A 107672-nucleotide genomic window follows, 5' to 3' on the forward strand; every position below is an offset into this window, starting at 1 on the left:
CCAAATCATTGGCTTTCCCACTTTTTCTAAGTGCAATAAAAGCTTCACATTGTTTTTCTATAGATTCCATTCTGGATTTTAGATTTGGGCTTTTAGCAATATGTTGTTCTAAAACCTCCATAGTACTACACCTTTTTGTAGCATCACCATCTGACGATTTATATATGGTTTTAGCTTTTTCCACATCCATGCATTCTGGATTGTTTGTTTGCTGCGTCGGACAACCTACTAAGAAAAATAACAAAAGGATTACACCAGGAATTACGAGCTTTTTCATTTTTAAGAGTATTAAATATGTGCCAAAAAAGAAGGTTTTTTTCATCGTTCCATGAAACGAACACTAAAATTTAACAGTTTGATTAACAAACAATTAACACGGTTTTTTATACTCTAATTTAGTGATTTCTCTACTCATATCAAATAAAAAGAGGGAGTATAAAACTCCCTCAGCTTAAATAACAATTATACAAACACAACTAGTAAATACTACTATTTTTGGATCATTACTTTTTTGGTCACTGTAGTTCCTTCTGCATATACTTTTGCAAAATAGTGACCTGGTCGCAAATCAGAAACATTAATCTGATTGGTGGTTGAGCTTCTAATAAGTTGACCATTCTGACTATAAAACTCTATCTTATCCAGAGCAAGATTATCTAATTTAATATTTAGAACTTTGTTGGCAGGATTAGGAAAAGTTTTAACTTCAATTTCTGCCGGTTCATAGGTTACTAATGGGTTATCACAAGTATTTTCTGAAGTGATATCTCCAGAGGTTGCTATATCTAATAAGAAGGTTTGTTGTGCATCAAGGTTCCCTTTTAATTTATAATCAAACCATGAGTTTAAGAATTGAAATGTGATGGCTTGTTGCTGACTTCTTGTAATTTGAATGTTCCCCGAAGAACTATTTTCTCCAAAATCGCAAAAGAAATTACTGTTAGCATAATAACAATGTGCGCCTCCTGTAATATTGATAAAATATTTACAATCAGAACCTAAGTTGTTATAAATAGGAATATGATGCTCGTCTGGAGGAGTTACCCCATCCGCACTTCCTGAAAATACAATTGCATCTTCTGAAACCATAGATGCCGGAGTTAACGTGTCAAACCGTAATAAGGCTGGTGCAAAAGTTACTAGTGTTTCTACCTCAACCATAGAGGCCGCCACTGTAGCGGCTCCACCTCCCATAGAATGACCGATTAAGGCTGTTTTATCGTCTACAATACCAAAAAGAACAGAACTCTGGTTATTGTTTTCGGCCTGAATGGCCCCGACCATAAATGCGAGATCTTTAGAATACGCCTCATGATTGGCAAAAAAGGACCCTTCTGTGTTTACAAAAACAACAATATACCCCCTGGATACAAGAGTATTATAAAAATTTTGATAGGCATCAGAGCCCATTACAAAACCATGACCAAGTACAACTACAGGAAAAGATTCTTGGGCTACATTAGTTTGATTTTGTCTAGTAATGTTAGGATAATAAATCCTGGCATTGACTCTTCGATTACGTCTATCTGCATCTCTGAAGGTTTTAGAGCTTGATCTTACATCGTAGTCCTGAGCGATACCGCTGCAAACTAGAAAAAAAACTGACAGAATACTTAACAGTACTGTTTTCATAATATATTTATTTTTGGTTAAATTGAATCTGTTAAAGTTATTTTGAAAAAAGCTTTTTTGCAAGAATAATCTAATTTTTTTTAACATTTTACCTAAGATATTAGTCATAAATGACTTAAAATGTCAGGTTTTTAAGGCTCTGACAACTAGTTGTTTATTGAAAAATATTTTGGTGAACCACTTTTTTTCATAATAGTATAAGAGAAACAATGCAAAAACACATGGTATTTGTATTACTCTAAAAAACTCTTGAAAAATTTATAAAAAAAAGACCCTAATTTGTATTAGAGTCTTCAATATTTCTACGCATACCTAGAAGTATACTTCTTGTATAAGAATTATAAAAATTAACTTACGATAACATCATTTTTGCTTTTTTAACAGCTTCTACCAAGGCATCGATTTCTTCTTTAGTATTATAAAATGAAAAAGAAGCCCGTATCGTTCCAGGTATTTTATAAAAATCCATAATAGGTTGAGCACAATGATGTCCCGTGCGGACAGCAATACCTAACTTATCTACAATAGTTCCTACATCATAGGGGTGGATATTTTCTAAATTAAAGGAAATTACCGAAGTCTTGTTTTCAGAAGTTCCATAGATTTTTAATCCCTCTATTTCCAATAATTTTTTTGTTCCATATTCGAGAAGTTCATTTTCGTAAGAAGCAATAGTATCAAAACCAATGTTATTCATATACTCTAGAGCAGCACCAAATGCAATACCACCACAAATATTAGGCGTTCCTGCTTCAAACTTATGAGGGAGACCGGCATAGGTGGTTTTCTCAAAGGTAACCTGTTCGATCATTTCACCACCTCCTTGATAAGGAGGCAATTTATTGAGCCACTCCTCTTTTCCGTATAGCAGTCCTACACCCGTTGGTCCACAAAGTTTGTGCGCAGATGCTACATAAAAGTCAGCATCTAATGCCTGAACATCTGGTTTAATATGCGGACAAGATTGAGCACCATCTATAAGCACTGCAGCACCTACTTTGTGCGCTTTTTCTATAATTTCTTCAATAGGGTTTATGGTACCCAAGGCATTAGAAATATGATTGGTAAAAACTAGTTTGGTTTTGTCACACAGTAAACTATCATAGACATCCATCAACAACTCTCCATCTTCATTCATTGGGATTACCTTAAGAACTGCACCCGTGCGCTCACATAACATTTGCCAAGGTACTATATTGGAGTGATGCTCAAGTGCAGAAACAATAATCTCATCTCCTTTAGAAAGAAAATTAGTAAATCCTGTTGCTACTATATTAATGCTATGTGTTGTTCCCGAAGTAAGAATAATCTCATGAGCATGTTTCGCATTAAAATGTTGTTGTATTGTTTTACGAGCGACCTCATAAGCATCTGTAGCTTCTTGAGATAAGGTATGAACACCTCGATGAATATTGGCGTTATAATTACTATAATAATCCACTATGGTATCTATTACAACTTGTGGAGTTTGGGATGTGGCGGCATTATCAAAATAGACCAAAGGTTTTCCATTTACTTTTCTTTTAAGGATTGGAAAATCTTCTCTGATTTTATGTACATCAAGCATAGTAATTTCTTTCTGCAAAAGTACTAAGTATTTCTAATTAGGATTGTTTATTTTTAGAATGATTTAACCTTAACGGAAATGATGCGATTTAAAAAGATTTTTGGAATTACATTTTTAGTTTTAATCATAAGTATTTGTGGTATTGCAGGTCTTAACTATTCTAAGCTTACCATTTTAACGGGCTATTCTGCAAAACACATGAATTCTTCTGTTTTCATCGGAAATAGAAGCGTAGAATTTACCGACACCAAGGACAACAATTTTGCTCCGGTCAATCTAGCAGACGATAAAGTAAACATGCAAGAAAAAACATCGGTTGCTTCTGTTTTTGGCCTTAAGGAAAGAAAAGCGGTGTATAGAGAAGGTCTAGGTAGCGTTCTAATCAATGAAGATTTTGACCAAAGTCAACCTATAGTTATTCCCAACAGAATTAAAACAAAAACCGGCCTCCCTTATCCTTATGGAGAACTATCACAAAAAGATACCGTATTTAATACTATAGATTATGAGAAGATAAACACCACTGTAGCTTCAATATTTGATAGTAATAACGAAAATATAAAGAAAACAAGAGCGGTTATGGTGTTGTATAAAGACCAAATTATTGCCGAAAAATATGTAGATGGGTTAGATAAAAACTCCAAGTTACCCGGTTGGTCAATGACCAAAAGTGTATTAGCCACAGTGTATGGAGTGCTACAAAAGCAAGGCGCTATTAATATTAAAGATAAAGCCCCTGTGGCGGAATGGCAAAATGATGAAAGAAGAGACATCACAATTCATAATCTATTACAAATGAATTGTGGTTTAGAATGGGATGAAGATTATGGTTCTATTTCTGATGCTACAAAGATGTTGTATCTGGATAGTGATATGACTACTGCTCAAATTCATAAAAAGGCAATATACAAACCAAACGAGTATTGGTATTACTCATCGGGGGTTTCTAATTTGTTATCTGGAATTTTAAGAAACTATTTTTCTAGTTATCAAGAATATCTTGACTATCCCTATCGAGAACTTATCGACAAAATAGGAATGCATTCTATGCTAATAGAAACTGATATTGCCGGTAATTATGTAGGCTCTTCTTATGCCTGGGCAACAGTCCGGGATTGGGCTAAGTTTGGCCTTTTATATCTTCATAGGGGCAACTGGAACGGAACACAGATTTTTAACCCTGAATGGACAGACTATGTAACGACACCAAGTCCAACTTCTGAAGGTGATTATGGTGGTCATTTTTGGTTAAATGCAGGAGGCTTTTATCCTGATGCGCCTAGAGATATGTTCTCCGCAAATGGATATCAGGGCCAACGCGTATTTATTATCCCTTCAAAAAATTTGGTCATTGTGCGTTTTGGGTTGATCGGAGATGCAGGAGTAGATTTTAACACCTTTTTAAAAGAGATGGTTAGCGCTGTAGAATAAAATATCTCATAGGATTGAACCTATGAGATCTAGGATGCTTGACTACCTTCCAAAATAATCGTAGTATCGTTCTGCGTGTTGCTCATAGCGTTTAATAAGATCAATATTTTTCTTTTCCAAATTGGTTAATTGACTTCTAATATCTGTGGACACAGGAATATACCAATCAATTTGAGTATCGAAAAAATATCGCATTTTTCTATTTTTAAAAGAATATCCATGCCTTGCATAAATAAGATTGCGAAGTACTTCTAATTCTCCTTTATTAAGGTTTTCTATATCTTGATTGGTTAATGTTTGTGTAGAGGCATTAAGTTTTCTTATTAGATCATCATCAATTGCTTCCATTTTACTTCCTGTATCTCTTTCGTCTTGAGAATCATATAATGGAATATTACTATCATACTCGTAGTCATGCAGGTTTAAATTAGGGTCATACTTATATACTCTCAAATTAAGGTTATATTTTCTTTTTGGAACCGCCAAATTTTTATCATTAGCCAACCAAATCCCTTTGATTATTTTCTTTTTTGGATCAAATGTAAACTCAAAAACACCATCATACTTATCATTTCCTGGTTCTGAAACAAAAGCTTGAAGAGTTTCTTTGTCAAATGTACCTTTGAATAGCCTTGAATTACCTGCTACAACGGAATGCCCAAATAAAGAGTCATTTTTTATGGCATCAACAGAAATATTGATTTTATTATGATATGACCCTTTTTTCATATAAATATCATCAGAATCATAATCAGTGGCATTAAAACTGCCAACATAAAAACCTAACAAATTATCATTTGAGCTATTATTAGTGATATCCTTATCTACGACCTCACTTTCAGTTTTCTTATCAGAAGCCACATCTTTTTGTGGGTCTTCGGTTAAAACTTCTTGTTGCTTCGGTTCTTGTTTACACGAAAAAAGTAGCATAATTGATAAAAAGAGCGTTATTTTCTTCATTTTAATTGATTTTAGGTAAAGTCTAGGCTTTATTTTTTATATATTTTAAAATTATTATTTCGGCAATAATCAGATTTAATACCCATCCGAGCCAGGCTACAATTTGATACACATCCATCGGTCTTGGTTGAAAAACTAAGACAATTAAATATTTCCATAAGCGCAGTGTAATTGCAGATAATGTTAGCGCAAAACTTCTGATCATAAATATTTGATGTTTTTGATACTCTTTTTGTCTCAAAGCTAAAATTGCTTGTAAACTAAACCAAAACCAACCTACAGCTAATAAACAAAAGGCTAATTGAGACCAAAACCCGCCATTAGCATAATACCCGATAACCAATCCAGATGGTGCTGCAAATACTAAAATAGATACCAAATAAATCCAACCAGCAATTCGATGTATTCTAGTGTATTTAGTTCTTATTGTTTTAGAAAATTGCGTAAACCCTGCAAAAAGCGAAAATACTGAAAAGATAACATGCGTATAAAATGCAATTCTATAGTGTGCAAAATGAATGTATTGTTGCTTAATTCTCAGAAACGCAACATCAAAATTAATCGGGAAATATTGTACTGTAATTCTGAACATTAAGATGCAGAAAAATGCATAGATTAATAAAAGGAAATAATGATATGTATTCGTTTTCTGCATAAAATAAAAAAACCTCAACAAATATATGAAGAGGTTTTTATACGATTAAAATTTATTTTTATAGATCAAAACCAATATTTACATTAAGTTTATTGGCTATAAGCTTATTAATTCTACTTTTTAACTGTGGTATTTTTACACTTTCTAATACATTATTTGCAAAGGCATACATCATCAAAGCTCTGGCTTCTTTCTCTCCAATACCACGTGATCTCATATAAAACAATGCATTTTCATCCAGCTGCCCAATAGTACAACCATGAGAACACTTAACATCATCAGCAAAAATTTCTAATTGAGGTTTTGAGTTAATAGTAGCTTTGTCACTTAACAGGATATTATTATTAGACTGAAATGCATTTGTTTTTTGCGCTTCTTTGTTTACAATGATTTTTCCATTAAAAACGCCAGTTGCCTTTTCATCAAAAATACCTTTATAATCCTGATGGCTTTCACAATTTGGGGCCGTATGATGCACAAGTGTGTTGTGATCAACATGTTGTTTCCCTTCAATAATTGTTATTCCATTCAAAATAGAGTCTATACCCTCTCCTTGTTGAAAGAAATTTAAATTATTTCTTGTTACATTTCCTCCAAAGGCAAAAGTATGAACTGATGCTACACTTTGGGCTTGTTGTTGTATATAAGTATTATCGATAAGCGAAGCATGCTCGTTATCATTCTGGATTTTGTAATAATCTACGACCGCTCTCTTGTCTACAAAAATCTCGGTAACAGAGTTTGTCAACACTGGATTATCGGTAAGACTCTGATGGCGTTCGATAATCTGCACATGCGAATTTTCTTCTACAATAATCAGGTTACGTGGCTGTAACATCTGAGCTGATTCTTTTCCTGTAGAAAAATGAATAATCTGTATAGGCTTATCGGCAAGACGGTTTTTTGGTATATAGATATACGCTCCTTCTTTTGAAAAAGCTGTATTCAAAGAGGTAAGTCCATCCTGACGAGCCGTTTTATTAAAATAATTGTCTATTAAAGATTTGTATTTATCATGACTTAATGCAGACGACATAAGACATACATCCATCTTATCATGAGTGGTCTCAGACAAGTGAGATGAATACTTACCATCAATAAAAACAATCTTATAAGTGTCTAAATCATGAAGAAAGAATTTTTTTATATCCTTAAATTCTAATGCATTTTCTTCTTTTGGAAAAATACTATAATCATGCTTTAAGACGGCATTTAGGGAAGTATATTTCCAGGCTTCTTCTTTTTTGGTAGGAAAACCTTTTTCTTCAAAAACTTTGATGGCCTGGCTTCTAATATCATGTACAGGAGCATCTACATCAACTGTATTTTCAAAGGCCAAAAAAGAGGATATTAATTTATCTTTCAATTCCATTTCTTAGGTATTTGTTGATCGTTGTTCGTTGATTATATTATGTTTCGATAAACAATCAATCATTAACGATAAACCAAAATTTATGCGTTTATCTCTTCTTTAATCCAATCGTATCCTTTTTCTTCTAACTCAAGAGCTAGTTCTTTGGTCCCAGATTTCACAATTTTACCATCATATAAAACATGTACAAAATCAGGAACGATATAATCTAATAATCTTTGATAATGTGTAATAACGACAATAGCATTGTCTTGGCCTTTTAGCTTATTTACTCCATTAGCAACAATTCTTAAGGCGTCGATATCGAGTCCAGAATCTGTTTCATCCAGAATAGCCAATTTGGGCTCCATCATAGCCATCTGAAAGATTTCATTTCTCTTTTTTTCACCTCCAGAAAATCCTTCATTCAGTGAACGGGACAGGAATTTACGATCAATCTCTAAAAGCTCTGATTTCTCACGAATTTTTTTCAGCATATCCTTAGCAGGCATTTCTTCTAGACCTTGCGCTTTTCTGGTTTCGTTGATAGCCGTTTTCATGAAATTGGTTACCGTTACCCCTGGAATTTCAACTGGATATTGAAACGAAAGAAAAACGCCTTTATGAGCGCGTTCTTCTGCTGCCAATTCTTCTATATCTTCTCCATCTAGATGAATTCCTCCGCTTGTAACCTCATACTCTTCTTTACCTGCAATAATATTTGCTAATGTACTTTTACCTGCTCCATTAGGTCCCATTATAGCATGAATCTCTCCTGCTTTAACATTTAAGTTAAGACCTTTTAGAATTTCTTTATCTTCTACACTAGCGTGTAAATCCTTTATTTCTAACATGCTACACAATTCTTTTATCTCTACGTATTGAGATATATTTATCTATTATTCTTCTTTTTCTTTATTTTGATTTTCATCGGAGTTTTCTTCGGTATCTGAAGACTTAATTTTAGTGGGCAGTTCAGATGTCGGTGCACTAACTCCTATGATTTCTTTTATTTCCACGATTTCTTCCCACCCTTGTTCTGGATTAGGTTTTATAATTCCTTTTATAACTACAGGAACCATATCATATTCTTCCCGCTGCAAAGGGGATACTTTCTTGGCTAACTCGCGAGTAATTTCGTCAATTACAACTCCATAAATGAAGTCTTTCCCTTTTATAACCGCCGCATCATCAATAAGAATAAATTCACCTCGAATTAGGTTGGGGTCATCGTTTTTGTTTTCGGTTTTACAACAAAAAAGTATAAGGCTTAGGGCAATGAGAAGAAGTGGTTGTTTCATTAATGTTGATTTGATGTTTATTTAGTTATCCAACAGAACCTTCAAGAGAAATTTCCAAAAGTTTTTGGGCTTCAACAGCAAACTCCATAGGCAATTTATTCAACACTTCTTTACTAAAACCATTAACAATTAAAGCAATAGCCTTTTCAGTATCTATACCGCGTTGGTTACAGTAAAAAATTTGATCTTCACCTATTTTACTTGTTGTAGCTTCATGTTCTATTTGAGCAGTTTTATTCTTTGCTTCTATATAAGGAAACGTATGAGCTCCGCATTCATTGCCCATTAACAGCGAATCACATTGTGAAAAATTACGTGCATTAGTTGCTCTACTGTTTATTTGTACCAATCCTCTATAGCTATTTTGTGATTTCCCAGCAGAAATACCTTTAGAAATGATAGTACTTTTGGTGTTTTTGCCCAGGTGTATCATTTTTGTACCTGTATCTGCTTGCTGAAAATTATTAGTCACTGCAATTGAATAAAATTCTCCAACAGAATGATCACCTTTAAGCACACATGAAGGATATTTCCAAGTTACTGCGGATCCTGTTTCTACTTGTGTCCAGGAGATTTTAGCATTGGTTTCACAAATTCCACGTTTCGTTACAAAATTATACACTCCACCTTTTCCTTCAGCATTACCTGGATACCAGTTTTGTACTGTAGAATATTTTATCTCTGCGTCATCCAACGCTATCAATTCTACAACTGCTGCATGCAATTGATTTTCATCACGAGATGGTGCAGTACACCCTTCTAGATAACTTACATAACTGCCTTGATCAGCAATTACCAGTGTACGCTCAAACTGACCTGTACCTGCTTGATTAATTCTAAAATACGTTGAAAGCTCCATCGGGCAGCGTACTCCTTTCGGAATATAACAAAAAGAACCGTCGCTAAATACTGCAGAATTTAATGCAGCATAAAAATTATCTTTCTGTGGAACTACAGAACCTATATATTTTTTAACCAATTCCGGATGTTCCTGAATGGCCTCAGAAATAGAGCAGAAAATAATTCCTTTCTCGGCTAGTGTTTCTTTAAAAGTTGTAGCTACAGAAACAGAATCCATTACGATATCCACTGCAACTCCAGCCAATTTCTTTTGTTCTTCCAAAGAAATTCCAAGTTTTTCAAAAGTTTCTAATAGCTCTGGATCTACTTCATCAATACTATTGTATTTTGGTTTTTTATTCGGCGCAGAATAATATGAAATGTTTTGAAAATCAGGCTTTTCATAATTTACATTTGCCCATTCAGGTTCTTCCATCTGTTCCCAGATGCGAAAAGCTTCTAATCGCCATTCTGTCATCCATTCAGGCTCTTCTTTTTTCTTAGAAATTGCGCGAACTATATCTTCATTAAGACCTACCGGAAAAGTATCTGATTCGATATCGGTATAAAATCCATACTCATACTCTTTGGTCTCTAACTCTTTCTTTAAATCGTCTTCAGTATATGCCATCTTCTGTGCCCTAAACGTTAATTTAGGATCTCTTTTTTTATCAATTAAAGGGAAAAACTTTCTCCGCAACCACAAGTTCTACTAGCGTTGGGGTTATTAAATACAAAACCAGTACCGTTTAAACCACCCGAATACTCTAAAGTTGTTCCAATGAGGTACAAGAAACTTTTCTTATCGACGATGATTTTTACACCATTATCTTCAAAGACTTTATCTCCTTCTTCTTGCGTTTTGTCAAACTTTAGGTCATAAGATAAGCCAGAGCATCCTCCACTTTTTACACCTACCCTTACATAATCGGTAGTGGCATTATATCCATCTTCGCTCATCAATTCGACGACCTTATTTTTAGCTATGTCTGATACCTTAATCATACTTCTTTATAAATAGATTAATTCTAAATGAAATGCAAATATACTACATAAGTAGATTTTATACACAAAACCTAACATTAATCTAACATATATCCAAATAGACAAAAGCTATAAAACATATAATGCTGCCCAGAAGCAAGGTCAATTGATTACGATCAATTACCTTTGCAACATGATTGAAGATAAAAATACATCGAAGACACCTATATCTGAATTAGGAGAATTTGGACTTATAAATCATCTAACCAAAAACCTTGGAATTAAGCAAAAAACTTCTGATTTCGGAATTGGAGACGATGCTGCAGTTTTAGATTTTAAGAATAAAAAGTGTGTGTTAACCACAGATTTACTAATAGAAGGAGTTCATTTTGATCTCGCATATGTACCTTTAAAACATTTGGGTTATAAGGCGGTTATGGTAAATCTTTCTGATGTATATGCCATGAATGCTACAGCAAGTCAAATCACTGTTTCTATAGCGGTGTCTAATAGATTTCCGTTAGAAGCACTAGAAGAATTATATGCAGGTATCGAGACTGCAGCAAAGATTTATAATATTGATGTCGTTGGAGGTGACACCACTTCTTCTACTACGGGGTTGATTATAAGTATTACTGCGATTGGACATGCAAACAAAGAAGATCTCGTATACCGAAACGGGGCAAATGAGAACGACCTTCTGGTAGTTACTGGTGATTTGGGAGCAGCTTATATGGGATTACAAATTTTAGAAAGAGAAAAACAAGTGTTTGAAGTAAACCCAAATTCGCAACCAGATCTTGATCAATATACGTATCTTATCGAAAGACAACTTAAGCCTGAAGCGAGAAAAGATATTCCTGAACTGCTTAAAGCTCTTGACGTAAAGCCAACGAGTATGATTGATATTAGTGATGGGTTATCTTCTGAAGTAATACATCTATGCACCCAATCTAATGTTGGAGTAAACTTATACGAAGAAAAAATACCTCTAGATCCGGCAGTAATTTCAGTGTGTGAAGAATTTAAATTGAATAGCACAACAGTTGCACTAAATGGAGGTGAGGACTATGAGTTGTTATTTACAATAAAGCAAGAAGACTATCCAAAAATTAAAGCAAATCCTAATTTAACTGTAATAGGGCATATTACCGATAAGAAAAGTGGAATAGGATTAGTTACAAGGGCAAATGAAAAAATACAATTACAAGCTCAAGGCTGGAATCCAATTAAGGAATAATTATGATGCAGCCTGAAATTGAGTTTTAGCTTTGTTTCTTTCAACTTTTTTTGCATGTACCAAAGCCAAGGCGTTATTTATTTCTTTCAATTTAGGGGTCATTACTTCTAATCGGCCGCGACTATTTGTTGTCGCTTGCTCTCCACAATGTGCACAAGTATACTCTTTTATATGATGGGTCACATTTTTTGAAAGAAGGTAATCATGACCAAATAAAGAGCAATAGATTTTTGAGAAAGAAAAGGCAGTATTCGGGGTAGATTTTTTCATTTTTTTCTGGGGTATTAGTTCATAGACGAGTGTTAAATGTTCATTATCAATACAATAATAATATTTTTTTTACAATCAGCAATGTTTTTGTAAGAAAAATTTGTCTTTTTTACTTATTTTTGAAAGTAAAACCCTTTTTTATGAGTCTTTAGACCCAAAAAAGTGTATTTCATCTACATTACCTTTGCTTTAATTGTATTATTCTATTGAAATCGTTTCCAAGAATATTTGTAACTCTGATAGAAATTCTTTCTTATTTTCTATATAGGACATATGACCTCCATTAAAGGCAATTAGATTGGTTTTGCATAATTCAGATTCTTTAAGATTTTGAACATACTCCAATACAGGATCTTGCTTACCTGCAAAGATTACTTTGGGAATTTTAAGATGTTTTAAAATAAGGCTTCGATCTTTTCGAATTTTCATTCCTTCTAAAGCAGAAATAATTCCTTGTAATGAGGTTTTTGCGGCTTGATTTTTAATCCCTGCTATTTCTTTAACGAATTTTGAACGGTTTTCTTCGGCAAATAGATTTGCTATTGCCATACTTGTATATGCATTAGGGTTTTTCTTAACTATATCTATAGCTCTGGTACGATTTTCTTTTCGCTCTTTGGTATCAGGAAAAGATGTTGAATTAAGCAATGCTAGCCCTAAAACTAAACTAGGAAAAAGATCAACAAAAGCCAATGCCGCATATCCGCCCATGGAGTGACCTACTAAAGTAACATTACGGATTTCTAAATGATTCAAAACAGCCTTTACAGCAATAGCCATATCTTCCATAGCATGAATGTATCCCAAACATTCTGTATCGCCATGGCCCAATAAATCAATAGAAATGCAATAGTATTGATTTGAGAGAAGATGCATTGTTTCATCCCACATTGTAGAGTTCTCTAAAAATCCATGCAAAAAAACTATGGGAGTTCCTTTTCCTAAAGTATTATAATTTATTTTGATCCCTTTATATGCTAATATCATTTTGAAATTCTATTTTTAGGCACATAAACCTAACTAAATGAAATGAACATCCAGAAATTTTAGCGTGTTTTTTATGAAGTAACTAAAAAATTTCTTGATATGAGAGCGAATACAATATCAGTTTGTATGCATTCTTAATTTCATTATTAAATCATTGTCAGATAATTACTAAAATTTAAACGTGTGAAATTTAATAAAGAAACTTTCGTAGCTGGATTTGCATTATTTTCTATGTTTTTTGGTGCAGGAAACCTTATGCTTCCACCTCTTCTTGGTTTAAAAGCAGGTGATGCTTGGCTTATGGTAACCATAGGGTTTATAATTTCTGCAGTGATCATACCTTTATTAGGAATTATTGCTCATGCAAGATTGCAGGGAACAATGCTGGATTTTGCAAAAAAAGTATCTCCTGGGTTTAGTCTTATCTATTGTTTATTAGTATATATTATTTCTATCACATTGCCATCACCTAGAACGGCATCTGTAACTCATGAGATGGCGATACAACCATTTTTTGGCACAAGTTCATGGTTAACCAGTAGTGTTTACTTTGCTTTAGTATTACTTTTTGTAGTTAATCGATCTAAGATCTTGGGACTTCTTGGAAAATTTCTTTCCCCTATCATTTTTATTGTTGTGCTTAGTATTATTTGTATAGGTGTTTTTTCTACTGACGCACCCATTATTGGTCCTTCAACTTTTCAAACACCTGTCATTAGCGGGTTGTTAGAAGGATACCAAACTTTTGATGCTATCGGAGCCGTTGTCGTGGGTGGAGTAATTATAATTTCACTAAGGCTTAAAGGTGAGGACAATTTTGAAAAAAATCGCAACCTCATCATAAAATCAGGAATTGTAGCTGGGCTTGGGCTTTTTATAATTTATGCAGGAATGATTTATAACGGAGCATTATTTAGTGGTGATTTTGAAGGTGATGTGGGTCGAACAGAATTATTATCTGGTTTAAGCTTGAAAACTCTTGGTAATATTGGAAAAATATTTTTAAGCATATTGGTCGGATTAGCTTGTTTTACTACTGCAGTAGGTATTGTAACAGGTACTGCCGACTTTATGAAAGGTGTGTTCGGAGATTCTCAAAAAGTATATCTTATTACTGCTATTATTGGCTGTGTTCTTGGTGTTACAATGGGGCAGTTTGATGTACATTATATCATTAACGTTGCTGTGCCTGCGTTAATGCTTATTTACCCGATAACCATCATTTTAATTCTTTTAAATGTTTTACCAGACAGCTTTACCCCTCCTTTGGTTTTTAAAGCTGTAGTTAGTATAACGATCTTATTTAGTATTCCAGATTTATTGGCATCAATAGGGTTAAAGAATTTTGTTATTCCTATTCTTGACATTCTTCCTTTTGGTCATTATAGTTTGGCCTGGTTAGTCCCTTCGTTAATTACTCTGGTTCTTATGAATTTTGTTTTAGCAGTAAAAACAAGGTGATTTACTGATTTTTTGGGGTGATTTCCCCTTTTTCATTGCTCCACTTTTTATTACATTCACACTTTTAAAAACAACCAAACCAATAGAAACGAATGAGGCGAATAGTTATACTGCTAGGAATATCTGTTATTTTACTTTCTTGTGCCAATGATGATAATTATGTTCCAATATCCTCTATTGTGGATCAAGAGTTGAAAAACCTCCTCATTGATAACTCTAGGGGTAAAGGCCTTTCGTATTTTATATTACCAGGTAGTGATGATTACTCCAAAATACCTCAAGACCCTAAAAATCCTATAACACAATCAAAAGTTTCCTTAGGAAAACTACTGCTTCACGAAACGGCATTAGGCAGCAACCCTAAAATGGAAGAAATGAAAGGCACTTATTCATGTGCATCTTGTCATCAAGCCAGTGCAGGATTTAGTTCTGGATTAAGGCAAGGTATAGGAGAATGTGGAGTAGGTTTTGGGTCTAATGGAAATGGCAGATCAATCTACACTGCAGTACCTATAGATTCTGTCGATATTCAACCCCTACGCTCTCCTACGCTACTTAATGTTGCATACCAAGATGTAATGCTTTGGAATGGTCAATTTGGAGGTACGGGTACTAATGAAAACACAGAGGCCAACTGGGATAATATCCCAGAGAATTTTCTAGGTTTTGAAGGTATAGAAGTTCAGGCATTAAAGGGTCAGGGTGTACATAGGTTATTAGTTGATGAAAGTTTTGTTACTACCCATGGCTATAAAGAAATGTTCGACATTGCATTTGCTGATGTCCCTACCAACGAAAGGTATTCAAAAATAAATGCCGCACTGGCCATTGCGGCTTATGAAAGAACGCTGCTTGCGAACCAAGCACCATGGCAAAAGTGGTTAAACGGAAATCTGAATGCTATGAATGAAATCGAAAAAAGAGGGGCTATCGCTTTTTTTGGTAATGGAAAGTGTTATGAGTGTCACACAGGACCTGCATTAAATGATAAAGCTTTTCATGCTTTTGGAATGGGAGATTTTGACAATTCTGCATTAGCCATTGTTTTAGACACTCCGGGTTTTGAAAACGTAAAAAAAGGAAGAGGAGGTTTTACTAAAAAACCGAATGACGATTACAAATTTAAAACTCCAACGCTGTATAATATTGTAGATAATGGCTTTTATGGACATGGAGGAACATTTACCTCTATAAAAGATGTGGTAACTTATAAAAACAATGGAATCCCACAATCTAAAGAAGTCTCTGCAGAAAACTTAGCATCTCAATTCGGAACCATTAATTTAACAGAACGAGAGATTGAAGATATTACTGTATTTATAGAAAACGCATTAAGAGACCCAAATCTTAGCAGGTATGTTCCTGACACTATAGGTTCTGGTTTTTGTTTCCCAAATAACGATAGTCAATCTCAAATCGATCTTGGATGTGATTAGTATCCGGAGTAAGAAATGTTAATTTAACGTAGCAATCCACCATGTGTTTCCGTAAGGATCTTTAAAACCCGCTCCTCTGGCTCCACTATCCTCATCCATAGGCTGCATTAAGGATGTAGCTCCGGCATCTAAAGCATTATAATATGTTAAATCGGTATCATTTACATACACATACATTGATCCTGGATGTGCAGGATAGTGCTTTGAGGCTTCAGCAAGCAAAATGGTACTGTCGCCAATTTTAATTTCAGAATGTTGTATTCTTTTGTCAGCATCCAAATTACGAATCATTTCTTGCGCATTAAAGATTTTCCTAATGAAATCAATAAAATCTTCTGCTTCTTTAACTACTAAATAAGGCATGGCTTGCTGATGACCGGCAGTAATTTTCATTCGTTGCATAATCAAAAAATCTTTTTTTGTTTGTAACGAAATATTCTATAGAAATATTCTATACATATTTAAAATACAAGGCAAAAAAAGATTTTTTAATTGAGCAAAGACTCTTACACACTCAGTATCGACACTACGATTATCGTATTTGGTAAGGTTAATTCTTTATAATGATATTCTCAACTATATAAAATTCAAACAATTATGTGTTTCAATCAACTCAATATGATCTTGTAAAATATTGAGTAATTAAAATAGTTAATTATCCAAAAACACTTAAAATCATATCAGAATTTGAAATCATTCCTGTAACAAATACAGATTTAAGTATTTTCAGTTTGGTACCCGTAAAACTATCTTTTGGGTGTTCTTCATTAGTTAAGCCTTCAGTATAATTTTCTGGTTTGGCTGGATTCTTCCTTCCGATTAAAATCACATTTTTATCATCTATTGCATGTATTTTATAGACCCTACTCATCGTTATTATCTAATCTCCAACCCCCAGTTTTTGTAGTATGAGTTTCTTTTCTTAACTATTTTGAGTCATAAAAGAGCCTTTATTGTTTTTAATTTCAGAATAAAAATCAATAAAACAGCAAAAAGAATAAAGAAAGTTATATCCCAAAAGATCCAATACCCAGGGGTTGGATCTTTTAACTTTCTTTTCATTTCTTCTACTGTTTTACTAATATCAGTACTCCAATGTGATTTTTGTATTTTTTCACCTGTATCCCGACAGATGAGTGGTACAACTTTTTTGGCAAAAAGAAAAAAGGAAACACGTACATATCGTCGTATCGATTTAAGAATTACTTTGCCAGAGTGACAAGAATTAGTTTTTAACTCAAATTCATGTTCTTAAATAATATGTTCTTTTATAGTTATCCACACATATCTTGACTTTGTAATTTATAGTTAAATCTCTGCCTACAAAAGACTTAATCCGTTATAGTAACTGTATTACCATTTGTTCTTAATGTCTCTGCATATGTAAGCGCTTGTGTTGATGCTGTTCCTGTTACAATAATTTGATTTTCTGTAATGGCTGGGGTAATACTCACCAATTGCCTAAATATAGTATCGATATCTTCTGTAGAAAGTCTGCTTAGCCGTATTCTTGTAAACTCTTGAATCGAAGAAAGCTGTATAGAAGCTAAGGTCGCCTCAGAGCTAATACTCAAATTAGAAAATGTGGTTAGGTTATTTAGATTTACATTGGCCAACACAGGGCTACCTATCAATATAACTTCTATAGAAATTACATTAGAGAGATCAATATCACTTAGTTTTTCATTATTTCTAACAGAAAGCTCATCTCCTGTAGTCAAAGCACTAATATCCAAAGCTGATAAATTGTCATTATTTTCTATTTTAAACTCTTCAGTTACTTTTGTAAGGGCAGGTAAACTAATCCGTTCTAATGCAGGATTATTTTCTATTCCAAATTCTTTTACCCTATCAAGCACATTCATATTTATGGTGGTTAATGCATTATTTGTAGATAAATAAAAGTCACCTACTGTAGTGAGACTATCAAGATTTACAGTTGTCAAAGCTGTATTTGAAGCAATATTAATTTCTTCTGTTATCGCAGTTATACCTGGTATACTAATGCTTTGTAGTTTTTCATTATTGGTTACTTTTAGTCTCACCATGTTTGTCGTTTCTGGGAACTCTAATTTTGTTAGGTTTGTAGTATTAATGACTAAAATAGCAGCAGTATTGCCTCCAAAATCTTCTACAATCATTGCTGCGGCTTCATCATCGGTAATATCTCCTGCAAATACCAAAAATTCTAATCCTGCATTAAGACCATCTATGCCATTTATACCATCTACGCCACCTATACCATCCTCACCATCACTGCAAGAAAAGATTGTTATTGCTAATGTCATTAAAAAAATTCTAAGAACTATATATTTCATAATTGAATATTAAGATTTTATTTTTTAATTCATCTGCTGTTTAGACATTACTCAGAAATAGTTACAGTATTACCAGTATTTCTTAACGTTTCTGCATGGGTTTGCGCTTGTGCAGATGCTACACCTGTTACTGAAATTCTTTTTTCGGTAATTGCAGGAACAATATTTACCAATCGAGTTAGCAGACCATCTATTGCTGCAGTCGAAAGTCTGCCAGAACTATCTAAATCTAATTGAGTAAAATCTCGAATTGAAGAAAGATTAACTGAGCTTAGTAAAACATTAGAATCTATACTTAAAAAAGAGAAGGTCGAAAGTTTAGAAAAATCTACTGTCTCTAATAAATCTTCTCTAATCGTTATGTTTCCGCTATTTACTGTTTCTAAATTTGGAAACGCAATGGTGTTTAGTACATTATTATTAGAGATAGAAATAGTAGTAACAATGTTTTCTAAGGCATTAAACTGTAGGGTTGTTAGCATAGGATTTTCAGAAAATTCAATAGAGTTACTACTAGTTAGATTCACAAAAGCTATACTGGTTAGCCTTTCATTGCGTACAATTGTTATTGAATTAGCTGATGTTAAAGAGCGTAAATCTAAAGTAGTTAAGTTCTCTTGATTTGAAATAGACAACCGATTCGAGGCTTCAATTAGTACAGGAAAACTTAAATTTTCTAATGAGGTATTTCCATATACATTTAGCGTATTGACTGCAATAAGCTTGGTACAATTTATAGTAGTTAATGCTTCGTTTGAAGCTATTGTTAATGAGCCATAAGTAGTATCTAAATTTGGAAAGTTGATACTTTCTAACGACGCGTTTGACTGAATTGATAATTCTTCGAAGGTAGTATTGAGATTAGGCATGGTAACTACCTGTAAATTTCGATTTCCGTTAACCTGTAGTTTAACTAATGTTAAAACTTTAGGGAGATTTAGTGTGATTAAATTTGTAGTATTACGCACGATGATCGTATGTGTGTTTTCTCCAGTATTTTCTTCTACAATCCTTGCAGCCTCTTCATTGGTGATATCGCCAGATAATATTAGAATCCCTGATCCATTCTCATCACGACGTATACCATCTGCACCATCTGTACCATCAATACCGTTGATGCCATCTGTACCATCAGAACTACAAGAAAAAGTTATCATTACTAGTATTATTAGAATAATTTTATAGCATATATGTTTCATAAGTAAAAAGTCTAGGTTTTGTTTTTAAAATCAATTATCAATGTATACCGATAACAAGCTATTATTCTGTTATAGTTACCACATTTCCGCCCGTTCTTAATATATCTGCATCTATCAGGGCTTGTGCAGATGCCGTACCACGAATTAAAATTGTAGCTTCTGTAATGGCAGGTGTAATATGAACTAATGCAGTTATGACTTGATCTATTGCTGCTGTAGAGAGTTTGCCAGGACTATTTAATACTAGTTGATCAAAATCTTGAGCCGCAGAAAGGTTTACAGAGGTTAATAACGCTGTAGAATTGATAGCAAGCCTAGAAAACGTATTGAGTTGATCAAAGTTTATGGTTGTTAACACGTCTTCATTGATAGATAGCGTAGTACCAGTAACATTGTTCAGGTTTGAAAAAGCAATATTACTAATCATGTCGTTATCATTAATAGTGATTCCTTCGGCAGTTATAAGATTAGGAAAATCAATGTTAGGTAGCTTTTTGTTTTTTCGTATCACCATAGAACGTATGGTCTCTAGATTATCGAGCTCCAGGCGTTCTAGATTTGTATTCTCACCAATAAAAAGTCTATTTTTGATAGCTCTTACTAGCGGAAAGCTAATGTTTTCTAGTGATTCATTTTGAGAAAATGAAATTCCTTGTAAACCATCACTAAGATTAGGAAAACTAACCGAAGTGAGCATAGTATTTTCCTGAATACTAAGTGATCTGGTAATAGTCAGATTTTCGAAACTAATTGTGGTCAGTGCGTTATTATTTTCAATACTTACGTTATCCAAAACAGATTCCAGGTTCGGTAAACTAAGATTTTCTAGTTTTTCATTATTTATAACCTCTAATGTTGTTAGGGTAGAAATCGTAGCGATATTCAGAGTAGTAAGATTGGTCGTGCCACTCACAAGTAAAGTATGCGTGTCTATCCCTGCGCTTTGTTCTATAATTTCTACGGCATCTTCATTAGTTATGTCTCCAGTTAATGTTAGAAATCCTATTCCGTTAGGAAGACCACTAGTACCATCAATTCCATCAACTCCATCTTCTCCATTAACTCCATCCTCAGGACTACAAGAAAATGATAATAAAGTGATAACTATTAAAAAAACGTTGATGAATATGTAGTTCATAATTAAAAAATCTAAGTTTTACTTTTTATACTTGTTTGTAAACAGTAAAATCAAATGTAGATGAGAATGGTAAGAAAAGAGTACCAGATTATAATTTGGAACGTGTAATTGAATTGTTAAAAAGCAGTAGCCGGATTCAAATACTACCAAAACCGAATAGATGGTAAAAATGTAAAGACCAAAACAAAATAAACTGTAAGTATTGAAAATAATGCAGCAACTATAAATCGAATGAAATTAGATGTATGTTTCAAAAAGACTATAGAACCAATACTTATCGAAGCAATCATACAAATCAAAAAGACTCCAATAAACATAACAAGTATCCAGAATCCTCCAAGATAATCTCCACCCGCAGCATTACTGCCCTTCTCAAAAAAATTTAGAGTAAGAAAAGATAGCCCTGCAAAAGTAAACGCAAGTATTAAAAATAGAATCAAAAATATCTTTAGTGTTTTCATTATTTTATATTTCAGTTTAATTACAAACTCTTTGGAGTTCGAAAAATAAAAAGAAATATAAACGAAAAAGACTCAAATTATGATTTGGAACTTAAAACTACTTTCTAATCTATAGCAGGAAAATGTTGTTTTTGAAATTCTGAAGGAGTAAGCCCTACCAGGTTTTTAAACACCCTGTTAAACGATGTTTTACTAGGAAATCCTGCTTCATAACCAATCGACAGGATTTTGTAATTTTCATATTTTGGGTTTTTCATCAACTTTTTTGCAGTATCTACGCGATAAAGATTAATGAAGTTGTTGAAGTTTTTTTGAAAACAAACGTTCAATACTTCTGATAAAAGATGTACACTCATCTTTAAGTTATCTGCAATGTCAGATTGTTTAACATCATGATCTAAAAAAGGTTTTTCATCTTCCATATAATTCAGGATGAGCTCCATATATTTCTGTTGCTCTTCAATATTTAGTGAAGATTTTTTAGGTTTTAGTGTACCTGTTTCTTTTTTTTGAATCTTTTGAGCCAATGCATTCAATTTGTCTTTCAAGGCTTCATTTTCATTTTTTAATAGCAGTTTATCGCCTTGTAGCTGTAAGGACTCTTCAGCCAATTTTCTCCGCTTATTCCGATAAATGATAGAGGATACAATTAACAATATCATCAAAACAACTCCAGCAAATATGTATAATTGCTTTTCTCTACTCAGAAATATGATAGACTTTTGTTGCTCAGTAATAATAGCGGATTTAGTTTTAGATTCGTTTTCTACTCTCAATCGCTGAGCTTTAGAAAGCGTTTTAAGATATTGTTCTCGTGTTTTTATATATATTTTTTGTTCTTCTAAAGATTTTTTTAAACTATCCAATGCTTCATACGTTTTGGCTAGATACTGATGCGATTCCATTTTAATATTCAGAAAATTACCATCTGTGGATATATTTCTTGCCTTTTTTAAGTTTGGAAGTGCTTGGATAGGCTGATTTAATAGATATTGAGAAATCCCCATTATCACAAGTGCTGAAGCTTCTAATTCAACAGATTCTTTCTCATCAATTCTATCTAATGCTTTTTGGCTATTATCGATTGCCAGATCATATTGACCTAAATAACGTTGACACTCAGAAATGTTAATCAAAGCTCCAATGATTTTATCATTTCTGTTCATTTTTTCTGCCAGATTCTTCACTTTATACATATATTCTAAAGCTTCAGAATAGTTGCCCTGGTTAAGGTTTGCAGTCCCAAGAGAGTTATATGCTGAAATAATAAAGCTATCAGGATTTTGCTGATAAGCGGCCAACTCTATGACCTTTTTCATTGATGTTTTTACCTTTTCATAATTCTCAATATGATTGTATAAATTTCCCAAATTGACCTGAACAAGAATTCTTGAAAAAGAGTTTTTAGGAAGAGTGGTGCTCATTTTTTCTGCTTCCAGATACTTGGACAAAGACTCCTCATACTGATCTATTTGTTGATAATAAATAGCCAAATACACCAATGCCGAAATTTGATCATCTTTTAAGTTGTTGGTCTCGGCAATCCGGAGTATAATTTCTCCATAATTTTTGAACGTCTCCAGATCTCCTGCTCGATGTGATGCACTCAACAATTGTTTATACTTGGCAATACTATCTCCCGCAGAAGCAACAACTTGATCATATACAGAAAGATCTTTATTTAGCCCACCTTGCCCGCAAACAGAATAAATATTCAGGAAAAAACAAATGATTAAACAAAAGGGTTTTAGCATCTTTTCTATTAGAATTATTACAATACTGGCATCTATAGTATTAACTGGATACTCAAAATTTCGGAATAAATAACTAGTCAAGAATGTTATTTATTCATCAACTCTTCAATTTCTTCAGCTTCGATCGGAATATTTGCCATCAAATTAAAAGGTTCTCCTTTTTCTTGTATCACTACATCATCTTCTAAACGAATTCCAAAGCCTTCATCTGGGATATAAATTCCTGGCTCTACTGTAAAAACCATATTGGCTTGCATAGGTTCGGTTAGGATTCCATAATCATGAGTGTCTAAGCCTATGTGATGAGAGGTTCCGTGCATAAAGTATTTTTTATATGCCGGCCAATCAGGATTTTCTTTTTGCACATCGGCTTTATCAATAAGCCCTAATCCTATCAATTCTGAAGTCATAATTTTTCCAACCTCAACATGATAATCTGCCCATATGGTTCCTGGTACCAACATTTTGGTGGCTTCGTTTTTAACTCGCAAAACGGCATCATATACTTCTCGTTGTCGTTTTGTATATGTTCCAGATACTGGTATTGTACGAGTAAGATCACTAGAATAATTAGCATATTCTGCAGCTACATCCATAAGAAGTAAATCTCCTGCTTTACACTGCTGATTATTCTCTATATAGTGTAATACATTGGCATTGTTTCCACTAGCAATAATGGGCGTATACGCAAAGCCTTTGGATCTATTATTAATAAACTCATGTAATAGCTCAGCTTCAATATTATACTCCCAAACCCCAGGTTTTACAAAATCTAAAAGTCTACGAAATCCTTTTTCGGTAATATTGCAAGCCGTTTGCATTAGGTCAATTTCTATTGAATCCTTTACAGAACGTAAACGCTGAAGAATAGGGTTACTTTTAGCCACACTATGTGCAGGATACTTATTTTTCCACCATTTGGTAAAACGATCTTCTCTTGTTTCGGTCTCTACATTTGATCGATAATGTTCATTTGTATTTACATATACCGTATCACACTGTGTCATAATTTCGAAAAAAATCTTCTCTAAATCCTGAAGCCAGTATACTGTTTTGATTCCAGATACTTCTAACGCACGTTCTTTGGTCAGTTTTTCGCCTTCCCAAATTGCAATTAATTCGCTTGTTTCTTTTAAGAATAAAATTTCCCGATGTTCTTTTTTGGGTGCATCTGGAAATAGTAGTAAAACACTCTCTTCCTGATCGACACCACTTAGATAAAAAATATCTCGATGCTGTTCAAAAGGCATTGTGCTGTCTGCACTAATTGGGTAAATATCATTACTATTAAATACAGCAATGCTATTAGGCTTCATTTGAGCAGCGAAGTTTTTTCGGTTCTTAATAAAGAGTACAGAATCTATTTGATGATATTTCATTACAAAATTTGTTGTTTAATTAAAGATATTTAGATCTTTAAGACCTTTTAAGTCCATTAATGATGATTTCGCAAAAATACTAAAGCCCCGAAGATGTATTGTTAAACAATATCTAAAAATTTTGAGGTTGGCATTACAATATATACTTTGAGCGCACTAAATATTCTTCAAAAATGATAATACGCTTCTCATTACCACTATTCTTACTTATTTCAACGCTAATTTTCTCTCAACAACCAGCAACAAATGCTGAAGCTATTCAACAAGGCTTACGACAAAAACAACAGATGACATTATCATCGTTAGTGCAACATGTTTCTTTTGAAAATATTGGTCCATCAGTAATGAGTGGACGTGTAGTGGATGTAGATGTAAACTCCAACAACACTACAGAATTTTATGTTGCATATGCCTCTGGAGGGGTATGGCATACCGTAAATAATGGAACAACCTTTGTACCTATTTTGGACGCTGCAGAAACAATCAATGTAGGTGATATTGCTGTGGATTGGAAAAACAATACCATCTGGGTAGGAACAGGAGAAAATAATTCTTCTAGATCTTCTTATGCCGGAATCGGTATTCTAAAGTCAAAAGACAATGGAAAAACATGGGAAAATACAGGATTAATCGATTCGCACCATATCGGTAGAATAGTAATCCATCCCAATAATCCCGATGAAGTTGTTGTTGGAGTAACGGGGCATCTATACTCTCCAAACGAAGAACGTGGAATATATAAAACTACAGACGGGGGAAAAACGTGGACGAAAACCTTGTTTATTAATGCTAACACCGGAATTATAGACCTGGCTTATGCTCCTGGCAATTTCAATGTCATGTATGCCGCTGCTTGGGACAAAGATCGAAAGGCCTGGAATTTTGAAGGTAGTGGTACAGGATCTGCAATATATAAAAGTATAGATGGTGGTAATACCTGGCAGAAAATTTCTATTGAAGGAAGTGGTTTTCCAACAGGGAAAGGAGTTGGTCGAATTGGCTTAGCGGTTTATGATGAAAACACAATATATGCTGTGCATGACAATCAATTTAGGCGAAAGAAAAATAACAATAAAAGCAATACGGGTAGGCTAACCAAAGAAGATTTTAAAACGATGTCTGTAGATAATTTTTTGAAAATCGAAGACAAAAAACTAAATGCGTTTCTCAAAACAAATGGTTTTCAAGAAAAGTATAGAGCAGATAACGTAAAGCAAATGGTTAGAGGAAAAACGGTAAAACCTCAAGACTTAACTAAATATCTAGAAGATGCAAATTCGATGTTATTTGACACGCCAGTAATTGGAGCCGAAGTATATAAAAGTAATGATGGCGGAAAATCCTGGGTTAAAACGCATTCAGAATATTTGGACGATATTTTTTATAGTTATGGATATTATTTTGCACAGATACAAGTAAGTCCTAGCAATAAAAATCATATCTACATCTCTGGAGTACCTATTTTAAAGTCTAAAGATGGAGGAAAAACATTTTCAAGCATTAATGGAAAAAATGTACATGCAGACCATCATGCGTTATGGATCAATCCAAAAAACCCAAATCATCTGGTGAATGGTAATGATGGGGGAGTAAATATATCATATGATGATGGAGAACATTGGATAAAAGCCAATCAACCTAATGTGGGGCAGTTTTATGCTATTAATGTAGACAATGAAACACCTTATAATGTATATGGGGGATTGCAGGACAATGGTGTATGGGTAGGTGCTAATACCAGTATAGAAGACGTTTCTTGGCATCAAAGTGGTCATTACCCCTGGGAAAGTATTATGGGGGGCGACGGAATGCAAATACAAATTGATAATCGAAATAGTGATATTGTATATACCGGTTTCCAGTTTGGTAATTACTTTAGGCTAGATCGAGCAGTAAACGAGAGAACCAATATTCAACCAAAACATGAATTAGGAGAATCTCCCTATCGATTTAACTGGCAAACACCAATACTTCTCTCGTCTCATAATCAAGACATCTTATATATGGGAGGAAACAAATTAATGCGTTCTATGAACCAAGGTGACGATTGGACACCAATCTCAAAAGATCTCACTACTGGTGGTAAAAAAGGAAACGTAGCATACGGTACAATAACTACTATTTCAGAATCACCATTTCAGTTTGGATTGCTATACACCGGTAGTGATGATGGATTAGCCTATGTAACGCAAAACTCTGGAGGAAGTTGGGCCAAAATTTCGGATATGTTGCCTAAAGATTTATGGGTATCAAGAATAATTGCCTCCTCACACAAAAAAGAAAGAGTATATATTACATTAAATGGGTATCGTTGGGATGACTTTACACCATATGTTTATGTTAGTGATGATTATGGCCAAAACTGGAAAAATATCGGTAATACACTACCCTTGTCTCCAGTAAATGTTATTAAAGAAGACCCTGTTAACCAAAATGTATTGTATTTAGGAACGGATAATGGTGCGTATTTATCTTTGGATGGGGGAAAAACCTGGCAAGTATTTTCTAAAGACTTACCCAATGTTGCTATTCATGATATAGTAATCCAACCAGAGGCAAATGATTTACTATTAGGTACACATGGTAGAAGCATATACAAAACCAATATAGCGGCATTGCAATCTCTTAATAATGAAATCATGAACAGAGACCTTTATGTCTTTGAAATGCCCTCTGTAGAGTGGTCAGATACATGGGGGGTCTCCTGGAGCAAATGGTTTGAACCTTATACACCTTCTTCGATCATAAAATTCTATAGTAAAAACCAAGGTGAATTTTCGATAAAAATCATGACAGAAGGAGGCAAAGTTCTTCAGGAATTTTCGACTCAGGCAGATAAAGGGATTAACTATGTGAAATACGACCTTACCATTGCTGAAAAAGGTAAAAATAGTTTAGAAAAAGAATTTGACGATGAAGAGGTGTCAAAAAGAAAAAATGGAAAATACTACCTTCCCGTAGGAAAATATTATATTGAAATATCGAACAAAGAAGTACGTGATAAAGTATTATTTAAACTTGAGTAAATCACTGTGTTATCTTGTAAGAAAATTTCGGTTACAGATTCGTATTGATACATTTTTTTTCCAAAAACTGCTCTAATAGACGTATTTGCTCTTATCCATTATTCACGTTACATTAGTAGTTTAAAATATTTGATTATGACACTTACCATGGGTATTCCTGCTTTATTGTTTCCTGCAATTTCATTGACCATGCTGGCTTATAATGCAAGATACCTGGCTATCGCGGCATTGATCAGACAACTACATAAAGAATATTTGGATTCTAAATCTAAAAATATAAGGCTACAAATTACCAACCTAAGAAAAAGATTATGGTTGATTAGAAACATGCAAGCTATAGCAATATTAAGTTTTCTTACGAGCGTGGTTACCATGTTTTTGCTTTATGTAGAACAAAATCATTGGGCTAATATCATATTTGGAGTGAGTTTATTTTGTCTTATGATTTCACTTTTTTTATCATTTGTTGAAGTTCAAATTTCTACCAAAGCACTATCAATCAGGTTAGATAGAATTGAAGAAAATAACTAGGAAATTCTTATCTTGTTAGGATAATTGGTTTTTAATGCTTCAGAATGAACTTTTTGATAATGTAATACGAGATCTCAATGCAGGATATTGGGAGTTGCGTACTAATCCAGAAAAAGAAACTTGGTCACAAAAGTTTTATGATAATATTGGATATACTAAAGAAGAACTACAATCAACTATTGATTATTTTTTAGAACATCTGCTTCATAAAGATGATGTAGATGTATTTAGAGATAACTTCCTTAATTACAGGCGCAATTCTGTAGACTTTAAGCAACATATAAAAATTCTTTCTAAACAAGGCGATTATAAGCTTTTTAGATGTGCTACAAACGACGAATTGCCTGTAAATATTAAATCTGATATTAATCTCATCTTTTTTTTCGAAATAAAATTAGAACCCGAACAAGATATCTCTAAAGATAACTTTTACTATAAAGAAACTGCTCAAATGACAGAAACGGGTAGCTGGTATGTAGATTTTCAGAAAAGAAAGAGTTATTGGGATTTTGAGACCAGAAGAATATTAGAATATCCTGATGACTACATTCCTTCATTAAAAAATTCTGCCACATATTATACAGAAGATTGCAGACAACAAGCTGCCGATTGTTTTTTTAACTGTGCTATGACTGGCGCTCCATTTAATACTGAAATCAAAATGGTTACTGCAAATAATCGGGTGATTTGGGTTAGAGCGATTGGTAAACCTGTTTATAATGAGAATAAAGAAATTATAGGTATTCGTGGAGTTTTTCAGGATATAGATGATATAAAAACAAAAGAATTAAAACTTCAAAAGTCTTTAGATATTATAGCCTCTCAAAACTCAAGGCTATTCAATTTTGCTCATATTGTATCTCATAACTTAAGATCACATACCAGTAATTTATCTTTATTAGTTCAATTGATAGAAGGAATCGATAATCCCGAAGAAAAAATTGCATTAATAGAAGAAATCAAACAAATATCTTCTAGCCTTAATATGACGATAGAACATCTTAATGAGATTGTTACGATTCACACCAATAGACATCAAGAAAGAAAACTAATAAAATTTAAAGATGCCTTAAGTCTAGTTACCAATGGGATTGGACAAATGATCTCTGTGAGCAAAACCAAAATCGAAACCGATTTTAAAGAATTTGACGAAATCAATTATATACCGGCATACCTAGAAAGTATTCTCTTAAATTTAGTTACTAATGCCATTAAGTATAAACACCCAGATAAAGATCCTGTTATTCAGATAAAAACCTCTGTTAAAGATGGTAATCAATATTTAATAGTTTCTGATAACGGAAGAGGAATTGACATGAAATTATTTAAAGATAAGATCTTCGGAATGTATAAAACGTTTCATTACAATGAAGACGCGGTTGGCATAGGGTTATTTTTGACAAAAAATCAAGTAGAGTCTTTAAATGGTAAAATTACCGTAGAAAGCGAAGTAGATAAAGGAACCACATTTACAATTGAGTTTTAAAAAATAAACAAATCCCCCGCACATGAGTCATAAAATTGGATTGGCATGTATTATCGATGATGATAGCATGTATGTAAATCTTGTAAAAAAGATTATTGAAACAAAAAACCTTTGTCAAAATTTAATGGTGTTTAAGCATGGAAAAGAAGCACTTAATTATTTTGAAGCAATACTTACCAACTTAGAAAAAAATGCCATCCCAGAGATTATTTTTTTAGACCTAAATATGCCCGTAATGGATGGGTGGGAGTTCTTAGAGAATTTTACCAAAATCAAAAATAAGTTTGGGAAACTAATTACACTATATGTAGTTAGCTCATCGATCAACCCAATTGACGAAGAAAGAGCTAGAAGTATTAACTCTGTAAAAGACTATCTTATAAAACCTGTTACGATAGAAGATCTAGAGATGATATTTTTAAATCAAAGCACATAAAAAAAGACCTCTTAAATAAGAGGTCCTTTATATCTTTTGCAATGCACTACTATATTTGTGATACTCGAAGAGTATTTACCATTCCTTTTGCTGTAATTGGCATTGCAGCAAGATTAATTAGCATATCTCCCTGGCCAACAAACCCTCGCTTCATTGCAATTTCATTAATATCTTCTACAGTTTCATCTGTGCTTACAAACTTATCATAATAAAAAGCTTTTACCCCCCAAAGCAAGCTTAATTGAGAAAGGATTCTTTTATTACTTGTAAACACCAAAATGTGCGCATCTGGTCTCCATGCAGAAATTTGAAATGCCGTATATCCACTATTCGTTAATGTACATATGGCCTTAGCATTAATATCATTAGCCATATGAGCGGCATGATAACAAATAGATTTAGTAATAAATCGATTGGTTCTTATATGTGGAGGATCCTGAGGTACATTAATTAACTCTGATTTCTCAACACTTTTAATAATTTTTGACATGGTTTCAATAACCTGCACTGGATATTTACCTACAGAAGTTTCACCAGATAACATTACGGCATCTGCACCGTCCATAACAGAATTAGCTACATCATTTACCTCTGCTCTTGTTGGTGTAAGGCTATCAATCATCGTTTCCATCATCTGTGTTGCGATAATAACAGGTATTCTCGCTGTTTTAGCCCTAAGAACTAATTTTTTCTGAATAAGAGGAACTTCTTGTGCAGGAATTTCTACTCCTAAATCACCTCTGGCTACCATCAACCCATCACAATACGCTACAATTTTATCAATATTTTCTACCCCTTCAGGTTTTTCAATCTTGGCAACAATAGGAATTTTGTGCTCACTATGTTCTTTAATTAGATCCTGAAGCTCCATTAAATCCTGAGCATGACGTACAAAAGATAAGGCAATCCAGTCTACCTCTTGTTTACAAGCAAAAATGGCATCTTTTATATCCTTTTCGGTCAATGCCGGTAATGAAATATTGGTATTTGGCAGATTAACTCCTTTTTTAGACTTTAGAGGACCTCCTTGGATTACTTTAGCTTTAACTGTGTCTTTATTGTTTGACGATACAACTTCAAAAATTAACTTCCCATCATCCAGCAATATCCTCTCGCCTGCTTTAACATCTTTTGGAAAGCTTTCATAGTTCATGTACACCTTCTCTTTAGTTCCTTCAAAAGGTTCTCCGGTTACAAAGTTGATAAAATCGCCATCATTTACGATAATATCTCCTTTCATAACACCCACTCTTAATTTAGGCCCTTGTAAATCTCCTAGTATTGCCGCATTATATCCATGCTTTTCGCTAAGTTCTCTAATGATTTTTACACGCTCTTCTACGTCTTTATAATCTGCATGAGAGAAGTTTATTCTAAACACATTTACACCAGCATCAAGCATTTGCTTTAATACTTCTTTGCTACTTGTTGCGGGGCCTAGTGTAGCAACTATTTTGGTTCTTTTACGTTTTGGCATTATTCAAAAATTAAGTTGTTCTTTGATTTTAACACTGCGTATTCAACAGAATATGCAGTTATGATTTGAGAAATGGAAAGCATTTGGGTTAGTAATGTCTTACTTGAAAAATTTGATGCCTCTGTCTCTATTTTTAAAAAATAATCCACTTTTTTCAATTCAGGGATTAAGTGTTTTACCGTATAAGAATCTTCAGTATTCACAAATAATCCCTCAGAAACAGGTTTTTCAGGCACCGTTTTAGTGCCAAATTTATTTCCTAACAGACTATAGGTGTTATATTGAAAATGATCATGATATTGATACAGCGGAAAACTTGCCGTAATATCATCATACTCAAAATTGATATCTTTTTTCTTTCTGAAAAGGTTTAAATTCAAATTTTTGTTAAGCAAAAAAGCTAACCTATACGAAGCTATTGAACTATGAATGGCAATGAGTTCATAATCATCATCATCAAGGGTATCTAAAACTAATTTCTGAATAGCCACATTAAGAATTTTTTTCCCAGAATTAACGCGAAATATACAAATAAAATCACCTAACAACTTTAATAAAACCTAAAGATATTTCACGAAAACGATTGAGTTAGTATCTTTTAGCTATAAAAATTTATAGTTTTTTATTGAAGTAAATATTTTGAGTCTTTTTGTAGAAAAAAACTAATCCTTGGGAGTATTTATTTTGGATTGAAAAGCAAAGTACGCTCTTTTTGAAGCTTTTTCTTCTGCTTTTTTCTTAGAAGTAGCTCTTGCCTTTGCGACTACTTTATCGTCTATCCATAATTTTACAGCAAAGTGTTTCATTTCATCTTTACCCGTATCCTCATAGATTTCGTAGTTAAAAACCTTTTTCACTTTTTGACACCACTCTATTAGCAAACTTTTGTAGCTAATAACTTGTCCTTCAAGGCTTTCTATATCAACATAAGGATCAATTACAGCTTCGCGAATAAATCGTTCGCAATACATAAAACCTCTATCTAGATATATCGCTCCTATTAGTGCTTCAAAAAGGTTTCCATGAATATTAATCCCAAATTGAGATTTAGGGATATTAGTCCTTACTAATTCAATTAGTCTGAGGTCTTTGCCAAGCTCATTAAGATGCTTTCTACTCACGACTTTAGCTCTCATCTTGGTCAGATATCCTTCATTTCCTTCTGGAACTTCTTTAAAAAGATGTGCAGCAATAACACTACTAAGCATGGCATCTCCTAAAAACTCTAACCTTTCATAATTTACTGCATTTCCTTTTTTATCTTTTAAATTAAGGGATCTGTGCGTAAATGCTTTCTCGTAGGGTTTAATATTTTTAGGCTTGAACCCTAAAATTTTTTGAATTTTAGAAAAAAAATTCCCGTCCTTTTCAGAGCGGGAATTTAATATGTTTCGAATAACATTCATTATTCGTCTAATTTTTTGAATAATACACAAGCATTATGACCTCCAAAACCAAAAGTATTACTCATTGCATAAGTAATATCGCGCTTTTGAGCTTTATTTAAGGTCAAATTCAACGAAGCATCTATATTTTCATCCACAGTAGTGTGATTGATTGTCGGGGGCACTGTATTGTGTCGCATAGCTAAGATAGAGGCAATTGCTTCTATCGCACCAGCAGCACCAAGTAAGTGACCTGTCATAGATTTTGTTGAATTAATGTTGATGTTCGGTGCATGATCTCCAAAAACCTTAGTAATTGCTTTCAATTCTGCTACATCTCCCAAAGGTGTGGAGGTGCCGTGAGTGTTTATAGCGTCTACTTGTTCTGGTTCTACACCTGCATCTCTTAAACAATTAAGCATTACACGTTCTACACCAATACCATCTGGATGCGGCGCTGTCATATGATATGCATCACTAGACATTCCGCCACCAACCACTTCGGCATAGATTTTAGCGCCTCGTGCTTTTGCATGTTCATACTCTTCAAGAATAAGAGCACCACCACCTTCTCCAAGGACAAAACCATCTCTGGTAGCATCAAAGGGTCGTGAGGCAGTTTCTGGACTTTCATTTCTTGTAGATAAAGCATGCATGGCATTAAATCCTCCCATACCAGCTATAGTTACTGCAGCTTCACTTCCACCAGTTACAATGATATCACAATGTCCTAAACGAATATAGTTTAAAGCATCTATCATTGCATTGGCCGAAGAGGCACAAGCAGAAACAGTAGTATAGTTAGGGCCCATAAAACCATTTCGTATAGAAATATGTCCTGGAGCAATATCGGCAATCATTTTTGGGATGAAGAATGGATTGAAACGCGGGGTTCCATTTCCGTTGGCATAGCCAATTACTTCTTCCTGAAAAGTTTCTAATCCACCAATACCTGCTCCCCAGATTACACCAACTCTAAATTTATCAACCTTTTCAAGATCAATTGCAGCATCTTTAATTGCCTCTTCAGAAGAAACAATAGCATACTGCGCAAATTTATCGAGTTTACGTGCTTCTTTTCTATCAAAATAGTCTGTAGAAATGTAATTCTTGATTTCGCAAGCAAATTTAGTCTTGAAATTCTCAGTATCAAAATAAGTGATAGGAGCGCAACCACTCTTACCATTTACTAATCCATTCCAATATTCATCAATATTGTTACCTATAGGCGTTAATGCGCCTAGTCCGGTGACTACAACTCGCTTAAGATTCATACTTTGTTGTGAAGTTATTACTTTGCGTCTTCAATATAAGATATTGCTTGACCAACTGTTGCAATGTTTTCAGCTTGATCATCTGGAATCTGAATATCGAACTCTTTTTCGAATTCCATAATCAATTCTACGGTGTCTAGCGAATCTGCTCCCAGGTCGTTTGTGAAGCTAGCTTCGTTTACAACCTCGTTTTCGTCTACACCTAATTTGTCAACGATTATCGCTTTTACTCTTGATGCAATGTCTGACATAATTTTAAATTTTAATTTTTAATTTAGGAGGCAAAAATAAAAAACTTTATTTTAAAACCCCATAATCCCGTTAAAATGTATTTGTGTTTTTATCAAATATAGGGAAGTATTGGCTTTTTTGCTGCCTAAAATCGAATAATAATTATTTTTTTTGTGCTCTCTAATTAACAACTCTATTCTATTATGAAGCGTATCATAATTTTTGCTTCCGGCTCTGGTACCAATGCCGAAAATATAATTAAGTACTTCCAAGAACGCAAAGTTGCCGAGGTAACACATGTGTTCTCTAACAACCTGCGTGCCAAAGTTTTAAAACGCGCTCACAACCTGAAAGTAAAGGCTTTACACTTTGACAAAGAGTCATTTTATAAAACCAACGACGTTCTAAATGTCTTAAAAGATGCGCAACCAGATTTAATCGTTCTTGCGGGCTTTTTATGGATCTTCCCAAAAAAAATTATTGATGTCTTTCCTAACAAAGTAATAAATATTCATCCGGCATTATTACCAAAATATGGAGGAAAAGGGATGTATGGCCACCATGTTCATGAAGCAGTCGTGAGAAATAAAGAAAAAGAAAGCGGCATTACTATTCATTATGTAAACGAACATTATGACGAAGGTGCAATTATTTTTCAGGCTAAAACAGCGGTTACCAAAGATCATTCTGCAGAAGATGTTGCTAATGCCGTGCATCAATTAGAATATAAACATTTCCCAGTCGTTATAGAAAAGGTATTGGGATTAAGAGATGAGATGTGAGAATTTGAGACAAGAGTAGGAAAGTTTTTGTTAGGGCGTTCGAGCAGGTTATTCGTTATATCTTTTTATTAGATAGGCTTCGAGAACCTTAGCTTACCTAATAAAAAGGATGCCACTGCTACCCTTAACGCAAAATATAACATCGTAATTTCTATTAACAATCAACCAGAAACAATCAATTAATAAGAATGGCTAAAAAAGAAAAGTTTTACGTAGTCTGGGAGGGTCACCGACCAGGAATTTATACCAAATGGAATGATTGTAAAGCAGCTGTTAATGGATATACAGGTGCAAAGTATAAATCTTTTGACTCTTTTGAATTGGCCAAAAAAGCCTATAATGGCGATTATGAAGATTATAAAGGTAAGAGTAAACCAAAAAAAACGCTTACTGCCGAGCAACTTAAAAAAATTGGTGAGCCTAACCTATATTCAATCGCTGTAGATGCTGCCTCTAGCGGAAATCCTGGAAAAATGGAATATAGAGGCGTTGACACACAAACCGAAAAACAACTTTTTCATCAAGGACCCTTTGCCCAAGGCACAAATAATATTGGAGAGTTTTTAGCATTAGTTCATGGCCTGGCATATCTCAAAAAGAAAAATAGTGATCGTATTATTTATTCAGACTCTAAAATCGCGATAGGATGGGTAAAACAAAAAACCTGTAAGACCAAACTAAAAAGATCTGCCAAAAATGCAGCTATGTTCGAATTAGTAGACCGCGCCATAGACTGGCTTAAGACAAATACCTACTCGACCAAAATCGTAAAATGGGAAACCAAAGCCTGGGGAGAAATACCCGCAGATTTTGGCAGAAAGTAATTTTTCTTTTCAGACCTCTCAGGTTTTGAAAATCAGACAGGTCTAGTTAAAAGTAAAACGTATATTTGCAAAAAAATTATTACGCTATTTTATGAGTAAATTACTTATTGTAGGCACTGTAGCCTTTGATGCTATTGAAACTCCTTTTGGAAAAACAGACAAAATATTAGGTGGAGCAGCAACTTATATTGGTCTTTCAGCAGCAAATTTTAATATTTCTTCTTCAATTGTTTCTGTAGTAGGAGATGATTTTCCAGAAGATTACCTTAAAATGCTCCAAGAAAAAAATATTGACACGGCAGCAGTAGAAATTGTAGAAGGAGGGAAAACTTTTTTCTGGAGTGGTAAATATCATAATGACTTAAACTCTAGAGACACCTTAGATACGCAACTTAATGTATTAGCAAATTTTAATCCTGTGGTTCCTAATGATTATAAAGATGCAGAGATTGTTATGCTTGGTAATCTTCATCCTTTAGTACAACTTAGTGTTTTAGAACAAATGTCTACAAAACCTAAATTGGCAATATTGGATACCATGAATTTTTGGATGGAAGATGCTTTTATAGAAGACCTTCGTAAAGTAATTGCTAAAGTAGATGTAATTACTATTAATGATGAAGAGGCCCGACAATTAAGTGGAGAGTACTCATTAGTAAAAGCAGCTAGAGCTATTGAAAAAATGGGACCAAAATATGTTGTAATCAAAAAAGGAGAACACGGAGCATTATTGTTTCATAATGGACAAATTTTCTTTGCTCCGGCGTTACCATTAGAAGAAGTTTTTGACCCAACAGGTGCAGGAGATACTTTTGCCGGAGGTTTTGCCGGCTATTTGACCAAGACTGGTGATCTTTCTTTTGAGAATATGAAAAATGCAATTATTCATGGTTCAAATCTAGCTTCTTTTTGTGTAGAGAAGTTCGGAACAGAACGCATGGAGAATCTCGGCAGGGAAGAAGTACAGAAGAGGCTTCAACAGTTTAAAGAATTGACACAATTTGAAATAGAATTGTCTTAATATAAAATCTAGCCTTGAAACATAACGTTTTAGGGCTTTTTTAATTATAGTTTACCCAACACAACAACACGAACTTAGAATTTTTGGAATACAATGAGTGATGCCTTAAAACATGAATGTGGTATAGCATTTATTAGATTATTAAAACCATTAGAGTATTATAAAGAAAAATACGGAAGTGCATTTTATGGAGTAAATAAAATGTATCTAATGATGGAAAAACAACACAATCGCGGGCAAGATGGAGCAGGTTTTGCCAGCATTAAATTAGACACGCCCCCAGGAGAACGATATATCAGCAGAGTGCGCTCAAGTGACTCGCAACCTATCCAAGATATATTCTCGCAAATTAACGACAGAATCAACAAAGAGCTGGTTAATCATCCAGAATATGCTGATGATGTTGATCTTCAGAAAAAAAATATCCCGTATATAGGAGAAGTGCTTCTTGGCCATGTGCGTTATGGAACATTCGGAAAAAACAGTGTAGAAAGCGTACACCCGTTCTTAAGACAAAACAATTGGATGCATCGTAATCTTATCGTAGCGGGTAATTTTAATATGACCAACAATGATGTATTATTTGACAATCTTGTACGATTAGGCCAGCATCCAAAAGATAAAGTTGATACAGTTACCGTAATGGAAAAAATTGGTCATTTCCTAGATTCTGAAGTAGCAAAACTGTATAAAAAACTGAAAAAAGAAGGGTTTAATAAAATTGATGCCTCACCGCAGATTGTTGAACGGCTTAATGTTGCTAAAATCCTTAGAAAATCATCACGAGACTGGGATGGTGGATATGCAATGGCAGGTATGCTTGGACATGGAGACGCTTTTGTATTGAGAGACCCAGCAGGAATTAGACCAGCATATTATTATAAAGATGATGAAGTTGTTGTAGTTGCATCAGAAAGACCCGTTATTCAAACCGTGTTTAATGTTCCTTTTGATGATGTTATCGAGCTGGATCCCGGAAAAGCTATTATCGTAAAAAAGAACGGAGAGACTTCTATAAAGAAAATCATAGAACCCTTAGAGCGAAAAGCATGTTCTTTTGAAAGGATATATTTTTCTAGAGGAAGTGATGCAGAAATTTATGAAGAGAGAAAAAATTTAGGTAGATTACTAATGCCACAGGTTTTAGAAGAAATTAATCGTGATGCCATGAACACCGTTTTTTCTTTTATTCCAAATACTGCAGAAACCTCATTCTATGGTATGGTAGAAGCTGCTCAAGATGAGCTTAACAAACAAAAAAATGAAACCATACTTTCTGAAAAAGAAAGCTTAACTGATGAACGTCTTTCAGAAATTCTTTCCTATAGATTAAGAACTGAAAAAATTGCGATTAAAGATGCAAAGCTACGTACTTTTATTACTGAAGACAGTAGTAGAGATGATTTGGTTGCTCATGTTTATGATGTTACTTATGGGGTGGTAAAACCAGAAGACAATCTCGTTATTATTGATGATAGTATTGTTAGAGGTACTACCTTAAAAAAGAGTATCATCAAAATGATGGATAGACTTACACCTAAAAAGATTGTTATTGTGTCTTCAGCTCCACAAATACGATATCCTGATTGTTACGGTATCGATATGGCCCGATTAGAAGGTTTAGTTGCTTTTAAAGCTGCTTTAGAACTTTTGAAAGAAAACGGAAACTATGATTTGGTTGAGCAGGTTTATGAAAAATGTAAAGCACAAGAGAATATTGCTGATGCCGAAGTACAAAACTTTGTAAAAGAAATTTATGCCGGCTTTAGCGACCAGGAAATAAGTGATAAAATCGCTGAATTATTAAGTGATAAAACGGTAAAAGCTGAGGTAAAAATTATATATCAAACCGTAGAAAACCTACACCAGGCCTGCCCTAAGAACCTTGGAGATTGGTATTTTACAGGGGATTACCCTACTGCTGGAGGAAACAGAGTTGTAAATAAAGCGTTTATCAACTTCTTTGAAGGTAAAAACGAAAGAGCATACTAAAAAAGCGGAAAAATTTTGCTGTTAAAAAAGGTTAATTTGTGTAGTTCAACAATTATTTTGACCGTTCATCTAAAACATTTTTTCACAATGAAATAACGCTTTATATTAGCAGAGCCATAGCATAAGTAGGTTAAGTTCATGGTAGATTTGGGGCAAAAAAAGGTGGACTTTCCACCTTTTTTTATTTTTAAAACATTCGTAATATATACATATAAAAAAGAGTCGCTATTTGCGACTCTTTTATTTTTTTAAGAAAGTATATTCTATAGCTTACTTTCCTTGTGCGTATCGGCTTGATACTTCGTTCCAATCAATTACATTAAAGAAAGCTGCAACATAATCCGGACGACGATTCTGATAGTTTAAATAGTACGCGTGCTCCCATACGTCTAACGCTAAAATAGGAGTTCCTCCGCAGCCTGTCTTTGGCATTAGTGGGTTATCTTGGTTGGGTGTAGAACAAACCTCTACTTTTCCTCCCTGATGCACACACAACCATGCCCATCCAGAACCGAACCTTGTTCCTGCCGCACTAGAGAAAGCTTCTTTAAATGCATCAAAAGAACCATAAGCAGCATTAATAGCGTCTCCTAGCTCTCCTGTAGGTTTGCCACCTCCATTAGGAGACATAACCTCCCAAAACAAATTATGATTATAATAACCACCTCCATTATTTCTTACGGCCGTATTAGACATATCAAGATTAATAAGAATGTTTTCTATTGTTTTGCCTTCTAGGTCAGTCCCGTTTATAGCCGCATTTAGTTTATTGGTATAACCAGCATGATGTTTATCATGATGAATTTCCATGGTGCGAGCATCTATATGAGGTTCTAACGCATCAAAAGCGTAGTTTAATTTTGGTAATTCGAATGACATATGTTACTTTATTTGATTAATAAAAAATGAAAATGACACCAAATTTAACAATTAGAGTGATGAATAAAAATTTATAATTGTTATAAATTAATTAAAACAAGATCACTATTGAAATATTCTATTCCCTACCTTATTTATATATACAGGTATCTTAAAAATGCCAGCTTTTAGTATTTTAGTAAAAAAAAGAACTTGAACGCCAATACTGCTTTTACTATATACAATGCTGCCGCCGGAGCCGGAAAAACATACACCCTTGTAAAAGCATACCTGATCACCCTATTAGAGGCCGAATTTAAAGACAGCTATAAAAATATTTTAGCCATAACCTTTACCAATAAAGCTGTGGCCGAAATGAAAACAAGAGTAATAGAAAACCTTGTTTTCATTTGTGCATCAAATACTCCGTTAAAATATCAAGACATACTAGACGAATTAATTGAAGAGACTAAAATACCCGAGGCAAAGCTAAAACTAAAGGCTCGACGAATTCTAAATGCTGTTTTACATAATTATGCCGCATTTGATATTGTTACCATCGATACCTTAACACATCGAGTGATTAGAACATTTGCCCATGATTTAGGAATTCCTGTAAATTTTGAGATAGAAATGGATACCGAAGTATTAATACAGGAAGCTGTTGATGCTGTGGTGGCTAAAATTGGTTTGGATGAAGAGCTTACTAATCTCATTATCGATTTTGCAATTAGTAAGCTAGAAGAAGATAAGAGCTGGGATGTAACCATAGAACTTAATAAGGTCGCAAAACTTTTATTTAGTGAAAATGACAGAGAGCAGATCAATAAGCTATCAGATAGAAGCATAAAAGACTTTAAGCAACTACACCTTACCATTTCGCAAAAAATCACTCAAAATAAAATAACAATTATGTCAAGATCAAAAGCTATTCTTGAACTAATTGATAACAAAGGTCTTGACGATAGCGATTTTAAAGGAGGCTATATTACCAAGCATTTTAAAAAGTTAACAACCGGAGAATCCAAAATTGACTTCAGTAGAGCAAAATGGATGCAAGAAATAGAGACCACGGCTTTTTACAACAAAACATTAGAGGATCATAAAAAGGACATAATTGAAGACATTAGACCATCTATAGAAGAAGCCTTTTTAAGTACCAAAAAAGAATTAATACAAATACAATTTTTTCAAAATATAATAAAAAACCTAACACCTCTCTCAATACTTAATGCTATTAATAAAGAACTAATAGATATTAAGAAGGAAAGAAGAATTTTATTAATATCCGAATTTAATACCATTATCAGCAATGCTATTCAAGATCAACCAGCACCTTTTATATATGAACGGTTAGGAGAGCGGTACAGAGATTATTTTATCGACGAATTTCAGGACACTTCTGAACTGCAATGGAAAAACCTAGTTCCATTAATTGATAATGCAATAGCCACGGAAACGCTAACTGGCAAAAGAGGAAAACTCACCATTGTTGGAGATGCAAAACAGGCAATTTATAGATGGCGAGGAGGAAAAGCAGAACAATTCATTAATCTTTCTTTGGATCACAACCCTTTTTCGGTGAAGCAAAAAGAAGTGCTTAATCTGCCGAGAAATTATCGAAGTCATGAAGAAATAGTGCAGTTCAATAATGATCTTTTTACTTTTTTAGCCAATGATTTTAGTAATCAAAAACATCAAGAACTCTATCGTTTAGGAAACAAACAAGAAGTAAACTCAAAAAAAGATGGGTATGTAAACATCTCGTTTATTACTGCTAAAAATGTAGCCGAGGAACATGAGATTTATCCCCACAAAGTTTATGAATACATAATTGCTCTTACAGAAAAGGGATATCTACTTAACGAAATTTGTATTCTGGTAAGAAAACAAAAAGAAGGTGCCGTAATTGCAGATTTTCTAAGTGAAAAAGGATTGTCTATAATTTCTTCAGAAACGCTTTTAATTAATAAAGCTCCTGAAGTTGTTTTCATCATAGATTTAATCACATGGTATGCACAGCCAAATAATCTGCTGGCAAAAACAAATATGTTACATTTTCTGGTAGATCAATTTTCTATTTCTGAACAACATTCATTTTTACAAAAAATGATATTTGCAGACCAGAAAACTTTTTCGTTAGAGCTAAAGAACTTCGATATTGACTTTAACCTCAATCTTCTGGCGACAAAGCCACTTTATGATGCGGTAGAATATATTGTTAGTAGTTTTAAACTCGCTAATCAAGCACCAGCGTACATTCAGTTTTTTTTGGATGAAATCTTTGGCTATACACAAAAACACACTGGAGGGATATTAGGATTTCTTTCGTATTGGGAGACCAAAAAAGACAAGTTAAGTATTGTAGCTCCTTCTGCAGAGGGAGCAATTCAGATTATTACAATACACAAAGCTAAAGGTCTAGAATTCCCTTGTGTAATTTATCCGTATGCCAATATTGATCTCTACGAAGAAATAGAACCCAAAACATGGTTACCTGTAAATAAAGAAAGTTTTAATGGATTTGATGAGGTTTTTGTAAACTATTCTAAAGCGATATCTGACTACGGAAAAGAAGCCAATGACATTGTACTAAAAAGGCAGGCCCAATTAGAACTCGATAAATTTAATCTACTTTACGTAGCTTTAACGAGGGCTGTCGAACAATTATACGTTATATCCAAATTAGAATTAACATCAAAAGGTGCGGTCAATCCGAATAAATTTTCAGGAAAACTAATTAACTATCTAGAACATATAGGTCACTGGAATCCCGAAAAGCTTGAATATACATTTGGCAAAGATTTAAAACCAGAAATCATAAGATCGGATACATCAACTAGAAACAATGTAATTCAACTTAAACAGTTTGACGATTCATCAAGAAGATACAATATTCATATCATAACCAATTCTGGAAGGTTATGGGATACTACACAAAAAGATGCTATAGAAAAAGGAAATATAATGCATAACCTTATGGCTTCTATATATACTCATGAAGATGTACACACAGTTATAGAAGAAGCTTATAATAAAGGTGAAATCACCAGCTCAGAAAAAAATATACTTCTTAACGACATCATCAAACTTGTCGAGCACCCAAAATTATCTCAATATTTTTCTGTAGAAAATACCGTATATAACGAACGGGACATTATTGTAAATGGAAAATTAATTAGACCCGATAGAATAGTAATCTCCAAAGACAATCGCACCACTATAATAGACTATAAAACAGGTAGTAGTAGTACATCACACACTGCTCAAATAGAACAATATGCGAGAGTTCTAAAAGACATGGGACATCAGGTAGAAAACAAAATACTCCTATATTTTAATGACAAAATCACTTTAAATTACGTATAAATTAGATGTCATTTTCATAATTACTAAAAGAAATTTAAGGATAAAAGGTATTTTTATCTTATAATTGTACCATAATTATTGAGATAAATAGTATAAATTTTAAACAAAACCGTTAAAATTTTCACTTTTTAAGGGCGAAAAAAATTGTAAGAAAAATTTGTCAGACCCCTGAAAACAGCGATATTTACTGGCTTGTTAAGAAAAATTTATTAGATTTATCTTTGACAGTTATGTTTAACATATTACATTTGCTCTAATTAACACTTAAAAATTAAATTATTGAATATGAAACATCTTAGCAGATTTTTAGCGGTTTCGTTATTAGTACTAGGGCTTAGTACAGCGAATGCACAAGATGAAAACAATCCTTGGGCGGTTTCTATCGGCATCAATGCCGTTGACATCTTCCCTACTGGGGGAGACCTTATTAACCAGGGTGAAATTTTCGACGAATTTTTTAATGCTAATGACCACTGGAACATTCTTCCATCAGTTTCTCAATTATCTGTAGGTAGATATATTGGAGATGGATTTTCTTTTACAGTTTCTGGGTCGGTTAACAAAATAGAGAACGCAGGAGAGCTTCCTGATGGAACTCAAGTTAACGTAGACGACTTATCTTACTATGCTGCAGATGGTTTAATTAGCTATAGCTTTAAAAACATTTTGAAGTCAGGTAAGCTTGACCCATCTTTAGGTATTGGTGGTGGATATACTTGGCTTGATGAAGTAGGAGCTGGAACACTAAACGGTGCTCTTGGTCTTAAATACTGGTTTACTGAAAACCTTGCTCTTAATGTTCAAACAACATACAAGCATGTATTCGAAGATTACGAAGTAAGCAACTACCCTCCTACTCATTTCCAACATTCAGCTGGACTTACTTTCGCTTTCGGAGGTAAAGATACAGATGGTGATGGTATATATGACAAAGACGATGAGTGTCCAGATGTTCCTGGTTTAAAAGAATTCAACGGTTGTCCTGATACTGATGGTGATGGAATTACTGATGCTAAAGATGACTGTCCTGATACTGCTGGTCTTGCAGAATTTAACGGATGTCCTGATACTGACGGTGACGGTGTTGCTGATCCTAAAGATGAGTGTCCTACTGTAGCTGGATTACCTGCACTTAACGGTTGTCCTGATGCTGACGGTGACGGAATCACTGACGCTAAAGACGAATGTCCAAATGAAGCAGGTCCTGCTGAAAATAATGGATGTCCTTACCAAGATAAAGATGGTGACGGTGTATTAGACAAAGATGATAACTGTCCTGATGTTGCTGGTACTGTTGCAAACAATGGTTGTCCAGAAGTAACTGAAGAAGTACAAAAGACTCTTAACGAGTATGCTGCTCAAGTATTATTTGATTCTGGTAAATCTAGTATCAAAGAAGCATCTAACAAAGTTCTTCAGGATATCATCGCTATCTTAAAAGAGTACCCAACTGCTAAGTTTACTGTAGAAGGTCATACTGATAGTGCTGGTAGTAACAAACTTAACCAGAGATTATCTGACTCTAGAGCTAACGCTGTTAAGAATTACCTAACAGAAAACGGAGTAGATCAATTTAGATTATCTGCTGTTGGTTACGGAGAAGATAGACCTATCGCTACTAACAAAACTAGAGCTGGTAGAGCTAAAAACAGACGTGTAGAGATTAACTTAGTGAAAGAATAAGAACGTCTCTCAACAATAAATAGTAAAAACGTCCCGAGATTCTCGGGACGTTTTTTATTTTTAGAAAGTAAAACAATCATTAAAAACGGTATTTTTAAACCTTAGTGATGTATTAGATTTAAAACACTTGAAAACTTTTCTAAAAGAGGTATTAATTGAATTACGCGATAGAGCAGAAAACATTAGCGATCTAATTTTTCTGGTTCCTAGCAAAAGAGCTGGGCTTTTTCTTAAAAAAGAGCTTTTAGAAATCTATCCTAATCAAACATTTTTTGTGCCCGAAATTCTTAGCATAGAAGAATTTATTACTACAATATCCGGATTACAACAAATAGACAATATACAAACGCTGTTCGAGTTTTATGAAACTTATCTAAACACTTACCCTCATTTAGAAAAAGAAAATTTTGAGACATTTAGTAATTGGGCTCAAACCCTGATTTATGATTTTAATGAGATCGATAGGTACTGTATAGATCATAAATCATTTTTTGCATATCTATCAGGCATACAAGATTTAAATCATTGGTATTTACAAAAAGAGAAAACAGAATTAGTCAAAAATTATATTACATTCTGGGAAAGCCTACTGGAATATTATAATAATTTTAAAAGCCACCTTTTAAAGAAAAAAATAGGTTATCAAGGATTACTGTACCGGAAAGCGGCAGACGATATTCAGTCCTATATTCAAACAGAAAAACGGAAACATGTTTTAGTGGGTTTTAATGCCTTAAATAATGCCGAACAATATATTTTTCAATCTCTTTTAAAAGCTGGTATAGGTGAAGTTTTTTGGGATGCAGATCAATTCTTTATCGAAAACACCTATCATGAAGCATCATTATTCTTGAGAACCTACAAAAATCAATGGGAATATTATAAAACCAAGCCATTTCAATGGATTAAAAACAATTTTTCTGATCAAAAAAACATAAAGCATATAGGAGTTCCTAAAAATGTGGGACAGGCCAAGTTTATAGGCAAAATCCTAAAATCCATTCCTCAAACAGAAATGGAAAAAACGGCTTTAGTACTCGCCGATGAGGCATTATTACAACCTGTACTAAATTCGCTGCCTGATACCGTAGACTCTTTAAACATTACTATGGGGTTACCACTAAAAGAAGTACCCCTATCCTCATTTTTCGAGTTACTATTTAATCTTCATAAAAACCCAAACCCAAAAGGGTTGTATTATAAATCGGTATTAGAAATATTAAACAGCCTTCCTTCTTATAGATTACTTGGCCATACTTCAACAAAAATAATTGCCATAATTTCCAGAGAAAATAGAGTCTTTTTGACTTTAGAAAAACTACAAGAACATGCCAACGAGAAAGAAAAGGAAATTCTTAAACTCATATTTGAATCTTGGACAGAAACCACCAAAGCATTAAACAACTGCAAAAAAATAATACAATTACTAAAACAAAGCCTAGACAAAGAAAAAGACGCATTAGAACTAGAATACGCATATCATTTTCATGTTGTTTTTAACAAACTTATTACCCTACACACCACGTATAAATATTTAAGTACTATAGCAACATTACATAGCCTATATAAAGATATTTTGACAACAGAGACTTTAGATTTTTCTGGAGAACCTTTTAGAGGATTACAACTTATGGGAATGTTAGAATCCAGGTGTTTAGATTTTGAAACCGTAATTATCTCATCTGTTAACGAAGGAGTGTTACCATCGGGAAAAAGCATAAATTCTTTTATCCCTTATGATCTAAAAAGGGCATACAACCTACCCACTTATAAAGAAAAAGACGCTATTTACACCTATCACTTTTATCGGTTAATACAAAGAGCAAAACAAATCTATCTTGTGTACAATACTGAAAACGAAGGTGTAGGAGGAGGAGAAAAAAGTAGATTTCTACTTCAGCTAGATATTGATAAAAGACCTAATCATATTATAGAAAAATATACGGTTTCTACTGAAGTGCCTCGGTTATCCAACAAACTTGTTCAAGTCAAAAAAAATGAAGCTATTTTATCAAAGCTAAAAGAGCTGGGAGCTCATGGATTATCTCCATCTGCATTGACTCGCTATATAAGAAACCCAATTGATTTCTACTATAATTACATTTTAGGAATTAAGGAAACCGATGAAGTAGAAGAAACCATTGCGGCCAATACACTAGGAACGGTAATTCATAATGCACTAGAAACCTTCTATACACCACTAGAAAATACTTTTCTTACCGTCGATGCAATTAAAAAAATGCAACATCAAGTAGAATCAGAGATTAAATATCAATTTAAAAAGGAATACTCAGAACTTGATATTACACAAGGAAAAAACCTTTTGATTTTTGAGGTGGCTAAAAGGTACATCCAAAATTTTCTAAAATCTGAACTAAAATTATTGAGTACCGGTGCACAGCTAAAGATTTTAGCTATAGAAAGCAACCTTAAAGCTCAAATACAGATTTCTGAGTTGGACTTTCCTGTTTATATCAAAGGAAAAGTTGATCGCATTGACCAATTAGATGGTCAATTAAGAATTATTGATTATAAAACCGGAAGAGTATCCAGAAACGATGTGGTCTTAATGGATTGGGATACTATTACTGAAGATTACAAATACAGCAAAGTTATTCAGGTATTAGCATATGCCTATATGCAGTATACTCAAAGTAAGACTTCAGAGTCCATTCAAGCAGGTATAATTTCGTTTAAAAACCTCAAAGAAGGATTTATTAAATTCGGAACAAAAGAATCTATAAGGGGTAAGGCAAATCACGAGATAACCAAAGAAGTATTTGATGAATATCTTTTGCAATTAAAAAAGTTGATTCTTGAGATCTATGCCATCCAAATTCCATTTACCGAAAAAGAAGTATAATCATGATGAGCAGTAAAAAAAACATATCTATTCAAGGAAAACATCAAAAACCAATACTAACTGATGTTTTTTATCTTGAGAATCAAAAAGAAAAGCCTGTTGTTATATTCTGTCATGGCTACAAAGGATTTAAAGATTGGGGAGCATGGGACTTGGTTGCAAAAGCATATGTCAATGCTGGGTTTTTCTTTTCAAAGTTCAATTTTTCACATAACGGAGGTACCATGGATCAACCCATAGATTTCCCTGATTTAGAAGCCTTCGGAAACAACTCTTATATCAAAGAACTGGATGATCTCGATACGATACTAGATTGGATCACTTCTTCAGGTTTTGAATTCAAAAATGAAATCGATTCTTCAAATATTACATTGATAGGCCACTCTCGTGGTGGTGGGATTGTAACTATCAAGGCATCTGAAGACCATAGAATAACTAAGCTTATATCCTGGGCAGGAGTTTCAGATTACAAAAATCGTTTCCCTAAAGGAGAAGCTTTTGAAAAATGGAAAAGAGAAGGTATTTATTTTGTTGAAAACGGAAGAACTAAACAACAAATGCCGCACTATTTCCAGTTTTATACTTCATTTATAGAAAATGAAGATCGACTTACTATTTCGCGGGCAGCAAAAAATATAAACATCCCTCATCTAATTATTCATGGCACTAATGATCTAGCTGTTAATGTTGAAGAAGGAAAAAAATTACATGCATGGAATCCTGAGAGTCAACTGTTTTTAGTAGAAAACGCAAATCATGTTTTTGGAGCAAAACACCCTTGGGAAACCCAAATGTTACCCAAACATCTTGAGGTTATCACACGAAAATCCATTGATTTTATAATACTTTAACACTAAAGAATTACCAGCGATATAATTTTCTACGTTTTTTTTCGTTTATTTGTCACATGAAATCATATAGACATATCATTGCTTTGGTATTTCTTGCTTTGTTCTGTATTATAGAACTGGCAGATATACACATGTTAAGCCATGATACTGCGGACGATACAGATTGTCAGATATGTCTTCTTTCATCAGAGAAACAAAATGATGGATTTATAGGAACACAAGTTATTGAGGTTCCATGCATCATTGTAATTCCTGCAGATATTGTTCGAAGCAATTATGAGCAAAACTATTTTGATTCTCAAATCAATTATTCTCTTCAAAATAAGGCGCCACCTACAGCCTAATAAGTATTTGTTTACCAATTGCTCTTAAAAACTCTAGTATATAACCATAATACTAGTTTTACCTTATTATTAATATTTTCAATGAAAAGATTCACTTTAATTACAGTGTATCTTCTAGGTGTAACTTTTTCATTAGCACAAGATTGCAATAAGACACTTACCGGAAAGGTAATAGATTTTCATGATGGAGTTGCCCTAAAAGGCGCAAAAATTACTTTTAATAATCAAATGATTGTTACAGACACAGAGGGAAATTATACCATAAATGACTTATGTGCTATATCATATGCATTTACAATTTCACACGAAGATTGTAATTCGCAAGTGGTTACTATTGATGTGTCTAAAGTACATACACAAGACTTTTATCTAGAGCATCACTATACAGATTTAGATCAAATAGACATAGCTTCTTCTTCTAAGAATAAAGCAACGAACAGTCAGGTTGAAGAAAAGTTGAATCGAAAACAATTAGAATTGTATAGTAGCCTTTCTATAGGCGATGCATTAAAAGAAATTTCTGGGGTTAATACCTTAACGTCTGGTAATACAATTGTTAAGCCTGTAATCCAGGGAGTACATAGTAGTAGGATTGTAATTTTAAATAACGGTGTACGACAAGAGGATCAGGAATGGGGCGAAGAACATGCTCCAAATATAGATATTAACGCTTTTAATGAAATTCGAGTCATTAAAGGTGCTGGAGCTCTGCAATATGGTGGAAATGCAATTGGCGGGGTAATTATTGCAGAAAACAAATTAACCAGCTTAAGAGATACCATTTTTGGAAATGCCCAATTAGCCGCAAGTACTAATGGCCAAGGAGGCAGTACAAACTCTGCGCTTAATATCGGATTTAAAAATGGCTGGGGAGCCAAAGCACAAGGAACCGTTAAATATTTCGGGGATAGTGAAGCCCCGGATTATATTCTAAGCAATACAGGGCATAGAGAACAAAGTTTCTCTACCACATTTGGATATAACAACTTTTTATATGGTTTTGAAGGGTATTATAGTTTTTATAATGCCACTCAAGGTATATTACGATCGTCACACATTGGTAATGTCGGCGATCTGGTTAGAGCAATAAATAGTGAAGTACCACTAGTCATTAATGATTTTACATACGATATTAATGCTCCTAAACAAGAAACACAACATCATTTGGTAAAACTGAAATTTTATAATCGTTTCAAAAACCTTGGGAAATTAAATCTTCAATATTCCTTTCAATACAATAACAGAAAAGAATTTGACATTAGAAGAGGAGATGATCGCGACAAACCAAGTCTGGATTTAGAACTCCTAACCCATGGTTTAGAAGGGTCCTTTTTATTTGATGCCAAAGATAGTTTTAAAAAGAATGTTGGATTTCAACTCGCCTATCAAACCAATACTCCAGATCCAGATACAGGAGTAAGACGATTAATACCAGACTACAACAAAATAAGTGCAGGAGTTTTTGCCATTACAGAGTTTACTATTAGTGATCACATTACGGCTGATGCCGGTATTCGATATGATTTTGTAAATGTAGATGCTAAAAAATTCTATGAAAAAGAATTTTGGGATGATCGGGCATATAATGTACAGTTCGCAGACCTCATTATTGCCGATGAAGGAGATCAATGGCTTACAAATCCAAATTTTGATTATAATAGCGTGTCTGCTTCAGTTGGTCTCAATTACAGTTATGGTAATCAAAATACCCTTCTATTTAACGCTTCTTATGTTAATCGAGCTCCAAATCCTGTAGAACTGTTTAGTGATGGGTTGCATCATAGTGCGGCAATTATTGAATTAGGAGATTTGAATTTTGATCAAGAAAGTGCATTGAAATTTTCTTTAGCCAGCGAGCATGAAAATATTTTTGGTATAGGAAGATTAAAGGTTTCTCCCTACCTAAGTCTTATTGATAATTTTATATTGCTCGAACCAACCGGCGTAGACTTTACAATCAGAGGATCTTTCCCAATATGGGAGTATCGACAAACCAATGCGTTATTATATGGCATCGATGTAGATTACGGTCTGGACATCACCGAAACGTTAAAATTTACTACCGGGTTTTCATATATCTATGGTCAGGATACCACAGCCAATGAAGCATTAATCAATATGCCTGCACCTAATTTTAGATCACAACTTACGTATCAAAAAGAAAATTGGGATATTCGATTAACCAATACTTCTGTATTAAAACAAAATAGATTTCCAAATAATGATTTCGAGACCAGTTTCATTCGAAACAATGTAGAAGTAACAGAGTTAGTGCTTATTTCAGAGCCTCCCGCTGGGTATAGTCTTTTTGATCTTTCTGGATCATACACATTTGGAATATGGAACCCCAAAGACCTTGTTGTAGGAGCAAGTATAACAAACCTATTTGATGTCTCATATAGAGATTATTTAAACAGACAGCGTTTTTACGCAGATAATATCGGAAGAAACTTTACACTTAATATAAATTTTAAATTTTAATGCAATGAAAAAAGGAATTCATAAACTATTAAGCATCATTTTTATCGTCTCTATTTTAGCTTCATGTAGTGATGATGATGATAACCCAATAGTAATTAACGAAGAAGAAACTATTACAACCGTAAAATTAAGCGTTACTGAATCTGGTACTACAACCACACAAGAATTTGAGTGGACTGAATCCAGTCAAGATGATATCACCTTAAAAGCAAACACTTCATATAATATCAAAATTCAATTTTTAGATGAATCGAACCCAAATGATGTAGAAGATATTACTGAAGAAGTAATCGCCGAAAAAGATGAGCATTTTGTCTTTTATGAAACTACGGTAGGTGGATTAACATTTGACAATGCTTCAGATGATACGGTTGATGCTAATAATGTTGGCATTAATATTTCAACAGATTGGTCAGCAGGAGATGCCGCAACCGGAGTTATCAGAGCTTTTTTAATTCATGAACCGACTTCAAAAACAGGAGATTCTAGAGCTGATTTCGGTGGAGAAACAGATATAGAAGTAGATTTTAATGTAACCGTACAATAACAAAATAAGTAGTTACAACAGTATATTGAAACGCCACAGTTATATTGTATTTAAGTTGAGTTTGTATAACCTTTGATTTGTTTCAATTTAATCCCCAAGAACATGTTCTTGGGGATTTTTTTATGAAATAAAATGACTAAACACTTATTATTTGGTATAAATTTTGAGTAATTTACAATATGATAATGTAAAAATTGTAGGTTTTTGATCAAACACACTGAGAATATGGTGTTAAAAACCGAATATTTCCCCGAAAAATGAAGTATAATTTGATTTTCAATGAGTTAAACACAATGATTTTGCGAGGATATTAAGGCATTATTAAATCTGAATTACGATTCAAAAAACACTAAAATATTAAAGAGATACCACTTATATTCGCGGCATTAAATCTAACCAATAGATTAACAAACGACAAAATTGAAACAATCATAATTAGTATAAGTTGAGTTTGTGTTAAATACTACTACTAAGTTTCAATTTAGACCCCCGGGAGTAGTTACCCGGGGGTTGTTTTTTTTGTGTTGTACCCGCCCAACACTCGTTATAAACCAGCGCATCAAATATAGCTAATCCAACCCCTGTGGGTATTCCAGGCTTTACATGTTTATAAACAGGTTACAGGCCGTTCTTATACGCCCTTCAGGTCGTTTTGAACGGGCAATAGGCCGTTAACTACCCCCTAACAGGGTGTCTCGACACCCCCTACCCCCCGTCTCGACACCCCTATAGGTAGTATGACAACGCCCTATTCACCGTCTCGAACGTCCTTTTGGTAGTATAGTAATGCCTTATTGGCCGTTTTGGCACCCCCTAAAGGGTATGATGACACCTGAAAAGTAGTAATGCAACACGCTGTAAACCGTTTTGGAGATAAAAACGACCAAAAGAGAATATATAAGATCAGTATATTAAGCAGGTATAACTTTATTATAAATGCTCTTGATTCTACTGGCATGTTGTGTAAAGAGATCACCCTAGCCGTAACAGAATTGTTTGAAGCTAATATCTTTATCTCAACCCCATATAGCTAATCCAGAAAATCATCTCATTCCGAAAAAAGTGTTACATAATTTTTTTCACCATTTACTTTGCTACATCCTATCAATATTTATCTCCTAAAAAATCACCCTAAACGGGTGAAAAAGAACTCCCTCAAATATGTGATTTTTGTTTGGTTAAATCAAAGTAGTAAACACTGTAGAAGTGTTTTATAAACGAAAATCACTAAAACATAGTCAAATGAAAAACAACCTTAGTATTCTATGGGTATTAAAACTTATGGTTTTTATATTCATAGTAAATCCTACATTCATAAACGGACAGGAATTACCAACAATTTTACCTCCTACTCCAGAGGCTACATCTTTAGGAGAGTACGTATCGATTCCTGTATCTCATTATACAGGAGTACCGAATATTGGCGTACCCCTATATGAAATTAATCTTGATGGTTTAAAAATTCCTATTAGCTTAAGTTACCACGCCAAAGGTGTTCGAGTAGAAGAAATGGCTTCACGCGTAGGAATCGGATGGGCCTTGAATTCTGGTGGAGTAATTACTCGTCAGACTAAAGGTTCACCTGATGAATATATCCATAATTCTATAGGTTTTTTACGTCATGATTATTACGAAACTTTTTTTACTTTAGAAGCCACACGTCAAGAAGTATATACCAAAGACATTAATGGAGAAGTCGATCTATACCCAGATACTTTTATGTTCAATTTTATGGGGTATTCTGGTAAATTTTCTTTTGATCAACGCACCCATAAACCAATAATTCAAGGGTTTTCTGATATTACTATTGAACCTTTATGGGCAAACGGTGGCGTAGGAGAAATAAAAGGCTGGGTGGTTGCTGCGCCTAATGGTTATAAATTTTACTTTGGAGTTTCAAAAGACGATACTCGTATTGCTAGAGATAGTGAAGAAAAAAAGGAGCAATATACATATACAGAAAGGTTAGCCGCTACACCTGGAGATGGTTTTGCTCCTTATAATGCCTGGTATTTGTTAGATATTATAAGCCCAAATGGAAGATCGGTTGCTTTCAAATATGAACCAGAAACGCCGATATACTTCAGACGAAGTTATGATGAACTTGAAATAGGCACTAGGGCAGTTACAAGTTATTTCTCTAAAATTAAAGGGACGCAAAATCAAATTAAAGAAATTGAATTTGATCAAGGAAAGGTTAAGTTTATTAAATCCGAAACGGAGCGCCAGGATTTAAAGGGCGCTTATACATTAGACAACATAGAGATTGTTAATAATCATGATCAACTAATTAAACGTTATCAATTAGATTATAACTATACCAATAGCCCTGCAGATAACAATGTTTTACCCATAATTGCAAGTCTTGACCCAACTAGTAGTAAACGTCTTTTTCTACAATCTGTAACTACCTACGATAAAAATGGGTTTAACAGTATGCCTCCTCATAGGTTTTATTATAATAATGATGCATCATTACCTAACCGATTTTCAAATTCACAAGATGCTTGGGGATATTATAACGGGAAAAACAATGGTAATTTCCTAACATATTTTAATTATGCTAATATCCAAATTGATAGATCCGTGGATACTTTAAAATGCCAGGCAGGATTATTGACCAAGTTACAATACCCCACAGGCGGATCGGCCAAATATGAATATGAAGCTAACAGGGCTATTCCTCCAAGTTATTTTGAAAATCTCTTAACTCAAGCTACTAATCCAACCGTTGATAAAAATGCCGGACTTCTTAAAAGTAATATGACTTATAATGGGAGCTATTATGAATCTGAGCCGTTCACAATCACTAACAATGTACTTTGGAGTACTATGGAGTCTATTGTAACAATTACTCCTCCCGAAGGATGCGACTCTACTCAATCTACAAATAGTTGTGCTTATCAAATTCAAATTGGGAGCAATATTTTATTGATTGGTAAAAATAAAATCAATATCCCACCGGGAGAATATACTATCAAAGTTACTCCAAAGAACAAGGATATTGAAGACCCGAATAGTTTTGACCCTACCTTCGCAGTGGCATTGAAATGGAAGGAACAAATTATAGATCAAAACAAAGAGATTTATGCTTCTGGTAATCGAATCAAACATATAGTTTTAAATGATGGTAAGGACGATGCTATTATCAAAGAATATGATTATAAATTTCCAACAGGAAAAAGTAGTGGAAAAATATTTTCTTTAACAAACTATAATCATACTGAAGTAAATCCTTTTGGAATAACAATTTATCAAGATAGATATTTCGCAAGACCCGGAAGTCCGCTTACTTATGAACAAGGAAATCATGAAGGATATGAATATGTAACGGAGTACTTAATAGGTGAAAATGGAGATGAGGGAAAAACTGCTTATACCTTTACTATTTGGCCCGATACCGGCAAATTCTACAAACCTCCATATCATTTAGCTACGGATAATGAGTGGATACGTGGCAAATCAGTTAAAATAGAACATTTTAAAAAAGAAAACGAAGACTATACACTTATACAGTCCATAGAAAATAAATATAATTATGGAGGTTTACCCAATCCAACTTATATAATGTCTCCATTACCTCCTGATGCTACTTCTGATGAAGTTTATGAAAATACTCGCACAAACCATACACAATCTTTAATGGTATTTGCAGGTGATGGTGATGACCCAAATATTTTTAAAACCTTTTATTTTACTGCAGGTACTTCAGATTTACATAGCACAACCACAACGTCGTATGATGGTGTTACACCCATAACACAACACATAGAATATGGATATGATTATAATAGATATTATCAGTCTAATTTAACCGAAACTACAAGTAGTGATGGAAACTTTATCCATTCCAGAACCTTTTTCCCGGAAGATATTACTACACCAGATGCAATAGGTTATGATCCTTTTACACAAGAAGAGTACCAGTTGATCAATAGACTTAAAGCTAATGATCTTCATCGAATAGCTACTCCTATCCAAACCGTTACCGAAACCAAAAACCAGGTAGGAGCAGTTCTTTCTAAAACTGCACAACGTACTCTTTTAAAGGAATGGAACGGTACTATTTTACCAGAAATTGTACAAAGTGCCAAAGGAAATAGTGCTCTCGAGGATCGTATGCAATTTATAGATTATGATGGTTATGGAAACCCCAAAGAAGTTGCTCTTACAAATGGAACGCATATCGTTTACATATGGGGGTATAATGGTAATCAACCTATTGCGAAATTAGTGAATGCCAGTTATGCCGATATGACAACTGAACAATTAGAAGCGATCGAAAATGCTATTACAGCTTCTAACGAAGATAATGACAATTGCCAAGAGGCTATTTGCAAAGAACAAATACTGCGTAATGTATTGGAAGAGTTACATGCACTTTTTCCAGAAGCACAAGTAACTACCTTAACCTATGATGTATTGGTAGGCGTAACGAGTATGGCTGATCCTAAAGGATATACCATGTATTATGAATATGATGACTTCAATAGGCTGAAGTATACCAAAGATGCCGAAGAAAACATCTTAACCGAAAACACATACCAATACAAAAATTAACAGGAAAAAATCATGAAAAAATATATTATAGTATTATTCCTTATTCTAGGTATACATACACATGCACAACAGCCCGTATTGAGTAATGAAAATGCGGTCTCCAGCAGAAGCTTTCAAAAAGAAGTAAAAAATCCAGATATCGATGTTATAGAAGGCCGAGATGTTATTGAACAAGTTACCTATTTTGATGGATTAGGAAGAGCTAAGCAGCGAATTGCAATTAGACAATCTTCAAATAAAAAGGACATCGTAACCCACATTATTTACGATGCTTTAGGGCGAAAATCTAGAGAGTACTTGCCATTTGAAACCGATGGTACTATTGGCAGTTTAAGAACCGGCGACCTAGACGAAAAAACACGCATGTTTTATTACAACCTGTTTCCAGATGATTTTGTAGATGTAACATCTGCTAATCCTTATACTGAAATGGAATTCGAAAACTCTCCACTAAACAGAGTATTGAAGCAAGGAGCCCCAGGAGAAGATTGGAAATTAGGGAGCGGTCATGAAATTCGAACAATTTATGACACAAATATTGACGAAGAAGTAAGACGCTTTCATGTAGAATTAACTTCTGATTATACCCCTACCTTGGTACTGGATGGTAATTATAATTCCGGAGAATTGTACAAAACCATAACCAAAGATGAAAACTGGACCTCTGGAAAGTTAAATACCATTGAAGAGTTTACCGATAAGAATGAACGAGTACTCCTAAAACGTAACTATGCCAAAATTGATGGCGCGGTAATCGCTCACGACACCTATTATGTATATGATTATTATGGAAATTTGACTTATACTATCCCTTCAAAAGTGGACTTTACTAATGGCGTATCCGATATCGAACTAGCTGAGTTATGTTATCAATATCGATATGACAGCCGTAACCGGTTGGTAGAGAAAAAAATACCAGGAAAAGGTTGGGAATGCATCGCATATAACAAACTAGATCAACCCATTATGAGCCAGGACAAACGATTAAAAATAGCTAAGCAATGGTTATTTAGCGTCTATGACGCTTATGGTAGAGTAGCTTATACTGGTATGGATCGAGGAAATGCCAAATCAAGAACCGAAATACAAACTTTGGCCGATGCTACTGGTAAGCAATATGTGACCAAAACTGCAACACCAAATACGTATGCAGGCACTACGATCTACTATACCAAAGACGCTTACCCAGGTAGTTTTGATGCCATACATACTATTAACTATTATGATGATTACGTTTTTGATACCGATGGGATTACACTACCAACTACTGTATATGGAGAACCTGTGAGTACACAAACCAAGACCTTATCTACAGGAAATAAAGTGTTGGTTTTGGGCACCAATAAATGGATCACAACATTATTTGGGTATGATAAAAAAGGGAGAGTAATATGGAGTGCCACTAAAAACAACTACCTACAAACTCTGGATATTGCAGAAATGAAACTGGACTTTGTGGGTAAAGTAGTAGAAACAAAAGCAACACATACCAAGGGTAGTAACGTACCTATTGTTACGATTGAAAAATTTACTTATGATCACCTGGGTAGAGTAATCAAACAAACCCACAAGGTGAATGATCAGGAAGAAGAAGTTATTGCGCAACATACCTATGATGCTATCGGACAACTGACTCAGAAGAAAGTCGGAGAGGGAATAACTACTGCAATAGGAATTGAAGGCTTACAAAACCTAGATTATCAATACAACGTAAGAGGATGGTTAAAGGGGATCAATGATGTTGACAATTTAGGAGCTGATCTTTTTGGTTTTCGACTACACTATAACAATCCTACCACCGGTACTGCACTTTATAACGGAAACATTAGTCAACAATACTGGCGTAGCGCTAATACTGATAATAGTTTAAAAAACTACGCCTATAGTTATGATGCTCTAAACAGGCTTACTGGAGCGGTAGATAATACAGGGAGATATACAGTAAGTGGTATTACCTATGATAGAATGGGAAATATCTTAAGTTTTCAACGCAATGGTTTGCAAAATGGAGGTGTTTTTAACGATATGGATCAACTAACATATAGTTATGACTCTGGTAACAAATTATTGCAAGTTACCGATCATGGAAATAAAGCCTATGGTTTTAAAGATGGTACTAATATCAATGATGATGATTTTGAATATGATGATAACGGCAATATGATCATAGACCGTAACAGTGGTATTACTGATATCAAATACAACTATCTTAATCTACCCTACCAGGTAACTATAAATGGTAAAATGATTAGTTATGTATATGGTGCCAATGGAGTAAAACAACTTAAAGCAGTAGGGAATATATACACTAATTATGCTGGGAATTTTATTTATGAAAACGGAAAACTACAGTTTTTTAACCACCCTGAAGGATACATAGAACCTACAATTACCTCAACTGGAGTCGAGAAGTATGAATATACCTATCAATACAGAGATCATTTAGATAATATAAGACTAAGTTATGCCGATAGCGATAAAGACGGTATCGTTACCCAAACCGAAATAAAAGAAGAAAACAACTATTACCCTTATGGGTTAAAGCACCAAGGGTATAACAATGTAGTAGCTGGGCGTAACCATAAATTTGGCTTTGGTGGTAAAGAAGAACAAGATGAATTTGGAATAGAATGGATTGACATTACAGCTAGGAATTATAATCCTGCATTAGCCCGATGGATGAACATAGACCCTCTGGCAGAACAAATGCGTCGACACTCTCCTTACAACTATGCTTTTAATAACCCCATCTTTTTTATGGATCCAGATGGGATGGCTCCTGTTGGTGGTTATGGTGAAAGTTTAGAAACTGCGGAGTATTACCATATAAATTATGAAAGTATTTCAAATAAAGATAAATGTCCTTCTGGAGATTGTGAGACTTTACCACTACCATCTGATGCTTTTATTGCAGCTACTTTTGATCGTCAAGCAATAAGAGAAGGAATAGACGATAAACTAATAGAAATGACAGGGAAACATATCGGTGATACCTCTAGGGGATACAATTTTGTTGAAGGAGATGCACGAGATTATGTAAATCTAATATCCGTATCAAAATCAGAAGGAGGTGGTGCTTTAGCTACGGGGAAATTATATGATTTTCATGGTACACCAGAAAATGTTATAATTAGTATTGATCACAGATTAATTGAAAACGGATCAGAACATCTAGCCGATATCATTATTGCGGGTGATAATTATGAAAGAAGACTTAGCTGGGAAACTACAAATGAGAATTCAACTAACATAAACCCTAAACTTGGCCCTGTAAACCTTTCTAAAACTGGAAAGTTTACAAATACCCAAATACAAAGTTTCACATCAAGTCTATCATCAAAAGAAACATTAAAATATGTCTATAATGCTTCTATTGAAACAACTGTAAATGTATCTATTCTATATAAAGGTGTCTGGGATTCTGCTGCGAATTTTACTCCGTCAAAGTCAAGGAGTTTTAAACTAAAAACCTTCGGTTCATTTAGATCTAGAAATAGAATGAGAGACTCTAAGGGAAACTTAATTAAATAACAAAGAATAAATTCCAGATAGCTTAGATTTGCAATTCGACATGAATTACAAATAAAAAACCACTCTAAAAAGAGTGGTTTTTTGATGATTTATCTCAAACCTAAATCACAAATGAAAACAATAAACGAACATAGTGTGTCGGATATTACTCAAAAAAATACCAGACAAGTCTCCTCAGGTATTGCCTGGTGTCTTAACCATGTCCTATTCATATAACTTTACAGGTACCTTTCCTAGTTATAAAACATCGAAGAATTAAAGAAATAGGATATCTCTACTTAATTATTTGTATAGTTTAAGCGGCTAATCTATAAGGTATATAGGCAAATGAAACTATGAAAGTTTTGACTCTCTACTCTAAATCTTCTAACAACATAATAGCATTCTCCTGATGAACGCCATCATACGCAATTAATTTTTTTAGTAAAAGAATAGCTTCTTTATTTTGCTCTAATTTTAAATGAGCAAGAATTGTATACCAAAGACCATCTTCGTAATATCTGTTTTGTGGATTGATATTCAAAAATTGTTCTATAGCTTTATTCGTTTTGCCAGTATTTAGATAACAATTACCTAAAAATAACTTTAATTGTTCGTCATATGGGCGATGGGTTATCAATTGTTCTAAATCAGGAATAATGTCACTATACTCTTCTTCTTTATATTTTTGAGCAATCGTTTTAAATTCTTCATGAGTTACCTCTCCTCTTTTGGCATTCTCAACAGGATAAGGAATATAATATGTTGCATATAAATCCTCTTTTTGATCTATTTGCCAAAAGAAAGTAAATAAACCAATTATTATAGCAATAGAAGCTGCAATTTTCCAATAATGAGAAATAAAAGGTTTTTGTATTGGGCTTTCTTTTTTCTTATCAATTTTATCTTCGAGTTTGATTAGTTTTTTTCTAAAATCTAATGCCTTTTTATCTTTCAGTGCCCTTCCTAATTCTTTGTGTAGTCGTACCTCTTCCCGAAGTTCAGGATCAATCTCAAGCAGCTTTTTAAAGGATTCTAATTCATTGCCTTCTAATTTGCCGGCTAAATAGTCTTCTATTTGTTCAAATATCTTTTGTGTGCTTTCCATACTATATAATCTATTTGGATGGAGCTTTAATTTCATTATATGCAGAATCCTTTTTGATCATCTCTATGATCTGTTTCTTACATTTATATTTTTTTCTTCGGATAAAGGTGTCTGTTGTTCCTTTCTTCTCTGCTATTTCTTTCATACTAACTCCAGAAAAAAATAAGGTAAGAACTTCTTGACAGGTTTCTCCTAGTTTTAAAAAATATTTTTGGTAGATGGCTGTTCTCTCATTTTCATAAATATCTTCGAGCATATCGGTTTCATCAATACCCGAGATGCTTATAATATCATCGCTTATAACCATTTTTTTGTTTTTCCTTATTTTATTCCTCCACATATTTTTACATACTCCATATATATACCCGCCAACTGTACCACTAAGTTCTAAAGAGTTTTCTTCTAATTTTTGATATAAAAAAACCATAGCATCCTGAAATATATCTCTGGCATCAGCTTCGGTCCCAGAATTTTTCATGACATAACTAGTCACTTGAGGCAAGCATTCTTCATAAATAGCCATTAAGGTCTTTTCATCCCCCTTAATTATTGCATTAATAATAGTATCTTGTGTCTTATCGTTCATAATTTAATGTCAGCTCATCATAATTTGTGACCTCTAATTTTTTAAAACAGGTGATATAAAAGTAACAATATTATTTTTACAGCTTCGATCACCACAAACACAATACCTTTTTTACAAAATGTAAAAAATCAAACAACTTTTGATAATGAAAAAACAAATATCACCTTACCATAGTGTACTATTTTTTTTGTTGTTCTCTGTTTTAACTCAGGCCCAATCGATAACAGATACTATTATAGCTCATCAACATTTTGTAAAAGGTGATACTCTTAACCTTAAAGGAAATTATAAAGAGGCAATCGTAGCTTTTGAAATTGCAGCAAACGAATTTAAATCAAATGAAGTTTGGAAACGTTATATAGAAAGTCTTAATGAAATTTCGTATAATTTTTATAGGTTAGGAAAACTTGACAAATCATTAGAAAGCGCAAATTTGGCATTGCAAACCTGTAAAAACAAATTGCAAGCGGGTAGTTTATTTGAAGCTACCGCCATTAAGGATATTGCTAAAGTATATAGAAAACAAAATAAACATACGGATGCATTGCAGTTTTATAAAGAGGCACTTGCGATCACAGAAAAAAAAGCAGGTTCAAATGATATTAAAACAGCTAATCTGTGCACACATATAGGAATCTTGTACGATGATAATCTCGGGTTTATTGAAGAAGCTAAGCAGTATTACCTAAAGTCTCTCGAAATAAACAAAAAATTGTATGACTTAAAAAAAGAGAATAACCTTGATGGGACTTATTTGAATTTAGCCATTTTATATAGTAGAAATGGGTTATATCATCAAGCACAACCTTATTATGAAAAAGCTATCCAACTTAGCAAGGAAATTTATGGAGAAAACACCCCTTACATTGCTGAATACTATTATAATTTTGCCTCAAACTATGGTTATATTGGAGAAGATCATCTTGCACTTCAATATTTTAAAAAAGGGTTAAACATTATCAAAGATACTCATGATAACAATGATGGGGTTCTAGGTTTTTTCTACGATGGAATAGGAACACAATATAGTAGAATAAAAGAACTTGATCTTGCATATAAAAATTATCAAAAGTCCTTAAAGATTTATGAAAAAACCTATGGTGAAAATGACTTATCTACTGCTAATGTCTTATCAAACATAGCATATGGCGTATTTTTACAAAAAGGTAATTACGATTTAGCATTCGATTATTATAAAAAATCGTATACGATAAGAAAAAAACTTTTTGGGGAGGAGCATCGAAATACATTTAAGTTAAATCAAGATTTTGGGGAATTATATGAAGAACAAGGCAAATATGATATTGCAGAAAACTATTATACCCAGCATCTTGAACTTGCTATTAAAAGTTTTGGCCGTAAAAATCAAAAAACTGCAGAGTGTTATATTGATAAGGCCCGTATCTATTTTAAAAAGAAACAATATCTAAATGCTATACAAGAATATCAAAACGCTGTAATTGCCGGTACTCGTATTTTTAATAATACATCCATTTATTCAAATCCTTCATCTAAAGATTATATTAATCCCTCTACCCTATTAGTTGCATTTCATGGAAAAGCTAAAGCGCTTAATTTTTTGGGGAAAGAAAAAAAAGATCAAAAAATACTTCAAGCTTCATTTTTAAGTTTCAAGTCTTGTGATTCATTAATTGATCATACCCGAAACTCTTTTTTGTTAGTCGAAGATAAAACACTTTTAGGACAAGCCAAGTCATCCCAAATTTATACCGATGCTATTGATAATGCTTTAGAATTACATAAAACAACCAATAATCGCGACTATCTTTCTGACGCATTTTACTTTTCAGAAAAAAATAAAGCCCGTTTACTCGAAGAACAATTAAAAAAAATCAAAGCACAAAGTTTTGCAAATATTCCTGAAGAGAAATTAGAAATCATTGAAAAGCTTAATGCACAACTGTCTTTCTATAAGTCTAAAGTATATCAAGCCGAAAATTCAAAAGAAAAACCTCTCGATTCTGCAATACATAGGTATACCAATTTAGTGTTTACAAATACTCAAAAAATTGATTCTACATTAAACATATTAGAGAAAGATTATCCAAAGTATCATCAACTTAAGTACGATAATAGTATTGTATCTATTCAAATCATTCAAAAAAAATTAGAAACAGACACGGCACTTCTTGAATATTTTGTTACAGATAAGGTGATATACGCCTTTCTAATCACAAAAAATGATTTTTATATTAAAGAAATTATCATCGACAATCTTGAAGATAAAATAATTCAATTTCGCAATGCTATTCTTTCTAAAGACCTGACTACTTATAAAAGAATGGGCGCGGAACTGTATCAGAAATTAATCGATCCCTTTGCTATAGAAAGTAATATTCATAACATGATCATAGTACCCGACGGGCTTTTGTGGCATCTTAATTTTGACTTGTTAATTACCCAAAAAACGAAGTCCAACAATCCAAAAAAAATTCCATACTTATTAAAAGATAAAGTAATCAGTTACGCAAATTCTGCTAATCTCTTTTTTAGTAAACAATTCACTAAAAGTGCCACTCAAAGAAAATGTCTTGCCTTTTCTTTTTCGGATACACAATTCTCTAAAAGTAAAACCCCAATTTCTAATGCTGTTATACCAAGTACAACTCATGATTTACCAGGGACCCGAAAAGAAATAGAAGCAATCTCTAAGATTATAAATGGAAAATACTATTATGGAGAGGAAGCTATAGAATCAAACTTTAAAAGCGAAGTCAATCGTTATGCCTTAGTCCATCTAGCATTGCATGGTGAGATAGATGATAAAAATCCCGAAAATTCAAAATTATTTTTCATGCAGATCAAAGATTCAATAGAAGATAATTATCTCTATAATCATGAATTATATGCTTTAAACATCCCAGCAGAACTAGCTGTTTTAAGCGCCTGCAATACGGGATCTGGCAAAATATCAAAAGGAGAAGGTATCATGAGTTTAGGTAGGGCATTTCAATATGCCGGGACCCAAAGTTTATTGCTAACCAACTGGGCAGTATCTGATGAAACTACACCTGATCTGATGAAATACTTTTACGATAATCTTAAACAAGGTATGACCAAACCCAAAGCATTACAACAAGCCAAGCTTCAGTATTTAAATGACGCAAACGTTTTTCGAGCTGATCCCTTTTTTTGGGGAGGATTTTATTTGATTGGTGATACAAACCCAATAGACTTGGGGAATGAAAAAACATACCTATACTTTGTATTATTAGCTTGTATATTAATTGCTCTAGCTTTTTTATTCCTAAAAAATCGATTTAAAAAACACTGATACATGTCCATTTACTTATTTGATAAACTGAAAGTTAAAGGTTTATCAAAAAGTATATCTTTGCCGGCATTAGAGCATAAAAAAATAAACCACGGGAAAAGGGTCACATTTTTATGTTTAACGACATTGTATTGGAAACAAAACGTAACGGAAAAATGAAAAAACAAGTATTTTTTTTATTTGGAGTATTGATTAGCCTCAATCTACTCCAAGCACAGACTGTGTACAATGGTCATTTAACAATTAGTACACAGTCAGAAATTAATGCCTTTACTTATCAGGAAATTAATGGATCATTAACAATTAAAGAAAGTTCACCAGGTAACATTACGGATATAAGTAATTTGGAAACACTTACCAAAATAACAGGGAATTTATCCATCAAGAACAATCAAAATCTAGAAAACCTGGATGGATTATATAACCTTGCAGAATTAGGTGGAGATTTTGTGTTATATGATAATCCTAACCTTATTCGTATTGGTATTAGCATTGATAATATTGAACATATTCCTGGTGTTAGCCTAGACCCAAATAGTCCAAGTCCTTTCTATAAGCTAACGACTATAGGAGGTAAATTGAGTATTACTAACCATCCTATGCTATTTGACATTAGTAGTTTTGCCAATATTACAACTATTGGAGGAGAATTATATCTTAATAAGAATAATGGCTTAGAAGATCTAGATGGCCTTTTAAGAGTATCTTCTATAGGAGGTGATATTTATATCAATAACAATGATGAACTTCTAAATATTAATGCGCTTGCAAATATCACTAATGCAACAGCAAACATTACAATTACAGCTAATGACAAATTAGAAACCCTTGAAGGATTTGCAAATATCTTATCAATAGCAGGTAATCTTACGATTAGAGGTAATCGTGCTATAGAATACCCTTGTGCAATTATGCCTATACTACAAGATAACTCTATGGTTAATGGGACTATCACAATAGAGAATAATAGTACAATCTCAAGCTCTCAATTGGCAATAATTGATTACTGTTTAAATATAACTACGCACTTCGGGGACCTTATTATCGATACACAATCTGATGTAGAGTCTTTTAATTTTGAAAAAATCACTGGCTCATTGATTATTCAAAGTGGAGATGATATTACCGATATCGAAAAGTTATGGAAATTAAAAGAAGTTGGTGGTGACCTAAAAATAATCGGAAATTCAGAGCTTCTAGACATATATGCCTTAGGTGGTGTAAAAAGTATTGGTGGAGCATTAATTATACATACTAATGAAAAGTTACCAAATACCATTCTAAGCGAGGCTGCTACATATTTTATTTGTCGTGGGTATACTGAAATAGTTAAAGGTCAATCTACTGAAGATCCATACACCCCACTAAACGCAAGTTGCTACACTCATCCTAATGTTAGGACTGGAACTCTATTTAAAAACAAAGAGCCAAAGCAATTATTTACTTACTTAACCGAAACAGAAAAACATTTAATTGTATTCCCTACTATTTCTAATGGTGATTACATCACAATAGTTAATGCAGAAAGTAATTTTGAATATCAGCTTTATGATACTACTGGTAGGTTAATCGAAGCTAATCAAATAATAAAACCTGAATCTAACCAGGTTTTAAGATTTACTCAAAAGCTTAAATCTGGTATTTATTTCATGAACATAACTAAAAATAATACTAATCAAGTACTGCGATTTATTGTAAAGTAGATAAATAAATACATATGTGAAAGACTCCCTGAATAGGGAGTCTTTTTGCATTATTCTTATTCGTAAAAAACACTCAAAAGTTTTAATGCTACAAAAATATAATTGAAGGGTCACATTTTGTGCTGCCAGAACATTGGTAGAAAGAGAACATAAATGTTAATCCCTAAAAAATGTAGAAAATGACCAATGTAGTTCTTATTGAAAATTGTGATATATCCCGAAATTCTCATAAAGAGATTATTAATAATTCTACACAATTTAGAGTCTTAGAAGATTTTAACCATTGTAAATCTGCATTATATAAAATTAATAGGCTCGACCCAGATATCGTTTTAATTGATATAGATACTCCAGGAACTTGTGGAATAGAAAGTATAAAACGAATCAAAAGAGTACATCCAAAAACAAAAATCTTAGTCGTTACCGGTGAGAAAAATACAAATTATGTTTTTGACACACTAAAATCTGGGGCCCTGGGGTTTCTATTAAAAAATAATAGTAATCAAGAAATCTTAAGTGCATTAGAACAACTCTCTAAAGGTGGTGCTCCTTTGAGTCCACAAATCTCTAGATTAGTAGTAACATCATTCTATGAAAAAAAATTTGATGAACTTACTGAAAGAGAAAATGATGTCCTCATTGTATTATCAAAGGGAAAAAGCTACACTAATATTGCCAACGAATTATACGTAAGTGTAAATACTGTAAAAAGACATGTTAGAAATATTTATGAAAAACTACATGTAAACAGTAGAGATGAAATCATAAATCTTATTCAAAATAAGCATACCTATCTAAATAAATCTTTAAAAGAATAAAAAAAGTCTCGTTGGGGAACGAGACTTATTTTATTAAGTTGAGGGACATTCTTTATTTAAAGGATAAAAAACCTCTAATACAAACAACGCTTTTGCAAAGAGGTTCTTTTCAAAACAAAATGTATTGTGGCAAGATCATTATACTATATCAAGAAACAGTAAGAGTTATATACTCCTGTAGTAAAAAATATGTCAAAAACATACAATAAGATATAATAAAAACTCCTCCTAATAACATTCTATCTTTTACCACGTTTCTCATACTATATATCATTTTTATGCTTTATATTCAATAACGGCTTATATTAATAAAACAACTAACTCATAAAAACTCCTTTTTTATTTTTACATTTTTTCTTGCATCAAAGAAAAATCTACTTGAGTTTACATTTTCTAGATTTATTTTATGTACACTTACATACAATCTTGAAAATTATTTTTCAATGGAATTATCTAAAACCATCCTTGAAATTACATCGGCAATATTAATTCTCATTGCTTTTGAATTATTAAATAGAAAAAGCCTTAAAGGATACTCGATAATGGCCATAGGGCAGTTTTTAGCCATGCTTATTTGTGCATTCACAAACTTATGGTTTCTGGGCTTTATGCATTTTGTAAATTTCCTTTTAATGCTTAGGGGGTATTTTAAATGGAGAAAACAAGACATATAACATCTTTTTAGAGAAAGACATGTTTGTCACAATCAAAAAAAGCCAACATATACGTTGACTTTTTTTTAGTGGAGAAGATGGGACTCGAACCCACGACCTCTTGACTGCCAGTCAAGCACTCTAGCCAGCTGAGCTACATCCCCATTTTGTTTGGGTGTCAAAAATACTCTTTTTTCTTAAAGTTTATCTAAAAAATAAGTAGAATACAATCAATCAATATATTCTGCGGTATAAAGTTAGTATTTTTGGCATTTGCTAAAAAATATGATTCGTAAAGCACTATTTTCTGATCTGGATTCTATTCATAAGTTAACAAAAGCTTGTGCCAAGGCAATGATAGCTAATAATATCTATCAGTGGAACGAGCATTACCCTACTCGAGAACGTTTTCAAAAGGATATCGAATTACAAGAATTATATATCTTAGAGGAAGTCAATATTAAAGGAATCTTAGTCTTAACTCAGATCATGGATGAAGAGTATGCTCCTGTGCAATGGCTTACAAAAAACAAAAATAACCTATATATACATCGCTTAGCAGTAGATCCAACATATTGGGGACAAGGATGTGCTCAAAAACTAATGGAATATGCTGAAAGTTATGCGATCAAGAATGGTTTTGCGTCAATACGATTAGATACTTTTAGTCAAAACAAGCGCAATCAAAAGTTTTATGAAACCCGAGGGTATTCTCGATTAGGAGAAATTTATTTTCCTAAACAAAGTGAAGATCCTTTTTATTGTTACGAACTACTTATATGAGTACTGTTATTAGTTTTAAAAACATAAACAAACTAGCAGTACCGGCTATTATTTCAGGTATTGCAGAACCAATTTTATCTGCCACTGATACAGCAGTTGTAGGTAATATTCCGGTTAACGGAACCGAATCTTTAGCGGCTGTTGGTATTGTGGGAACATTTCTTTCGATGTTGATATGGATTTTGGCTCAAACACGAAGTGCAATTTCGGCAATCATTTCGCAATATTTAGGAGCAGGAAAATTAGAAGAAGTAAAAACGTTACCTGCACAAGCCATAACCTTTAATTTGGGACTAAGTTTAATTATTTTACTAACCACGGTGCCGTTTATAGAATCCATATTTAGACTGCTCAATGCCGAAGGCACTGTATTAGAATATTGTATTTCGTATTATCAAATTAGAGTTTGGGGATTTCCTTTATCTCTTTTCGTATTTGCTGTTTTTGGCATTTTTAGAGGGTTGCAAAATACCTTTTGGCCTATGGTTGTTGCATTAATAGGTGTAGGAATTAATGTTGCGTTAGATTTTGCTCTGGTATATGGCATCAAGGGAGTTATTGATCCAATGAATCTAGAAGGAGCAGCCTGGGCTAGTCTTATTTCTCAAATTGTAATGGCAATTTTAGCCTTCGTATTCTTATTGAAAAAGACAAATGTATCCTTAAAATTAAGGAAACCGTGGCATCCAGAAATGAATCGTTTTTTAATAATGAGTGGTAATCTTTTTATTCGATCCATAGCGCTTAATATAACCATTATTATGGCAGTTCGTGAAGCTACTGCAATCGGAACAGACTATGTTGCTGCACACACTATTGCTATGCAATTATGGCTCTTTTCAGCGTTTTTTATAGATGGCTATGGCAGTGCAGGCAATATCCTTGGAGGAAAACTTCTAGGGGCTAAAGATTATACGAACCTGGTAAAATTAGCAAAAAGAGTATCATTATATGGGATTATTGTAGCCATCATTTTGGGGATAGCTGCATTAATACAACCAGAAATTCTCGGTCGAATATTTACCAAAGATCAAAGTGTACTTATGATTTTTTCTGGTTTTTTCTATCTAGTAGTCATTACACTCCCAGTTAATGCGGTTGCTTTTGTTGGTGATGGGTTATTTAAAGGAATGGGTGAAACCGGATATTTGCGAAATGTACTTTTAGGGTCAACGTTTTTTGGGTTTCTTCCCGCATTGTTTATTTCACGCTACCTAGATTGGGGGCTACATGGTATATGGATAGCAATCACCATTTGGATGCTAGTACGTAGCGGAGCTTTGGTTATAAAATTCAGGAATAAGTATATCCCTTTATCTTCATAAGGTTAAAATTTTTATAATCACCACAAGCGTTAACAGATACATTGTACCAATCACAATCTCTACTTTATATTTTGTTATATATTTTTTCAACATAGTTCAAATATACATATGATTGATTTACAATGAAATACGTATTGATACGTATTTATAAGTATTGTTTTTAAAAATATACCGGGCAACTATTTCCCCCTTTGTTACCCGGTATCCCAACTACACATTCATTAATAGAAATTCGATATAAGAATAAACAGGCATTTATCTGAATCATCTCCTTTCTGATTATCATAAAAACACCATGTTTAGGCAATAGTTACTCTGTAAAATATTTATAAAATTCTGCCAATGCTGCAAGTAAAAAAAGAATAGCAATGAATTTTGCCATGATGATATACCCTTTCATTCCAAATATAGATTTGAAAATTCTTACAAATCCAGTTGCAGATTCTTCAGAAGCATTTTTAGCCATTCCGAACCATGCTATTAATGCTATCGTTAGTAGAATAATTCCTCCTATCATATTTACTTGTTTTTTTAATTTAAAATCGATCAACTTATATAAAGAAAGAGTTAAAAACCCCCGATCTAGCCATTATGATCCCTGCAACTCCTAAACCAACCCAAATCGCTTTATAGGTTGTTTTTGTTTTTGACATAATTAGTTTTAGACGTTGTTCTTTTATTTTCCATTCGTCTGGTGTAAGGGTATATCCTGGTACTATAATCATGCCTATACTTGCACCAACAATAAAAGGTCCTATTGCTAGAATTCGTAATGTTGTCCCAATTTCATTTAATGTTGATAAATAAAACCAGCTTATACTTACTCCAATAATTAAGAATATGATTCCAAATAATCTTGCGTTTCTCATAATTAGTGCTATTGTTTAATTGTTCGTTTTATTCGCAAATTTCTTACCCTAAGGTTTTTAAAAAAACAAAAATACTCGGCAAACCAATAGCTTGTGTTGTCAAAAACTTATAATTTTCTATATCATCAGGTTTATGCGATTATTTTATTTCAAAAAAATACCGAATAACTCCTAACCCCTTTGTTATCCGGTATTTTAACAAAACTTAACTCACTTATTACTTACTTTACGTTCTCGCAAGCAATTTTTCCATTTCCGGCCACTCCTTTTGTCAGCCTAGTTGCCTTATAGTATTTTAAGTTCTTTTGATACCCAGATCCAGTATATTCTTGCATAAATTTTGTAGTGTGGTATCTACATATCCCATCAGCTCCTTTTCTTACGGTACGAGCTGTTACGGTTCTACCTAATATTGCACCTGTATAATTATGGTGTTCGATATTCCAATCGTTAGAAAGAATCACAGCATGGTAATAATCATTATCATATCCTTCTCGATTATTTAATACCGATATAATTTCTTTAGCGCGAACAGAGGTTTGCATTTTACCAGGTTTGGGTAAGAATACTTTCTTTAGCTCTTCACTATTTTCATTTGCCCAAGCTTTTCTTACTTTAGTTTCAAAGAATTCTTTTACCCACTTTTTCTTTTCTTCTACTTCTTTTTTCGAAGATTTTCCTTTTACTTTTTTAAATATAATTAGTGATTCTACCTCGGGAGTTTCTCGTGATCCTGATTTGTAATTAAATGCCAAAATATCTCCATCATCTTCGATGACAACAAATTCAAATTCTGTCACGTTGCCCTCTGCTTCATAATAGTTTGGTAATTCGGGATAGTTTCTTATTAATTTGTCTAGCTCTTTATAACGTCCAGAAAGCACATCACCTACATTATAATTTATGGTAAACTCATCAGTATTACAACAGCCCGTAACTACTGCCGAACCTATTTTATGCTCTCTCCATTTGGGATCTTTATCGTGCGGGTTGCCTGCAAAATATTTTTCTTGTGCAGTACTTGGTTGCATAAATAACACTATTGTAATAATTGCGATTGAGGTTAGTAATTTTCTTGTTTTCATTTTTAATTTATTTTTGGGTTATTTTTTAGATTATCGTAGTTACTATCGACAAATAGCTTTATCATCCTTTCTAATTGTAGTTCCCGTATTTTCGAGATCACAAACTTCTTGGGGTATCGTTGTAAGTGGATTAAATCGTATTTCTAAGAAGTTAAGACTTGTAATATCTCCCAATTCTGCAGGAATTGAGGTCAAGCGATTATTTGATACGTTTAAGGTAAAAAGACTATTTAAGTTGCCTATTTCTGCTGGAAGTGTTGGTAAACTATTTTGAGATAATAACAAAACTTCCAGGTTTATTAAACTACCAATTTCTGTCGGAATTGAGGTTAGTAGGTTTCTGGATAAGGATAAACTCTTCAATTTGATTAATTTAAAAACAAAAGCTGGTATAGAGCTTAGTTTTTGTTTGTTTGAGCTTCCTATTAGGCTAAGGCTCGTCAAATTTGTAAGGTTTTCCATTTCCGAGGGTAGCGAAGTGAACTGGTTTTGACCAAGCACTAACGAAGTTAGGTTTTTCAAGTTTCCTATTTCTTTTGGAACAGAAGTTATTAGGTTATCACCTAAGAATAAGTCGTTTAAAGCTATAAGTTCGCCAATTTCTGAAGGAATTGTAGTAATCTGGTTTTGTTGCATCCATAGGGTTTCCAACAATGTAAGATTACCAATTTCTGAAGGTAAATTAGTGATGCGGTTGTCAAATGCTAAAAAGCTTGTTAATTTTGTTAAATTACCAATAGTTACAGGAAGGCTTGTTATTTTATTTCGAGATACCCATAACCTTTCTAATAGTACAAGGTTACCAATTTCTGAAGGCATTTCTTCAAAATTATTCCCATCAACAATCAATGCTTTTAGTGCTGTTAATTCACCTATTTCTTTAGGTAATTTAATAAGTTGCTTATCACGAAGAATCAATTCGACTACTTTTCTTTCGAGATTAAAGCGTACACCCTCCCAACCATTCATATCCTGATCCTGAATATTCCATGAAAGTAGACCCGGATTTGCCTCGTAAAAAGCTTTTAGGGCTAAATAGTCTTTTGAAGGGGTTTTGCAGATAGCTGTGTCATCTTTTCTAATCTCTGTTCCTGAGTTTTCTAGATCACAAACCTTTTGAGGAACTATTTTTAATTCTGAATTGTCATAAAAATGAAGAAATCTTAATGACGTTAGGTTTCCTATTTCACTCGGCAAGCTAACTAGCTTATTGTCATAAACATATAACTCCTCAAGATTGGTTAGGCTTCCTATTTCTACAGGAATAATGCGCAATGAATTCTCTTCGAGATAAAGCTCTGTAAGTGTGCTTAGGTTTCCTATTTCTACAGGAATTTCGGTAAGTAAATTATTTCTTAAGACAAGTAGTCTAATTTTAGAAAGTTCTTGTATTTCTGTAGGTATTGATTCAATAAGATTATTATTTAAAAAGAAATCTTCCAAATTAATAAGCTTTCCTATCTCTACAGGGATCGAAGATAATTTGTTGAAATGTATATATAACTTACTAAGGTTGGTCAAATTTCCTATCTCTAATGGTATAAGTTCGATAGTATTAAAACTTAAGTTTAAAGATGTAAGCGAAGAGAGGTTACCTATCTCTGAAGGGATATTTGTCAAATCGTTATTTTCTAGCCTTAGCGTTTCAAGTTGATTTAGTCTTTTAATTTCAACAGGTATAGAAGAAATCTGATTGTTTGGTAGTACTAAAGCCTTAAGATGAATTAAAATTCCTATTTCTTGTGGCAAGGTTTCTATTCCCTTGTCTACCATAGCTAAAATTACAACTCTATCATCCTCTACGGTAACTCCTTCCCAATTGGATATATCATTTTGCGAGACATCCCAATCTAATGTATTGTTTGGATTTGCATTGTAAATGGCTATCAAAGCATCGCGCTCTGTCATTTGCAAAACTGTTACTACCACTTCATATTCCTGAGTGGTGCCATCTTCGGCCATAACCGTATAGATAACTGGGCCTGAAAAATCTTGTTCTTCATCAATATTAGGTGTAATACCCGCTTTTTCTGAAACTGTTATATTTGGTTTTAAATTTTTAACCGAGCTTCCAAAAGGAAATGTAGCTTCGATTTTTTTTGTTTCTTCGTTAATGGTAGCAATAATGTCAATGTCTAAGTCTTCATTTTCTGATGTCAAAAAATTAAACTCTGTAATCTGTTTTTGATTGCTTAGGGTAACTCCTCCTGCATCATCATCTGTACTACAAGAAGCAAGTGCTAATACAAATAGTACTACAAATCTTAAATAGTTATTCATAATTCTTAGTTATTTTGGGTTTACGTTTACTACTATGTTCTCTTCTATTGAGTTTCTTACCCCTAAAGCATTTAATTTTTTTGTGCGAATTTTGAAAGCGCAAAACTATAAGACATACCTAAACAATAGGTTGTCAAAAACTAATGACTTTTGCTTTTTTTCAACATGTATCTATTGATAATCAAAAAGTTATTGAAGAAAAACTGCAAAACACTTGGGTTTCTTTTCGAAATATTAGTACCTGGAGATACAGGCAAATGCTCCTGTTTTCTTCTAAAAACAAAAACCACCCGTTTAGGTGGTTTTTTAATTTATTTTTTTAACCTAATGTCTATATTAAATCAAGAAACTGGTAATATTCCTTTATACGTAACTTTCAACTCTTCGGTGAGACCATTGCTAAATGTATAGGTCACATCTGCTTTTATAATATATTGGTCGCCTTTTTTAGTAATGGAAATTTTTCCTAATGCTTTTGTTGGGCCAATCCCCTCACTAGGGTTATCAAAATCTGTATCAACAAAAGGAAGGATGGGTGGAAAGTCTTCATCACCACTCAATGAATCAAAATCCACATCATATTCTCCTTCAATCACTCCCTGATCATTAATGAAGTTTATAAATATTCCATCTCCTTTTCCTTCAATAGTAAAGGGGCCAACCACATTAACATCAGATGAAAAAAGCCATATCACAAACCCAGTATTAGTGCCTCGGGTGTCCTTAAAGGCTTTAGCTTGATCTAAAGGAAATGCTGTTCCTCCTCCAATAAATTCGTTAGTAATATCTTCAGTTACTATTACTTCATATTTTTGGGTAGTACCATCTTCAGCAGTAACTGTATAGGTTACCGTATTTGAAAAATCTTGTGCTGTTTCATTATTTGGTGTAACAATCGCTTTTTCTGAAATTTCAATATTAGGTTTAAGGTTATCAATTATGCTTTCAGCAGGTACCGTAGCCGCTATCGTTTTCGTTTCATTGTTGACAATAGCAATAACATCGATGTCTAAGGAAGCATTTTCTGAAGCCAGAAATTTAAACGCTGTGATTTGCTTTTCATCACTAAGAATAATTTCTCCTCCATTGTCAATGATCATTACAGCATCATCATCCTTACTACATGAAGCAAGTGCTAAAGCAAATACAACAACTAATTTTAAATAATTTTTCATGTGTTCTTACTTATTTTGGGTTTATGTTTACTACTATGTTCGATGCTCTTGAATTTCTTACCCCAAAATTCTTTTTTATTTTGCATCAATTTTGAAAGCGCGAAAATATAAGACACACAAATACAGTAGGTTGTCAAAAACTGATAACTATTAAGTTGCGTTACACATTAATCACAGTTGGCTTCTTTATACCCTAAAGTGTCAAAAAATGAATTATTGAAGTCTTGAAAAGATGGAATAGCAATGTTTTGCCTAAAGTTGGTAGAACTTACCTGGTTTGTATTCAGTCCATTTTGAATGTAATGCTCATTAATCATGTTGCTCACAGAATTATTATTAAGCACTATGGACATCTCATCAGATGCGACCTCAACCAAAGCTGTCTTTCCGTTTTGAATGGCCACATTAGAAATTTCTACAGGATTATCCGGGATTGTAGAATCGGGATATCGTATTGCAAATTTACCCAGAAAGATGCCACCTTTTTGAGCATTATAAATAGCTCCATTTCTTATTTTAAAATCCTTGGTAAACATGATGATCGGATATTCTCCCGCATTAACGAATACAAAATTCTCTAAAGAACCACTCGAGTTGCCTACCTGAAACATATTCATCTGCGCACCGGTTTCGTTATTAAGACCTGAACCGATCAATGTTAAATTAGATGCTTTGTACTGCAGCGCATTAGACACCTGAATACATTCTCTGCCAGAATCTTTTACGTATACATTGGTAATTTCTACATTTTTAGTAAGGTGATAAATATTGTAGGTATTACCGATATAGATTGCCTCGTTTGAAGGTTCATCGAAATAACAATTTCTTACAATAGCATATTCTTGTACAAAATTGGCATATCGATCAGGATCCTTTTCACCAATTTGCAAATAAGGAACTTTAATACTTAGGCTTGCCACACCATTGCCATTGGGAGCCCTGGATCCTTTAATAAATCTACAATTAGCCACTAGCATACTATTGGTCCACTCATGCGTATGAATTTGCATCTCTCTAAACTCTATCCCCTGGCATTTACCGGGATTATTGTTTCCTTCGATATGAATAAATGCACTCTCAATAAATCGCCAAGAAAAGCTAACATTGTTTCCTTGTTCTCTATAATATCTCGGGTTGACAACTACATCTCCTGTAGAAGCATTTTTAATAGTTATTGGGCCATCTTTAGTTCCTTTGCAATATTTGAATACAATTTCTCCATGAATACCTGGTTGTAGGATCAAACTACTTCCTGGTTCGATGTTCTCGATACGCTGAAATGCTTTTGGAAATATTAAAATTTCTTTGCCAGCTACTACAACATTTACCGTATACGCTTGAGAAGAATTATCTTGTGCAGTAACGGTATAATTAACGGTATTACTAAAATCTTGTGTCGAGGTATCATCGGGTGTAATCGTCGTGCCGGGTGTAATCGAAATTTTGGGAGTTAATGCATCTACAGCAGTGCCATAGGGCACAATGGCTTGTATCGTTTTTTCGGATTCGTTGATAACTGCAAGAATGTCTTCTTGTAAGGCATTATTTTGACTCGCCATAAATGCAAAAGAAATGATCCGTTTCTCTGATTTTTGCGCTTCAGAAATTACCACATTATATTCTTGTATAGACCCATCTTCTGCTGCCACTTTATAGAGAACCGGAGTTGTAAAATCTTGTGCAACTCCGGTATCGGGGGTAATCTTAGATTTTTCGGAAACCGTAATACTGGGTTGTAATGAAGTACGTTCTGTTCCAAAAGGAACGGTTACCGTAATTTGTTTTTCTTCCTCATTAATATTAGCAACCAAATCATCATTTAACACATCATTTTCTGAAGCTAGAAAAACGTATTCTGTTATTTGTTTGGTATTACTTTTAACAACTTGCTTCTGGATGTCATCTTTGACACAAGAGTATATGAATACTGTGTAGACAAGTAATAAAAGGGCATGGTTTTTCATAATCATCTTGATTTAGGGTTGATGAATCATGAATCTAAAATGAACAAAAAGAGGTTAGAATTAGTGTTTCGATTTCTGGAACACTTATATTAATTGCTGAATCTGGTTCTTGGGTTTCTAAATCATAAGGCAAATAATATAAAAGACCGCCATTGTAGGCAGCCTTTTATTATTTATTCTAATCGTCTATGCCAACGATATCATTTATGCACAAGGAGAAGTTCTTGACAATAAACATAATCCGCCAGTTCCAAAGGCAATACCTCCCCACTCACCTCCACATTGTAGACATTGTTCTTCAGTAGTTGGCCAATTGCCAAATCCACCTTTAATCGATTTCTGATCGTTTTTGTTTAGTTGTTGTGTTCCTGTTACTTTCAAAATGTTTTTTAGCATGTTTTTTGTTTTTAAGTATTTATAATGATTCATTTTCAAAGTACTTATTATTTCTAATCATAATCCATCTAAGCTTCTGAATCATTATTCTTACTTTCTAAACTTCTTTTTTCTGTTTCTAAAGCGAATCAAAACTTTGTTTAGATAAAGAATAATTGCAAATTACTCAACAATGATCTTTTAAATCAATTGGCAGTTCCTTAACAGGATAATCCATAGTATATTTAAGGGATATTTAATTTTGAAATCAGGATCTTTTTCTCACCTCAACAATCCTTTTATATGCTCGAAATACAAAACTAACTTAACAAATTACAATCTTAAGATATGTTAAGATTCGGTTTACGTATTATACAGGAGAAATACCATAAAGAAAACAGTTACAGATATATAACTAACTGTAACTGTTTTTTATGATTATGACACGCTCATTATAAATATGCGTTATCTGGTTTAAAAATTAATTTGTTCTGTTTATTGCCTCATTAAATCTATCTATATCTCTTTGTAATCTTAACTGCCCTGTTCTTCCTTGGTATTCCCTATTATCAGAAGCAAAAAAGCTAGATATATAATCTCCAACTATTTGTTCTGCATTGGGCGCAATGACATTATTATAAATGTCAACCGTATCATCAGGATCTGTTAGATCTAAATTTTGCAAATATATATCCAGAGCGTTGTATATGATGCCAACAGCTCTTTGTGCTTCTTTTATATCTTTAAATAAACCTTTGGTATATACTAGAGACTCATGTGTAATATCAGATGTTGCTCTACCTTTAGAAAAGCCTTTTACTAATTCTACTGTAAACATTGCCAGTGTTTCTTGTCTGGTTGGGTTACTATCCAATGCTTCCATAACAACTGCAGAATATCCCAAACCTTTGGTAAGAGGTTGTAAAAAGAACTTATTGGCTTTGCTATAATGCCATGTTCCTTGAGGGCGATAACCATCATTATAATACCCCTCTTCAAACCAATTGAAAAAATCAGATGTTGCTTTCGAAACAGGTGGTCTCGTAACTTTGGCTGCGGTTTCAAGAGCAGACTGATTACGCCAGTTTGAAGCTGCATCATAAACAGAAACCACTACGCCAGCCCAACCGAATCGGCTTAACGCAATTTCTTTATAAACATTAGCAGCTATTCTTTCTGTTGTAGTAAAGTATTTAATGTTAATTTGCCCATGACTTCCTCTGTATACATATATAGGATTATTTGATGGTTGGGGTTTCTTTCCATCGGGATCACTGAAAAATATTGGATTATTAAATGTATAATTATAAGGCGAATATCCGCGCATTTGTTCTGCTAATGGATCTAAGTTCATCCAACGTCCTAATGCAGGATCATAATTTCGAGCAGTAATGTCGACCCAATCTAAGCCCAGCTCGTTTTGTTCTTCTTTGCCTCCAAAACCATACTGATGATCTCGCCCTGACACAGTATTATTATACCCTTTATGTTTTAAGCCAAAGGGGTAATAGTTGTTTTCTTTACGAATTTCTTGTTGGGTAACCGTCCCATCGTTGTTATCGTCACTATAACTTAGGCGAATATTGCCTAAATGGTCTTTGTATTGATATATATAATCAAAACCGCCTGTAGTATTAGGCTCAATATATCCTTCAGGATGATTAAAAAACTCGAGGCTACCATTTTTATAAATATAATTTCCTGCATATTCGGTATTGGTTACTGAACCTCCTTGGGTGACAATTTTTTTCAGTTTTTCCCCTGTAGCTTTATACATATAAGTGATCTTTCCTGTTCCTTCACCATTTGCAATAGTTACAGTTTCAGGTAAATTAAGGTGATTATAGGTAATACTGGTAATACCTTTGTTTAGATCTTTGACCATATTACCATTGGCATCATGTAGATAATCGATGTCGGTAGTATTACCATCTTTAAAACCATACTGATCATGACCCGTATCTACTATCTTTACCAATTTGTTACCTTGATCATAAGTATAATGTAAACGATCCATATTAGCAAAACTTACTCCATTTTGCCAACCAGTGCGGGTAAGCTTCAAAATGTTACCGTTTTTGTCGTAATTTACATCGGTAAGATTATATTTTCCAGTGTTATGGGTTCCTTTTGTAATCCTGTTTAAAGCATCGTATGTATACGAATATTGCCTCTTTACATTATCATTAGCCGTTTTCCATTGACTTTGCGAAATATTACCATTATATAGAGGAGTGGTTGTACCCGTGGGATCATTATAATTGATTTTATATGCAAAAAGATCTTCGCCCAGGGTATCGGGATCATTAATTTGGGTTAACCAACCCCTGATATTATATTTGTAGCTAACATCCTGAAGATTATTACCCACTTTTTTTGCAATTAATTTTCCTAATTCGTCATATTCATTCTGTACAATAGACTCCTCTGGTTGATTATTGATTTTTTGAGTTTGTGAAATCAATCTCTTCATATGATCATAAGTAAACTTATCTACAGTAATCAGAGCCGGATATGTGTGTAATTGATGAGAGGTTTTGGTCTCCAATATTTTACCAGCAAAATCTACTTTATAACTAGTGTGATCAATAGTTTTGAGGTAGTCATTTTTTTGATAACTATAAATTAATCTTGCCTTATTATCATAATAATTTACGGTTGTAATCCACTCTTTGGTCCCCAAAACACGTACTTTACTTCCGGTAGGTAATGTTTTAGGATTATTACTTACGACCTGACTATATATAGTGTTTGGATTATCTCCTCCAGATAAATCAAAATTATAATCATCATAATAATTTATGGTATTGATCTCAAGAAAATCTTGAGGAAAAGCCACTAAGGTATAATACATCAATGTACCTTTTCTTTCTACTCCCGGATAAATTCTACTTTCATGCTGTATGTTGTAATTCTCTGAAAAGTCTTGCCAAAATTCTCTTCCGGATTTCTCATGATGAAATATACCCGTGTAGGCAACTCTACCAAAAGCATCGTATTTAGTAAATAACCACTTGTTTTCGACTCTTAGATTGGCGTCCTGAAACATAATAGGCTTATCAAGTTTATTATAAACAATATATTCCCAGCCTTTTCCAGGTATCTTTTTCTCAACTAATCTGTTTTTAATGTCATATTTATATTGATAACATAATTCGGCAAGCTCACTGTTTGATACCCCATCTGTGATTATTACTTTGGGTGGAATGACGTAGGTTAAATTTCCGTATTTATCATAAACATAGTAGGTATTATGAGCTATATTATTGTTATATGTACGAGTTAGAATGGTATGCCCTCGCTTATCTGTAAATTCCTCAATAGTATTATTTTTGGGATATTGTTGCCCTGGTTGCCAGTTTTCATTTTTGGTTATCGTCTTATATAAATCGCTAGCAGGATAAAACCCATTTTTTTCTAGAGTAGGACTGAATGAAGTGTCTCCACTTTGGTAGGTCACTTTAAAATGTACCACACTATTGACATTATTTGTTGCATAAATAATTTTGGTTGTATGATCAGTGTCTTTAGTTCTGTTAACTTTCCATGGTGTTCCTGGAGCCCCTTTTTCAAATACTCGATTTAATGGAGAAGACTCATAAACGGTTTCAGTATATGGATTGGTTGTGTTTTCATACTTCGACGTGTTGTAAAACGAATTAATTCGATCCACAGAGTTAGAATAGAAGGCCCCATTTCGAGAAGATGAATGAGCAAATGGTAAATATTGTTTATTTTGCCTTCCAAACTGATCATAGGCTTTGTGTAATATAATATCTTCTTTGTTTCCTCCTGATCTAACTGCTATAGATTGTTTGGTACTTCCTAAACCATTAGCATAATCAACGGTAATTATTTTATCATCATCTGTGATTCCAATTTTCACCTTAAAGTTTCCATTTGCATTAGTTGGAGGGTCTGGGATGATTGGCTTTTTATAAAACACCAAATATTTGTTTTCGATTTTGGCACCATAGGGTGTGATATTTCCATCTCTGTCCGTAATGTCACCTAGCACAGTATTGGGTATTGGATATTGTGTGCCGTTTAACTGTTTAATCTGTCCCAGTTTTAAACTGCATGTAGAAGACCAGCCTCCACTGAACCTAAGTTTAATTCTATTATGTTGTATGGTGAGTTCACCACTTGCGCCACCGCCGCCGCCATTAGAACAATCAATAATCTCTGACCCACTAAGTCCCAGATTGTAAATAATCGGGGCAGATATATTTGTTTCAATAAGGGTGTCAACACCGTCGATATTAATGCTGTTTGAACCTGGAGTTCCGGTATAATAAAACACCAAATAATTATTTTCAATTTTAGCACGATACGCTGTTTTTAAACCATCAGAAGTTTTGATGACTCCCAGCTCCATATCTCGAATAGGCCTTGTATTTATATAGGCAATCTCTCCGAGTTTTAGGTCGCAATTTGACCAGGATCCCGAGAACACTATACTTAACTTGTTATTTTTTATCAATACTCTTCCACTAGTACTACCACTACCGCCTTGTACACATTCATGTATATCACTTCCAAAATAAGTCTCATAATTGTTAATGGTTGTTCCCTCCAGCTGAGCTGTAAATAAGTTGTTAACACTATTGATATAAATTGGAGAATAGAATACCAAATGGCCATTACTTATCTTGGCAAAGTATCCAGTATCTTGACCGTTTTGCTCGTTGTTTTTAATAGGTCCTAATTCCATATCCGGAAGAATTTCTGGACTGGTGTTTAGTTTCTTAATTTTACCTATTCTTAACCTACTGGATTTAGACCAAGATCCACTAAAATTAAAGGTTAAAACACCATCTTTTAGTTTAATCGATCCACTAGCACCACCCTGGGTTCCTGATGGACTCCAAAAAATATCCGAACTGCCTAAATATGTGGTATAATCATCAATGTATCTTTTATTAGATGTTTGTGTTTGATAGCTTATCGTTTTAATATAGTTTTCTGTAGATGTTTGCCCAATGCACAGCAATGGAAAAACAAAGGATAACATAGATATTAATTTTTTCATAATGGTGACATTAATTTTTAGGTGTGCTCTGAGTAAAAGAAGATTTGTTATGTACTAATATGCCATTAGCAAAGAAATTATGATTTTTACTCACCTTATCAAGGTTATAAGTAGTAACCTCTTTCTCTATTTCTTTATGGCTTACTAATTTGATTTCTTTGAGTCTTTTGGATTTAGATTGATATAAAAACACCATATCACCAGGTTCGATCTGTTTTACGTCAAGATCATAGTTCTTTTTGGTCATTTTGGGTTGGTATGATGCCCAGCCTTTACCTTTTACATAATACGGGTGATCGTAGGTATTGGTATTTTTGATACCGTTTTCAAATTCAAGAATTACCATTTTATGATGTGTAGGAGATACTATGTTCTGCACTTCGCCGGCCTCAAGTTTTTTGGTATCGAGATTGTAGGTAAGCACTTGATCTCCAATATTTACATCTTCAATATTTTTAGTGGTATGATCGGTCATTTGTATTTGAGTACCTGCGATAAAACAGGAAGGAATGTCAAAGTCATCACCTCCTGAACCGCAAGGCTTTGCCATGCTGTGCTTGAAACTAAATTCTTTGTCTATAACATTTCCTGATCCATCCATGATTTTAAGAGTACCCGATACCCTTTCACATGCCGCTCTGGCTGTAAATGTATCATTGCTTCCAAACTTCCAACTTGTTACACTTGGGTCAGGATCTAACCCTCGCCACTCGTATTTATATTTCCCTTTACCTCCTTTTACAAAAGCTGTAAACGACATTATATAAGATGTGGGTAGTCCGGGGCGTGGCAATTTCCATTCTTTATTTACTTCTATTTTAACTTGGAGAGGCTCGGGGGTTACTGTAAAATTTGGTTTTCTTTTATAATTATATTCCTGCTCTGATATTAAATTTCCATATTCATCTTTTACATTAATCAATCTATTAAATCCATCATATTCATAGGTAGTGGTGATTTCTTTTTCGTTAGTAGCTTTTTCGATTCCCACTAAAGGTTGATATAAATAGGTATGTATTTGAGCATTGGGGAGTTGATTCCTTAGTTTTTTAAGCTCCACGTCTAAATCGCTATTAGACATTGCCTGTAAATAGTCTAAATTCTCAACATTTAATGCCGCCAAAATATCAGAATATGTTGCACCCAAAACTTGAGCAATTTTTCGCTCATAGTTGTATCCCCAGACCGTTGAGATCGGGGTCCCATTTGGTCTTGAATGCTCAACTATATTTCCTTTTTTGTCATACGTATGAAATATCTCTTTTATTTCTAACTGCCCCGTTCCTTTTGACATGGTAGTATGAGCGGGCAAAAGTTTACCATCTCCAAAGTCGCTATATGTTGTATGCTCCTGGGTTAACAACTCATCGTTTTCAAAATACTTTATTCCTACCGGTGTAAGGATATTATATTCTGATAATTTACCCGTAGAAGATGCAGGGTCTACCTCGCTATCAAAAGGATATGTGTATTTTTCTTTACTTGTGTTTGCATTATTGATAACGGTCTTTTTTTCTTTTAGCAAAGGGCGTTCGGTATCATATATAAATGAACTCGTGTTTATTACGTTTCCACCTTCCAGATGCTCTATGATTTTTGTACTGTTAAGCAAATAGCTTTCAGATAAGAGATCAGAAGTAAATTTGGTATAGGGATGCCCTTCACCAATATCAAAACGGCTACGTATATCAGCTTCGCCAATGATAGACCAAACCGCTGTTTCATCATAAATGTTATGACTATATTGATTAATAGTTTGTCGTATCAGCTTATTATTATTATCAAACACAAAAGAGTGTAATAACTTTCCTCTTTTGATATCCATATCTTGATAAATTAGCGGATAAAACCCGTCGTTTATCTTTTTTTGGATGTCTTGAGGTGTTGGGGCACAACATCTAATCCCTTCACTAATGGTAAAATTTTCATCATAAATATTAGGATATCTGTCGACATCAGAATATTCATTATAGATATAACCATTACCTTCTTCTTCAATTTTTACGCTTAAATATCCAACCAAAGATCCATTGGTTGTTGGCATGGATAAAGACTCCTGGTTGACCACTACATTTTTACCTTCGTCTGTAACATAATCTCTATCTACTATATACCATGGTAGGCCAGCGATTCTTCCTGAGGTAGCTGTCGCATGTTTATACGTATAGTTTGTTTTTCGTTTTTGTTGCCCATCACTATCATACATAGTTTGCGATTTAACTCTAAGTCCTCCGCCTTTAATTTCTTGATTTTTGAATCTAAATGAATTGAGCTCATAGTCTAATGTCATAGCTCCTCCTGTGGGATAGGTGATTCTTTTCAAGACACCTGCTTTGGCGTAGGTTACGTTTGGCAATAACGAGACAGTACCATCTAAAGCACTATAACCAGAAAACGGAAAAGGGAGGTATGAGTCTTTTTTTTGACCGGCTTTATAATAGATACGAGGGATATAGTTAGTAAGAGGTACATTATGATTGCCATTATAATAGCCAGTAAAATCCTGATTGTTAGAATAACGTTTTGGTAATGCAGTGGTATTATATGAAAAGCTATAGCCCGGTAGCACGTTACCATCCCCGTCAAAAAAATTAATTTCTTGTAGTTTTAGGCGTAAACATTGAGGGTCGTTACAGCTGCTTGCGCCCCTAAAATAATCGTGTTCAAAAACAACGCCTTTGATGAGCTTACCGTTATTGTTTTTTACTTCGATCTTTTTAAGTCTGCGTGCACTGGGTATATCTTGTCTTTGATCATTACAATAATAAAATAGGACCTCCCCTTCTGGAAAAACAATTTTATCAATAACCTTTTGTTTATGATAACTATGAGGTATGTTGGTTTGAGATACCCTGCTTCCGTTTTTGTATTGTCGAACAATTCGCCTTTCGCTATCAACAATAAAATCATCTACATAATAAAACTTAACCGATCTTTTACTTATAGGGCTGGTAATAGAAGAAGTATGTATAGTCGGAAAAGGGTCTAGTTTCATATATTTTTTCCACGAGGTATAAAAAGGAGCACTCTCAAAATAACCAACCAACTCTTCTTCAGTGAGATTTGAGCTCCAAGGACTATTAACCAGATCATCCGTCATATCTCCATCTTTTAAGGGAATAGAAAAAACGGCATCATACTCACGATCTTTAAAGTCATATATAAAACCTTGGGGAGAAGTTATTTTAAAGTTTATAATATTGCGCTTTATTTCATCTCGTCCAGCTTCATCCTGAAAAGGGCTATAGATAACAGATCCCGTTTTGGTTAACTCTAATGCCTTGCCTCTTCCTGCTGCATGGTTAAACTTGGTGGTTAGACCTGGAGCAGCGACGTAAAATAAATCTGCTTCTGTATCTTTATTTTGGATAGGAACATTGTATTCATCCCAACGTAATGTCTGAAATAACCCTCTTAAGTAACCATATTGCAAATAGACTCTCATTTGTCTTTCTTGATTATATTTAGATGTGGAAGCCAGATCCGGTAAACCAAGAATTTGTTTTGATATTAGGCCGCCGGTATTTAAGGACCAATTAAGCCCAACTCTTGAGGAGGCCGTGTTTACTTTTACACCACCAGTATTATAAGAAAGAGAAATGGGTATTTCTAAGCCATCAAGATTAATGGTATATATCGGTATCGTTATGTTTGCTCTACCGGTGTATTCATCCATGGGAAAATAGTTAGCATTCATAAACGCTGCAACATCGGGAGATGTAAGTGGTTGTATTTCTTGTGATTTTCCGACTGAAAAAATAAAAAATAATATAAAGGTTACTATCAGTTGCTTCATGTTAGATTGATTTCTGTGAAAATTGAACATAAAGCTCATATTATATATCGATAAAGAAGCAAGTCACTTTTTGAAATGACTATTAGAGTTTATGAAATTGAGGTTTGGGTTGCTAAACTGAATTGTGGATTTATCACATAAATATTATGTTTTAGCAGCTCGATGTGTGCGTTCAGAAAATTCTTTTGAAGTATAGAAACACATCCCAAAATCGGTCATAGTGTTTATGATAGTGTCTAGGTTTTCAATTGTACACAAAGAAGAATATCAAAAGTCCTTAACAAGATAGGTGCGTTTTGAATCAACAACATATAAGTAAAGCATCTATTAATAATTTAAAAGAAAGATAAAAGTCCACATCGACCTTTTAATCTCTTTAACCATTCCAAACCATGCTATTAATGCTAATATGAGAAAACAATTCAGCAAATGATTTTTATGCTGCCTTATAATTAGCCGGCGAACAACCGTATGTTTTTTTGAACAATTTGCTAAACGATGCCAAATCAGGAAAGTCCAAAATATCGGCAATTTCTGAGATATTAATATGGCCTGTATCAATATAGTCTTTAGCTCTTCTCATTTTTAGACTAATTGCATATTGATGAGGAGTTTTACCAAAAACCTTTTTGAATGAATTGTACAGATGATATTCTGATAATGCAGCAGCTTGCGAGAGGTCTTCAATAGTTATTTTACGTTCAACGTTATCGTGAATATATTCATAAGCAACCAGAAGCCTTTTTAAAACTTCAATTTTTGTAGAAGATTTGGTGGCCGCAATTTGATCGGCCATGCGATATGCCCTAAATTGATCTTGATAAATGGCCTGTAATACCTCAATAGTAAGTTCTTGCGGGTTAAGGTATTCGTAATTGCTAGTACGACTTTGTTGATGTATTTGTTTTAATAATCTGCCCGAAGGATAGTGATCGGCGTTGTATATTTTTTCTATAAAAAAAGATTTTTGCTCTATTTTCTCCAGAGGTACACTAAGCAATTGCTCTTCAGATGCAAAAGCAAAGAAGTTAAATTTTGCAATAAGATCATCAGAAACCGCAAAACTAAGCACATCAATATAGTCTTCGCTTTTATTGAAATACTCCCAACCATAACTTGGATTGGAGACGATGAACTTATTTCCATCAACTTTTACCTTTTTGTCTTTTACAACCAGATCTCCTACACCTTCTTTAAAATAGATGATCGTCAGACTATTTTCATTGTATCCATAATATGGCAATTGCGTTTTAAAACGCATCATGAAGTTTTCATTTCTATTAAACTGAGGAGGTAAGGGTCCTTGTTTTTTAGAAAAATGATTGTAATATATATCTTTGTATTCCTGCATTACTGGGGCGAATTAATGAGAAACTCTGGAGCAAGCAATTTGCTAACTCACTGATTTAAAGGTACAAATATACTATTTTTTAACAGAATTTAACATTTTGGATCTAAAAATTGTAAAAAATAGTTCTAATATCCGTAGTCTTGATCCTAATCAAGACTGACAAATACATCGTCGTCGTATTAATATATTAGTTCTAGAAACTTTTCACGCTTTTCTTTTGAAATAGAGACAGTAAGTTCATTTTCCATGATGATATAGGCTCCATCTTTTTTTATGAATTGTTTGATATGGTTTAAATTGATTAAAAAAGAGCGATGGGGACGAAAAAAAAGAGGTTTGTTCTTCATTAAACTGTCAAAGTGCTTAAGTGGCTTGCTTATTAGAATTACTCCTTTCGATTTTGAATGTACTTTGGTGTACATCCCATCCGCTTCAAAGCAAATGATATCGTCTGTGGTTAGAAAAAGAATACCATCACTTACCGGAAGAGCAATTTTATTAAGAAAATCTGAAGAATAATATAATTGATCCTTACGCTCTTTTCTTTCGTCATTACTTGTAACTAACTGTATTACCATTGTATATTTCTTTTAAGATATAGTACTACTACTAATCTGATCCTATTAGTACAGTTATACAATAGCCCATTTTCTTACCCCCTTTAGGTTATTTTGAAGATATTTAGAGAATATAAAAGTTCAGAAACGCAGCGTTTCTGATTTCTTAAAAGGAGAATAGAATAAGGATATACGCCTATTTCTAACTACTGATTAATAGAAATAATACAGTATAAAAAATCATTAAAAGCACCCCTATTTTTAATCTGTGTTTTTCGAAGAATTGTTCTAACATGTGTTAAATATAAACCAAGTTTGGGGGTAAAGAGGCAAAATTCATCTTGTAGTTATTATTAGTTTTTAACAGAATATCAACACATTAGCTCATTCAAACAAATAGTTAATAGGATATTGTCTATTTTTATGTGAAAAAGCAATTATAATGACAACAAGATCAAACGGGAGTTTATATACTCATATCGAAAATAATATTGCAACCATAGAATTTGGACACCCTGCCAGTAATTCTTTTCCATCAGAGTTATTAGCTCGGTTGGCCAAAGCCTTTGATCAATTGTCAAAAAACAATGATGCACATGTTATTATATTGAAGTCTGAAGGCGAACGTGCCTTTTGTGCCGGAGCCTCTTTTGACGAATTAGTAGCAATAACAAATCTTGAAGAAGGTACATATTTCTTTTCCGGCTTTGCCAATGTTATTAACGCTATGCGCAACTGTAAAAAACCAATTATAGGGCGTATACAGGGCAAAACTGTAGGTGGAGGTGTTGGTTTAGCATCGGCATGTGATTATTGTTTGGCTACCGAGGCCGCTTCTATTAAATTAAGTGAACTCACCATTGGTATTGGCCCCTTTGTTATTGAGCCTGCTGTATCTAGAAAAATTGGTCTTGCCGCATTTGGAACTCTAGCATGGGACGCATCGCAATGGAAAAATGCGTATTGGGCCAAAGAAAAAGGACTGTTTTCTCGTGTTTTTGATACTATCGCAGAACTCGATAAAGAAACACAGCTTTTTGCAGAAAAATTAGCAAGCTATAACCCAGCTGCTTTGCAACAAATGAAAAAAGCAACATGGCAAGGAACCGATCATTGGGATAAGGTATTGATAGAACGAGCTGCAATATCAGGAGAATTGGTGCTTTCAGATTTTACTAAAGAAGCATTAGCAAAGTTTAAGAAATAAACACAAAAATTAGATCGCTCTTAGGTGATAACAATTTAAAGTTTTATGAACAATTGGGTAAGAAACCTTGTTATCCTGTAACAAAACATAGTTAAACACTTAAATTATAATACAAAAGATGAACACTCAATCATTAGGGTTAAATAGAATAAACACAATTGTTTTTGTGCTTGCACTTGCATTTAGTGTTTTAGGTAATGCACAAATATCAGTTGGCCCCAAGCATATAGGTAAACCCGGAAAGTTTAAAAAAGAAAACATAGAAAAATTTAAAAAAACCAAAACCATATTCGTTCTGTCAAATCAATATGAAAAAGAGGTGTACGAAGATATTTTAAAAGCTTCTTGGACCGCTACTCCTTTTGAAGTAGTTCCGGTGTCTGAGTTTAAACTGAGAGATTATTTGAAAGATGAGTATTCTATAGCTACTTTGAGAGGTCATCGAGTAGATAAGACAACAAAATCAGGGGCTTTGGTTCATTATTTATATATGTACCTCGAGGTGATTATGTATCAAAATGAAGAACTGACACAGAAACTGGCCGAAAATGAGGGGAAAAAAGAAAAAAAATTAAGAAAAATAATTAACAAGCATAAAATTAGCTTTGCTCGATTTGAATTGTTTCCAAAGGATGAGTTTATAAAAATAGCCATCAAGTCTTCTAATGAAGAAATTATGGCGGCCACGATGAACGATGACGTATTTTTTAATTATCAACCGGGGATGCTTAAAAATTATCTTCAGAAAACAAGTCAACTACTAAACGATGAAAAGATATACTGGATGTATGAAGACGAGGAACTCCCTGAATTAAAAAACTTAGGCTCGACTACCCTGTACATTCCTGACTATACCAAAACAAAATACAATGCTTTTACAATGTCTGATAAAGAGCAAGATGAAAGTAAATCTGAAAAACTATATGCTGACTACGAGTTTACTCATGAATTCATTTCTGTCAAAGATTTAAATACTAAAATCTTAAATAACGAAGAATTTTATTATTTACGTTATGTACGAGTCAACTCTCAAAAATTTATAGAAATTGTTAATTCTAAGTCTGGTGATGTAATCTATAGAAATTATGAAACCGGATTAGCTTACAATTTAAAACCTAAGCATATCAAAGAACTTAATAAGGCCATAAAGAAGGTCATTAAAAAAGCTTCAAAATAAGCATTACAAAAATTTAAAGAATAGAGCGTAATCTTCCGTAACTTTGCAAAAAATTACAACCCAGAGGATGAGTAAAATACGTATCACAAAGCAATTTTCTTTTGAAACCGGTCATGCCTTATATGGATATGATGGAAAATGTAGAAATGTACATGGCCATAGTTATAAATTAAGCGTTACCGTTATTGGCTCTCCAATCACAGATACTTCACATGTAAAACTAGGAATGGTGATCGATTTTGGAGACCTAAAAAAAATCGTTAAAGAAGACATCGAGGATGTTTTTGATCATGCGACTGTGTTTAATAAAAACACACCTCATATAGAGCTGGCCAAAGAACTTAAAGAAAGAGGTCATAATGTGATTTTAGTTGATTATCAACCAACAAGTGAAAACATGGTGATCGACTTTGCCAAAAAAATCGAAGCAAGATTACCTGAAAGTATCGAGCTACACTCTTTAAAACTTCAAGAAACAGAGACATCCTATGCAGAGTGGTATGCCTCAGATAACCAATAAACCTTATGACTCAAGACCTAAGGGGTAGTATTGTTTTATTATCTTTACTTCCAAATTAGAACTATGAATCTTCCTGAAGGGAAAAAAATATACTTTGCCAGCGATAACCATTTGGGTGCTCCAACTGCAGAAAAGAGTTTTCCCAGAGAACAAAAGTTTGTACGATGGCTCGATGAGGTTAAAAAAGATGCCGCGGCTATTTTTTTGCTAGGAGATCTTTTTGATTTTTGGTTCGAGTATAAAACGGTAGTCCCAAAAGGATTCACAAGAACTTTGGGGAAATTAGCCGAGATTACAGATTCAGGCATTCCTGTATATTATTTTGTCGGCAATCATGATCTTTGGATGAATGGGTATTTTGAAGAAGAACTTAATATCCCTGTTTATCATACTCCTCAAGAATTTACTTTTAATACCACTACTTTTTTTATTGGTCATGGAGATGGGCTTGGGCCTGGAGATAAAGGGTATAAACGCATGAAAAAAGTATTTACCAACCCTGTCGCAAAATGGTTTTACAGGTGGTTACATCCTGATCTTGGAGTGAAACTTGCACAATACTTGTCGGTAAAAAACAAATTGATATCGGGAGATGAAGATGTTACTTTTCTTGGAGAAGATAATGAATGGCTAGTACAATATTGCAAAAGAAAGCTTGAAGATAAACACAGAGATCATTTTGTATTTGGACACCGCCATTTACCTATGGAGATCGAGCTAAATGAAAACTCTCGATATACTAATTTAGGAGATTGGATTGTGCACTATACGTATGCCGTTTTTGATGGAAAAGAGATGAAATTAAACAAATACGAATAGAGTGCTATCAAAATAAAAGTAAAGTAGAAATATCTTTTTATTTCTACTTTACTTTTTAATATATATTATGATCTAATTATTCTATCATAACTTGTTTAACAATGGTCTTTTTTCCTAATGTAATTTTTACTAAATACAGCCCATTTGTTTTAACAGAACTTCTTAAGCTGTCTAAAGGAATAGATATAGTACCTGCTCTTAAAACACCTAAACTACGTTGAATAATACTTTTCCCATTTAAATCCATAATTTCTATTGAAGAAAGAACATCTTGAGGTGTTGTAACTTGAACACGAACATTATTTCCTTTAATAACTGGATTAGGGTATACACTAACACTTTGTGCTGTAGAAGATGTAACGTTTTGTAAGTTAAGATCACTCACATTAAGGCCTTTAATGGCAAATTTTTCCCAAGATCCGATTGCATTTCTATTACAGAAAATCCCCATATCTCTACCATTTTCATGACTTACATACTTGTTATTATTCCCTTTGATAGCATACAAATCACCTCCCAAAGGTTCTAATCTGAATTTTTCCCAAGATCCTACAGCATTACGATTACAATTCATCGCTTTATTTCCATTTTCTGAACTTACGTATTTACCATTATTACCTTTTAAACTAACTGTTCCGTTACCGGCAGATTGTATTGTAAATTGTTCTCCGGTTCCTGCTGTATTGCGATTGGCTCTCATGGATCTGGATCCTCCTTCAGAGCTTATATATTTATTAATGCTTTGCCCTTTGATTGTAACACTTCCACCATTGTTTCCTCCTCCATTATCATCTACTATAATATTTATGGTTTTAGTAGTTATATTTCCTTTTTTATCGGTCGCTTGTGCTTTGAGAGTATAAGTGCCTATACCTAAATTCTTAAGTTTTTCATCTTGACTGTTCTGGTTCCACTCATAAGGACTTATGTTTTCTTGTCTAATGAAAGAATTATTGATATAAAGCCTTACGTTACTTACTCCATCATTATCTGTAGCTTTCACATCAACTGTGATAGTCGCAGGAGCTTGATAAGAAGCATTATTTAGTGGGTTATTAAAAGATATGTCAGGGCCATTATTATTACCTCCACCTGTATCTCCGCCAAATCTTGGTCTGCCTTTTAACCAATTCATATCCCATTTTGGCCCAATCTGATTACATCCTGATGGTCCCAAATCTGTTCGCCCCGGACATCCTGTTTCATCCGGAGCATCATTAGCAGGTCCATTTCCACATTGTATGTCATTATATGGAGCATCACCATTTTGAAACACTCTATACAACGGGTGTTTCTTTAATTCATCACAAATGTCAACAATCTTATAAGGAGTACCATTAATGGCTACCGTTTTAGTGCCAATTCCATGATCAAAGTTGCTGGAATTACACCAACAAAAACCTCGGGCCGCAAAACTATCTGTCCATCCAGGATGTCGTGGGTTCCATTGTTGTGAAAAAATACTGCTAATAGAAAAAACAGTAATGAATAGTGTTAGGGTAATTGGTTTACATTTCATACTTCTACTTTTGATAATTAGTGAATTAGTTAAAAATATAGTATTACGCTAACGTAGGTTTTGTGGTTAGTAAAGGGTACATTAAGCATACATTATGCTATAAAAGAATACAATAAGCATACTTTTAAGCGTTCATAAAAATGAATTGTACTGCTTAATTCTTATCTTTTATTCTGGATAGTGCTTCAGAGGTAACCCGAATTCCAATCGTTTCTGGAGATTTCAGTTTAGCATGATGTTCAAAAAAGATAATCGTATTGTTAAAAACCGCTTCAATCAAGTAGTGATTTCCTTTAAAATAAGCGTTTTTAACCCTAGCTTTTAGTTTTGATGCTGTATCTACTTTTAATTCATGAGGATAGACCAGCATTGTAGAGTCATCGCTTAAATCAGTAAATAGAGACGTTTGTATTTCATTTACTTCACCAAAAAGAGAAGCAACATAATAATTAGGTGGGTCATTGTACAAAGTGATTGTCTCTTCTTTGGTAAGAATCTCTCCTTGCTTGATCACAATCGTTTCATCAGTAAAAGACAATATATCCGTTTTATCATGTGTAGCTGTAATACTTGTAATATTGTTTCGGTTTAAATATCTAAACAGATTTCTGCGTAGTGAACTTCTCCTAAAATTATCAATATTATGAAAAGGCTCATCTAACAAAAGTAATTCTGGCCTTTTGGCAAGCGCTTTAGCTAAAGCAACCCGTTGTTTTTGTCCACCACTTAAGTTTTCTACTTTGGTGTTGGCAAAATCCATCATCTCTACAATTTCAAGCAGTTCTTCTACTCGATTTTGTTTTGTTTTCGGCTCAAAATTAGATAAGTATTGACCAATATTTTCTGATACACTTCGATACGGTTCTAACTCAAAACCCTGAGAAAGGTATTTCATGTTTTCATGACCCGGAACCAGGTTATAAAGCGGTCCTAAAAGCTCTTCTTTTTCCCAAAACAAGGTTCCTTCGTTAACTTGTAAAAGCCCATAAATGATTTTAAGCAAGGTGCTTTTTCCGCAACCACTGGCACCAATCAAAGCAATATGCTCCCCTTTTTTAATAGAGAAACTAATATTTTTTAGCACGAGTTGTGTTTCGTAAGCAAAAGAGACGTTCTGGATCGTAAGCATATTCAAATATATTGAACTTTATCATAAAAACCCTTGCTATAAAATTCGATTTTTAATCTTTATTTCAAAGTTAAGATGAGCTTTGATTCAAGATCTCATTTTAACCATTTTCAAAAAAACTGACTTCCATATAAAATTCATGTTGATCTTCTCCAGTTACCTTAAAACCTAACCGCTCATAAAGATGCTTTGCTGGATTTTCTTTTAAGACCTTTAAAGTAACCTTTTTGCTTTCGTGTTTTGCTCTCGAAATTATGTTGTCAATGATGTGTTTTCCTATTCTCATTCCTTGAAACTCAGGCAATATCTGAAGTTGTAGTATTTCTATATTGTCTTGTGTTTCCAAAGATTTTAGCAAACCTATTCTTTGAGATGATTTTAAAATTATCTGTGAAGCATCAAAATGAACATCAACTCTAGACTTATGTTCTTCATTAGATAAATACAATCCTGCTGTGTGCAGATGCTCCTGCATACTAGAGATTCTTAGGTCAAGTAAAAAATCTCTGTCTGTTTCTTTTGCTTTTACCAGCTCTATATTCATTTTTCGAAATCTAACTTAAACGATTTTTACGAAGATAATAATTCTTAGACCTATAACATTCTATTGTTTGACAAAGCAAACGGCATGCCTTATCTTTGTATTCTACCTCTGCAATAAAGATTACATGAAGAGTTTTTTTATCGCTATTTTTTTCTTTTTCTTCACGGCTACAGTTCTTGCTCAGGACCAAAAAAGTGAACCCCAAAAAGACTCAATAAAAAATGCTTTAAAAACGTCTATAAAAGGGTTAATTAAACAAACTCCTGCAGAAATAAATATTGGTGTGCTCGAAGAACTCCTTAAAGAGATAAAACCAAAACCCAAGAAAAAAGAAGAGCCAAAAGATGGTTGGAGAACAAGCGGAACCTTCTCATTATTATTTAATCAATCTGCGTTTAATTTTGATTGGCAAGGTGGTGGTACTTCAAATGTATCCGGTAACAGTTCTATAAATTATAAATTCAATTACAAGAAAAAAAGTTTTTCCTGGGAAAACAAGATCAATGCAGATTATGGTTTATCATTCTTAAAAGATGAAGATTTTGTAAGAAAAACAGATGATCGAATTGAAATTAATAGTCGAATTGGGCAGCGTATAGGAGAAAGTAATTGGAATTACTCATTTTTTGCTAATTTTTTATCTCAGTTTGATAAAGGATTCCGTTTTGAAGTTGATCCTGAGACAGAAGAAACCATTCGCATAGAAGAAACTCATTTTTTCTCTCCTGCATTTATACAAGCCGGTCCGGGATTTCTATGGAAAAAAAATGATGATCTTACCGTTAATATTGCGCCTGTTACATCACGTATGATTTTTGTAGATAAAGAATTTACTAATGTTGAAGGCTATGTAGATGGTGATTACTTTGGGGTTGATGCCGGAGAAAGCACACGATTTGAATTTGGTGGAGCGATTGCAGCGAACATTAAGTTTTCGGTAAGCGAAAATTTTACCGTAGAAAACATCTTAAATTTATATTCTAATTATATCGAAGATCCAGCTAATATTGATTTAGACTACACCCTCAATCTTAATCTTCAGGTTAATCGTTATATCTCTAGTAGTTTTATATTTCAAAGCATTTATGATGATAATGCCACAAGTGCTTTTCAAATACGACAAGTTTTGGGTATTGGGCTAGATTATAAGTTTTAGTTTTATTCTTCTACAATTTCGGGGTATAAAAAATTGTTATACGGAAATCGTGTTACATGAATATCTCTAACTTCTTTATATACTTTCTTCCTAAATTCTTCAATATTTCCTTTATTGATCGCCGAAATAAACAAAGCATTATCTCCTATTCTACTCATCCAGGTGTGTTTCCACTCTTCAAGCGTATAATGTGCTTCTGTTTTTTCTGTGGTTAGATCATCTTCTTCTATAGTTTCATGTTGATACGCATCAATTTTATTAAAAACCATAACGGTTCTTTTATCTGTACAATCAATCTCTCCAAGTATCTTGTTCACCGAGGCTATATGATCTTCGAATTGAGGATGAGAGATATCCACTACATGTAATAACAAATCTGCCTCTCTAACTTCGTCTAGTGTACTTTTAAAACTTTCTACAAGCTGTGTAGGTAATTTTCTTATAAAACCCACTGTATCACTAAGTAAAAACGGAAGGTTGCCAATAACCACTTTTCGTACCGTAGTATCCAATGTTGCAAAAAGCTTATTTTCTGCAAAGACCTTGCTTTTTGCCACGACATTCATTAATGTGGATTTTCCTACATTGGTATACCCCACTAAGGCTACACGCACAAGTTTACCTCGATTGCCTCGTTGAGTAGCCATCTGTTTATCGATAGTTTGTAATTTCTTTTTTAATAAAGAAATTCGATCTCTAACAATACGGCGGTCAGTCTCAATTTCGGTTTCACCGGGACCACGCATCCCGATACCTCCACGTTGTCTTTCGAGGTGAGTCCATAATCCTGTAAGACGTGGCAATAAATATTGATATTGTGCTAACTCAACTTGAGTACGGGCATAACTGGTTTGTGCCCGTTGTGCAAAAATATCCAGAATCAAATTCGTTCTGTCGATAATCTTAGCCTTGAGAGTTCGCTCTATATTTCGGAGCTGACCCGGAGATAATTCATCATCAAAAACAACAGTTCCTATTTCATTTTCTTCAACATATATCCTAACCTCTTCCATTTTTCCAGTACCTATAAACGTCTTGGAATTTGGAATATCCATTTTTTGCGTAAACCTCTTCACTACTTCACCACCTGCAGTATAGGTAAGAAACTCTAATTCATCCAAAAACTCGTTTAATTTATCTTCGTCCTGGTTTTTGGTTATGATTCCTATTAGTACCGTTTTCTCGTATGCTATTTCCTTCTGTTCTAACATTAATTAAGGTTATCTTCTATATCTTATTTTATTATATTGTGCCTTCAATCAGGTGTACAAAAGTACAATAATTATATGCTTTACCATCCAATAGCGTAGAGGGTTCTTATAAAAAACAATATACTATGGCCAACAACTATTATTTCCGTAAAAAAAACACTGATCAGTATACGGTAGCTTTTTATAATCTGGAAAACCTATTTGACACCAAAGATGACCCTTATACATTAGATGAAGACTTTTTACCAGATTCTGAAAAAGCATGGAACCTTAAAAGGTATGAGAAAAAAATCTTCAAATTAGGCACGGCCATTTCTAATATTGGATTTTCAAAAACTGGCAAAGCTCCTACATTGGTTGGTGTTGCAGAGGTAGAAAACAAAAATGTTCTTGAAGATCTAATTAACTCTAAGCATTTAAAGAATAAAAACTATGGTATTGTTCATTATGACTCTCCTGATGAACGAGGAATTGATGTTGGGCTCTTATATCAAAAGCAATATTTTGAAGTGACCCATTCAGAAAAAATACAGGTTTTGGTTGACAATGATAATGGAGAAAGAGATTATACCCGAGATATTTTGTGGGTTACGGGGTATCTAAATAGTGAGGAGGTTCATATTCTAGTTAACCATTGGCCATCCAGACGTGATGGAGCAGAATTAACATCTTATAAACGTATAGCTGCAGCGCAAAAAAATCGCGAGATTATAGATCAGATTACTTCAGAAAATACAGATGCAAAGATTATTATCATGGGGGACTTTAATGATGATCCCCATAGTGAGAGTGTTAAACAACACTTAGTTCAAAACGATCTTTTTAATCCTATGGAGCGACTGCTTACCAGATATCGCGGCACTACAAATTATAGAAGCCAATGGAATTTGTTTGACCAAATTATCTTTAGTCATAACTTTCATAAATACGAAAAAGGAAAGCACTGCTTCTCTGACGCTTCTATTTTTGACAAAGACTTTTTAAAAATTTATAAAGGGCGCTACAAAGGAAATCCCTTTAGAACATATGTAGGAAGAAAATATTTAGGCGGATATAGTGATCACTTTCCGGTGTATATGCGTTTGAGACTAAATAATTAAAGGCTATGACCTCAACCATAGCCTTTAGAATGTAATTATTCTTAATTTGATCCTACATCTCCCGGAGGATTACTGGGTTGCTTTAAGGCTATTCTACCCCATCCGTAACCATTATTTGCAGCGTCATACCTAGAATCCCATGTATCCCAACCATTTGCAGAGTTATTATCCAATGCTGCAATAGGATTAATGACTGGTTCTAAAAGTGAACTTCCGGAATATTTGTTTGCACTTAAAGGCTGCATTTGTTTGGTCATATCTACCTTAAACTTGTTGAATGCCCATTTATCTTTTCCTTTTAAGCTAATTGAAGCTGAACTTAATTCTACCCAACGCAAAGATTGATCAAATGTAATGTCAATACCATAATAATCGGTTTTCCCTTTTTCTCGATCATCACCGGGATTGTTTAAATACACTGTCCAGTAATGCCAACCCGTATTTGTTCGAAAACGAACTGTAGACTTTACAGCTCCGTCAGTGCCATCATATTTACCATTTCCTGTTCTGGTTGTTATTCTGTAGGTCCAATTTTTTGTAGATATCTTTCCCAAAGCTATTTCTTTGCTGTAATATTCTTGCAATGCTTCATTGAACATTCTAGAGGCCTCTTCCTCGCTTACATCTGCATCGAAGCTCATATGCAAAAAAGGTCGTACCGTCTTTGTGATTACTTCTTCGGTTTGGATATTGTTAATTTCCAAAGCCTCTTCCGGTTTTTCGCAGGATAAGCAAATCATAGCACAAATTGCTACTAATACAATTTTCTTTAATTGGTTTCGTGTTTTCATTTTAAGAGTTTCTTTAAATTATTTAATATGCGTGAATTATTAAATAAATTTAAATCAAACGCTTACGGTTTTTTGATGCGAATTGATAGAGCTCCTTTTTGAATTGATCAAGGACAGATATCAATTGATAGGATGAATCTTCAGAAATACAAAGCAATTATAATAGTGAACACCTTTGCTTCAAAATTTCAATTTTCCATAGCCTCCCCTTTTCTGATAACTATCCCAGCAAGTAGCACAAGGGCTATAAAGAAAAATATTAGGAAATGTATATATGTTGGTTGCACCATTAGCAGGTGCCGTTTGATCCTGTGCGACCATGTAGGTATGAAATTGTTTTACAAACCACTCATCGGTTCCTTGTAATCGAATTGCAGAGGAACTAATCTGTACCCATTTTACCGCTTCACCGGGCAAAAAAGTTTTAAAGAGATAGTAATCCCATTGACCCAATTCTCGCTCGTCAATCGACGGATAATCCAAAATAATATTTTTTGAGGCATGTGATCCTTTATCTGTATTAAAATATACAGAAGCTCTCACTTGGCCATCAGTATCATTATTGGATTGAGCACCTGTTAGTGTTGCTATTCTGAAGAACCACTCTGTACTTAATCCCTTATTTTGAGTGGCATTTTTCTGTTTATATGCTACTATTGCTTCATTAAATCTAGTTGAAGCTTCTTCTTCAGTCAAATTGGGATCATAACTTAGACGCAATACTGGTTTCGTTAGTTCAAATTCATTTTCTTCAATAAAAATATCATCCTGAACAAAATCTTTTTTATCATTCGTGTTTATAAATTCTGCTTCTCCGTCTGGTTGTTCGCATGATGTTATTAACAAAAGACACAAAACAACCCCAAAAAAAACTCCAAAATTCCCCCGTTTTTTCATTTTTATGTGTGAGTTTAATTAATCCAATACCCTAAAAATGATCATAGCGATAATGCTCTTATCATTTTTGATACATCAAATTTAATCTTCTGATAATCAATATAACAGAGTTTAAAATCCCAATTTATCAGGGGTTGTTTTACCCTTTTTTGGAGAGGTTATTTCTAGAATATAAGATCCTTCAGAATTTCAAATCTTATAAACCCCTGATTTATAAAGGGCTCTGAGCAAAAATGTTAATTTGTTAATATTTTTTTAACATAACTAGGGTGCAAGAATCGTTCTAATGCCATACCTTGCGCTACGCAAAAAATCACACAAACAAACTAATTGTCATGAAATTAAAATTACTTTTAATTCCATTTGTCATTTCATGTTTTATGGGGACTCAAAATGGAAATGCGCAATCTGTTTTTATCAACGAAATACATTATGATAATGCAGGTGCCGACGTAGATGAAGCTGTCGAAATCGCTGGATCGGCAGGAACTGATCTTACCAATTGGAGTATTGTTTTGTATAACGGATCAAACGGTTCGGTGTATAATACGATCGCTCTTTCAGGAAGTATTCCCGATCAACAAAACAGTTTTGGAACCGTAGTAAACGTTCTTGCTGCTAATGGTTTGCAAAATGGCGGACCAGATGGGATAGCCCTTGTTGACAACAACAATACCGTTGTTCAGTTTTTAAGTTATGAAGGTTCTTTTACCGCAACCGATGGGCCTGCATCAGGATTAACCAGTACAGATATTGGGGTATCAGAGTCTAGTAGTTCTGCTGTTGGTAGTTCTTTACAGTTGTCTGGAACAGGAACTACAGCTTCAGATTTCGTTTGGGAAGCCGCACTCGCTAATACGTATGGGCAGGTAAACACTAATCAGTTTTTTGGAACTCCAGTAGTTCTTCCATTAATCAACGAGTTTGTATTTAATCATTCTGGATCAGATACCGACGAATTTGTAGAAATTAAAGCCGGTGTTGAAGCTGACTTAAGCGAATATTGGATATTAGAAATCGATGGTGATAGTAACTCTGCGGGTACAATTGATGAAGTAATTCAACTGGGTACAACAGATGTTAATGGATATTTTACTACACCTTTTGGTAGTAATGTATATGAAAACGGTACCGTAGCCTTGCTTTTAGTTAAGAATTTTACGGGTACTCTTGGACAAGACTTAGATGCAGATGACAATGGCGTTTTTGATACCACGCCCTGGGAAGAAATTATTGATGATATAGGAGTTAATGATGGTGGTGCAACAGATCAAAACTATGCTACCGTTACTTTATTACAATCTTTTGACGGAAGTACATTTACCGTTGGTGGTGCATCAAGATTTCCTAATGGTGTAGACACTGATGCAGTTGCAGACTGGACAAGAAACGACTTTGACGGAAGCGGTTTACCAAGTTTTCCTGCTGCAGTAGCAGAACCAGGGGAAGCAGTAAACACTCCTAATAGAGAAAATGTAGTTGTCGAAGATACTGGCGGAGAAGATGCTGTACTACTTATCAATGAAATTGACGCTGATACTGAAGGGTCAGACGTCTTAGAATTTGTAGAATTATTTGATGGTGGAGTAGGAAATACTGCTCTTGATGGACATATTCTTGTGTTCTATAACGGATCAAACGATCAAAGCTATGCTACTTATGATCTTACTGGATTTACCACAAATGCTAATGGATATTTTGTAGCTGGTAATGCAGATGTTGCTAATGTTTCTATAGTTTTTCCTGGAAATGGATTACAAAACGGAGCAGATGCCGTAGCATTATACAAGACAGACGCTGCTAGTTTTCCTAACGGAACGGCAGTAACTACAGATAACCTTGTAGATGCAATCGTATATGACACTAATGACAACGATGATGTAGAATTATTAGCGTTATTAAATGCGGGTGAACCACAAGTAAATGAAGATGATAAGGGAGATAAGAACTTCCACTCTGTGCAACGTTTCCCTAATGGATCTGGCGGACTAAGAAATACATCTACCTATACACAAGCAATTGCAACTCCAGGAGCTGCAAATACAAATGCCACAGAAATCGTTAATCTTATTATTAACGAATTGGATGCAGATACTCAAGGTTCTGATGCTTTAGAATTTGTAGAATTATATGATGGTGGAACCGGAAATACACCTCTGGATGGATACGTATTAGTAAATTATAACGGAAGCAATAATACAAGCTACAATGCTTTTGATTTAGATGGTTTTTCTACTAATGCCGAAGGATACTTTGTTATTGGTAATGCCGATGTTGCCAATGTTGATCTTGTAGTGCCAGGAAACTCTTTCCAAAATGGTGCTGATGCTGTGGTATTATATTTTGGTGATGCTACAAGTTTCCCTAACGGAACAGCTGTGACTACAGATAACATAATTGATGCTATCGTATATGATACAAATGATGCGGACGACTTAGAATTATTAGTATTATTAAATGCTGATCAACCTCAACTAAACGAAGATGCAAACGGAAGTAAAGATGGAGAATCTTTACAACGTGTTCCAAATGGACAGGGTGGTGCTCGTAACACGAGTTCTTATGTTGCTAAGGCTCCTACCCCCGGTACAGATAATGATGGTGTAATTGTAACTCCGGGAGAGCCAATCACTATCGCCGAAGCGAGAGCCGCTGCCGAAGGTACGCCTGTAACTATTGCTGGTGTATTAACAGTAACTGATGCTTTTAATGGCCCTGCTTTTATTCAGGATGCCACGGGCGGTATTGCTGTTTTTGATGAATCGGTACAAGCAAATGCCACTTTAAAAGTTGGAGATTCTATTACTATAACTGGAGTTAGAGCTGCTTTTAATGATCAAGTACAAATTAGCTCTGTAGCTGATGTAGTAAACAACGGTCTTCCGCAAAACCCGATTACTCCTCTAGAAATTACGCTAGCAGAACTTGGTAATCATCCAGGTGAATTGGTGCGTGTGCTTAATACAACCTTCCCTAATCCTGGTGATCTTTTATTCGGAAATTCTAATTTTACACTTACCGATGCAAGTGGTACAGGGCAATTGCGAGTAGACAATGATGTAGCATCTGTTGTAGGTAAAGCGCAGCCTGTTACATGTCCAGAAGTTACTGGAGTTGTAGGGCGTTTTAGAGAATCTTTCCAGTTATTGCCTAGAGCATCTGAAGATATTCCGTGTGCAGTTGAGTTTATTCCTCCTGGTGATACTGTAGGTTTTCCTAAAGAAGACACTTTTGATGTAGTAGCATGGAATATAGAGTGGTTTGGAGACGAAAACAACTCTCCTGTTGGGCAAAACCCAATGTCTGATGCTATTCAAAGAGATAGCACTGCTACGGTACTTAGAAAATTAAAAGCTGATATCTATGCTGTAGAAGAAATTGCAGATGATGCATTATTTGCTGAGCTGGTAGCACAATTGCCAGGGTATGACTATATCTTATCTGATGCTTTTTCAAATCCTACAGGTACTCCGCCTTTCCAAAAATTAGGATTTATATACAATACCGAAACTGTTTCTGTAGTAAATACCAGAGCAATGTTTACTTCTATTCATCCATTGTATAATGGCGGTGATGATTCTGCGCTTGTTAATTATCCAAGCGAGACGTCACGTTTCTTTGCTAGTGGTAGATTGCCTTTTTTAATGACCGCAGACGTAACTATTAATGGTGTTACAGAGCGTATTGATCTTATAGCATTGCATGCTAGGGCAAATAGTAGTCGTGATCCTCAAAACAGATACGACATGCGTAGGTATGATGTAGAGGTACTTAAAGACTCTTTAGACGTTAATTTTGCAAACAATAAAGTTATTCTATTAGGAGACTATAATGATGATGTAGACGAAACTGTTGCCGACATAGCTTCAACCGAATCTAGTTTCCAGGAATATGTTAATGATTCGCTTAATTACAACATTGTATCATCGGCATTAAGTGAAGCAGGATTTAGATCTTTTGTGTTTAGAGAAAATATGATCGATCATATTGCTGTAACCAACGAGCTTAATGAAGCCTATATCGAAAACTCTGTTACGGTTCATTATGAAGTATATGATAATGACTACGCTTTTACTGCATCCGATCACTTACCGGTTTCTGCACGATTCTTATTAGAACCTGAGTTTGTGGATAACGAATGTAAGGGAGCATCTGTAGTTTCTTTTGATCAAGGAAGAAGAAGGGACGGAAGAAGAATATCAAGATATAGAAGCAATCCAGATCGAGCAATCGGAACACCTAGAGAACGAAGATTTTTAAACTTTGTGAGTTTAGGGTTTGGAGGATCAATCACTATCGAATTAAATAATGAAATTTTTGACAATGCAGATACTAATGAATTTGCAGTGTTCGAGTCTACAGGATTCTTTAACAATATTCCTTGTAATTATTTCCCAGAATCTGCTGAGGTATTTGCTTCAACAGATGGTGTAGAGTTTGTTTCTTTAGGAACTACATGCCAGGATGGCGAGTTTGACTTAGCAACCGGTAACCTGCGCTCTGCAAAATACATTAAGGTTGTTGATATTAGTGATAAAAACATTTTCCCTTGGTTTGCAGATGGGTATGATCTGGATGCTATTGTATGTTTAGAAAATGGAGAATCTATTCTTTCTAAAGAAGCTGTAGTCTATGCGGAAAACCCAACAGCTTTAGAAAGCGAGCTAATGAACGAAAAATTTGGACCAGAAGAGGTTAGCGTATCAGTATCTCCTAATCCGGTTACAAGTTATCTTTCTGTTGACTTTACTGCCTTCTCTGGTAATGATGTAGACATCTCTGTGACAAACATAACTGGTCAAACTGTATATAACCAGACGATACGATTAAATGTTGGACAATCTAAAGTATCTGTTGATATGGGTGGGTATTCAAGAGGTTTTTATGTCGTTAGAGTATCAGACAAAAGCGGAACGATTAATAAAACAATAAAGGTTCTGAAAAAATAACCAAGCTGTTATAACATACTGCGTATAAAAAAGGCTGGATAATTAATCCAGCCTTTTCTTTTACTTGATAATCGAGATTTAATTACTCTAAGGCTTATCTCGAAATCAAAATTATTTCTAACCTACAACCTCGTAGGCTTCGCCCCAAGGCAGTTTACTTTTTGTTATTTTCGAGCTCGCGTTGCTTTCTTTTTTGTTCGCGTTCTCGTTTTCTAAGTTCTCTTTTTATTTTTCTAAGTTCTTTTTTAGACAATGGCTTAGTCACTGTCTTCTTTTTAGTCGTTTTGGTGACTACTGCGGTGTTTTTTGTTTCCGCTTTTTCGATTGTGGTTTCAGTTTCTTTCTTCTTTTCACCACATGCGATTATTGCTATTAAAAAAAGCCCTAGCAATAACCACTTTTTTAACGTTTGCATAATACAACATTTTTGATTTGTACTATCTATATAAACGTAATATTGTAAAATTTGTTTTGTGTAGCATGTGCCACTACTATTTTCAATTTTCTGTAAGCATTGCCTAATTTCGAAAAATACAGAAACCATTCAATTGATCAATTGGCTGTTATCATCATATATGGTGTTATATGGTGTCTTCCTTTTCCCTCCATGCGCCTGATTTTTCGATTGCAATTATTGACATTTTTAATGCTTTTTCAAAATCCATTGTAGTGCCAGTGATGTAAGCATTTTCCCAAGGAGCATCTTTCTTAGGCATTAAATAATCAACTCTATAGTTATTTTCTGATCCAAAAATTATCACAGACCTATTCACCTTCAAAAGTTTCTGTAGACATAAGAACGAGTCTGTAAAGGCTTGTAAGACCCCATATTTCCAAATCAGGCAATTCAGAGTTTAATCTATCAATCCATTTTAGCATTTTAGGACCAATAACATTGTTTATGGCTTTATCACTATTTTCAGTATAGAATTCTTTTAGCGTCTGATGTGGTTGAGATTTACTTCTTATTATTGGCATTATAATATTGGATAACGTTTTACATGTGTGTCGTAGCAGCACAAATTGTTACCTCGACTTTTTGGTTTTTCAGTACAGTAATTGCTAACTTTTCTTTATTGCGAATGCTTTGGCTTGCCCAAAAACAACATATCGATTCATCACTTAGCTACTATGATCATATACATCATGTTATTAGTGTCGTTGTTTATTCTTCCGGATCTCGGGTCCATGTCCATCTTCCTTTCTCGATCCAGTTTCCTTGTTCATCTTTACCAAAAGAAGTATTCCTATGCACGTTTTCACTTACAATGAAATTTTCGTCTTTATGATCAAAGAATGCTCCATTTGGACGATAAACGATCATAGTAGATATAAATGTTGAGTCATTGGGAAATTCAGAAATCCCTTCTGAAAAGCCATCTCCACGATCGGCAGTCACATGAATGAATTGCTTTTTGATTGGATGCCATGAAAAGATACCTTGTGAACTAATTATCGTACTATCTTTTTGGTAAGCAACTATTTTAATGGTTAATAGGTTTTTTATTGGCCGTTCAAACCATAATCCAAAAGCTTTTGGAGACTTTGGGTTGTCAGGATTATATTTTTTGTTTTCACCGGTCCATTTTCCACTTCCTTGTGTGAGGTAGTTCGCTATTTTTTCAAAATGAGCTCTTTGTGATTCATCGTTTTCTGTTTGAGCATGAATCTGAAAAAGTCCGGAAATAATGACAATGAAGAAAAGCGATATTGAATTTAGTTTGTTAATGTTCATGTCTTTTTAGCTTGTACATAAGGTGCTCGGGTATGATTCCGCTATGAAAAATTCAGATGAATTTTGATGTAGGAACCAGTTTGAATTAAAAGTACTGAATATTTTTTGAAAGATGGAACAATCAATAGATTATAGCATCGATGAAAAAGCAGTAAGTCGAGTATCTTTAAAATGAACTAAAAATTAAAGATATGAATACTCAAATTACCGCTTGCCCTAAGTTATACATTGGTATCGACATTCACAAGCGAAGCTGGAAGGTTCACTG

Annotated in this window: 83 protein-coding genes and 1 tRNA gene (1 of these 84 cut by a window edge); 34 read left to right on the forward strand and 50 right to left on the reverse strand. The window is 33.9% G+C overall.

Annotated elements, in window-relative coordinates; genetic code table 11:
- The 3 genes from JJQ60_RS17825 to JJQ60_RS17835 all read right to left on the reverse strand — a co-directional run.
- Positions 1–277 carry the beginning of a zinc metalloprotease gene (locus tag JJQ60_RS17825; protein ID WP_201923464.1) on the reverse strand. 731 nt of this gene lie to the left of the window's left edge, so the window shows 277 of its 1008 coding nt (coding positions 1–277); its start codon is at positions 275–277; its stop codon lies off the left edge, out of view.
- 212 nt (positions 278–489) lie between these two features.
- Positions 490–1632 carry a poly(ethylene terephthalate) hydrolase family protein gene (locus JJQ60_RS17830; RefSeq protein WP_201923465.1) on the reverse strand — a complete coding sequence of 381 codons (1143 nt, stop codon included), beginning with the start codon at positions 1630–1632 and terminating at the stop codon, positions 490–492.
- Between the two features lie 352 nt (positions 1633–1984).
- A complete protein-coding gene (locus tag JJQ60_RS17835; protein WP_201923616.1) occupies positions 1985–3199 on the reverse strand; it encodes an aminotransferase class V-fold PLP-dependent enzyme in 1215 nt (404 codons plus the stop codon).
- Positions 3200–3277: 78 nt separating this feature from the next.
- On the opposite strand from JJQ60_RS17835, the gene JJQ60_RS17840 reads away from it, so the two are divergent.
- Positions 3278–4630, forward strand: a complete 1353-nt coding sequence (locus JJQ60_RS17840) for a serine hydrolase domain-containing protein (protein ID WP_201923467.1) — start codon at positions 3278–3280, stop codon at positions 4628–4630.
- Between the two features lie 42 nt (positions 4631–4672).
- Here the strand turns inward: JJQ60_RS17840 and JJQ60_RS17845 are convergent, their stop codons facing one another.
- From JJQ60_RS17845 to JJQ60_RS17875, 7 genes are all read right to left on the reverse strand, one after another.
- Complete coding sequence (locus JJQ60_RS17845; protein ID WP_201923470.1) at positions 4673–5590, reverse strand: YARHG domain-containing protein; 918 nt, start codon at positions 5588–5590, stop codon at positions 4673–4675.
- A 22-nt stretch (positions 5591–5612) separates the two neighbouring features.
- Positions 5613–6182, reverse strand: a complete 570-nt coding sequence (locus tag JJQ60_RS17850; protein WP_201923472.1) for a DUF2306 domain-containing protein — start codon at positions 6180–6182, stop codon at positions 5613–5615.
- Positions 6183–6303: 121 nt separating this feature from the next.
- Positions 6304–7617, reverse strand: a complete 1314-nt coding sequence (gene sufD, locus JJQ60_RS17855; protein ID WP_201923474.1) for a Fe-S cluster assembly protein SufD — start codon at positions 7615–7617, stop codon at positions 6304–6306.
- Positions 7618–7697: 80 nt separating this feature from the next.
- Positions 7698–8450, reverse strand: a complete 753-nt coding sequence (gene sufC, locus JJQ60_RS17860; protein WP_201923476.1) for a Fe-S cluster assembly ATPase SufC — start codon at positions 8448–8450, stop codon at positions 7698–7700.
- 45 nt (positions 8451–8495) lie between these two features.
- Complete coding sequence (locus JJQ60_RS17865; protein ID WP_201923477.1) at positions 8496–8897, reverse strand: hypothetical protein; 402 nt, start codon at positions 8895–8897, stop codon at positions 8496–8498.
- A 25-nt stretch (positions 8898–8922) separates the two neighbouring features.
- Complete coding sequence (sufB, locus tag JJQ60_RS17870) at positions 8923–10368, reverse strand: Fe-S cluster assembly protein SufB (RefSeq protein ID WP_201923479.1); 1446 nt, start codon at positions 10366–10368, stop codon at positions 8923–8925.
- Positions 10369–10412: 44 nt separating this feature from the next.
- The gene (locus JJQ60_RS17875; RefSeq protein ID WP_201923481.1) at positions 10413–10742 is read right to left on the reverse strand and encodes a HesB/IscA family protein; all 330 of its coding nucleotides are present in this window, start codon (positions 10740–10742) and stop codon (positions 10413–10415) included.
- Between the two features lie 172 nt (positions 10743–10914).
- On the opposite strand from JJQ60_RS17875, the gene thiL reads away from it, so the two are divergent.
- Complete coding sequence (gene thiL / locus JJQ60_RS17880) at positions 10915–11961, forward strand: thiamine-phosphate kinase (protein WP_201923483.1); 1047 nt, start codon at positions 10915–10917, stop codon at positions 11959–11961.
- Here the strand turns inward: thiL and JJQ60_RS17885 are convergent, their stop codons facing one another.
- Positions 11962–12231 (reverse strand): hypothetical protein, encoded by a 270-nt coding sequence (locus JJQ60_RS17885; protein ID WP_201923485.1) that lies wholly within the window; start codon positions 12229–12231, stop codon positions 11962–11964.
- A gap of 198 nt (positions 12232–12429) precedes the next feature.
- The gene (locus tag JJQ60_RS17890) at positions 12430–13218 is read right to left on the reverse strand and encodes an alpha/beta fold hydrolase (RefSeq protein WP_201923486.1); all 789 of its coding nucleotides are present in this window, start codon (positions 13216–13218) and stop codon (positions 12430–12432) included.
- Positions 13219–13401: 183 nt separating this feature from the next.
- On the opposite strand from JJQ60_RS17890, the gene brnQ reads away from it, so the two are divergent.
- Both brnQ and JJQ60_RS17900 read left to right on the forward strand, forming a co-directional pair.
- Complete coding sequence (brnQ, locus tag JJQ60_RS17895) at positions 13402–14679, forward strand: branched-chain amino acid transport system II carrier protein (protein ID WP_201923488.1); 1278 nt, start codon at positions 13402–13404, stop codon at positions 14677–14679.
- A gap of 92 nt (positions 14680–14771) precedes the next feature.
- Positions 14772–16115 (forward strand): cytochrome-c peroxidase, encoded by a 1344-nt coding sequence (locus JJQ60_RS17900; RefSeq protein WP_201923490.1) that lies wholly within the window; start codon positions 14772–14774, stop codon positions 16113–16115.
- 18 nt (positions 16116–16133) lie between these two features.
- On the opposite strand, the gene JJQ60_RS17905 is transcribed toward JJQ60_RS17900, so the two are convergent.
- The 8 genes from JJQ60_RS17905 to JJQ60_RS17940 all read right to left on the reverse strand — a co-directional run bounded on the left by JJQ60_RS17905 (position 16134) and on the right by JJQ60_RS17940 (position 24364).
- Positions 16134–16517 carry a VOC family protein gene (locus JJQ60_RS17905; protein ID WP_201923492.1) on the reverse strand — a complete coding sequence of 128 codons (384 nt, stop codon included), beginning with the start codon at positions 16515–16517 and terminating at the stop codon, positions 16134–16136.
- 253 nt (positions 16518–16770) lie between these two features.
- Positions 16771–16986, reverse strand: a complete 216-nt coding sequence (locus JJQ60_RS17910) for a hypothetical protein (RefSeq protein ID WP_201923494.1) — start codon at positions 16984–16986, stop codon at positions 16771–16773.
- Between the two features lie 460 nt (positions 16987–17446).
- The gene (locus JJQ60_RS17915) at positions 17447–18433 is read right to left on the reverse strand and encodes a hypothetical protein (RefSeq protein WP_201923496.1); all 987 of its coding nucleotides are present in this window, start codon (positions 18431–18433) and stop codon (positions 17447–17449) included.
- Between the two features lie 47 nt (positions 18434–18480).
- Positions 18481–19632 carry a hypothetical protein gene (locus JJQ60_RS17920; RefSeq protein ID WP_201923498.1) on the reverse strand — a complete coding sequence of 384 codons (1152 nt, stop codon included), beginning with the start codon at positions 19630–19632 and terminating at the stop codon, positions 18481–18483.
- 61 nt (positions 19633–19693) lie between these two features.
- Positions 19694–20770, reverse strand: coding sequence for a leucine-rich repeat protein (locus tag JJQ60_RS17925; RefSeq protein WP_201923499.1), 1077 nt, complete (start codon positions 20768–20770; stop codon positions 19694–19696).
- Between the two features lie 143 nt (positions 20771–20913).
- Positions 20914–21231 (reverse strand): hypothetical protein, encoded by a 318-nt coding sequence (locus JJQ60_RS17930; protein ID WP_201923501.1) that lies wholly within the window; start codon positions 21229–21231, stop codon positions 20914–20916.
- A gap of 104 nt (positions 21232–21335) precedes the next feature.
- Positions 21336–23066 carry a helix-turn-helix domain-containing protein gene (locus tag JJQ60_RS17935; protein ID WP_201923503.1) on the reverse strand — a complete coding sequence of 577 codons (1731 nt, stop codon included), beginning with the start codon at positions 23064–23066 and terminating at the stop codon, positions 21336–21338.
- Positions 23067–23071: 5 nt separating this feature from the next.
- The gene (locus tag JJQ60_RS17940) at positions 23072–24364 is read right to left on the reverse strand and encodes an aminopeptidase P family protein (protein ID WP_201923504.1); all 1293 of its coding nucleotides are present in this window, start codon (positions 24362–24364) and stop codon (positions 23072–23074) included.
- Between the two features lie 173 nt (positions 24365–24537).
- Between JJQ60_RS17940 and JJQ60_RS17945 the strand changes: the two genes are divergently transcribed.
- From JJQ60_RS17945 to JJQ60_RS17960, 4 genes are all read left to right on the forward strand, one after another.
- Positions 24538–27390 (forward strand): VPS10 domain-containing protein, encoded by a 2853-nt coding sequence (locus JJQ60_RS17945; RefSeq protein WP_201923505.1) that lies wholly within the window; start codon positions 24538–24540, stop codon positions 27388–27390.
- Between the two features lie 135 nt (positions 27391–27525).
- On the forward strand, positions 27526–27921 hold the full coding sequence (locus JJQ60_RS17950) for a DUF2721 domain-containing protein (RefSeq protein WP_201923506.1): 396 nt from the start codon (positions 27526–27528) through the stop codon (positions 27919–27921).
- A 34-nt stretch (positions 27922–27955) separates the two neighbouring features.
- On the forward strand, positions 27956–29407 hold the full coding sequence (locus JJQ60_RS17955) for a sensor histidine kinase (RefSeq protein WP_201923507.1): 1452 nt from the start codon (positions 27956–27958) through the stop codon (positions 29405–29407).
- Positions 29408–29429: 22 nt separating this feature from the next.
- On the forward strand, positions 29430–29843 hold the full coding sequence (locus JJQ60_RS17960) for a response regulator (RefSeq protein WP_201923508.1): 414 nt from the start codon (positions 29430–29432) through the stop codon (positions 29841–29843).
- A 49-nt stretch (positions 29844–29892) separates the two neighbouring features.
- Here JJQ60_RS17960 and pyk read toward each other — a convergent pair whose 3' ends face one another.
- The 5 genes from pyk to JJQ60_RS17985 form a co-directional block, all read right to left on the reverse strand.
- Positions 29893–31320 (reverse strand): pyruvate kinase, encoded by a 1428-nt coding sequence (pyk, locus tag JJQ60_RS17965; protein WP_201923509.1) that lies wholly within the window; start codon positions 31318–31320, stop codon positions 29893–29895.
- Positions 31320–31811 carry an IPExxxVDY family protein gene (locus JJQ60_RS17970; RefSeq protein ID WP_201923510.1) on the reverse strand — a complete coding sequence of 164 codons (492 nt, stop codon included), beginning with the start codon at positions 31809–31811 and terminating at the stop codon, positions 31320–31322. The genes pyk and JJQ60_RS17970 overlap by 1 nt, the downstream gene beginning before the upstream one ends.
- Positions 31812–31982: 171 nt before the next feature.
- Positions 31983–32726 carry a ribonuclease III gene (gene rnc, locus JJQ60_RS17975; RefSeq protein WP_201923512.1) on the reverse strand — a complete coding sequence of 248 codons (744 nt, stop codon included), beginning with the start codon at positions 32724–32726 and terminating at the stop codon, positions 31983–31985.
- The gene (gene fabF / locus JJQ60_RS17980) at positions 32726–33979 is read right to left on the reverse strand and encodes a beta-ketoacyl-ACP synthase II (protein ID WP_201923514.1); all 1254 of its coding nucleotides are present in this window, start codon (positions 33977–33979) and stop codon (positions 32726–32728) included. Before fabF ends, rnc begins: the two co-directional genes overlap by 1 nt.
- Before the next feature lie 17 nt (positions 33980–33996).
- Complete coding sequence (locus tag JJQ60_RS17985) at positions 33997–34230, reverse strand: acyl carrier protein (protein WP_024768509.1); 234 nt, start codon at positions 34228–34230, stop codon at positions 33997–33999.
- Positions 34231–34413: 183 nt separating this feature from the next.
- Between JJQ60_RS17985 and purN the strand changes: the two genes are divergently transcribed.
- From purN to JJQ60_RS18005, 4 genes are all read left to right on the forward strand, one after another.
- A complete protein-coding gene (gene purN, locus JJQ60_RS17990) occupies positions 34414–34992 on the forward strand; it encodes a phosphoribosylglycinamide formyltransferase (protein WP_201923516.1) in 579 nt (192 codons plus the stop codon).
- Positions 34993–35180: 188 nt separating this feature from the next.
- On the forward strand, positions 35181–35816 hold the full coding sequence (locus JJQ60_RS17995; protein WP_201923518.1) for a ribonuclease H1 domain-containing protein: 636 nt from the start codon (positions 35181–35183) through the stop codon (positions 35814–35816).
- A 91-nt stretch (positions 35817–35907) separates the two neighbouring features.
- On the forward strand, positions 35908–36837 hold the full coding sequence (locus JJQ60_RS18000) for a PfkB family carbohydrate kinase (RefSeq protein WP_201923520.1): 930 nt from the start codon (positions 35908–35910) through the stop codon (positions 36835–36837).
- 93 nt (positions 36838–36930) lie between these two features.
- Positions 36931–38829 (forward strand): amidophosphoribosyltransferase, encoded by a 1899-nt coding sequence (locus JJQ60_RS18005; protein WP_201923522.1) that lies wholly within the window; start codon positions 36931–36933, stop codon positions 38827–38829.
- A 270-nt stretch (positions 38830–39099) separates the two neighbouring features.
- Here the strand turns inward: JJQ60_RS18005 and JJQ60_RS18010 are convergent, their stop codons facing one another.
- Entirely contained in the window at positions 39100–39708 is a 609-nt protein-coding gene (locus JJQ60_RS18010) for a superoxide dismutase (protein ID WP_201923525.1), read from the reverse strand.
- Positions 39709–39900: 192 nt separating this feature from the next.
- Here JJQ60_RS18010 and JJQ60_RS18015 point away from each other — a divergent pair, with 192 nt between their 5' ends.
- The 9 genes from JJQ60_RS18015 (at position 39901) to JJQ60_RS18055 (ending at position 59916) form a co-directional block, all read left to right on the forward strand.
- Positions 39901–43056 carry a UvrD-helicase domain-containing protein gene (locus JJQ60_RS18015; protein ID WP_201923527.1) on the forward strand — a complete coding sequence of 1052 codons (3156 nt, stop codon included), beginning with the start codon at positions 39901–39903 and terminating at the stop codon, positions 43054–43056.
- A gap of 285 nt (positions 43057–43341) precedes the next feature.
- Complete coding sequence (locus JJQ60_RS18020) at positions 43342–44739, forward strand: OmpA family protein (protein ID WP_201923530.1); 1398 nt, start codon at positions 43342–43344, stop codon at positions 44737–44739.
- Positions 44740–44866: 127 nt separating this feature from the next.
- A complete protein-coding gene (locus JJQ60_RS18025; RefSeq protein WP_201923531.1) occupies positions 44867–47602 on the forward strand; it encodes a PD-(D/E)XK nuclease family protein in 2736 nt (911 codons plus the stop codon).
- Positions 47603–47604: 2 nt separating this feature from the next.
- Entirely contained in the window at positions 47605–48453 is an 849-nt protein-coding gene (locus tag JJQ60_RS18030) for an alpha/beta hydrolase family protein (protein ID WP_317194026.1), read from the forward strand.
- A 56-nt stretch (positions 48454–48509) separates the two neighbouring features.
- Complete coding sequence (locus tag JJQ60_RS18035) at positions 48510–48797, forward strand: hypothetical protein (protein WP_201923534.1); 288 nt, start codon at positions 48510–48512, stop codon at positions 48795–48797.
- A gap of 81 nt (positions 48798–48878) precedes the next feature.
- On the forward strand, positions 48879–51278 hold the full coding sequence (locus JJQ60_RS18040) for a TonB-dependent receptor (RefSeq protein ID WP_201923536.1): 2400 nt from the start codon (positions 48879–48881) through the stop codon (positions 51276–51278).
- A 4-nt stretch (positions 51279–51282) separates the two neighbouring features.
- Positions 51283–51825 carry a type 1 periplasmic binding fold superfamily protein gene (locus tag JJQ60_RS18045; protein ID WP_201923538.1) on the forward strand — a complete coding sequence of 181 codons (543 nt, stop codon included), beginning with the start codon at positions 51283–51285 and terminating at the stop codon, positions 51823–51825.
- 1242 nt (positions 51826–53067) lie between these two features.
- Positions 53068–56385, forward strand: a complete 3318-nt coding sequence (locus JJQ60_RS18050) for a hypothetical protein (protein ID WP_201923540.1) — start codon at positions 53068–53070, stop codon at positions 56383–56385.
- A gap of 12 nt (positions 56386–56397) precedes the next feature.
- The gene (locus JJQ60_RS18055; RefSeq protein ID WP_201923542.1) at positions 56398–59916 is read left to right on the forward strand and encodes a DUF6443 domain-containing protein; all 3519 of its coding nucleotides are present in this window, start codon (positions 56398–56400) and stop codon (positions 59914–59916) included.
- A gap of 352 nt (positions 59917–60268) precedes the next feature.
- On the opposite strand, the gene JJQ60_RS18060 is transcribed toward JJQ60_RS18055, so the two are convergent.
- Together JJQ60_RS18060 and JJQ60_RS18065 are read right to left on the reverse strand one after the other, a co-directional pair.
- A complete protein-coding gene (locus JJQ60_RS18060; protein WP_201923544.1) occupies positions 60269–61039 on the reverse strand; it encodes a tetratricopeptide repeat protein in 771 nt (256 codons plus the stop codon).
- Positions 61014–61589, reverse strand: a complete 576-nt coding sequence (locus JJQ60_RS18065) for an RNA polymerase sigma factor (RefSeq protein ID WP_201923546.1) — start codon at positions 61587–61589, stop codon at positions 61014–61016. The genes JJQ60_RS18060 and JJQ60_RS18065 overlap by 26 nt, the downstream gene beginning before the upstream one ends.
- A 145-nt stretch (positions 61590–61734) precedes the next feature.
- Here JJQ60_RS18065 and JJQ60_RS18070 point away from each other — a divergent pair, with 145 nt between their 5' ends.
- From JJQ60_RS18070 to JJQ60_RS18085, 4 genes are all read left to right on the forward strand, one after another.
- Positions 61735–64884 (forward strand): CHAT domain-containing protein, encoded by a 3150-nt coding sequence (locus JJQ60_RS18070; RefSeq protein WP_201923548.1) that lies wholly within the window; start codon positions 61735–61737, stop codon positions 64882–64884.
- A gap of 155 nt (positions 64885–65039) precedes the next feature.
- Positions 65040–66587 (forward strand): T9SS type A sorting domain-containing protein, encoded by a 1548-nt coding sequence (locus tag JJQ60_RS18075; RefSeq protein ID WP_201923550.1) that lies wholly within the window; start codon positions 65040–65042, stop codon positions 66585–66587.
- A gap of 179 nt (positions 66588–66766) precedes the next feature.
- Positions 66767–67405: a response regulator gene (locus JJQ60_RS18080; RefSeq protein ID WP_201923552.1), complete on the forward strand. Its 639-nt coding sequence runs from the start codon at positions 66767–66769 to the stop codon at positions 67403–67405.
- Positions 67406–67848: 443 nt separating this feature from the next.
- Entirely contained in the window at positions 67849–68079 is a 231-nt protein-coding gene (locus JJQ60_RS18085) for a hypothetical protein (protein ID WP_201923554.1), read from the forward strand.
- 69 nt (positions 68080–68148) lie between these two features.
- On the opposite strand, the gene JJQ60_RS18090 is transcribed toward JJQ60_RS18085, so the two are convergent.
- Positions 68149–68222, reverse strand: a tRNA-Ala gene (locus tag JJQ60_RS18090).
- Between the two features lie 121 nt (positions 68223–68343).
- On the opposite strand from JJQ60_RS18090, the gene JJQ60_RS18095 reads away from it, so the two are divergent.
- A complete protein-coding gene (locus JJQ60_RS18095; protein ID WP_201923556.1) occupies positions 68344–68841 on the forward strand; it encodes a GNAT family N-acetyltransferase in 498 nt (165 codons plus the stop codon).
- Entirely contained in the window at positions 68838–70166 is a 1329-nt protein-coding gene (locus JJQ60_RS18100) for an MATE family efflux transporter (protein ID WP_201923558.1), read from the forward strand. Before JJQ60_RS18095 ends, JJQ60_RS18100 begins: the two co-directional genes overlap by 4 nt.
- Before the next feature lie 310 nt (positions 70167–70476).
- Here JJQ60_RS18100 and JJQ60_RS18105 read toward each other — a convergent pair whose 3' ends face one another.
- The 11 genes from JJQ60_RS18105 to JJQ60_RS18155 all read right to left on the reverse strand — a co-directional run bounded on the left by JJQ60_RS18105 (position 70477) and on the right by JJQ60_RS18155 (position 88671).
- Positions 70477–70683: a hypothetical protein gene (locus tag JJQ60_RS18105; RefSeq protein WP_201923560.1), complete on the reverse strand. Its 207-nt coding sequence runs from the start codon at positions 70681–70683 to the stop codon at positions 70477–70479.
- 34 nt (positions 70684–70717) lie between these two features.
- Entirely contained in the window at positions 70718–71035 is a 318-nt protein-coding gene (locus JJQ60_RS18110) for a hypothetical protein (RefSeq protein WP_201923563.1), read from the reverse strand.
- A gap of 221 nt (positions 71036–71256) precedes the next feature.
- Positions 71257–72120, reverse strand: coding sequence for a hypothetical protein (locus tag JJQ60_RS18115; protein WP_201923566.1), 864 nt, complete (start codon positions 72118–72120; stop codon positions 71257–71259).
- 42 nt (positions 72121–72162) lie between these two features.
- Positions 72163–74400, reverse strand: a complete 2238-nt coding sequence (locus JJQ60_RS18120; protein ID WP_201923568.1) for a leucine-rich repeat domain-containing protein — start codon at positions 74398–74400, stop codon at positions 72163–72165.
- Positions 74401–74741: 341 nt separating this feature from the next.
- The gene (locus JJQ60_RS18125; protein ID WP_201923570.1) at positions 74742–75575 is read right to left on the reverse strand and encodes a DUF5018 domain-containing protein; all 834 of its coding nucleotides are present in this window, start codon (positions 75573–75575) and stop codon (positions 74742–74744) included.
- A 167-nt stretch (positions 75576–75742) separates the two neighbouring features.
- Positions 75743–77539 (reverse strand): DUF5018 domain-containing protein, encoded by a 1797-nt coding sequence (locus tag JJQ60_RS18130; RefSeq protein ID WP_201923572.1) that lies wholly within the window; start codon positions 77537–77539, stop codon positions 75743–75745.
- Positions 77540–77743: 204 nt separating this feature from the next.
- Positions 77744–77935, reverse strand: a complete 192-nt coding sequence (locus JJQ60_RS18135) for a hypothetical protein (protein ID WP_201923574.1) — start codon at positions 77933–77935, stop codon at positions 77744–77746.
- A 460-nt stretch (positions 77936–78395) separates the two neighbouring features.
- Complete coding sequence (locus JJQ60_RS18140) at positions 78396–82946, reverse strand: DUF6443 domain-containing protein (protein ID WP_201923576.1); 4551 nt, start codon at positions 82944–82946, stop codon at positions 78396–78398.
- A gap of 10 nt (positions 82947–82956) precedes the next feature.
- On the reverse strand, positions 82957–86742 hold the full coding sequence (locus JJQ60_RS18145; RefSeq protein ID WP_201923578.1) for a Hint domain-containing protein: 3786 nt from the start codon (positions 86740–86742) through the stop codon (positions 82957–82959).
- Positions 86743–87178: 436 nt separating this feature from the next.
- Positions 87179–88093, reverse strand: a complete 915-nt coding sequence (locus JJQ60_RS18150) for a helix-turn-helix transcriptional regulator (RefSeq protein WP_201923580.1) — start codon at positions 88091–88093, stop codon at positions 87179–87181.
- Between the two features lie 179 nt (positions 88094–88272).
- Complete coding sequence (locus JJQ60_RS18155; protein WP_201923582.1) at positions 88273–88671, reverse strand: LytR/AlgR family response regulator transcription factor; 399 nt, start codon at positions 88669–88671, stop codon at positions 88273–88275.
- A gap of 418 nt (positions 88672–89089) precedes the next feature.
- Between JJQ60_RS18155 and JJQ60_RS18160 the strand changes: the two genes are divergently transcribed.
- The 4 genes from JJQ60_RS18160 (at position 89090) to JJQ60_RS18175 (ending at position 92373) form a co-directional block, all read left to right on the forward strand.
- Complete coding sequence (locus tag JJQ60_RS18160) at positions 89090–89857, forward strand: enoyl-CoA hydratase/isomerase family protein (protein ID WP_201923620.1); 768 nt, start codon at positions 89090–89092, stop codon at positions 89855–89857.
- Positions 89858–89975: 118 nt separating this feature from the next.
- On the forward strand, positions 89976–91034 hold the full coding sequence (locus JJQ60_RS18165) for a hypothetical protein (RefSeq protein ID WP_201923584.1): 1059 nt from the start codon (positions 89976–89978) through the stop codon (positions 91032–91034).
- A gap of 67 nt (positions 91035–91101) precedes the next feature.
- A complete protein-coding gene (locus JJQ60_RS18170) occupies positions 91102–91554 on the forward strand; it encodes a 6-pyruvoyl trahydropterin synthase family protein (protein WP_201923586.1) in 453 nt (150 codons plus the stop codon).
- Positions 91555–91617: 63 nt separating this feature from the next.
- Positions 91618–92373: a UDP-2,3-diacylglucosamine diphosphatase gene (locus tag JJQ60_RS18175; RefSeq protein WP_201923588.1), complete on the forward strand. Its 756-nt coding sequence runs from the start codon at positions 91618–91620 to the stop codon at positions 92371–92373.
- Between the two features lie 76 nt (positions 92374–92449).
- Here the strand turns inward: JJQ60_RS18175 and JJQ60_RS18180 are convergent, their stop codons facing one another.
- From JJQ60_RS18180 to JJQ60_RS18190, 3 genes are all read right to left on the reverse strand, one after another.
- A complete protein-coding gene (locus JJQ60_RS18180; RefSeq protein WP_201923590.1) occupies positions 92450–93892 on the reverse strand; it encodes an Ig-like domain-containing protein in 1443 nt (480 codons plus the stop codon).
- Between the two features lie 154 nt (positions 93893–94046).
- Positions 94047–95021: an ABC transporter ATP-binding protein gene (locus tag JJQ60_RS18185; RefSeq protein ID WP_201923592.1), complete on the reverse strand. Its 975-nt coding sequence runs from the start codon at positions 95019–95021 to the stop codon at positions 94047–94049.
- 100 nt (positions 95022–95121) lie between these two features.
- Positions 95122–95565, reverse strand: a complete 444-nt coding sequence (locus JJQ60_RS18190) for a GNAT family N-acetyltransferase (RefSeq protein ID WP_201923594.1) — start codon at positions 95563–95565, stop codon at positions 95122–95124.
- 124 nt (positions 95566–95689) lie between these two features.
- Here JJQ60_RS18190 and JJQ60_RS18195 point away from each other — a divergent pair, with 124 nt between their 5' ends.
- A complete protein-coding gene (locus tag JJQ60_RS18195) occupies positions 95690–96721 on the forward strand; it encodes a DUF3078 domain-containing protein (RefSeq protein WP_201923596.1) in 1032 nt (343 codons plus the stop codon).
- A gap of 2 nt (positions 96722–96723) precedes the next feature.
- Here the strand turns inward: JJQ60_RS18195 and hflX are convergent, their stop codons facing one another.
- A complete protein-coding gene (hflX, locus tag JJQ60_RS18200; protein ID WP_201923598.1) occupies positions 96724–97932 on the reverse strand; it encodes a GTPase HflX in 1209 nt (402 codons plus the stop codon).
- Positions 97933–98057: 125 nt separating this feature from the next.
- Between hflX and JJQ60_RS18205 the strand changes: the two genes are divergently transcribed.
- Positions 98058–99032, forward strand: a complete 975-nt coding sequence (locus tag JJQ60_RS18205; protein ID WP_201923600.1) for an endonuclease/exonuclease/phosphatase family protein — start codon at positions 98058–98060, stop codon at positions 99030–99032.
- A gap of 41 nt (positions 99033–99073) precedes the next feature.
- On the opposite strand, the gene JJQ60_RS18210 is transcribed toward JJQ60_RS18205, so the two are convergent.
- Both JJQ60_RS18210 and JJQ60_RS18215 read right to left on the reverse strand, forming a co-directional pair.
- The gene (locus tag JJQ60_RS18210; RefSeq protein WP_201923601.1) at positions 99074–99823 is read right to left on the reverse strand and encodes a hypothetical protein; all 750 of its coding nucleotides are present in this window, start codon (positions 99821–99823) and stop codon (positions 99074–99076) included.
- A gap of 180 nt (positions 99824–100003) precedes the next feature.
- Positions 100004–100720, reverse strand: coding sequence for a hypothetical protein (locus JJQ60_RS18215; RefSeq protein WP_201923603.1), 717 nt, complete (start codon positions 100718–100720; stop codon positions 100004–100006).
- A 335-nt stretch (positions 100721–101055) separates the two neighbouring features.
- On the opposite strand from JJQ60_RS18215, the gene JJQ60_RS18220 reads away from it, so the two are divergent.
- Positions 101056–105669, forward strand: a complete 4614-nt coding sequence (locus tag JJQ60_RS18220) for a DUF5689 domain-containing protein (protein ID WP_201923605.1) — start codon at positions 101056–101058, stop codon at positions 105667–105669.
- Between the two features lie 154 nt (positions 105670–105823).
- Here the strand turns inward: JJQ60_RS18220 and JJQ60_RS18225 are convergent, their stop codons facing one another.
- The 4 genes from JJQ60_RS18225 to JJQ60_RS18240 form a co-directional block, all read right to left on the reverse strand.
- Complete coding sequence (locus JJQ60_RS18225) at positions 105824–106084, reverse strand: hypothetical protein (protein ID WP_201923606.1); 261 nt, start codon at positions 106082–106084, stop codon at positions 105824–105826.
- Between the two features lie 166 nt (positions 106085–106250).
- Positions 106251–106442: a hypothetical protein gene (locus tag JJQ60_RS18230; RefSeq protein ID WP_201923607.1), complete on the reverse strand. Its 192-nt coding sequence runs from the start codon at positions 106440–106442 to the stop codon at positions 106251–106253.
- Positions 106435–106647 (reverse strand): hypothetical protein, encoded by a 213-nt coding sequence (locus tag JJQ60_RS18235; RefSeq protein ID WP_201923608.1) that lies wholly within the window; start codon positions 106645–106647, stop codon positions 106435–106437. The genes JJQ60_RS18230 and JJQ60_RS18235 overlap by 8 nt, the downstream gene beginning before the upstream one ends.
- Positions 106648–106834: 187 nt before the next feature.
- Positions 106835–107404 carry a hypothetical protein gene (locus tag JJQ60_RS18240; RefSeq protein WP_201923609.1) on the reverse strand — a complete coding sequence of 190 codons (570 nt, stop codon included), beginning with the start codon at positions 107402–107404 and terminating at the stop codon, positions 106835–106837.
- Between the last annotated feature and the right edge of the window lie 268 nt (positions 107405–107672).

The organism is Aquimarina mytili, from assembly GCF_016735115.1.
In the GTDB taxonomy this organism is placed as follows: domain Bacteria; phylum Bacteroidota; class Bacteroidia; order Flavobacteriales; family Flavobacteriaceae; genus Aquimarina; species Aquimarina mytili.

Bases quoted from the DNA above. Each gene is read 5' to 3' on its own strand.
- JJQ60_RS17850 (WP_201923472.1), bottom strand. From the start codon at position 6,182: ATGTTCAGAATTACAGTACAATATTTCCCGATTAATTTTGATGTTGCG.
- purN (WP_201923516.1), top strand. From the start codon at position 34,414: ATGAAGCGTATCATAATTTTTGCTTCCGGCTCTGGTACCAATGCCGAA.
- JJQ60_RS18225 (WP_201923606.1), bottom strand. From the start codon at position 106,084: ATGCAAACGTTAAAAAAGTGGTTATTGCTAGGGCTTTTTTTAATAGCA.
- rnc (WP_201923512.1), bottom strand. From the start codon at position 32,726: ATGAATGTTATTCGAAACATATTAAATTCCCGCTCTGAAAAGGACGGG.
- JJQ60_RS18000 (WP_201923520.1), top strand. From the start codon at position 35,908: ATGAGTAAATTACTTATTGTAGGCACTGTAGCCTTTGATGCTATTGAA.
- fabF (WP_201923514.1), bottom strand. From the start codon at position 33,979: ATGAATCTTAAGCGAGTTGTAGTCACCGGACTAGGCGCATTAACGCCT.
- JJQ60_RS17890 (WP_201923486.1), bottom strand. From the start codon at position 13,218: ATGATATTAGCATATAAAGGGATCAAAATAAATTATAATACTTTAGGA.
- JJQ60_RS18215 (WP_201923603.1), bottom strand. From the start codon at position 100,720: ATGAAAAAACGGGGGAATTTTGGAGTTTTTTTTGGGGTTGTTTTGTGT.
- sufD (WP_201923474.1), bottom strand. From the start codon at position 7,617: ATGGAATTGAAAGATAAATTAATATCCTCTTTTTTGGCCTTTGAAAAT.
- JJQ60_RS17875 (WP_201923481.1), bottom strand. From the start codon at position 10,742: ATGATTAAGGTATCAGACATAGCTAAAAATAAGGTCGTCGAATTGATG.
- hflX (WP_201923598.1), bottom strand. From the start codon at position 97,932: ATGTTAGAACAGAAGGAAATAGCATACGAGAAAACGGTACTAATAGGA.
- sufB (WP_201923479.1), bottom strand. From the start codon at position 10,368: ATGGCATATACTGAAGACGATTTAAAGAAAGAGTTAGAGACCAAAGAG.
- JJQ60_RS18175 (WP_201923588.1), top strand. From the start codon at position 91,618: ATGAATCTTCCTGAAGGGAAAAAAATATACTTTGCCAGCGATAACCAT.
- JJQ60_RS17930 (WP_201923501.1), bottom strand. From the start codon at position 21,231: ATGAAAACACTAAAGATATTTTTGATTCTATTTTTAATACTTGCGTTT.
- JJQ60_RS17960 (WP_201923508.1), top strand. From the start codon at position 29,430: ATGAGTCATAAAATTGGATTGGCATGTATTATCGATGATGATAGCATG.
- JJQ60_RS17900 (WP_201923490.1), top strand. From the start codon at position 14,772: ATGAGGCGAATAGTTATACTGCTAGGAATATCTGTTATTTTACTTTCT.
- JJQ60_RS17885 (WP_201923485.1), bottom strand. From the start codon at position 12,231: ATGAAAAAATCTACCCCGAATACTGCCTTTTCTTTCTCAAAAATCTAT.
- JJQ60_RS18145 (WP_201923578.1), bottom strand. From the start codon at position 86,742: ATGAAGCAACTGATAGTAACCTTTATATTATTTTTTATTTTTTCAGTC.
- JJQ60_RS18050 (WP_201923540.1), top strand. From the start codon at position 53,068: ATGAAAAACAACCTTAGTATTCTATGGGTATTAAAACTTATGGTTTTT.
- JJQ60_RS18010 (WP_201923525.1), bottom strand. From the start codon at position 39,708: ATGTCATTCGAATTACCAAAATTAAACTACGCTTTTGATGCGTTAGAA.
- JJQ60_RS17945 (WP_201923505.1), top strand. From the start codon at position 24,538: ATGATAATACGCTTCTCATTACCACTATTCTTACTTATTTCAACGCTA.
- JJQ60_RS18060 (WP_201923544.1), bottom strand. From the start codon at position 61,039: ATGAAATTAAAGCTCCATCCAAATAGATTATATAGTATGGAAAGCACA.
- JJQ60_RS17955 (WP_201923507.1), top strand. From the start codon at position 27,956: ATGCTTCAGAATGAACTTTTTGATAATGTAATACGAGATCTCAATGCA.
- JJQ60_RS17840 (WP_201923467.1), top strand. From the start codon at position 3,278: ATGATGCGATTTAAAAAGATTTTTGGAATTACATTTTTAGTTTTAATC.
- JJQ60_RS18100 (WP_201923558.1), top strand. From the start codon at position 68,838: ATGAGTACTGTTATTAGTTTTAAAAACATAAACAAACTAGCAGTACCG.
- JJQ60_RS18095 (WP_201923556.1), top strand. From the start codon at position 68,344: ATGATTCGTAAAGCACTATTTTCTGATCTGGATTCTATTCATAAGTTA.
- JJQ60_RS18170 (WP_201923586.1), top strand. From the start codon at position 91,102: ATGAGTAAAATACGTATCACAAAGCAATTTTCTTTTGAAACCGGTCAT.
- pyk (WP_201923509.1), bottom strand. From the start codon at position 31,320: ATGCCAAAACGTAAAAGAACCAAAATAGTTGCTACACTAGGCCCCGCA.
- JJQ60_RS18055 (WP_201923542.1), top strand. From the start codon at position 56,398: ATGAAAAAATATATTATAGTATTATTCCTTATTCTAGGTATACATACA.
- JJQ60_RS18210 (WP_201923601.1), bottom strand. From the start codon at position 99,823: ATGAAAACACGAAACCAATTAAAGAAAATTGTATTAGTAGCAATTTGT.
- JJQ60_RS17865 (WP_201923477.1), bottom strand. From the start codon at position 8,897: ATGAAACAACCACTTCTTCTCATTGCCCTAAGCCTTATACTTTTTTGT.
- JJQ60_RS18185 (WP_201923592.1), bottom strand. From the start codon at position 95,021: ATGCTTACGATCCAGAACGTCTCTTTTGCTTACGAAACACAACTCGTG.
- JJQ60_RS18040 (WP_201923536.1), top strand. From the start codon at position 48,879: ATGAAAAGATTCACTTTAATTACAGTGTATCTTCTAGGTGTAACTTTT.
- JJQ60_RS17925 (WP_201923499.1), bottom strand. From the start codon at position 20,770: ATGAACTACATATTCATCAACGTTTTTTTAATAGTTATCACTTTATTA.
- JJQ60_RS18130 (WP_201923572.1), bottom strand. From the start codon at position 77,539: ATGAAAAACCATGCCCTTTTATTACTTGTCTACACAGTATTCATATAC.
- JJQ60_RS18235 (WP_201923608.1), bottom strand. From the start codon at position 106,647: ATGCCAATAATAAGAAGTAAATCTCAACCACATCAGACGCTAAAAGAA.
- JJQ60_RS18030 (WP_317194026.1), top strand. From the start codon at position 47,605: ATGATGAGCAGTAAAAAAAACATATCTATTCAAGGAAAACATCAAAAA.
- JJQ60_RS18080 (WP_201923552.1), top strand. From the start codon at position 66,767: ATGACCAATGTAGTTCTTATTGAAAATTGTGATATATCCCGAAATTCT.
- JJQ60_RS18195 (WP_201923596.1), top strand. From the start codon at position 95,690: ATGAAGAGTTTTTTTATCGCTATTTTTTTCTTTTTCTTCACGGCTACA.
- JJQ60_RS17940 (WP_201923504.1), bottom strand. From the start codon at position 24,364: ATGAAATATCATCAAATAGATTCTGTACTCTTTATTAAGAACCGAAAA.
- JJQ60_RS18070 (WP_201923548.1), top strand. From the start codon at position 61,735: ATGAAAAAACAAATATCACCTTACCATAGTGTACTATTTTTTTTGTTG.
- JJQ60_RS18075 (WP_201923550.1), top strand. From the start codon at position 65,040: ATGAAAAAACAAGTATTTTTTTTATTTGGAGTATTGATTAGCCTCAAT.
- JJQ60_RS18065 (WP_201923546.1), bottom strand. From the start codon at position 61,589: ATGAACGATAAGACACAAGATACTATTATTAATGCAATAATTAAGGGG.
- JJQ60_RS18135 (WP_201923574.1), bottom strand. From the start codon at position 77,935: ATGCTAAAAAACATTTTGAAAGTAACAGGAACACAACAACTAAACAAA.
- JJQ60_RS18020 (WP_201923530.1), top strand. From the start codon at position 43,342: ATGAAACATCTTAGCAGATTTTTAGCGGTTTCGTTATTAGTACTAGGG.
- JJQ60_RS18125 (WP_201923570.1), bottom strand. From the start codon at position 75,575: ATGAAAAATTATTTAAAATTAGTTGTTGTATTTGCTTTAGCACTTGCT.
- JJQ60_RS17950 (WP_201923506.1), top strand. From the start codon at position 27,526: ATGACACTTACCATGGGTATTCCTGCTTTATTGTTTCCTGCAATTTCA.
- JJQ60_RS17910 (WP_201923494.1), bottom strand. From the start codon at position 16,986: ATGAGTAGGGTCTATAAAATACATGCAATAGATGATAAAAATGTGATT.
- JJQ60_RS18085 (WP_201923554.1), top strand. From the start codon at position 67,849: ATGGAATTATCTAAAACCATCCTTGAAATTACATCGGCAATATTAATT.
- JJQ60_RS17920 (WP_201923498.1), bottom strand. From the start codon at position 19,632: ATGAAACATATATGCTATAAAATTATTCTAATAATACTAGTAATGATA.
- JJQ60_RS17845 (WP_201923470.1), bottom strand. From the start codon at position 5,590: ATGAAGAAAATAACGCTCTTTTTATCAATTATGCTACTTTTTTCGTGT.
- JJQ60_RS18240 (WP_201923609.1), bottom strand. From the start codon at position 107,404: ATGAACATTAACAAACTAAATTCAATATCGCTTTTCTTCATTGTCATT.
- JJQ60_RS17830 (WP_201923465.1), bottom strand. From the start codon at position 1,632: ATGAAAACAGTACTGTTAAGTATTCTGTCAGTTTTTTTTCTAGTTTGC.
- JJQ60_RS18035 (WP_201923534.1), top strand. From the start codon at position 48,510: ATGAAATCATATAGACATATCATTGCTTTGGTATTTCTTGCTTTGTTC.
- JJQ60_RS18045 (WP_201923538.1), top strand. From the start codon at position 51,283: ATGAAAAAAGGAATTCATAAACTATTAAGCATCATTTTTATCGTCTCT.
- JJQ60_RS18180 (WP_201923590.1), bottom strand. From the start codon at position 93,892: ATGAAATGTAAACCAATTACCCTAACACTATTCATTACTGTTTTTTCT.
- JJQ60_RS17985 (WP_024768509.1), bottom strand. From the start codon at position 34,230: ATGTCAGACATTGCATCAAGAGTAAAAGCGATAATCGTTGACAAATTA.
- sufC (WP_201923476.1), bottom strand. From the start codon at position 8,450: ATGTTAGAAATAAAGGATTTACACGCTAGTGTAGAAGATAAAGAAATT.
- JJQ60_RS18155 (WP_201923582.1), bottom strand. From the start codon at position 88,671: ATGGTAATACAGTTAGTTACAAGTAATGACGAAAGAAAAGAGCGTAAG.
- JJQ60_RS17905 (WP_201923492.1), bottom strand. From the start codon at position 16,517: ATGCAACGAATGAAAATTACTGCCGGTCATCAGCAAGCCATGCCTTAT.
- JJQ60_RS18120 (WP_201923568.1), bottom strand. From the start codon at position 74,400: ATGAATAACTATTTAAGATTTGTAGTACTATTTGTATTAGCACTTGCT.
- JJQ60_RS18110 (WP_201923563.1), bottom strand. From the start codon at position 71,035: ATGAGAAACGCAAGATTATTTGGAATCATATTCTTAATTATTGGAGTA.
- JJQ60_RS18140 (WP_201923576.1), bottom strand. From the start codon at position 82,946: ATGAAAAAATTAATATCTATGTTATCCTTTGTTTTTCCATTGCTGTGC.
- JJQ60_RS18005 (WP_201923522.1), top strand. From the start codon at position 36,931: ATGAGTGATGCCTTAAAACATGAATGTGGTATAGCATTTATTAGATTA.
- JJQ60_RS18205 (WP_201923600.1), top strand. From the start codon at position 98,058: ATGGCCAACAACTATTATTTCCGTAAAAAAAACACTGATCAGTATACG.
- thiL (WP_201923483.1), top strand. From the start codon at position 10,915: ATGATTGAAGATAAAAATACATCGAAGACACCTATATCTGAATTAGGA.
- JJQ60_RS18150 (WP_201923580.1), bottom strand. From the start codon at position 88,093: ATGCAGGAATACAAAGATATATATTACAATCATTTTTCTAAAAAACAA.
- JJQ60_RS18105 (WP_201923560.1), bottom strand. From the start codon at position 70,683: ATGATAGGAGGAATTATTCTACTAACGATAGCATTAATAGCATGGTTC.
- JJQ60_RS18190 (WP_201923594.1), bottom strand. From the start codon at position 95,565: ATGAATATAGAGCTGGTAAAAGCAAAAGAAACAGACAGAGATTTTTTA.
- JJQ60_RS17835 (WP_201923616.1), bottom strand. From the start codon at position 3,199: ATGCTTGATGTACATAAAATCAGAGAAGATTTTCCAATCCTTAAAAGA.
- JJQ60_RS17915 (WP_201923496.1), bottom strand. From the start codon at position 18,433: ATGAAATATATAGTTCTTAGAATTTTTTTAATGACATTAGCAATAACA.
- JJQ60_RS18165 (WP_201923584.1), top strand. From the start codon at position 89,976: ATGAACACTCAATCATTAGGGTTAAATAGAATAAACACAATTGTTTTT.
- JJQ60_RS17995 (WP_201923518.1), top strand. From the start codon at position 35,181: ATGGCTAAAAAAGAAAAGTTTTACGTAGTCTGGGAGGGTCACCGACCA.
- JJQ60_RS18115 (WP_201923566.1), bottom strand. From the start codon at position 72,120: ATGAAAACAAGAAAATTACTAACCTCAATCGCAATTATTACAATAGTG.
- JJQ60_RS18220 (WP_201923605.1), top strand. From the start codon at position 101,056: ATGAAATTAAAATTACTTTTAATTCCATTTGTCATTTCATGTTTTATG.